Source organism: Leptospira fainei serovar Hurstbridge str. BUT 6 (assembly GCF_000306235.2).
GTDB lineage: Bacteria > Spirochaetota > Leptospiria > Leptospirales > Leptospiraceae > Leptospira_B > Leptospira_B fainei.
In genome coordinates this window covers 1,035,649-1,150,991 of record NZ_AKWZ02000010.1, presented here as the reverse complement: position 1 = coordinate 1,150,991, position 115,343 = coordinate 1,035,649, and the positions used below count along the sequence as shown (strand labels likewise).

At 42.0% G+C, this 115,343-nt stretch carries 102 protein-coding genes and 1 tRNA gene (1 of these 103 running past the window's edge); 51 read left to right on the top strand and 52 right to left on the bottom strand.

Annotated elements, in window-relative coordinates:
* The 3 genes in view from LEP1GSC058_RS14545 to LEP1GSC058_RS14535 are tightly spaced (at most 1 nt apart) and all read left to right on the top strand, a layout consistent with a single transcriptional unit that may run on beyond the window.
* Positions 1-769 carry the 3' portion of an ABC transporter ATP-binding protein gene (locus tag LEP1GSC058_RS14545; protein ID WP_016550390.1) on the top strand. 227 nt of this gene lie to the left of the window's left edge, so the window shows 769 of its 996 coding nt (coding positions 228-996); its start codon lies beyond the left edge, outside the window; it ends in the stop codon at positions 767-769.
* Positions 766-1,731 carry an ABC transporter ATP-binding protein gene (locus LEP1GSC058_RS14540; RefSeq protein ID WP_016549623.1) on the top strand — a complete coding sequence of 322 codons (966 nt, stop codon included), beginning with the start codon at positions 766-768 and terminating at the stop codon, positions 1,729-1,731. The genes LEP1GSC058_RS14545 and LEP1GSC058_RS14540 overlap by 4 nt, the downstream gene beginning before the upstream one ends.
* Position 1,732: 1 nt before the next feature.
* Entirely contained in the window at positions 1,733-3,787 is a 2,055-nt protein-coding gene (locus LEP1GSC058_RS14535) for an AsmA family protein (protein ID WP_016550462.1), read from the top strand.
* Between the two features lie 7 nt (positions 3,788-3,794).
* On the opposite strand, the gene LEP1GSC058_RS14530 is transcribed toward LEP1GSC058_RS14535, so the two are convergent.
* From LEP1GSC058_RS14530 to LEP1GSC058_RS14520, 3 genes are all read right to left on the bottom strand, one after another.
* Entirely contained in the window at positions 3,795-5,765 is a 1,971-nt protein-coding gene (locus tag LEP1GSC058_RS14530; protein ID WP_016549678.1) for an LTA synthase family protein, read from the bottom strand.
* Positions 5,766-5,902: 137 nt separating this feature from the next.
* Complete coding sequence (locus tag LEP1GSC058_RS14525) at positions 5,903-7,825, bottom strand: MutS-related protein (protein WP_016550227.1); 1,923 nt, start codon at positions 7,823-7,825, stop codon at positions 5,903-5,905.
* Positions 7,822-8,055 (bottom strand): hypothetical protein, encoded by a 234-nt coding sequence (locus tag LEP1GSC058_RS14520; RefSeq protein ID WP_016549513.1) that lies wholly within the window; start codon positions 8,053-8,055, stop codon positions 7,822-7,824. The genes LEP1GSC058_RS14525 and LEP1GSC058_RS14520 overlap by 4 nt, the downstream gene beginning before the upstream one ends.
* Positions 8,056-8,210: 155 nt before the next feature.
* Here LEP1GSC058_RS14520 and LEP1GSC058_RS14515 point away from each other — a divergent pair, with 155 nt between their 5' ends.
* Complete coding sequence (locus LEP1GSC058_RS14515; protein ID WP_039948412.1) at positions 8,211-8,417, top strand: hypothetical protein; 207 nt, start codon at positions 8,211-8,213, stop codon at positions 8,415-8,417.
* 73 nt (positions 8,418-8,490) lie between these two features.
* Here the strand turns inward: LEP1GSC058_RS14515 and LEP1GSC058_RS14510 are convergent, their stop codons facing one another.
* Complete coding sequence (locus LEP1GSC058_RS14510) at positions 8,491-10,113, bottom strand: caspase family protein (RefSeq protein WP_016549700.1); 1,623 nt, start codon at positions 10,111-10,113, stop codon at positions 8,491-8,493.
* 219 nt (positions 10,114-10,332) lie between these two features.
* Here LEP1GSC058_RS14510 and LEP1GSC058_RS14505 point away from each other — a divergent pair, with 219 nt between their 5' ends.
* Positions 10,333-10,704, top strand: a complete 372-nt coding sequence (locus tag LEP1GSC058_RS14505; RefSeq protein ID WP_016550592.1) for a DoxX family protein — start codon at positions 10,333-10,335, stop codon at positions 10,702-10,704.
* Between the two features lie 53 nt (positions 10,705-10,757).
* On the opposite strand, the gene ilvC is transcribed toward LEP1GSC058_RS14505, so the two are convergent.
* From ilvC to LEP1GSC058_RS14490, 3 genes are all read right to left on the bottom strand, one after another.
* A complete protein-coding gene (ilvC, locus tag LEP1GSC058_RS14500) occupies positions 10,758-11,759 on the bottom strand; it encodes a ketol-acid reductoisomerase (RefSeq protein WP_016549767.1) in 1,002 nt (333 codons plus the stop codon).
* 209 nt (positions 11,760-11,968) lie between these two features.
* Positions 11,969-14,746: a SpoIIE family protein phosphatase gene (locus LEP1GSC058_RS14495; protein WP_016549567.1), complete on the bottom strand. Its 2,778-nt coding sequence runs from the start codon at positions 14,744-14,746 to the stop codon at positions 11,969-11,971.
* Positions 14,747-14,908: 162 nt separating this feature from the next.
* On the bottom strand, positions 14,909-16,474 hold the full coding sequence (locus LEP1GSC058_RS14490; RefSeq protein ID WP_016550716.1) for a methyl-accepting chemotaxis protein: 1,566 nt from the start codon (positions 16,472-16,474) through the stop codon (positions 14,909-14,911).
* Between the two features lie 175 nt (positions 16,475-16,649).
* Here LEP1GSC058_RS14490 and LEP1GSC058_RS14485 point away from each other — a divergent pair, with 175 nt between their 5' ends.
* Positions 16,650-17,105, top strand: coding sequence for an OsmC family protein (locus LEP1GSC058_RS14485; protein ID WP_016550452.1), 456 nt, complete (start codon positions 16,650-16,652; stop codon positions 17,103-17,105).
* 2 nt (positions 17,106-17,107) lie between these two features.
* On the opposite strand, the gene LEP1GSC058_RS14480 is transcribed toward LEP1GSC058_RS14485, so the two are convergent.
* Together LEP1GSC058_RS14480 and LEP1GSC058_RS14475 are read right to left on the bottom strand one after the other, a co-directional pair.
* Positions 17,108-20,296, bottom strand: a complete 3,189-nt coding sequence (locus tag LEP1GSC058_RS14480; RefSeq protein WP_016549727.1) for a SpoIIE family protein phosphatase — start codon at positions 20,294-20,296, stop codon at positions 17,108-17,110.
* A gap of 219 nt (positions 20,297-20,515) precedes the next feature.
* Positions 20,516-21,973 (bottom strand): NAD-dependent succinate-semialdehyde dehydrogenase, encoded by a 1,458-nt coding sequence (locus LEP1GSC058_RS14475; RefSeq protein ID WP_016550754.1) that lies wholly within the window; start codon positions 21,971-21,973, stop codon positions 20,516-20,518.
* Positions 21,974-22,142: 169 nt separating this feature from the next.
* On the opposite strand from LEP1GSC058_RS14475, the gene LEP1GSC058_RS14470 reads away from it, so the two are divergent.
* From LEP1GSC058_RS14470 to LEP1GSC058_RS14460, 3 genes are all read left to right on the top strand, one after another.
* On the top strand, positions 22,143-23,447 hold the full coding sequence (locus LEP1GSC058_RS14470) for a hypothetical protein (protein WP_016550677.1): 1,305 nt from the start codon (positions 22,143-22,145) through the stop codon (positions 23,445-23,447).
* Between the two features lie 640 nt (positions 23,448-24,087).
* Positions 24,088-25,536 carry a flavin-containing monooxygenase gene (locus LEP1GSC058_RS14465; RefSeq protein WP_016550993.1) on the top strand — a complete coding sequence of 483 codons (1,449 nt, stop codon included), beginning with the start codon at positions 24,088-24,090 and terminating at the stop codon, positions 25,534-25,536.
* On the top strand, positions 25,517-26,554 hold the full coding sequence (locus LEP1GSC058_RS14460) for an alpha/beta hydrolase (protein ID WP_016549826.1): 1,038 nt from the start codon (positions 25,517-25,519) through the stop codon (positions 26,552-26,554). The genes LEP1GSC058_RS14465 and LEP1GSC058_RS14460 overlap by 20 nt, the downstream gene beginning before the upstream one ends.
* Positions 26,555-26,638: 84 nt before the next feature.
* On the opposite strand, the gene LEP1GSC058_RS14455 is transcribed toward LEP1GSC058_RS14460, so the two are convergent.
* A complete protein-coding gene (locus LEP1GSC058_RS14455; protein ID WP_016550742.1) occupies positions 26,639-27,016 on the bottom strand; it encodes a hypothetical protein in 378 nt (125 codons plus the stop codon).
* A gap of 162 nt (positions 27,017-27,178) precedes the next feature.
* Between LEP1GSC058_RS14455 and LEP1GSC058_RS14450 the strand changes: the two genes are divergently transcribed.
* From LEP1GSC058_RS14450 to LEP1GSC058_RS14435, 4 genes are all read left to right on the top strand, one after another.
* Positions 27,179-27,676: a hypothetical protein gene (locus tag LEP1GSC058_RS14450; protein WP_016549680.1), complete on the top strand. Its 498-nt coding sequence runs from the start codon at positions 27,179-27,181 to the stop codon at positions 27,674-27,676.
* 117 nt (positions 27,677-27,793) lie between these two features.
* Positions 27,794-28,363 (top strand): DNA-3-methyladenine glycosylase I, encoded by a 570-nt coding sequence (locus tag LEP1GSC058_RS14445; RefSeq protein WP_016550412.1) that lies wholly within the window; start codon positions 27,794-27,796, stop codon positions 28,361-28,363.
* Positions 28,339-29,010 carry an SAP domain-containing protein gene (locus LEP1GSC058_RS14440; protein ID WP_232224700.1) on the top strand — a complete coding sequence of 224 codons (672 nt, stop codon included), beginning with the start codon at positions 28,339-28,341 and terminating at the stop codon, positions 29,008-29,010. Before LEP1GSC058_RS14445 ends, LEP1GSC058_RS14440 begins: the two co-directional genes overlap by 25 nt.
* Before the next feature lie 79 nt (positions 29,011-29,089).
* The gene (locus LEP1GSC058_RS14435) at positions 29,090-29,683 is read left to right on the top strand and encodes a hypothetical protein (protein WP_016550232.1); all 594 of its coding nucleotides are present in this window, start codon (positions 29,090-29,092) and stop codon (positions 29,681-29,683) included.
* 20 nt (positions 29,684-29,703) lie between these two features.
* Here the strand turns inward: LEP1GSC058_RS14435 and LEP1GSC058_RS14430 are convergent, their stop codons facing one another.
* Both LEP1GSC058_RS14430 and LEP1GSC058_RS14425 read right to left on the bottom strand, forming a co-directional pair.
* On the bottom strand, positions 29,704-29,937 hold the full coding sequence (locus LEP1GSC058_RS14430; RefSeq protein ID WP_016550450.1) for a hypothetical protein: 234 nt from the start codon (positions 29,935-29,937) through the stop codon (positions 29,704-29,706).
* Positions 29,934-30,467 (bottom strand): RNA polymerase sigma factor, encoded by a 534-nt coding sequence (locus tag LEP1GSC058_RS14425; protein WP_016549728.1) that lies wholly within the window; start codon positions 30,465-30,467, stop codon positions 29,934-29,936. The genes LEP1GSC058_RS14430 and LEP1GSC058_RS14425 overlap by 4 nt, the downstream gene beginning before the upstream one ends.
* 278 nt (positions 30,468-30,745) lie before the next feature.
* On the opposite strand from LEP1GSC058_RS14425, the gene LEP1GSC058_RS14420 reads away from it, so the two are divergent.
* Complete coding sequence (locus LEP1GSC058_RS14420) at positions 30,746-31,036, top strand: DUF433 domain-containing protein (RefSeq protein ID WP_016550224.1); 291 nt, start codon at positions 30,746-30,748, stop codon at positions 31,034-31,036.
* Positions 31,037-31,040: 4 nt separating this feature from the next.
* Here LEP1GSC058_RS14420 and LEP1GSC058_RS14415 read toward each other — a convergent pair whose 3' ends face one another.
* The 6 genes from LEP1GSC058_RS14415 to LEP1GSC058_RS14390 all read right to left on the bottom strand — a co-directional run bounded on the left by LEP1GSC058_RS14415 (position 31,041) and on the right by LEP1GSC058_RS14390 (position 38,278).
* On the bottom strand, positions 31,041-31,568 hold the full coding sequence (locus LEP1GSC058_RS14415; RefSeq protein WP_016550138.1) for a NuoI/complex I 23 kDa subunit family protein: 528 nt from the start codon (positions 31,566-31,568) through the stop codon (positions 31,041-31,043).
* Complete coding sequence (locus LEP1GSC058_RS14410) at positions 31,555-33,009, bottom strand: 2Fe-2S iron-sulfur cluster-binding protein (protein ID WP_016550915.1); 1,455 nt, start codon at positions 33,007-33,009, stop codon at positions 31,555-31,557. The genes LEP1GSC058_RS14415 and LEP1GSC058_RS14410 overlap by 14 nt, the downstream gene beginning before the upstream one ends.
* A gap of 103 nt (positions 33,010-33,112) precedes the next feature.
* A complete protein-coding gene (aroC, locus tag LEP1GSC058_RS14405; protein ID WP_016549775.1) occupies positions 33,113-34,258 on the bottom strand; it encodes a chorismate synthase in 1,146 nt (381 codons plus the stop codon).
* 76 nt (positions 34,259-34,334) lie between these two features.
* Positions 34,335-35,828: an HD-GYP domain-containing protein gene (locus tag LEP1GSC058_RS14400; RefSeq protein WP_016550740.1), complete on the bottom strand. Its 1,494-nt coding sequence runs from the start codon at positions 35,826-35,828 to the stop codon at positions 34,335-34,337.
* Between the two features lie 146 nt (positions 35,829-35,974).
* Complete coding sequence (locus LEP1GSC058_RS14395) at positions 35,975-37,474, bottom strand: HD-GYP domain-containing protein (RefSeq protein ID WP_016550376.1); 1,500 nt, start codon at positions 37,472-37,474, stop codon at positions 35,975-35,977.
* A 192-nt stretch (positions 37,475-37,666) separates the two neighbouring features.
* The gene (locus LEP1GSC058_RS14390) at positions 37,667-38,278 is read right to left on the bottom strand and encodes an ACT domain-containing protein (RefSeq protein WP_016549418.1); all 612 of its coding nucleotides are present in this window, start codon (positions 38,276-38,278) and stop codon (positions 37,667-37,669) included.
* 280 nt (positions 38,279-38,558) lie between these two features.
* On the opposite strand from LEP1GSC058_RS14390, the gene LEP1GSC058_RS14385 reads away from it, so the two are divergent.
* Positions 38,559-40,433: an ABC transporter ATP-binding protein gene (locus LEP1GSC058_RS14385; protein WP_016550858.1), complete on the top strand. Its 1,875-nt coding sequence runs from the start codon at positions 38,559-38,561 to the stop codon at positions 40,431-40,433.
* A gap of 67 nt (positions 40,434-40,500) precedes the next feature.
* A complete protein-coding gene (locus LEP1GSC058_RS14380) occupies positions 40,501-40,899 on the top strand; it encodes an SET domain-containing protein (protein ID WP_016550776.1) in 399 nt (132 codons plus the stop codon).
* Here LEP1GSC058_RS14380 and LEP1GSC058_RS14375 read toward each other — a convergent pair.
* The gene (locus tag LEP1GSC058_RS14375; RefSeq protein ID WP_016549455.1) at positions 40,896-42,938 is read right to left on the bottom strand and encodes a sigma-54-dependent Fis family transcriptional regulator; all 2,043 of its coding nucleotides are present in this window, start codon (positions 42,936-42,938) and stop codon (positions 40,896-40,898) included. The two genes, LEP1GSC058_RS14380 and LEP1GSC058_RS14375, sit on opposite strands and share 4 nt — an antisense overlap.
* Positions 42,939-43,194: 256 nt before the next feature.
* Here LEP1GSC058_RS14375 and LEP1GSC058_RS14370 point away from each other — a divergent pair, with 256 nt between their 5' ends.
* The 3 genes from LEP1GSC058_RS14370 to yihA are packed head-to-tail and all read left to right on the top strand — an operon-like array spanning position 43,195 to position 47,092.
* Positions 43,195-45,120: a SpoIIE family protein phosphatase gene (locus LEP1GSC058_RS14370; RefSeq protein ID WP_039948410.1), complete on the top strand. Its 1,926-nt coding sequence runs from the start codon at positions 43,195-43,197 to the stop codon at positions 45,118-45,120.
* A 5-nt stretch (positions 45,121-45,125) separates the two neighbouring features.
* Positions 45,126-46,403 carry a tRNA lysidine(34) synthetase TilS gene (gene tilS, locus LEP1GSC058_RS20050; RefSeq protein ID WP_016550646.1) on the top strand — a complete coding sequence of 426 codons (1,278 nt, stop codon included), beginning with the start codon at positions 45,126-45,128 and terminating at the stop codon, positions 46,401-46,403.
* Positions 46,404-46,417: 14 nt separating this feature from the next.
* Positions 46,418-47,092 carry a ribosome biogenesis GTP-binding protein YihA/YsxC gene (gene yihA, locus LEP1GSC058_RS14360; RefSeq protein ID WP_016549895.1) on the top strand — a complete coding sequence of 225 codons (675 nt, stop codon included), beginning with the start codon at positions 46,418-46,420 and terminating at the stop codon, positions 47,090-47,092.
* 12 nt (positions 47,093-47,104) lie between these two features.
* On the opposite strand, the gene LEP1GSC058_RS14355 is transcribed toward yihA, so the two are convergent.
* The 3 genes from LEP1GSC058_RS14355 to LEP1GSC058_RS14345 all read right to left on the bottom strand — a co-directional run bounded on the left by LEP1GSC058_RS14355 (position 47,105) and on the right by LEP1GSC058_RS14345 (position 49,306).
* On the bottom strand, positions 47,105-47,806 hold the full coding sequence (locus LEP1GSC058_RS14355) for a hypothetical protein (RefSeq protein WP_016549866.1): 702 nt from the start codon (positions 47,804-47,806) through the stop codon (positions 47,105-47,107).
* 73 nt (positions 47,807-47,879) lie between these two features.
* Complete coding sequence (locus LEP1GSC058_RS14350; protein ID WP_016550067.1) at positions 47,880-48,242, bottom strand: PilZ domain-containing protein; 363 nt, start codon at positions 48,240-48,242, stop codon at positions 47,880-47,882.
* Positions 48,243-48,367: 125 nt separating this feature from the next.
* Entirely contained in the window at positions 48,368-49,306 is a 939-nt protein-coding gene (locus LEP1GSC058_RS14345; protein ID WP_039948408.1) for an MBL fold metallo-hydrolase, read from the bottom strand.
* A 49-nt stretch (positions 49,307-49,355) separates the two neighbouring features.
* Here LEP1GSC058_RS14345 and trmB point away from each other — a divergent pair, with 49 nt between their 5' ends.
* The gene (gene trmB, locus LEP1GSC058_RS14340; RefSeq protein WP_016550298.1) at positions 49,356-50,003 is read left to right on the top strand and encodes a tRNA (guanine(46)-N(7))-methyltransferase TrmB; all 648 of its coding nucleotides are present in this window, start codon (positions 49,356-49,358) and stop codon (positions 50,001-50,003) included.
* A gap of 2 nt (positions 50,004-50,005) precedes the next feature.
* On the opposite strand, the gene LEP1GSC058_RS14335 is transcribed toward trmB, so the two are convergent.
* From LEP1GSC058_RS14335 to rsgA, 5 genes are all read right to left on the bottom strand, one after another.
* Positions 50,006-53,593, bottom strand: coding sequence for a tetratricopeptide repeat protein (locus LEP1GSC058_RS14335; protein WP_016550548.1), 3,588 nt, complete (start codon positions 53,591-53,593; stop codon positions 50,006-50,008).
* Entirely contained in the window at positions 53,590-55,215 is a 1,626-nt protein-coding gene (locus LEP1GSC058_RS14330) for an LIC10124 family lipoprotein (protein ID WP_016549713.1), read from the bottom strand. Before LEP1GSC058_RS14330 ends, LEP1GSC058_RS14335 begins: the two co-directional genes overlap by 4 nt.
* A gap of 226 nt (positions 55,216-55,441) precedes the next feature.
* Positions 55,442-56,371 (bottom strand): FecR family protein, encoded by a 930-nt coding sequence (locus LEP1GSC058_RS14325; RefSeq protein ID WP_016550734.1) that lies wholly within the window; start codon positions 56,369-56,371, stop codon positions 55,442-55,444.
* Positions 56,372-56,576: 205 nt separating this feature from the next.
* Complete coding sequence (locus LEP1GSC058_RS14320) at positions 56,577-57,887, bottom strand: hypothetical protein (protein ID WP_016549671.1); 1,311 nt, start codon at positions 57,885-57,887, stop codon at positions 56,577-56,579.
* On the bottom strand, positions 57,871-58,839 hold the full coding sequence (rsgA, locus tag LEP1GSC058_RS14315) for a ribosome small subunit-dependent GTPase A (protein WP_016550422.1): 969 nt from the start codon (positions 58,837-58,839) through the stop codon (positions 57,871-57,873). Before rsgA ends, LEP1GSC058_RS14320 begins: the two co-directional genes overlap by 17 nt.
* A gap of 27 nt (positions 58,840-58,866) precedes the next feature.
* On the opposite strand from rsgA, the gene LEP1GSC058_RS14310 reads away from it, so the two are divergent.
* Genes LEP1GSC058_RS14310 through thiD form a run of 3 tightly spaced genes read left to right on the top strand, consistent with a single transcriptional unit; the run spans position 58,867 to position 61,872 of the window.
* Positions 58,867-60,687, top strand: coding sequence for a GAF domain-containing sensor histidine kinase (locus tag LEP1GSC058_RS14310; protein WP_016550357.1), 1,821 nt, complete (start codon positions 58,867-58,869; stop codon positions 60,685-60,687).
* A gap of 2 nt (positions 60,688-60,689) precedes the next feature.
* On the top strand, positions 60,690-61,043 hold the full coding sequence (locus LEP1GSC058_RS14305; RefSeq protein ID WP_016549635.1) for an MGMT family protein: 354 nt from the start codon (positions 60,690-60,692) through the stop codon (positions 61,041-61,043).
* 16 nt (positions 61,044-61,059) lie between these two features.
* Complete coding sequence (gene thiD / locus LEP1GSC058_RS14300) at positions 61,060-61,872, top strand: bifunctional hydroxymethylpyrimidine kinase/phosphomethylpyrimidine kinase (protein ID WP_016550299.1); 813 nt, start codon at positions 61,060-61,062, stop codon at positions 61,870-61,872.
* 6 nt (positions 61,873-61,878) lie between these two features.
* On the opposite strand, the gene LEP1GSC058_RS14295 is transcribed toward thiD, so the two are convergent.
* The 6 genes from LEP1GSC058_RS14295 to hisB all read right to left on the bottom strand — a co-directional run bounded on the left by LEP1GSC058_RS14295 (position 61,879) and on the right by hisB (position 67,530).
* Positions 61,879-63,690: a DUF885 domain-containing protein gene (locus LEP1GSC058_RS14295; protein WP_016549992.1), complete on the bottom strand. Its 1,812-nt coding sequence runs from the start codon at positions 63,688-63,690 to the stop codon at positions 61,879-61,881.
* 35 nt (positions 63,691-63,725) lie between these two features.
* Entirely contained in the window at positions 63,726-64,268 is a 543-nt protein-coding gene (locus LEP1GSC058_RS14290) for a hypothetical protein (protein ID WP_016549990.1), read from the bottom strand.
* A gap of 9 nt (positions 64,269-64,277) precedes the next feature.
* Positions 64,278-65,489 carry a vitamin K epoxide reductase/DsbA family protein gene (locus LEP1GSC058_RS14285; RefSeq protein ID WP_016550902.1) on the bottom strand — a complete coding sequence of 404 codons (1,212 nt, stop codon included), beginning with the start codon at positions 65,487-65,489 and terminating at the stop codon, positions 64,278-64,280.
* Positions 65,490-65,591: 102 nt separating this feature from the next.
* Positions 65,592-66,323 (bottom strand): 1-(5-phosphoribosyl)-5-[(5-phosphoribosylamino)methylideneamino]imidazole-4-carboxamide isomerase, encoded by a 732-nt coding sequence (gene hisA / locus LEP1GSC058_RS14280; protein ID WP_016549913.1) that lies wholly within the window; start codon positions 66,321-66,323, stop codon positions 65,592-65,594.
* Entirely contained in the window at positions 66,320-66,952 is a 633-nt protein-coding gene (gene hisH / locus LEP1GSC058_RS14275) for an imidazole glycerol phosphate synthase subunit HisH (RefSeq protein WP_016550296.1), read from the bottom strand. The genes hisA and hisH overlap by 4 nt, the downstream gene beginning before the upstream one ends.
* Positions 66,949-67,530: an imidazoleglycerol-phosphate dehydratase HisB gene (hisB, locus tag LEP1GSC058_RS14270; RefSeq protein WP_016550797.1), complete on the bottom strand. Its 582-nt coding sequence runs from the start codon at positions 67,528-67,530 to the stop codon at positions 66,949-66,951. Before hisB ends, hisH begins: the two co-directional genes overlap by 4 nt.
* Before the next feature lie 119 nt (positions 67,531-67,649).
* Between hisB and LEP1GSC058_RS14265 the strand changes: the two genes are divergently transcribed.
* The 4 genes from LEP1GSC058_RS14265 (at position 67,650) to LEP1GSC058_RS14250 (ending at position 71,426) form a co-directional block, all read left to right on the top strand.
* Positions 67,650-67,731, top strand: a tRNA-Leu gene (locus LEP1GSC058_RS14265).
* A gap of 402 nt (positions 67,732-68,133) precedes the next feature.
* The gene (locus LEP1GSC058_RS14260; protein ID WP_016550137.1) at positions 68,134-68,508 is read left to right on the top strand and encodes a cupin domain-containing protein; all 375 of its coding nucleotides are present in this window, start codon (positions 68,134-68,136) and stop codon (positions 68,506-68,508) included.
* A gap of 90 nt (positions 68,509-68,598) precedes the next feature.
* Positions 68,599-70,212, top strand: a complete 1,614-nt coding sequence (locus tag LEP1GSC058_RS14255; protein ID WP_039948407.1) for a long-chain fatty acid--CoA ligase — start codon at positions 68,599-68,601, stop codon at positions 70,210-70,212.
* Positions 70,213-70,244: 32 nt separating this feature from the next.
* The gene (locus LEP1GSC058_RS14250; protein ID WP_084680412.1) at positions 70,245-71,426 is read left to right on the top strand and encodes a multidrug effflux MFS transporter; all 1,182 of its coding nucleotides are present in this window, start codon (positions 70,245-70,247) and stop codon (positions 71,424-71,426) included.
* 25 nt (positions 71,427-71,451) lie between these two features.
* On the opposite strand, the gene LEP1GSC058_RS14245 is transcribed toward LEP1GSC058_RS14250, so the two are convergent.
* Positions 71,452-71,631, bottom strand: coding sequence for a hypothetical protein (locus LEP1GSC058_RS14245; RefSeq protein WP_016549807.1), 180 nt, complete (start codon positions 71,629-71,631; stop codon positions 71,452-71,454).
* Positions 71,632-71,774: 143 nt separating this feature from the next.
* Complete coding sequence (gene lpxD, locus LEP1GSC058_RS14240; RefSeq protein WP_016550585.1) at positions 71,775-72,827, bottom strand: UDP-3-O-(3-hydroxymyristoyl)glucosamine N-acyltransferase; 1,053 nt, start codon at positions 72,825-72,827, stop codon at positions 71,775-71,777.
* Between the two features lie 263 nt (positions 72,828-73,090).
* Here lpxD and LEP1GSC058_RS14235 point away from each other — a divergent pair, with 263 nt between their 5' ends.
* Together LEP1GSC058_RS14235 and LEP1GSC058_RS14230 are read left to right on the top strand one after the other, a co-directional pair.
* Entirely contained in the window at positions 73,091-74,023 is a 933-nt protein-coding gene (locus tag LEP1GSC058_RS14235; RefSeq protein ID WP_016550066.1) for a ferredoxin reductase domain-containing protein, read from the top strand.
* A gap of 122 nt (positions 74,024-74,145) precedes the next feature.
* Complete coding sequence (locus LEP1GSC058_RS14230; protein ID WP_016550352.1) at positions 74,146-74,358, top strand: transcriptional coactivator p15/PC4 family protein; 213 nt, start codon at positions 74,146-74,148, stop codon at positions 74,356-74,358.
* On the opposite strand, the gene LEP1GSC058_RS14225 is transcribed toward LEP1GSC058_RS14230, so the two are convergent.
* Positions 74,355-75,815, bottom strand: coding sequence for an anti-sigma factor antagonist (locus tag LEP1GSC058_RS14225; protein ID WP_232224699.1), 1,461 nt, complete (start codon positions 75,813-75,815; stop codon positions 74,355-74,357). The two genes, LEP1GSC058_RS14230 and LEP1GSC058_RS14225, sit on opposite strands and share 4 nt — an antisense overlap.
* Here LEP1GSC058_RS14225 and LEP1GSC058_RS20530 point away from each other — a divergent pair.
* The 5 genes from LEP1GSC058_RS20530 (at position 75,814) to recR (ending at position 78,974) form a co-directional block, all read left to right on the top strand.
* On the top strand, positions 75,814-75,969 hold the full coding sequence (locus LEP1GSC058_RS20530; RefSeq protein ID WP_232224698.1) for a hypothetical protein: 156 nt from the start codon (positions 75,814-75,816) through the stop codon (positions 75,967-75,969). The two genes, LEP1GSC058_RS14225 and LEP1GSC058_RS20530, sit on opposite strands and share 2 nt — an antisense overlap.
* A 65-nt stretch (positions 75,970-76,034) precedes the next feature.
* A complete protein-coding gene (locus LEP1GSC058_RS14220; RefSeq protein ID WP_016550812.1) occupies positions 76,035-76,493 on the top strand; it encodes a nucleoside deaminase in 459 nt (152 codons plus the stop codon).
* Between the two features lie 61 nt (positions 76,494-76,554).
* Positions 76,555-78,027: a DNA polymerase III subunit gamma/tau gene (dnaX, locus tag LEP1GSC058_RS14215; RefSeq protein WP_016550496.1), complete on the top strand. Its 1,473-nt coding sequence runs from the start codon at positions 76,555-76,557 to the stop codon at positions 78,025-78,027.
* A gap of 13 nt (positions 78,028-78,040) precedes the next feature.
* Positions 78,041-78,388, top strand: a complete 348-nt coding sequence (locus tag LEP1GSC058_RS14210) for a YbaB/EbfC family nucleoid-associated protein (protein ID WP_016549737.1) — start codon at positions 78,041-78,043, stop codon at positions 78,386-78,388.
* Positions 78,381-78,974, top strand: coding sequence for a recombination mediator RecR (recR, locus tag LEP1GSC058_RS14205; protein WP_039948406.1), 594 nt, complete (start codon positions 78,381-78,383; stop codon positions 78,972-78,974). The genes LEP1GSC058_RS14210 and recR overlap by 8 nt, the downstream gene beginning before the upstream one ends.
* An 8-nt stretch (positions 78,975-78,982) precedes the next feature.
* Here the strand turns inward: recR and LEP1GSC058_RS14200 are convergent, their stop codons facing one another.
* The 7 genes from LEP1GSC058_RS14200 to LEP1GSC058_RS14170 form a co-directional block, all read right to left on the bottom strand.
* On the bottom strand, positions 78,983-80,545 hold the full coding sequence (locus LEP1GSC058_RS14200; protein ID WP_039948669.1) for a hypothetical protein: 1,563 nt from the start codon (positions 80,543-80,545) through the stop codon (positions 78,983-78,985).
* A 12-nt stretch (positions 80,546-80,557) separates the two neighbouring features.
* Positions 80,558-81,412, bottom strand: coding sequence for a substrate-binding periplasmic protein (locus LEP1GSC058_RS14195; protein ID WP_051133801.1), 855 nt, complete (start codon positions 81,410-81,412; stop codon positions 80,558-80,560).
* 74 nt (positions 81,413-81,486) lie between these two features.
* The gene (locus LEP1GSC058_RS14190; protein ID WP_016550292.1) at positions 81,487-82,767 is read right to left on the bottom strand and encodes an OmpA family protein; all 1,281 of its coding nucleotides are present in this window, start codon (positions 82,765-82,767) and stop codon (positions 81,487-81,489) included.
* A gap of 53 nt (positions 82,768-82,820) precedes the next feature.
* The gene (locus LEP1GSC058_RS14185; RefSeq protein ID WP_016550606.1) at positions 82,821-83,711 is read right to left on the bottom strand and encodes a DNA adenine methylase; all 891 of its coding nucleotides are present in this window, start codon (positions 83,709-83,711) and stop codon (positions 82,821-82,823) included.
* On the bottom strand, positions 83,704-84,393 hold the full coding sequence (locus LEP1GSC058_RS14180; RefSeq protein ID WP_016550157.1) for a type II restriction endonuclease: 690 nt from the start codon (positions 84,391-84,393) through the stop codon (positions 83,704-83,706). The genes LEP1GSC058_RS14185 and LEP1GSC058_RS14180 overlap by 8 nt, the downstream gene beginning before the upstream one ends.
* Positions 84,394-84,501: 108 nt before the next feature.
* Positions 84,502-85,755 carry a serine--tRNA ligase gene (gene serS, locus LEP1GSC058_RS14175; RefSeq protein ID WP_016549577.1) on the bottom strand — a complete coding sequence of 418 codons (1,254 nt, stop codon included), beginning with the start codon at positions 85,753-85,755 and terminating at the stop codon, positions 84,502-84,504.
* Positions 85,748-86,554, bottom strand: a complete 807-nt coding sequence (locus LEP1GSC058_RS14170) for a TatD family hydrolase (protein ID WP_016549650.1) — start codon at positions 86,552-86,554, stop codon at positions 85,748-85,750. The genes serS and LEP1GSC058_RS14170 overlap by 8 nt, the downstream gene beginning before the upstream one ends.
* Before the next feature lie 119 nt (positions 86,555-86,673).
* Here LEP1GSC058_RS14170 and LEP1GSC058_RS14165 point away from each other — a divergent pair, with 119 nt between their 5' ends.
* The 3 genes from LEP1GSC058_RS14165 to LEP1GSC058_RS14155 are packed head-to-tail and all read left to right on the top strand — an operon-like array spanning position 86,674 to position 88,513.
* Positions 86,674-87,669: a M23 family metallopeptidase gene (locus tag LEP1GSC058_RS14165; protein ID WP_016550881.1), complete on the top strand. Its 996-nt coding sequence runs from the start codon at positions 86,674-86,676 to the stop codon at positions 87,667-87,669.
* Positions 87,669-88,016, top strand: a complete 348-nt coding sequence (locus tag LEP1GSC058_RS14160) for a bactofilin family protein (protein WP_010571539.1) — start codon at positions 87,669-87,671, stop codon at positions 88,014-88,016. Before LEP1GSC058_RS14165 ends, LEP1GSC058_RS14160 begins: the two co-directional genes overlap by 1 nt.
* The gene (locus LEP1GSC058_RS14155) at positions 88,013-88,513 is read left to right on the top strand and encodes a YaaR family protein (RefSeq protein ID WP_016550674.1); all 501 of its coding nucleotides are present in this window, start codon (positions 88,013-88,015) and stop codon (positions 88,511-88,513) included. The genes LEP1GSC058_RS14160 and LEP1GSC058_RS14155 overlap by 4 nt, the downstream gene beginning before the upstream one ends.
* A gap of 7 nt (positions 88,514-88,520) precedes the next feature.
* Here the strand turns inward: LEP1GSC058_RS14155 and LEP1GSC058_RS14150 are convergent, their stop codons facing one another.
* The 5 genes from LEP1GSC058_RS14150 to LEP1GSC058_RS14130 are packed head-to-tail and all read right to left on the bottom strand — an operon-like array spanning position 88,521 to position 92,806.
* Complete coding sequence (locus LEP1GSC058_RS14150; RefSeq protein ID WP_016549923.1) at positions 88,521-88,934, bottom strand: acyl-CoA thioesterase; 414 nt, start codon at positions 88,932-88,934, stop codon at positions 88,521-88,523.
* 2 nt (positions 88,935-88,936) lie between these two features.
* Positions 88,937-89,812 carry a ParB/RepB/Spo0J family partition protein gene (locus LEP1GSC058_RS14145; RefSeq protein ID WP_016550394.1) on the bottom strand — a complete coding sequence of 292 codons (876 nt, stop codon included), beginning with the start codon at positions 89,810-89,812 and terminating at the stop codon, positions 88,937-88,939.
* A 3-nt stretch (positions 89,813-89,815) separates the two neighbouring features.
* Complete coding sequence (locus tag LEP1GSC058_RS14140) at positions 89,816-90,577, bottom strand: ParA family protein (RefSeq protein WP_016549717.1); 762 nt, start codon at positions 90,575-90,577, stop codon at positions 89,816-89,818.
* Entirely contained in the window at positions 90,552-91,343 is a 792-nt protein-coding gene (locus LEP1GSC058_RS14135; protein WP_016550267.1) for an RsmG family class I SAM-dependent methyltransferase, read from the bottom strand. The genes LEP1GSC058_RS14140 and LEP1GSC058_RS14135 overlap by 26 nt, the downstream gene beginning before the upstream one ends.
* Positions 91,340-92,806 (bottom strand): M20/M25/M40 family metallo-hydrolase, encoded by a 1,467-nt coding sequence (locus tag LEP1GSC058_RS14130; protein WP_016549443.1) that lies wholly within the window; start codon positions 92,804-92,806, stop codon positions 91,340-91,342. Before LEP1GSC058_RS14130 ends, LEP1GSC058_RS14135 begins: the two co-directional genes overlap by 4 nt.
* Before the next feature lie 231 nt (positions 92,807-93,037).
* Between LEP1GSC058_RS14130 and LEP1GSC058_RS14125 the strand changes: the two genes are divergently transcribed.
* On the top strand, positions 93,038-93,778 hold the full coding sequence (locus LEP1GSC058_RS14125; protein ID WP_016550160.1) for a hypothetical protein: 741 nt from the start codon (positions 93,038-93,040) through the stop codon (positions 93,776-93,778).
* Between the two features lie 1,180 nt (positions 93,779-94,958).
* Here LEP1GSC058_RS14125 and mnmG read toward each other — a convergent pair.
* Positions 94,959-96,869, bottom strand: coding sequence for a tRNA uridine-5-carboxymethylaminomethyl(34) synthesis enzyme MnmG (mnmG, locus tag LEP1GSC058_RS14120; RefSeq protein ID WP_016550564.1), 1,911 nt, complete (start codon positions 96,867-96,869; stop codon positions 94,959-94,961).
* Between the two features lie 90 nt (positions 96,870-96,959).
* On the opposite strand from mnmG, the gene LEP1GSC058_RS14115 reads away from it, so the two are divergent.
* The 10 genes from LEP1GSC058_RS14115 to lenA all read left to right on the top strand — a co-directional run bounded on the left by LEP1GSC058_RS14115 (position 96,960) and on the right by lenA (position 109,931).
* Positions 96,960-97,883, top strand: a complete 924-nt coding sequence (locus tag LEP1GSC058_RS14115) for a branched-chain amino acid transaminase (RefSeq protein ID WP_016550759.1) — start codon at positions 96,960-96,962, stop codon at positions 97,881-97,883.
* Between the two features lie 18 nt (positions 97,884-97,901).
* Entirely contained in the window at positions 97,902-98,849 is a 948-nt protein-coding gene (locus tag LEP1GSC058_RS14110; RefSeq protein ID WP_016549899.1) for a hypothetical protein, read from the top strand.
* Between the two features lie 328 nt (positions 98,850-99,177).
* Entirely contained in the window at positions 99,178-100,485 is a 1,308-nt protein-coding gene (gene dnaA, locus LEP1GSC058_RS14105) for a chromosomal replication initiator protein DnaA (RefSeq protein ID WP_016550027.1), read from the top strand.
* Positions 100,486-100,813: 328 nt separating this feature from the next.
* Positions 100,814-101,935 (top strand): DNA polymerase III subunit beta, encoded by a 1,122-nt coding sequence (gene dnaN, locus LEP1GSC058_RS14100; protein ID WP_016550284.1) that lies wholly within the window; start codon positions 100,814-100,816, stop codon positions 101,933-101,935.
* 12 nt (positions 101,936-101,947) lie between these two features.
* The gene (recF, locus tag LEP1GSC058_RS14095) at positions 101,948-103,048 is read left to right on the top strand and encodes a DNA replication/repair protein RecF (RefSeq protein ID WP_016549672.1); all 1,101 of its coding nucleotides are present in this window, start codon (positions 101,948-101,950) and stop codon (positions 103,046-103,048) included.
* The gene (locus LEP1GSC058_RS14090) at positions 103,041-103,502 is read left to right on the top strand and encodes a DUF721 domain-containing protein (protein WP_016550476.1); all 462 of its coding nucleotides are present in this window, start codon (positions 103,041-103,043) and stop codon (positions 103,500-103,502) included. Before recF ends, LEP1GSC058_RS14090 begins: the two co-directional genes overlap by 8 nt.
* Positions 103,503-103,591: 89 nt before the next feature.
* On the top strand, positions 103,592-105,505 hold the full coding sequence (gyrB, locus tag LEP1GSC058_RS14085) for a DNA topoisomerase (ATP-hydrolyzing) subunit B (protein WP_039948403.1): 1,914 nt from the start codon (positions 103,592-103,594) through the stop codon (positions 105,503-105,505).
* A 30-nt stretch (positions 105,506-105,535) separates the two neighbouring features.
* On the top strand, positions 105,536-108,049 hold the full coding sequence (gene gyrA, locus LEP1GSC058_RS14080) for a DNA gyrase subunit A (RefSeq protein WP_016550274.1): 2,514 nt from the start codon (positions 105,536-105,538) through the stop codon (positions 108,047-108,049).
* Positions 108,046-109,005, top strand: coding sequence for a tRNA dihydrouridine synthase (locus LEP1GSC058_RS14075; protein WP_016550081.1), 960 nt, complete (start codon positions 108,046-108,048; stop codon positions 109,003-109,005). Before gyrA ends, LEP1GSC058_RS14075 begins: the two co-directional genes overlap by 4 nt.
* Positions 109,006-109,175: 170 nt before the next feature.
* Complete coding sequence (gene lenA / locus LEP1GSC058_RS14070; protein WP_016550903.1) at positions 109,176-109,931, top strand: lipoprotein LenA; 756 nt, start codon at positions 109,176-109,178, stop codon at positions 109,929-109,931.
* A 100-nt stretch (positions 109,932-110,031) separates the two neighbouring features.
* Here the strand turns inward: lenA and LEP1GSC058_RS14065 are convergent, their stop codons facing one another.
* Positions 110,032-110,586: a lipoprotein LipL21 gene (locus tag LEP1GSC058_RS14065; protein WP_010416525.1), complete on the bottom strand. Its 555-nt coding sequence runs from the start codon at positions 110,584-110,586 to the stop codon at positions 110,032-110,034.
* A 132-nt stretch (positions 110,587-110,718) separates the two neighbouring features.
* Here LEP1GSC058_RS14065 and LEP1GSC058_RS14060 point away from each other — a divergent pair, with 132 nt between their 5' ends.
* Positions 110,719-112,296 (top strand): LIC10012 family protein, encoded by a 1,578-nt coding sequence (locus LEP1GSC058_RS14060; protein WP_039948668.1) that lies wholly within the window; start codon positions 110,719-110,721, stop codon positions 112,294-112,296.
* An 8-nt stretch (positions 112,297-112,304) separates the two neighbouring features.
* On the top strand, positions 112,305-113,201 hold the full coding sequence (locus LEP1GSC058_RS14055) for an AAA-type ATPase lid domain-containing protein (RefSeq protein WP_039948402.1): 897 nt from the start codon (positions 112,305-112,307) through the stop codon (positions 113,199-113,201).
* On the opposite strand, the gene holA is transcribed toward LEP1GSC058_RS14055, so the two are convergent.
* Positions 113,146-114,255: a DNA polymerase III subunit delta gene (holA, locus tag LEP1GSC058_RS14050; RefSeq protein ID WP_016550145.1), complete on the bottom strand. Its 1,110-nt coding sequence runs from the start codon at positions 114,253-114,255 to the stop codon at positions 113,146-113,148. The two genes, LEP1GSC058_RS14055 and holA, sit on opposite strands and share 56 nt — an antisense overlap.
* A gap of 124 nt (positions 114,256-114,379) precedes the next feature.
* Between holA and LEP1GSC058_RS14045 the strand changes: the two genes are divergently transcribed.
* Positions 114,380-114,601, top strand: coding sequence for a hypothetical protein (locus tag LEP1GSC058_RS14045; protein WP_016549383.1), 222 nt, complete (start codon positions 114,380-114,382; stop codon positions 114,599-114,601).
* A 22-nt stretch (positions 114,602-114,623) separates the two neighbouring features.
* Here the strand turns inward: LEP1GSC058_RS14045 and LEP1GSC058_RS14040 are convergent, their stop codons facing one another.
* A complete protein-coding gene (locus tag LEP1GSC058_RS14040) occupies positions 114,624-115,190 on the bottom strand; it encodes a nucleoside triphosphate pyrophosphatase (RefSeq protein ID WP_016550984.1) in 567 nt (188 codons plus the stop codon).
* Positions 115,191-115,343 lie beyond the last annotated feature (153 nt).

Sequence of the window (115,343 nt, the reverse complement as noted above, 5' to 3'; positions counted from 1 at the left end):
AGGCCGGGATCTATTGACACTTCCGTCTAAGAAACTCGAGAAAATTCGGGGTAAGGACATAGCGTACGTGTTTCAAGAACCCTTCTCTTCTTTGGATCCCTTGCAGAAGATAAAAGATCAAATGACCGAGGGTTATATAATTCATTCGATAGGTTCCAAAAAAGAAGCGGAGCAAAAAGCCGAATATTTACTTTCTTCTGTCGGAATCACGGACATCAAAATGAGAATGGAATCGTATCCACATCAGCTTAGCGGTGGAATCTTACAAAGAGTAAGTATAGCGATGGCTTTGATGTGCGATCCTAAACTACTTATCGCAGACGAACCTACATCCGCACTCGATGTCACGGTTCAGGCACAGCTTGTTGAATTATTGCTGAAATTGAAGGGAGAGTTCGGCCTTTCCGTGCTATTCATATCTCACGACTTTGGATTGGTAAGTCATATCGCGGACAAGATTTGCGTATTGTATGCAGGTAACGTATCCGAAATCGGCGAAACCGATTCGGTCATTGAATTTCCTGCGCATCCGTATACTCAGGATTTATTAAATTCGTTACCATCTCGATTTGTAACTACAGGCGCTTTTAAAACGATCGAAGGACGAGTTCCTTCGCCAGGTTCCTATCCTCCAGGCTGTCTTTACCAAAACCGCTGCCGCTCGGCCTTTCAACGATGCCGCGAATCAAAACCTGAACTTTATTCAACGAACCGTCCCGAACATCTATCTTCTTGTTTTCTCGTTTCCGATAAAGGAGCAAAGATATGAATCCTTTATTAGAAATACACGATTTAACGGTAGGTTTCGGGAAAGAGACTTTTTTCGGAAGAAAGAAGGCTAAATTACTAGCGGTCGAAAATGTTAGCCTCTTTCTCTTGGACGGAGAAACTCTCGGATTAGTGGGGGAGTCGGGCTGCGGAAAATCAACTCTCGGTCGAGCGATACTCAGGTTATTAAAACCGGATGAGGGGACAATTTCCTATAGAGACAAAGACATTCTTACTTTGTCGGAAAAGGAATTCTTGCCCTTTCGAAAAAAGATTCAAATCGTATTCCAAGATCCCTATTCCTCTCTCAACCCGAGAATGAACATTAAGGAAATATTAACTGAAGGATTGCTTCTGCATGAAAAAAGAAGCGACCAATCAGTCGAAGAAGCGGCTCGAACGATTCTAGAGAATGTTGGGCTGCCCACGGATATTTTGTACAGATATCCGCATGAATTTTCGGGCGGGCAGAGACAGAGAATTGCCATCGCACGGGCGCTCGTTTTAAGGCCTGAATTTATCGTTCTAGACGAAGCGGTTTCTGCGCTGGATGTTTCGACGCAAGCACAGGTGCTGTTGCTTCTTCAGGAGCTAAAAAAGGATTTTGGATTATCCTACTTATTTATCTCGCACGATCTTGGAATCGTTCGGGCAATATCGGATCGAATTGCGGTAATGTATTTGGGCCGCATTGTCGAAACCGGGCCGACGAACAAGGTTTTCGACGTCCCCTCGCATCCATATACGAGAGCGTTGTTCGGATCAATCTTCGATATCGAAAATAGGAAAGCGAAGAAAATTCCTCTAAAAGGCGAAGTCCCAAGTATCCTTAATAAACCGAAAGGTTGCCATTTTCATACTCGGTGCCCTATTGCTCAACCGGTTTGCGGCGAACAAACTCCGGAATGGAAAACGATTGCACAGGATCATAAAGCCCTATGTCATTTTCCGTTGGAGAAATGAGATGCGCTCCTGGGATGTCGTTTCCGATTATCTTGAAAAGAAACGAATAAGGATTCTTTTCGGCTTCTCGCTTGTAGTAATTTTATTTTTAGTTCTAGTTTACTTTCCCTTTTTACAGAGAAAAGAGTTTTATAAGGAATTTTTATTAAATCAAATCAGTCAGGCCACCGGATTAGATATCCAAGTCGCAGGTTCAGATTTAATAGTTTTTCCGTTTCCAGGTATAGAGCTAAATCAAGTTTCCATAAAAAAGAACAATGTACTTTTAGCCGTCAGTAATCGAATCGATTTGGATATTTCCTGGTTCGGTTTACTCCGTGGTGTGATAGAATTAAGGGATATTTCGGTCGAAGGCGGTTCCCTTTTTTTAGAAAGACGAAAAGACGGTTCTTTCGACTTACTAGAATATTTGAAAGAGGGGGATCAAAATCAGGATCAACGATCTAGCGTAAAACTTATCCCCGAAAATCTGACGACAAACTTAGGCCTATCCGCAAAGAATTTTGTCGGAATCGGGTTAAAGAACGTAGAAATAAATAATTTTACCCTGGAATACAAAGAAGATTCGCATAATCGAGAATACAAAGTTTACTTTTATAAATCGAGAAGCTCCGTTTCCTTTTACGGAAACGAGTTACAGTTTCTATTCAAAGGAAAGATCGATGAACAACCTATCGATTTACAAATAACGGCCGCACTCCAGAAATCGGCGACCGACTGGGATAAACTTCAATTCCAGGTCGTATTAAATTTAGAAGAACTTTCCCTGTCTCTACTCAGAGATTTGTTCTTTATTTTTCCTTCGGCGGATTTTTCAAAAACAACGATCACAGGAAGAATCGAAGCTTCTAAAGACGAGAACTCTTCCATCCGTTTTAAAGTTCGATCATTAGTGAAGGATCTGGCGTACAAAGGAGGCGCCCCTTTCGGAAAAATTAAGGCCGATGTAGATTTCGATCTAGATCCATTCGGACGCAAAATTTCCTTATCTTTCGTGGATGGATTATGGGAAGGAGTGGCAAAAGTTACCGGAACAGGTAGCGTAAATTGGAAAAATCGAACGGTCGGCCAATTCGATTTACATAGCGATTACGCGGATTATCATAATCTTATAAAGCTTTGCAAATTATTTCAAGTTCGCGACGATTTATTCGATCCAAAATCCCCGCCCGGAATTTTTTATTTTAACGCAGATTTGAATAATCTCTTTGCATTCAAACATAGGTTTTTATCCGTTAAGGGAGAAGCCAAATACGTTTATCCTATGATAGCCATACCTAGCTTTCACGCATTTATATATAACGGTGAAATTGTCGGTAAGGCCAAAATATTTCCGTTTATCCCTAAGATCGAAGTTGAAGGCGAAGCGTTTCGACTCCAATCAGACAGAATCTTATTACCCTATCTTTCCGAAAAAATTATCAGCGGAGAACTTTATAGTAGATTTTTTCTCGAAACCTCCATTCGCGATCGATCTAAAGACACTCTTACCGAACTTTTCGCAAATATGACCGGCTCGGGAAATTTGGAAATTAGAAACGGAGAGTTAATCGGATACGCGAATTTCATGATTCCTGTGCTTAATACGCTCGGAAAAATCATCAGTTTTAAAGGAGTCGATGGAAGAAAATTCCAGTTTTCCGATTTGAAGTCCGATTTAAGAGTCAGGAATAACAAACTTTTCTTTCCTAACCTATCTATCGAAGGAAGCGGAATGGAAGTCGATGGAAACGGAAATTTGGGATTTGATAAACGAATCGATATGATCCTGTACCTTCGCTTAGGCGGTAAGGTAGTCGGACAGGCCGCGAAAATACCCATTCTCTATAAAGGAATTTTTGGAAAAGGAATTCCTTATATCGATCCAATTTGGTTGGGTTCGGTCTATGCAGGTTCCATCTTATTAGGACCTTATCTTCTACCGTTAGGCGGTCCTTATGGCGGAGGCGTCGCCGGTTCCGTAATCGGAGAATACGTTCGCGACTTGTGGGACGGGGTTAACGGTCTATTCGGCGGATCCGACGAGGATTCTTCGAAAAAGCCCAAAGGTAAATAGCCCTTTTTTAAAACGTCCGCTTCTTGAGTTGCTCCTCGGATGGGAAAATCAAATTTTGATTTAACAGTTCGTGTCCCAAATTTAAGAATGCTCTTCCTTTCAAAAAATGAGAGTCGCAGATTTCAGGTTTGGTTTCGCAAATCGAGGAAAAAACGCGAGGTGAATTCACCGTATATTTTAGATTTCTATTTCCATCCACAAAATGCGTATAAAAAAGATCACTCTCTATCCAACCGAACAGATTACCGTAAGCGAAGTATGCGGAGGCGGAATGCTTGGTAGAAAGCAAATCTCTTCCCATAGCGGAAAAATACGCTTCTTTTCCGACTAAACCCAATATAGTCGGTATAACATCCAATTGCGAAGCATATTTATCATCGATACCAGGTCGAATTCTGTCGGGAGCGTATATTAAAAAAGGAATATTACGATCTTCGTAATAATCCAAATATCTATGATGCGTATGATCCGCTACGAAAATGAAAATCGTGTTCTTAAAGTATCCGGATTTTCTCGCACGGGAAATAAAATCCTGAATTGCCCAATCGGCATAATGATAAACGTTTAGATATTCGAAATCTTGAACTGAAGAATCGAAAATTCGAAATCTTCCGGCGGGAGGTCGATACGGATAGTGGGTTGAAAGAGTGAGAGAAACCCCTAGAAAAGGTTTTTTCGATGCGGAAATTTTTTCATGCAGAACTTGCAGTACATCGGCGTCATCATATCCCCACGCCCCCAATTGAAAACGATTCATTCGGGATATTTCTTTCTCACCGATGACAGTATCGAATCCCCAATGAGGTATTAACGTTGCTTTATTATCAAAGCTTAAATCACCTCCGGTAACAAAGAACGTATCGTAGCCGAGTTTCTTAAAGATATTTCCGATTCCGGAAAAATTACCCAAAACTTGGTGAGTTCTTACTACCGTAAGTCCCGGCCTGTCGGATATGCCGGTTAATACCGACAGCATTCCGTTTGTAGTTCTACCACCCGAAGCAAAGAAACGAGTGTAAAATCTCCCTTCTCTTAAAAGTCGATTGAAATTAGGGGTAAGTTCCTTTCCGGCGATTTTGCCGTCGGAGATAGGATTGATGAATTTTCCGGTCCAATTCTCTAAAAGAATCAATACGATATTGGGCGGCGCCCCGAAATTCGTCTGGTTTTGCTTTCTTAAAAGTGGAAATTTTTTACTGACAAATTGCGTCCCCGGATAACTAATCTCGGCCTGAACGACAGCAACTGCCTGGTCCATATCTAAGGCTAGATAATTCGGGATTGATTGGCTTTTTAAGTCCATGATGGAAGTAAAAATACCGTTTAACGCGATATTATTAACGAAAGCGTGACTGGAAATAATAGCGTTACTAGCTCTCAGAGGAGTTTCTTGAATACCTCCTCGAATTGCTACTATCGAAATAACTAATAAAATTCCGAATTGGATCGATTCTTTCTTCCAATTCCCCGCTTCATATCTGTAAGGATTATATTTCAAAAAGTAATAAGTCGATAGCGGTAGGAAAATTGAAAATAAAACCAAGGCAGAGGCGATAAAAGTCGGGTTATCTTCGAAGGCGGATTTAAGAATCACTCCCAGATCTTTTCCGATAAAAACGAATCCTTCGTAACCGATATGTTTATTGGCATTTTCAAAATAAATGATGTCCGCGATTAAATGCGAAATCATCCAGACGCTGATGAGAATCGGAGTGTATCCCCAAAAAAAGACGTAGTACTTGTAACGATTCAAATAGGGAATTGCGGACAATACCGCAAATGCTCCTAGGAGAATTCCGATTACCGAAAGATCGAATCGCAGGCCGACAAATAACGCAATGAGAACATCCTTGAATTCCACACCGTGTAAACGATAAGAATAAACCCACAAAAATGCGGCTTTGTAACAGATCAGAATTATGGCGAAAAAAAGAGCGTAACCACCTATTAATTTAAGATTCGAAGGCAAACGTTTCATCGACTATTTAGTATGAGATCAAGCCTAATTGGCTGGAGCAACCCAAAAACGATTTCAGAGAAATTCGACGGTCAATCGTGACTATCGTGATAATGGTATTTTTAGGCTGCAGTCGGTAGACTAAATTCCAAAAAGCATTAATTGAAATCTAAATCTAATCCTTCTAATTTTAAGACTTCCAAAGCATTGCTAGATTGAACGATTCCAGGACGAATTCGATAATCGAAACTCATTTTACCGTCTTTAATTTCCTCGCGGAAATGACGCAATACAAGTCCGTTCAAGCTGGCTAACTCTAGGTCATGCGTCGTCACGATACCGAATACTCCGGAGCTTTTTAGACGCTTGAGAATCCCTTTACAGGCTAGAGTTCTTTCTCGAGAATTGGTTCCTTTTAAGATTTCATCCAATAGAACCAAATGTTCCGATTTTGAATCCGAAACTTCGGTTAAAATTTTTGCCAATCTTCTCACTTCCGCATAAAAGAAAGAAATCCCTTCATCTACCGAGTCCTCATTGCGGATACTGGAGTGAACTTTTAAAATCGGAGTGGCAAAGAAGGATGCAGGAACAGGCGCACCAGCCATGGATAAAATTCCGCATATGCCAACGGAACGTAAATAGGTCGTTTTTCCCGACATATTGGAGCCGGTTAAAAGCAATAAATCTCCCGGTGCAACAGCTTCCAAATTATTCGGAATTCTCTTTTCAGCGTGAATCAACGGATGCACTAAATCCTGCGCTTCTATTTTTCTTCCATCTGATTCTCTTAATATGACGGGATAAGTAAAGGTAGGCTCGATCCATTGCAAGTTAGCGAGAGGCAGTAAGGAATCCAATTCACAAAGTTCTTCGAATGCGGGGAGAATTTTTTTTCCCCAATCTTCCCACCATTTATCGTAGCGTTTCCAAAACCATAGATCGAATAGAAAAAGAAAATTTAGGACGCTATGCGGTAAAGGCGCTTGCGAGTATGAAGCTCTGTCTGCGATTTTTTGAAGTTCTTTCCAGCATCGAACAAATTCCGTATCGGTCCAATCCGTTAGAAATCTTTGTCCGGAAGCCCCCATTACTTTTGATCGTAAAACGTATCTTAATAACTTCCCTAATTCGGGTAATGTTTCCGCTTGTTGAGCCAAAGGAGAGATCAGCTCTAAGGAGGAATTTCTATAAATTCCGAAGAGACCCAAGTTTAATAGGAAAAAACCGAAGCCCCAGGTTTTCCCGAAAAAAAGCCCGATAAGAACGGCAAACCATACGAATGCGATCCAAAAGGAGAAGATAGTACGAACCAAGCCTCCTTGAGATTCAAATCCCTTTTTCCAAAATACTTTCGGTTCGTCTTTGAATATACCTGACGGAGGTAAAACTCCCTCCGGAACTTGTCTTTTTTTATCGTAGCGTAGTATCGAAGGAATGTAGGATGGAAGAACTTCTTCTTTAACTTCTGCGGCCGTCGGGATAGAGGCTTCGTACAATCCGAATTGGCGCAAAATCTTCTGCAATACTTCGGGCCGTTCGGAAAGAGCGGAAACGCTAGCCTGTCTCTCACGAACGGTCGACGTTAGATCCGGATTTAAAAAGTATCCCAGAAATTTGGAGTAACCGGCCATGGTGGAAGTCGTATCGACCCGGGCAAAAATACCTTTCTCACCGAGAAAGTCCAAATCTTTGGTCCAGGAAGGTAGATCCCGTTCCATTGAAATTTCCCGGTATATCTCCCGTTTCAATTTCGGATAACCATCCGCGTTCAGAGACAATCTCGCTTTCTGATCGTCTAGAAACCCTCGCCAAACTTCCAGACGCTTTGACTTGTCCCTTCGCGCCTGATACGCGGCTAAAAGGCGATAAAAGGCCCAAAGAAAAAACAGGGATGGAACATAGTAAATTTCCGAAGAAACCCGAATCATATAAGCGGCGAAAATCCAGGTAAGAAAAGCGCCGAACGCGAGGAGTCTTAACGAAGATAGAAGGCGTAATTTTTTTTCTTCACGCAGGAGAAGGAGAGAGATGCGGGAAATTCTCCGTTCGACGGAAAACCTCCGAGAGGAAATGTTCATATTGCTGCGGAAACGTTCTCGTAGTTTTCCGATTCTCGACGATATAATTCGTGGTCCAGTAGCCTAACCAATGAGCCGAGATCGTTCATGACCCATCTAGAGACGATTCGGCCCCTGTCTTTACCGCGGAATTTATCCACGTAGACATAGCCGAATAGATCCGTGCCGTACTCGTAAACGACGTACCTACCCGACCTCCGGCCCGTTCGATTTTCCAGACGAATCAGCATTTTAACCGTTTTTACCTAGTACTTTCTTATCGTACAAGAAAAAAAAACCTCAAGTATTTTGCGAATGCCCCGAAGTATAGTTTGGGAGAAGGCTTCCTTTCCAAGGATGGAAAAACGGACCTTCTTTCTTCATCCTCGTCGCACGGAGGCGATTTATGATGTATTCGGAAATGGATCCGGATCTCCGGAGTTCCTTTACCAAAATAGGTAAGACTTTCGCCAATCTAACCAACGATACGGCCTTGCCAGCGTACGGCTTAAAAGCCGGTAGCTTATTGGATACAAAGCAGCTAAAAAAGCTAGTCGAAATTCGAAAGCGAAGAATAAATTCCAAGCAGTGGCAGCGATTCCAGAAAGATTAAACGCCTGCCCAATAATTGAAAAGCCTTCCTTTCGGAAGCCGTTTCAATATTTATAGAGTGAAAGTCTCCGAAATCAATATTTGGTTTTAGTCGAAGGCAGCTTGACGTTTAGAATAACATCGACTGCAGTTACCTCGCCTTCTTTAACGACTAAATTCGAATTGTTTAAATTCAGATCCTCCGCAAAGGAAGCCTTAATTTCATATTCGCCCGGCTTGAGATTCGTGAACCAAAAGTTTCCGTTTTGGTCGGTATTGAGTTTCTGAATTCCCGAAACGCTCGAAATCGTCGGCATATAAATCGGTTGGTTCAAAACCGGATTATCCAAGGTCTGGTAGAATACCTTACCTCGAATCGCCCCAAACCCCGTCATCGAAGCGATTACTTCCAATTCGTTCTTCTTATTTGGAATCACAGCCTGAGTCTTCTGCACTTCAGGGTAATCATCCGCTTGAATAGTCACTTTGTGAACTCCCGCAGGAAGATCTTTCAAAGTGAGAGTGTAAATCGATCCGGAAACCAATTTACCCATCTTCTTAACGGCACCCCAATACGCGGATGACTCAGTACTGATTTTGGTTTCGTATTCCTTATCATCGATCAAAACTTTAACGGCGCGGTTCCCCTGTCTTTTTTTACCGGTCGATAATCGCACGTCCGGCGGAAGATCGGAAAGTCCATAGGCTCTGTCTTGTATGATCGTAGTTTTAATTACGAGATCTCCTTTTAAATTCGTCGGAACAACCGGAGGCTCTTGCGGAGTGACGACCGGCACTACCGGATCGACTTTAGGAGGATCAATGTCGGGAGTCGGAGTCGGTGTTACCGGCGGCTTCGTAGGCTCGACGGCCGGAGGCGGTTCCGGCTTCTTTTCACCTGCGAGGAAAATACCGGACGCATTCCCCGAGACTTGAGGAACCTGATCATGATCGAATTTCTTAGCCATCGCAACAGTATCGTCTCTCGAAACGAAAAAAGCCTCTAGTGCAGTGACTACATTATCTTGGTTTAGATCGGCAGTCGAAAGGGCTTTCCCGAAAGTGTAAGTGAAGATCCCGTGGTTGATGTTCCCGCCGACTTCGATAGCTGTTTGGTTATCGTCGGCGGACGAGATGATCGCTTTATCCTGGAAATAAAAATCCTGAGGATCCTGACGAACTGTTCCATCGCTTCCCTGCGGAATCGGAACTGGTGAAGCGCCTCGAGTAGCTCTCCCTTTTTTGGCGATTCCGCCGGAGAAGCAACAGTCAAAAACGAAAACCGTTTTCGGCGATTTAACATCGCTGAGATAATCATTCAGTTCGTCGTCGCTTAGATGAGGGCGATCGTAACATATGATATAGTTTCGCATTCCGTTCTTTGCGTTCGCATCCCTCTGAAACGCTCCATGGCCGGAGAAATACAGAAATACAGTATCGCTAGATTTTGCGCGGGAAGCTAGCGCTTTGATTTCTTTTTGAATATTATCCTTAGTTACGTCTTTTCCTAGGACAATTCTAATATCATCGAACTTTCCTACGCGCTTGATTTCGTCATGTAGGTATTTTGCGTCGGCTTCACAAAGGTTTAATTCGGGTATGCCCGCCTTATTTCCTTTATAATTAGAGCCGAAAATGAGACCGAACCTTCTCTGTGCAAATACATCCGTAGAAAACAGAAAAAGAGAGATTCCAATTACTGAAATTAAGGATTTCAATCCGAGCCTCCTGGCTTGAGTGGGTCTCAAAGTAGCAAAAACTAATGGTTTGTCATTATTTTTTTGCCTTAGATAGCCCCCTTTTATACTATCAAAATTACGGATAAAAGAGATTATTTTGAGGTATTTTTTCGCTTCCTTGGGTCAAATTCAATCCGTTCCCTTGAAATTCAATATAACCTCTAAATAATACGGCCGTCTAAATCCGAGAATTAAAATATGAAAACGACTCTTCTCTATATCATGGCATTCTTTTATATTATGGCCGGTTCGTTTCATTTTATAAACCCGGCCTTTTATCTAAAAATGATGCCTCCTTATATCCCGTTTCATTCGGAAGTAATCGTTATCAGCGGTATCGTCGAAATTCTTTTAGGATTACTCTTAATCCCTAAACTCACTCGCAAATCGGCTGCATGGGGAATCATCCTTTTACTGATAGCGGTATATCCCGCAAATATTCAGATGTTTTTGGACGCATGGAAGTCGGATAATCCTAAGTTAGGGGTCACGGTCGTTCGCCTACCGTTTCAATTTTTATTTATTTGGGGAGCTTGGATTTATACGAGAAAGGAAAAGGATCAGTCCTAAATAAAAAAGGCCGGGGAAAATCCGGCCTTTCATCTAAGTTCATTCGGGAAAAATTATTTTCCGAGCCACTTCATCATGCTGCGTAATTTCTTTCCAACAGCCTCGATAGGGTGACCTGCGTTCTTTTCTCGCATCTTATTGAATTCGGGATATCCAGCTTTAGTTTCGGCAATCCAGGCTTTTGCGAATTTAGCGCCTTTATCTTTTTGAATATCGTTCAATACGTCTTTCATGCGAGCTTTGACGCTTGCATCGATAATTCTCGGTCCGGAAACATAATCTCCGTATTCGGCGGTTCCCGAAATGGAGTAGCGCATACGGGCTAAACCGCCTTCGTAAATCAAGTCGGTTATCAACTTAACTTCATGCAAGCATTCGAAGTATGCAATTTCGGGATCGTATCCGGCTTCGGTTAGAGTTTCAAAACCGGCCATGATCAGATTGGACAAACCGCCGCAAAGAACCACCTGTTCACCGAACAAATCGGTTTCCGTTTCTTCTCTGAAGGAAGTTTCCAAAATTCCCGCACGCCCTCCGCCTACGCCTGCAGCGTGCGCTAATGCGCGTTTCTTCGCATCTCCGGTCGCATCTTGATTAACCGCAATTAGGCAAGGAACGCCGCCGCCTTCGACATAAACTCTGCGCACCAAATGTCCCGGGCCTTTTGGAGCAACCATGTAAACGTCTACATCTTTGGGAGGCTGTATAAATTCGTAATGAATATTAAATCCGTGAGAGAAGACGAGAGCATCTCCTTTCTTTAGATTAGGTTCGATGTCGGCTTTATAAATATCGGCTTGAATTTCATCGGGAGCCAGGATTTGAATGATGTCCGCTTTTTTTGCGGCTTCAGCAACTGAATAAACTTCAAAACCCGCTTCTTGCGCGTCTTTCTTAGACTTGGACCCTTCTTTTAGTCCGATGATCACTTTCAGGCCCGAATCTTTCATGTTCTGGGCTTGAGCGTGCCCTTGACTTCCGTAACCTATTACGGCGATTGTCTTTCCTTTAAGAACGGAAATATCAGTGTCCTGATCGTAGTATAAATTGGCCATTCTATGGTACCTCGAATCTACCTTAAGATCCTCTAGAAAAAGCCCGTTTTGTATCGAATGAGACGAAATTCTCCGAACTTCTTCGCGCGATCGCGCCATGCCGGAGCATAATGGGCTTCCGCCCTGAGGACAACGAGTCGAACCTGCGTCCCTAGAGGGTCCTTTTGACAGCACATTGCAAAAAGGCCCATTCCACAACCTAAAATTCCTCAGTAGCCTCTGGATTTAAGCAACTCATTCAATTTCTGCACGCCTGGACTTTCCTTATCTATTAGAAGCGCCGTTTCCAATATGGTCCGTGCTTCCTCCCACTTACCCAGCAACCGGTAGCTATCACTCAAGTTAACCAAATTAGCCAATCGATGCGGTTGGGATAACCGAACTTTTTCTGCCGCTCCGGCTGCGAGAAGATATTCCTTGAGATGCTTATAGCAAATAGAAAGCAAAAACCAAATATTCGGTGAGTCCGATTCGGACTCGAGATAAATTTTAAACCATTTAGCAGCCGCTTCATATTCCTTTTTATCATAATAAATTTGGCCGAGTAATCGAACTGCCTCTTTAAAAGAAGGCATTAATTTAATCGCCTCCTCTAAGAGAATTATCGCGGTCGAAATCTCATGTTGTAAAACCAAAGCTTTTGCTTCCGAAAATTTCCGAATCGCTAATTCCGGGTATAATTGCCTCGATTCAGATTCGACTGAAGCCGTCGACTCTTGGTAACCGATCCGAATCAAAGATAAATCGTCGGATAAGGCTCCTAATTTATGAATCTGATTCACTACGGCATCCAGGTCGCCCTTTGCCGTCTCGACCAATCGCAAAAATACGGTTTCGTCCTCGTTCATCGTCCATGAGTTGCCGTCGTGAGAAACATTGATGTCATCTCGCCCATCCGATCCGACGTATAATACGTCTCCGGCAGAGAGAGTACATTCTAAAATTCTAAAGCTCATCTCGGAAGGAGAACCCAATTTTCGAAGGGTCAACTCCTTTTCTAAGAAAGAAGCTTTACCGTCCCGATATAAGACGGTCCACGGATGCTCCGCATTGAAATAGAGCATCTTACCCGTCCTTTCATTAATTACGCCGAGAATCACCGATGCCATCATCACACCGTCGAAAGTACGAAATATATCGTCAAGTTCGCGATATGTGTCCGTAATCCATTCCTCGGGACTAGTATTCAAAATTCTTCCTTTGCTTGCGGACCGAGCCATGATATTATTCATCGCGGTACCGAGAACGATGGCTCCACCGGCTCCTTGCATGGATTTGCCCATTGCATCGCCGTTAATAAAAACGATCCAACGATCCTTATCGTTTCCGAATAATAAATTGCCGCTAATGCAAATATCTCCACCCAACTCGGATTCCTTATTTCTAAAGGTGAATTTCTTTTTTTGTTCAATGTAAAAATTCGTACTTACGATCTGCGACTTATTCCAATTCGTCATTAAGGGCCGACTCAAGAGTGAAGTAAGATAGTAATCTCCATCCTGCTGGACCTTTAAAGATTGAATCTCCTCCATCTTTTCGGTGACTTCTTTCGTTCGCAATTCTACCTTTTCCTCCAATGTATCGGCGTATTCCTCCAGCTTCGTTCTTCCTTCCAGAATGCTTTGAACCATATTATTAAAGGCATCGCTTAAATAACCGATTTCGTCCTGGACGAGCACCGGAATTTTCACGTAAAGATTACCTAAATTTACTTCGCCTACTCCTTTTATGAGAGTGTTCAAGGGTCTTACCAAACTTCGATTAAAGAAAATCGGAAACAGCGTAAGAATTACGATTACCAAAACTAATGTTAGAATCGCAGTCCACCGATTTGTCTCGTCTAGAAAGCTTCTATAATGCATGTACGGAAACACGACTTGGAAAATTCTTCCTTGTTGCGAGTCTTGAATATAATAGGAATAGAATAGATCATCCGGTTTCGAAACATATCGTTCCTGTCCTTCCGACGTTTTAGGAACATTTACGGTCGGAATTCTCTTTAGAAAACCGTCCGTTGCCTTGATTTTCGCAATTTCCGTTGCTGCCGCGTTAGGGTTCGGCTCATAGCCGTCCTTTGCTAATAGAACCTTGGGTTTCTTAGAGCCTTCCGAAATCGAAATCACATATGCGATCGCGGTTCCTTCTGCTCTTCCGGTGGAAACGAAGGAGAGCGCTTCCTTTAGGCTGATCTGATCGAATAACGATTCATTCCGTAAATTCAGGACCGTTGAAAATCCTTGTGCGAATACCAGGCTTGTTACCACCGTTATCCCGACAATCTTGGTCATAAAAGAGGTTTTATCTACGGTATTGTTTATAAAGACGATCGTCAGAGAAAAATATCCTAGTATCATGAATCCGACATACAATTGCTGGAATATGTGAAATTTAATATATCCTCCTCTTAATAGAAAGTTCGAGATGATCGGAACTAAATACGTTAACACCATGGCGACTGACATCTGAGTTAATGCTTTCTTTTCCTCCGCTTTACTTGTTATGATCTTTCGAACTTGAATGACGATCATGATCAATAAAAAGGCGATCATTATGAGAGCGAGCAAACTGCCTACGCTAGCCGGATAGGTATAGATCTGTCCTTGGAAATCGAAGATCGGCCTACTCGTTAAAATTTGATAATACGAGTAAGCGACGACGGACAACGCCAGAATAATCATTACGCTCAGGACAATCTTAGCCTCTTTTGGCCTATCATTTCGAGGATAAAGATATGAGAAGACACACAAGAATAAGGTTCCGAATGCTGCGCCGGGTCCGGTTAAGAGTCGATGGTAGGCCGCTTCAGGATAAGGAAAAAGAGCCGAAATCAAAAATCCAAAATTGATCAAAAAGACCCATAGAAATAATACCGAAAATGCGGCAGTATATTTGGCCTTATTCTTGAGAGTAGCGAGAAATGCAAAGATGGTGAAGGTGAATATGCAGCAAATGAGAGTGGAAATTGCCCAGGAATCAAAGTATAACATGGAGCAACGTTTCTAACTCGCTAAACGTAAAAATCAAGAGTTTTCCGGAAAGAAGCCTAAGTTCATCGCCGATTAAAATCAAGGAGCGCCCATTCGTAGTATCGATCTGTCTCAGAACAAACTATTCATTCGGAAAAAGAGAAAAAATTCCTCAAACGTAAATTAATTTTGAGAGGCTAACGTTTCCGCTTCTTTTTCCAAAGTTCGTATCGTTTCAGCAAGAAGTTCGCTCTTGGTCAGCAATGAATCCATCGAAGACTGAAGCGTTGAAACCGACTTCATAATCGCACCGGAGCCTGAGGCTTGCTCCTTCGAAGCAGTCTCAATTTCCGACGAAAGGTTTCTAAGCGCGCTTAAACTATCAAGGAAGCGGCTATTCACCGTTTTTTGCTCGCTCAGCAAATCGTTCAATTGCGCAAATCGTTCCAAAAAATTTCGAAATAGAGACTCTTGCTCTTCGACTTTGCTCGTTGCAGTGATAACCGATCTTTGCCCCTCTTGGACATGGCTTGTGCTTTCACTAATAATTTTCGAAATTCTATCGGCATTTTCGGAACTACTTTCGGCAAGCTTGGATACTTCCGTTGCAACTACGGCAAATCCTCTGCCGGCAACACCGGCTCTTGCAGCTTCAATGGATGCGTTCAAAGAAAGTAGATTTGTTCTATCGGCCACATCGGACATGATCTGATTCACTTCCCCCACCGATCGGAATGAACTTCCCAACGAATCTAGGGAAATACGCAAAGCTTCCACGAACTTACTTACGGTCTTTCCGGCCTCCAATACGATTTCCATATTCTTGTTTAAATCTATAGAATGACCCGAAATTCTATCGATCAAAGTATGAAGATTTCTACTTTCACCCAATAGCCCCTCTATCCGGTAAAATTGATCTTTAACCGTTCCTGCAGAATGTTCCGTCTGGGCCAGGAACTCCTCCATCGTAGAGCTAATTTCCTCAAACGAAGCGGCATGATTCGTAACGACTTCCGAAAGTTCCTCCGAGAAATCCCTAAGTTTTTTCGAATTCTCCCTTAAGGAAAGAGCAGATTGGGTCATTTTAAGTTTTCCTTCTTCTAGATCGACCTTGGATTCTTCGATAGCCGCCGCCTTTTCCTCTTCGGCGGTCTTTAATTTCGTAAAGATTGAAATTAAAGTTCTAACGATAAATACGACTACCAATAGGAAGGCGATTTTCGTGAATTGTTCGGAAACCGGAGCATAACCCGGTAAGTTTACGATTTTCGGATCTTCCGTAAAAACCACCCCGGTAAGTTTCGCATTAAAAATAACTATAACTTGGGATATCGCGGCCAATAAACCCGTCCAGATGACAAAGGAAGTGGAAAGTAATAACCCCGAGTATATTATGTAAATTACATATATTGTGAAGAGCACGATTTGTCTGATGACGACCGAAGCTTTTAACGGATCCTCCCAGGTTGCGCCTATCATGACTAATGTCAGTACTATCACGTCAAAAAGGATGAATAGTCTTCCTAGAAAAGGGGAAACTCCACCGAATCGGTTTTTATAAAAAGAATAGGCCGTATACAATATCATGACGGAAGTTCCGCCGATATACATCGAATTTTGAAAAACCGTGCTCAGCTTATATCCGATTGCGATCGAAGCAAAATAAAGAAAAATTAATCCAAAACGGATTCGGTTAATCGTGATCGGGCCAGTCGCGGCAATCTTATCAGCCCCAGTTTGAGTCGACATAACGTTATCTTCTTTTCTCTTCATAATTCTTTTACGATCTGATAATATGAATTTAGAATTGCATTTTTAGAAGAAATCGACACTTTTTATTCATCCATTAATGGAAAATCTGCCGCAATTTAAAGAAAGACAGTACTATTTCGGCGTCTTTTAGAAAAAACATTTGGAGTTAAGAATGTCAGAGCACCGCATCCGACTAACCTGGAAAAAAGGACAGGAGGAATTTAAATACGAAGTTTACGACCGTACTCATTCCATTCGCTTTGACGGAGGTCAAGAAATTCAGGGGTCTTCGACCCCGTCTACATATGGAAAAGCCGAGTTTACGAATCCTGAAGAAATGATAGCCGCAGCCCTTTCTAGCTGCCATATGCTTACGTTTCTTGCCGTTGCTGCAAAGCGCAAATACGTAGTTTTAGAATACGAGGATCTGGCAGTTTCTACATTGGATAAAAATTCGGAGGGAAAGCAGTCAGTCACAAAAATCGATATTCATCCGAAAACCAAATTTTCGCAAGAGAACCTTCCGACTGACGAGGAATTAAGACTACTTCATCAACTATCTCATAAAAGTTGTTTTATCGGAAATTCGATCAAAGCCGAGGTTCTAATTCATCCGATTCTTTTGTAGAATTAAGATTCTCTACTATCGAGGCTCTCGCCGGTCTTCGGTTTACGATCTATGTATTTTCTAAGTACGTCTCTAGTTTTTAAAATTGCTTCGTTATCGGGGTCCAACCGCAACGCGGAATGAGTCATAACCATTGCACGATCATAATTTTTCAAGGCGATATAAACTTGGGCCAAATTCATTAAGTTTTTAAGATGATCAGGTTCCCGTAACAGTAGTCGTTCTCCGAAATCCAATGCTTTCCTGAGCTGTCCGGCTTTTCTCGCAGCAAAGGATGCAACGTATAAGATTTCCTTATCTACCGGTTTTATATTAAGATAATCTTCCGCATAACGAGCCGCTTTCGAATAATTTTTCATTTTTAAAAACAAACGAATAAAATTCTTTTTTACTTCGGGTATCCTGCTATTTAAGGACTCGGCCTGCTCTAAAAACGCTATGGCTTCGTCGATTTCCTTATTTTGGGAAGTGTCTTTAGCTTTCTTTAGAAGCTCCCTAACTTTCTCTTTCTGTTCCTCTTCTATACGTCGCTGTTCCGGGTCAGCTTCCTTAAAAGATAATCGAATCAAGGATAAATCGTCCGTGAGATGCCCTTTTCGTAAAATTCCGTTATAAATTTCCTTTAGATCACCCTTCGCTTCTTCAACGAGTCTAAGGAAAAGGCGCTCATCGTCATTGATAATTCTTCCGCCCTCTGCATCGGTCCCGATCAAAATATCGTCTCGCCCGTCCGACCCGGCGATTATGACGTCCCCAGGTTCCAGTTGGAAGGTTTTTATAAAGATTCGTCCTTCCATTCCGGTCGTACCTAATTTACGAAACATTAATTCGTCTTCGATAAAACTAGCGATTCCGTCTCGATAAAGTACGGTCCAGGGATGTTCGGCATTAATGAAATAAAGGACTCCGTTTTCGTCGTCGATCAAACCGATCACCGATGAGACCAGCATCGATCCGTCGAAACTTTCAAAGACTTTATGCAATTCCGTGAAAGCGTTCTTTAACCATCTCTCCGGAGACTGCGCTCGCATAGATTCCACAATCCTAGTTCTCTCTATGATCGACTCGAAGACTGCGCCTAAAACCAGGGCGCCGCCTGCTCCTTGCATGGATTTTCCCATCGCGTCCGCATTCAGAAAAACCGTATACGACCGATCATGAAGTTCGATATGATTGGAGATATTTAAATCGCCTCCGATTTCATCCTTATAACGGCGGAAAGTGAATTTCTTTTTTTGTTCCATTAGAAAGTCGACTTTCACGTTTTCCTGAATCGCTTTATTCGAACCTAACGGTTTAATCAAAAGGGAAGTTAAGAAATAGTCGCCGTCTTGCTGTTGCTTTAACTCACGCACTTCACCTAAAGTCTGCTCGAGCTCTTTCGTTCGTTCCTTTACTTTTTCCTCTAGTTCATTCGCATACTGTTCAAGTCGCTTTCTGGCCGCCTGAATAGATCTAGCCATTCTATTAAAAGAACGGGCAATGAAGCCGATTTCATCCTCAACTCTCGGGGTAAGACGATAATCGAGATTTCCCGAATTCACCTCGGTCAAACCGACGACAACCTCGTCCATCGGAACGATTAGGGCGTATTGGAAAAAGAATCTGAACCCGATCGACACAATCAGGATTACTGCGATTAAAGACGCTACAAGAATCAGAGACGGCTCGTGCAAGAATGCTCTAAGCGTCTTATATTCGAATCCTACCTCGTAAATTTTTCCGTTTTTCGGATGAACGAAATAATATGCCACGTAGAATACGGGTTTTTGTTCGCCGACATTATGGAATTTTGTTCCGCGATAGATACGCTCTCCGGCGTCGCGAATTACCGCCAACGAAGATAGAGTTAGAGCGGAAATATCTGCTTCAGATTTTCCTTTTTCAATATCGTCATTCACTCTTGACTTTACTTTTCCAAGCATGTCCGTAAGGCCGATCTCTTCCGCTTGAAAAAGCTTACTAATTGCCGCTTGGTCATTTTTCTTCGGGAGATGGGAGAATTTACTTCGTATTACGGCAAGTTTCTTTCGTAATAAATGAAAGAAGGAAGTCATTTCCGCGTCCGAAACTTTCTCATCTTTTTTACTCGATAAGAATTGCCGAATCGCTTCCTGGTATCCATAGAATTCCTTCGGCGCATCTTTCAAAATTGATTTCGATTTTTCCCAACGTTGTCCGGCAGGAAGAGTTCCTAAATTCGTCAGGAGGTTGCCAAAATAAAAGAATCGTACTTCGAGTTTATCTTCCGCTACAAATCTAGAATCCTTTGCTCCCTGCTCCGTTTCGAACGAGTCATCGGAAGGGTCGTATGAAATTTCGTACGCGAAACCTTTAGGCTTCTCGTTATCCATTACGACAAGTTTAGTCTCTCTTGTTTTTATTTGATCGAAAGAGGATTCATAGCCGTTTAATATAGCGTATCCTACCAACTGAAAGACCAGTAGGAAAGTCGCCATCGTTATACCTACGATACGACTCAAAATCGTCGTTCTTTCCTTAGTCGTATTTACGTAAACGACCAGTATCAAAAACAGTCCCGTCACCAATCCTAAATCGGCGACTTGCTGATAAACGGCTCTAGAAATCGAACCGTCCCGACTAAGCGCGTTTGCAATACCCGGGAGTATAGTAATAACGCAGTAAGAAAGCATAATATAAATGACGGAGCGACGTTCCTTCCCCTTCTCGCCGATAGCTCTCCAAATTCCGGCAACTAAGAACGCTATATTATAAATTAAAACGAGAAGCGAAAAAAGCTTATAGAAGAGATGGGTTTCAAAGTCCCAGTAATGACTTCCCATTACGAAAGTTCGAACCGACTGAAGAGAAGCTATTATATAGAACCCCGTCGTCAGAATTACTCCCAAATAAAGCAGGGCATATACTGAAAGCCCGAGTTTCACCCTTTTTGGCTGCGGGAAATAGAAGAAGAAAATTAGGAGCTGCGTATAGCCGATCATCGGCGTCGGAATGACGATCCATCGATGAAAGATAGACCATTCTTCATAAGATACGAAGCCTATAACATATCCGAGATGAAAGACAAACGTAGCTAAGGAGGAAATACCTAAGTGAAACGCAGCCTTGCTTCGATCTTTAATTGTGAGAAAAAAGAGAGAGACATATAATGCAAATAAGGAAGCAAGCAAAGAACCGAAAAAATAAAAATTTAGATAAATCTGGTCCATAAAGAAGGCTAGCCTAGGAAGAATTTGATTAAAACAACGATCGTCAAGGAAAATAGTTTTTTATTCGGTGCCTTCGTCGGAGTCCTCCAAAAGAAGCCGTTAATTTTCGTAGCGAATGCTACGAAATAGAAACTGTGGCGAAAGATTACCAAATAATGGACGGATATTTGAGGGAAAAATTAACAAAATCGCTCTGACTCGGAAGTGGACCGAGACATCTTAGCTTTGCCCGCCCCAACAGATATATTTTATCTCCTGGTATTCTTCGATTCCGTATTTAGAACCTTCTCTTCCCAGGCCGGACTCTTTTATGCCGCCGAACGGCACTTGCTCAGTCGAAAGTAAACCCTCGTTTATCGAAACCATTCCAGCCTCTATCGACTCGCTGAGTCGCCAAATTCTGGCGGGATCCGTTGTGTACAAGTAGGACGCTAATCCGACTTTACTAGAATTAACGATTCTTAACACCTCTTCTTCCGTTTTAAAATGCAATATGGGTGCGAGAGGTCCGAAAGTTTCCTCCTGAAAACAAAGGGATGATTCGGAAACATTTGATATCACCGTAGGTTCATGAAAATTACCGCCCAGCTTGTGAGGGTTTCCGCCTAATAACAATTTGCCTCCGCGCGCCAAAGCGTCCTCAACATGCTTGCGCATTTTCATGAGCGCCGCCGAGTTAATAAGAGGGCCTTGTTTTACATCCTCCTCGAATCCGTTCCCTACCTTTAATTTGGTCGCTTCTTCCGCGAGAAGTTTCGAAAATTCCGAAGCGATGGACGCTTCTACTAAAATTCGATTTGTACAAACGCAGGTCTGACCCGTGTTCCGAAATTTCGAGAGAATAGCTCCTTTGACGGCCTCCTTCAAATTAGCATCAGCAAAAACGATGAAAGGAGCATTTCCGCCGAGCTCTAGCGAAACTCTCTTTATACTTCGTGCAGCCTTTTCTAACAGAATTTTTCCGACTCTTGTAGAGCCCGTAAAACTAATCTTGCGGACGATCGGGTTTTCCAAAAATTCGTCAGCAATAGGCTCGGGCTGACCCGTTACGACTTGAATTGCACCCGGAGGAAAACCTGCCTCTTGAGCAAGAGCAGCAAGCGCTAGTGTAGAAAAAGGAGTAAGCTCCGACGGCTTTGCGATGACGACACACCCCGCCGCAAGGGCCGGGCCCGCTTTTCTGGTAATCATTGCGCTTGGAAAATTCCAAGGCGTCAAAATCCCCGAGACACCGATCGGCTCTTTCCAAGCGAGAAGACGAAGTTCCTGACGATGCGTAGGGATTATATCTCCATAAGTTCTCTTGGCTTCTTCGCCAAACCATTCCAAGAATGAAGCCGCATAATCAATTTCTCCTCTCGATTCGGACAACGGCTTCCCTTGTTCCCAGGTCATGATTTTGGCCAGGTCTTCTTTATGAAGAATCATTAAATCGGCCCAGGCACGGAGGAGTTTTGCCCGCTCTTTGCCGGTGGTCTTTGACCATTTCTTTTGTTCAAGTTCCGCAAATTCTATAGCTCTCTTAACTTCCTCCCGCGGAAGATCCGGAACAGTCCCTATTTCGGTTTCCGTTGCGGGATCGAATACCGGAATCGTTTTTGGCCAAGAGTTCCAATGACCTGCATAAAAACAGGAAGTTCTAAATAACGAGGATGAGGCGAGATTTGGATGGTTCATAATAATGCGGAATAATTTTCTTAGTAACGGGCTTTGACTACAGTTTTAATAAAAAGTTATTTTTTTTATTAAATTATACGCAAAAAAAGGAGATACATTTTAATCATTAATAGTTAACTAACTTAATTATCTGAATTGAATTTACGAGCTATTCTCAAAGCCTTGTCATATGAGCACAAAACATCGGTACTTAACAACGGCTCTATTCCTATTTATTCCGTTATTAATCGACTTGGAGGCCGTAACGGTCCTGACAACTAGCGGTCGTACTTTCGAAAGAGTTACGATCGAAAAAGAGACTGAAACGGAAATCGAAATCATCGATAAAGACGGTGTAATTTATCGAATTCGAAAAGATAGAATCAAACAGATTTCTCCCGATTCGAAAGAAGGCCCTGCCGAGTTTACGACGGATGAAAGTGTTCCGACTGGAGCGGTAAAGAAGCCATCGCCTGCCGAAGCTCTCCCGGAACACTCCTTTCTATTTTCACAATCAGTTTCTAACGACGGAGCGTTTCAAGGGTCGGATCTATTCGGCGAAAGGCAAGCAAGAAGAAACGGCACCAAATATAAGGAATTCTATCAGGCTTACTTTCTAACAACTAGCATCGATTTATTAGGCCTACCTAAACAGTTCAAACTAGGTATGACCATGATGAATCCGTTAGTCGATCGATCCAATACCGACGCTGATAACTTTGTACAATCTACGCCAGGCGGGCCGGATCAAAGCTATTTGATAAATCAATCGCTCGCCACAGGAACTTTGCAATACGATCCGAATCAGGTGAAAACGCGAAAAGAAAAGAACGGCCTATTCGACTACCTTTTCACTAGAGCAATGTACGAACATGAAACGAAATTGGGCGCGTTTTCGGCCGGATTTTTATTCATAAACGCTAATGATCCGATCTATGTGATGAGAGGATATTGGGTTATAGGATGGCGCCCTCCGTTTCTGGAATGGCTCAATCCTCAATTTTCTGCCAATAATAAGATGTTAAACGATTATGGCGGAATTTTTCAGGGAACACATAACTATCGTCTCTCTCTCAGCCATGAATTCTTCAAAGGAGAAACTTTCCGAGTAACTCCAAGCTTAGTCGTAGGGTACGCGGATGTGAACGATAATATAGATCGTAAGAAAGGAATCAGCGATATTAGCCCTAGATTACAGTTCGATTATGGAAAGTTCTTCTTTGCAGCAAACGCTATGTATAGAGCCACACCTGCCTTGGTCGACAATTCGAGTTATACTCCTAGCAATGGAGTTTATCCCGATACGAATCAGAATGACGGCAAAACGATAGACCCATCCAAGGTTTACGGGTATAAAAACGAATTTGTCGTTAATTACCTCTCCTCAATCTCTCCTAACGAATTCGTAAGAAGAGGTTTGATCGAACATTATCAGCAACAACACATAGTGCATTTTATATTCTTTTATAATATAGGTTACACTATTAGGATCTGAAATTACAAGGACCGAACCTTTACTTCGGTCCTTGGAGCAGGAGCAGTCGAAAGGTTTCTTCTCTGCCTGTCTCTTTCGCGTTCTCGTTCGGAATATAATCGATTCGCGCTATTTAGGATTTTGAACTGCTTTCAACATTTTAGAAATGAATTCGCAGAAAGGAAACATTCCTACTTTATCGCCAATATTTTCCAGGTTTGATAATTTAACACTCTACCATAGGAAGCAATACACCCTAGTTTAAACAGGCGCGCGTGCACCTGCGCGTCTGACTAAAATAAATCATTCAAAAATTTTTAACTTTCGACTCCGTTGATACCTAACCCGTAAATCCATAAATATTTCATAATAAACCAATTCGTTTTCGGTAAATCTTAACTTGTTCATCGCCTTTTATATTATACTACCGATTACAGTAGTCTTTTGACTTAAGTGCAATGTGGCATTTGTACAGAAACGGCGAGCTGTAACGAAATAATCAAATTTAAAATGAACATTTGTTCTCTCTGTTCCTCTCATCCCATATAGACTAAACAAATTGAATTATTAACTCGGTTCATTTTCCTACTTGACTGAGGATGAAATGGAGCTTCACTTAAATCGCATTTAACAACGATCATTCTGTAAAAAGGAGAGCATCATGGCTGATTTACCTAAGGTTTGTGTAATTGGCGCCGGTTCTAGCGGAATTACCGTATGTAAATCTTTACAAGATAAAGGAATTCCTTATCACTGCTACGAGAAAGGAAGCGATATTGGCGGTAATTGGCGTTTCAATAACGATAATGGGATTAGCAACATATATAAATCGTTACATATTAATACGCATCGCGATCGCATGGAATATCGCGACTATCCGATGCCGCCGTGGTATCCGGACTATCCGAACCATGAGCCGATACAAAAATATTTCTTGGACTATGTAAATCATTTCGGTCTCAGAAAAAACATGTCGTTCAAAAACGGCGTTATAAAAGTCGAACCGCAAGAAGACGGAACCTACTTAGTCACGACCGAAAAAGGGCCAAAAAATTATTATGACGCGATAATCGTAGCGAACGGACATCATTGGTCGCCGCGCTGGCCTGAACCTAACTTTCCCGGAAAGTTTAACGGGAAGATCATACATTCCCATGATTATGTAGATCCTGAGCATCCGATTCAATTAGTCGGCAAGAGAGTCGTCATTCTAGGGATGGGAAATAGCGCTATGGATATTTCCGTCGAATTGAGTCGTCCAGGAGTGAGTGAGAAAGTTTTTCTATGTTCTAGAAGAGGAGCTTGGGTCATTCCGAATTATCTATTTGGAAAGCCTCTGGATAAATCTACGCAGCTAATACCTCCCGGAACTCCCTTCTGGCTTAAAAGGGCTGTGTTGGGCTTTATCCTAAAGCTAGGCGTAGGTAAAATGGAAGATTTTGGACTCCCTAAACCCGATCACAAACCGGGAGAAGCGCATCCGACTATTTCGCAAGATATTCTGGTTAGACTAGGCAGAGGGGATATCACGTATAAACCCTTAATCCAGGAGTTTAAGGGAAATAGAATCAGATTTGCGGATAACTCGGAAGAAGAGGTAGATGCAGTCATTTATTGCACCGGTTACAACGTAAAATTTCCTTTCTTCGAGCGGAATTTCATAGATGTTCAAGATAATCATTTACCTCTTTTTCATCGAACTTTCAAACCGTCGTTGAATAATCTATTCTTTATCGGCTTGTACCAACCTCTCGGTGCAATTATGCCGTTAGCTGAATTCCAAGGAAAATGGATCGCAGAATACCTGACAGGAAACTATCAACTTCCGACGGTTCCGGAAATGCAAAATCAAATTAAAAAATACGAAGATGGAATGAGAAAACGGTATGTAGCTTCCGCGAGACATACGATGCAGGTTGATTTTGAAGATTTTCTATATTATATGCAAAAAGAATTGAAATCTGGTAAAGTCCGTGCGTCAAAAGCTGGAAATCGACTTCCGATAGAAGCAAAAGCCCAATATAAGAGTTTGTCAAAATTGGACAGCCGTAACGGAATTAGTCGAAAAGTCTCGGGAAGAAGTAAAAAAGGTGCTTTTGCAAAAGTTTGAAATGATCGCGGCGAAGACCTTGATGGCGTTGCCGACGGAAATGCTTCGAGCATTCGGAGATGACATTAAGAGAGAGCGGGTATTAGATCCGAAAATCAGAGCTGCGTTATTACTAGCCAAAATCAAACCAAAGATAGAAACTCTCTCACCCGTTCATGCAAGAAGGGTATTTGAATATATTATAAACCTCTTCGATCTTCCTAAGGCCGATATCGCTCGCGTCGAAGATTTTACGATCGCAGGCATTTTCGGGAGGATACCGGTCCGTTTATATTCTCCTAGTGGTCGTGCCGAACTTCTACCCTGCGTTATTTATTATCATGGCGGCGGTTTTGTTATAGGAAGTTTAGAGTCCCATGATCGCGTATTACGATATCTCAGTCGATTGACCGGCTGTGCTATTCTTGCCGTCGATTACAGACTCGCACCGGAACACGTATTTCCAGCCTCATGGGAAGACGCATATTCAGCATATAAATGGGTTCGCAGCGGCGGAAAAGCCGTCGGCTTGGACCCGAAGAAAGTTGCAGTCGGTGGAGATTCTGCCGGTGGAAATTTAGCTATCTCGATCTCAACAAGGGCAAAGAAAGATAGGATAGCCGCTCCCACCTTTCAAATTTTATTTTATCCCTGGATAGATCTCGCGCAGGAGAGAAAAAGCGTGGAAGAATTCGGAAGCGGTTACGTCTTAACTCGGGATCTTCTTAGATATTTCAAAAAACATGCCTTTGCAAATACAAGCGATTGTTTAAACTCTCTAGCAACTCCTCTCAAACTATCCTCCTTCTCAGGAACTCCTCCCACATACATTCAAGTTGCCGGGTTTGATCCGCTCCAAGATGAGAATCTAGCATATGTCGACGTACTAAGAAAAGCGAATGTTTCGGTCGAGGCAAAAGTTTACGGCGAACTCATTCATGGCTTCATTAACCTGGCAGGGAAAATTCCCGCAGCAAGAGAACCTTTAATGGATGCCGCTGTTTGGATTCGAAAAGGTTTTAAATTGAAGAGAGAATGATTCTCCTAAAAAAGCGCTCGGTTCCTTTAAGATATCATTCTCGACTTTCAAGTTCGATAAAAATTATACGTTTAATATTTCGATCTAAAATGTTTTATAAATTTGATTGGGTTCGACGGATTCGACGAACCCCGATTTTTTTCCGGCAGATTGCAATAACTCTATTCCGGGATCCGATTCGTATACGATATGAAACGTATCCTCACTGATTTTTTCGATACTTATAATTTTAAAACCGGGTAAAAGTCCTTTTATTCTTTCCGAAGCCGTCCCTTTCCTCAGCCTCAGAATGTATTCATTACGAACGGAGCTTTTAGTTTTTTTGGATAGGACTCCTTCTCTATCTCGAACCCTTTTCGTATTCTTGTCCAATTCGCTGGCATCCGGACATCCGAGTAAAAGTATTAATAGGAGAACGATCGGAACAGTTTGCCAACGCAAATATCTGGAAATTCTCATCATACGATTATTCAATTCAAAATGAACTTGCCCGTCTATTTCAAATTAAGATTTTAAATTTAGCAACATATCTCTTCCTTATCGATTCTAATTTCCGATATTGAAGTAGTATTTTGTGCGGAAAATTGGTTTGAAATTTTCGAAGTTCGTTTGAGAAATTTCAACATGCGTTCTCGATTCATTATCCATTTCGTATTTCTAGCGTTTCTTCCCGTCCATTTTGCAACGGCATTGATTCCGACAAAGCCGCAAAAGGAGGAAAAAGAAAGAACGGAAAGAAATCGAACGACCAAATCCCATGACAAGGTCTCTTGCTGCGAATTAGACGATAGTTCCCAAGGAGATCTCCGATTAGTCCGGATCTGCCTTACCCGAAACCGAACGCGCTTTATCTTTAAATTTAATTCCCCATCCAGCGGTTCCTGCGCAATATTAAGTAACGTAACCTTTCGAGATGCGTCAGGCAAGGTTTACGAATCTATTTCTACCGACGGAATCCCGGATTGTAATTCGCAAAAACGATGGATCGTCGAAGAATTTATTTGGAACTTCGAAAGAATGAATCCAAAGTCTAAATCGTTCGATTTATTCGAGAAGGAAGTTGCCGGTCTTTCCGCATGGAATTGGAAAGAAATTAGTCTTGAGAAATGTAATCTCGAATAGAAGATAATTTTCTTAACCGCGGGATTAAACGAAAAGAAACGAATGCAAAGAAAATATCGAAAGTATTCCTTCTCCGACCGAACATTATGCAATTAATCTGCGGAGTTAAATTTTAAAATGGATAAACCAAAAAGCTACTGCTCTTACATCCGTTCATTAGGCCCAAACGAGGCAAACGAACACAAAGCCTATCATAACACTGAATACGGTTTTCCGTTGAAAAGCGACGACGAACTTTTTGGTCGACTAATCCTCGAAATAAATCAAGCCGGTTTATCATGGACTACGATTTTAAAAAAGAAGGAAAATTTCTACGAAGCATATCATAAATTTTCAGTCGAGAAGGTATCGAGATACAAGCAAAAAGACATCGATCGATTGCTTTCGAATTCGGGAATTATTCGCAATAAACTTAAAATAGAGGCCGCAATACATAATGCAAACGTAATTCGATCCATTCAAAAAGAATTCGGTAGTTTCTCCTCGTGGTTAGACTCCCACCATCTAAAATCGCGAGATGAATGGACTAAACTATTTAAGAAAACATTCAAATTCACTGGAGGAGAGATTGTAAATGAATTCCTTATGAGCACCGGTTATCTTCCGGGCGCCCATGACAAAGATTGTCCGACTGCGAAAAAAATTCATAAGCTTAAGCCCGCATGGGCAAGAATCAAATTATCATGAATCGACCGCCTTTCGCGAAGATAAAATCAGTAAAAGAATTCGAAGCACATTACTGGTATCGGGAAGAGCTTCGTCGTACATGCGCCGACTTAGACATTCCGCTCTACGGAACTAAAGTAGATCTGGAAGAGAGACTTAAAACGTATATTAGATCCGGCGATGTCGAGCAAATTCGAAAGCAACTGAAACCCAAAATTTCGGCTTCAAAACGAAGACAGAAAAGCCCGCCTAAAAAAATTACCCTCAATTCTAAAATACTTTCGGATGGAATAAGATTCGATGCCGTCTTTCGTGAATTCTGTCGAGCGTATTACGGCGGTAAAAAATTCTCCTTCACGAAAACGATGGCCGAAGCCGTACGTGATGCGGAAAAAAGCGGGAATCTAAATTTGACTGTTGCCGACTTACTGAGAATTTATGAAAATCCGCCTTCAGCCCCTCGTCCGGAGGACACAGTTCTAAGATGGAATCGATTCGTGAAAGACTTCCATGCAGATCGCAAAACCCATGTATTTAAGAAAAAACTGAACATTGCCGCTTTTCTTTGGGGAAAAGTAAGAGATCGCTCGGGAAGCAAACGATACAATTCGGATCTTTTATCGGAATTTTCTACGGAAATTGCACGGATAGAAGGATCTAAAAAGTAATAGGGCGTTGGCTCCTTTTTCGCTCGCCGAACCGAGCGATTCGCTATATAATTAAAAGCTAGAATCGAATCACGGATTTATGCGCGCTATAATTGGGATTTTGATATTATTACTATTTCTTTCGGGACTTCCTTTACACCTCAAAGGTGACGGAGAGAAAGAAGCCTGTTTAAATTGGGAAAAAACATTTCCTAATGTTAATTCAAAGCTTTCCCTGGAGGTAAGCAGTTTCCATCTGCTCCTCTCACCTCCCTCAACTGCCGCGATGCAGAGCCGAAGACTAGGAGAGGTTGTCGCTAAAACTTTAGGTTCATATAAGATTGTGAATCGGGAAATTCTAATCGATTTTGACTTTCAGGCCGAAGATCCGGATGAATGTTCTACGAATTGTAAAGATCAAAGCTATCGAGCAAACTTCGACTCAAGTGACGAAGACCCTTATAATTCCTGCCTCATCTCGTGCCGAAAGAACACCGAGTTCCGTTACGGAAAAGATAAGTTCAGAGTACCGCTTACGTTTCGAATTTTTAAGGATGAATCTTCTACCATTCGAATTGACGGTCTAAGCTATCGCGATCCTAATCCGATTGCGGGAAAAATGGCATATATATTTCCGCACTATTTTGCCGGAGATCCTGTAGGATGCGCCCCTAACGGAATTTCTTGGGACTGAACCGTTATATAATGAAAAGGTTAAGAACGTTTTTCAGGAGGAGAAATTTTCGAAAATTCCGCACTTAAATCAATATCATGTAAACCTAATTGAGATTTTAATTGTGCGATTTTTCTATACTCTTCTCCTTTCTCCGGCTGAGTAAGGATTATTTGTAATAGTTCTTTTTTACCTTTTGCATCCAAATTACCGGTAAGATAGGAGGCGAGTAAATCCTCGAAGCTATCTTTTTTTCCGGTAATTTTTCGTGTCATATTGGTTCGATCCCATTTTCCTCGAGAAAGGTCCTCAAAATTCTGAATGCACTTAACAATCTTCGACTGACAGTTCTTTCAGAAATTTTTAATGCTTCCGCGGTCTCTCGTAGTGTCTTTTTTTCTAATTCTTTTAATAATATTATACTCTTTTCCGGTTCGGGAAGACGGGAAATTCCTTCTTTCAAAAAGGAATTCAAATTTTTTTTCTCAATTTCCGATGGATCTTTATCATTTCCGGCAGAAAGCTCCGGAAAATTATCAATATTGATAGAGATATTATTCGACTCTTTCTTTGAACGATTGAAGAGTTTAAAATAGAGATTTTTGCCGATGGTGCATGACCAAGAGGAAAAACTACCTCTTGAAGGATCGAACCTATCCATGACCTCGTAAGCTTTGAGAAAAGTTTCTTGGGTTAGGTCTTCCGCAATTTCCGGATTACCGGAAAGCTTCAGAAGAAAATGATAAACGGTATTCCTAGAAGATTCATAATATTTCGAAAATTCCTGTTGAGAAAGTCCTTCCATTTTTCTCTAATAAATACGGCAAAATCCAAGATTTTGGCTAACTTTTACAAGAATCATAGTGGGCGGAAGCATAAATTGACTCGATCTTTCTCTACTCTTAAATGCATGAGAAGAAAATTTGGACTCAGAGAATCCGGACTCTATCATATCTATTTTTTATATCCCTTTTGGGCTAAGTCGAATGATTTCGGCATGAATAAACGCCACTTTTAATCAATAAAGAGAGGAATTTTAAATGTTACGCAAATTACCTGAGAGAAATCTGTTATTAACTCTGAATGGATAAAACTCTTTTTTACCAAGAAAGAATCGTCTCGCATCCTTCCGTTTGTGGCGGGAAACCGGTAATAAAAGGAACTTCGATACGCGTTTTAGAAATATTGGATATGGTGTTTCTTGGATTCGGCCTGCAAGAAATCTTAGGTGAATATCCTCAACTCCTCGAAGAGGATGTAAGAGCCTGTCTGCACTACGCTTCGAAAAGATTACATTCGCCTCTTTTAGAGAAAGCTCTCAGTCAAGGCTGGGTTGATAATCGGGATCAGCCTGTTCAAATATGCGGTGAATAATTTCTTATTTTCTCTCACCGAGAATCGGACCGCCAATCTTTTCCATCATTCGTTCCTTCGTAAGAATTAAATCTTCCCGATTGTCCGCCGCCATTTCAGCCGGTCCATCCAAATAGATGGCGCCTTTAGGACAGGCCTCTTCGCATAAGCCGCAAAAAATACAACGAAGAAGATCAATTTCAAATTTCTTCGCAAATTTATCTTCAGGATGAAGGTGTTGAATCTCGGGCGTTACCAACCCGGCTTCGATATGAATCGCATCCGCAGGACAAATCCACATGCAACAGAAACAACTCGTGCATCTCTCTCTGCCCTGCTCGTCGCGTTTCATGCTATGCATTCCGCGAAAGCGCGTGGAATATTTTCTCCTTTTTTCCGGAAATTCGAGAGTTACCGCACCTTTAAGAAAAGCGGCTTTGATAAAATGTTTTAAAGTGATCCATAAACCTTTTCCGATCGAATATGAGTAAAGTTTTTGGTACCAAGCGAGTTTATGCTTCGCTGCTACGTTTACGACGTTAACGGTTCCCAATTGCAGCCTCCTTTTTCCCTGTACGCAATTCGACGACGCGATCGACTAGTTCGGAAAAGAATTCTCCCGAAGAAAGTAATCCTTTAGGGGGTTCCATCGACTTATTAAACGTCTGATTCCAACCCTTCTTATTCGTAAAACTACCGGTCTGCTCGGCAAAAGTCTTGATCGGAATTCCGAAGTTCGCATGCGAAATTCCTTCAGTCAGATTCGTTTCTAAAACTACCAACGTCTTTGGTTTTATTCGGCCCAATATCTCCGAAACATTTTCCTTAATCACAAAGACGACATCGTATTCTTCTTTTGAAATCGAAGAAATCAACGATTCCAAGTCGGATCCCGAGATAAAATTCGCATCAACAGCTCCTTTCGTATTAGGATGAGCATCCGTCGTATATTGAAAATCAATTTGCTCCGGATCCTTATATTGCGAAGTCGAGACGCGAGCTTCCGCCGAGAACGGTATCCCGGTTTTTTCCAATGATTTTTTGATCGATCGAAGGTTTTGATCGGATTCGTGACTGCCGCCAAGGATTGCGACTTTGCGCGCTTCGGAGATTTTCAATGCGATCGCATCCAGTACTTCGATACTAGTGCTCGGATTTCCGTCTTTATAATAAGCGAAGAGGCGATTATTATTCAGCCAATCGACGTCGAACCGTCCTTTATCACAAAGGAAGTATTGATCTTTTTCCTCATCGATTCGCGGCATATAACGGTACATTTTATTATCGCGTACGTTCGTATAAGTCTTGCAACCGGTGCTGCATCCGGGGCAGATCGACTCTTCCGATTTATACCACCATACTCTCGATTTAAAAAGCGTCTTATTGTTTAATAAAGCTCCGACAGGGCAGATATCGGCGAGGGCTCCCTGGTAATTATGAGAAATCGGTTCTTCCTTAGCTAAACCGATAATCGAGTGGTAGCCTCGTTCGAACAATCCGAGATTCGATTCGCCCACCAATTCCTCTTCAAATCGAACACATCGATAGCATACTATGCAACGATTATGATTGATGATTAAGTTCGTTCCTATTTCTTCCTGTGGAATATTACGTTTTTCAAGAGTGAATCTTGAATTTCCCTTTCCTTCATTGAAAGAATTATCCTGTAGCTGACATTCTCCCGCTTTATCGCAAACGGGGCAATCAAGAGGGTGGTTTGCGAGCAGGAACTCCATCGTCCCTTCTCTCGCTTCCTTCACTCTCGCGCTGTTGGTCACGATGGAAAGACCTTCCACGACTTTCGTGTTGCACGCGACTTGAAGCCGAGGAATACCCTCAATCTCGATGAGACACATCCGGCACATACCGACTACGGATAATTTCGGATGAAAGCAGAAAAAAGGAATATCAACTCCGGCATCTTTCGCTGCCGAGATCAAATTCTTCTTTTCGTCGACCTCGTACTCGATCCCGTCTATCTTTATCTTGACCACTCGGACCTCCGTTTCTCCGGCCCTGCCAGGCACAATGTCTCAATGGAATCGTACTATTCTCGATTGGCAACCCGTTTCTTTCCGGATGATTACTTCACTTGAGTTAGAATTTCAATTCGTTATAGTAGGAAGGAATTTTTGCCCATTTTTTGAACCATTGCGGATTCATTGCCCTTTGGTACAGATAGGCATCTACTAGAACCAAATTTACTGCCGCTTCGACGATGGGAACGGCCCTAGGCAGAACGCAGGGATCATGTCTCCCTTTTGCCTCTAAGACCGTCTCCTTTCCGGCAAGGTTCACGGTATTTTGCTTTTTAAAGATCGTAGAAGTCGGCTTAAACGCTGCGCGAATCACCAAAGTTTCCCCATTGGAAATACCGCCCTGCAATCCGCCCGAGTTATTTGTACGAGTGCGAACTCGTCCAGTACTTTCCTCGACGTAAAATTCGTCGTTATGCTTGCTCCCAGTTAGTTGAGTTCCGGAAAAACCGGAACCGACTTCAAAACCTTTACAAGCCGGAATGGACAAAATAGCCTTAGCAATATCCCCATCCAATTTATCGTAAACAGGATCGCCTAACCCTGGAGGTAAATTATAGGATGCGCAGCGGATAATTCCGCCCACGCTATCTCCTTCTTCTTTCATTTTCAGAATCAGAGATCTCATTTTTTCGGCTGCAGCAATATCAGGGCATCGAACCTCGTTACCGTCGACGATCTCTCTCGTTTTAGGATATTGGTCTTCCGCAAGCTGAGACTCGATGATTCCGATTGTGTCCACCCAAGCGACTGTCTTGATGCCGAGATCGTCTTCCAGTATCAATCTAGCTATTGCCCCGGCCGCAACTCGAGCGATAGTTTCCCGAACGGAAGAACGGCCTCCGCCTACGTGTGCACGAAAACCGTATTTAGCCTGATACGTATAATCCGCATGGGAAGGTCGAAACGTATCCCGTAGATTTTCGTAATCCTTGGAAATTGTATTTTGGTTATTAACGATTAATGCGATCGGACTTCCGATCGTCTTTCCTTCGAAAACTCCGGACACTACGCGAACGGTATCCGATTCATCTCTAGGCGTTGTTAAATTGCTTTGACCCGGTCGCCGACGATTCAGGTCTTTTTGGATTTCCTCCAATCGAATTGGAATCCCGGCAGGAACTCCTTCAATGACGACTCCGACAGACTCACCGTGCGATTCCCCGAATGTGCTAATGCGAAATACTTTACCCCAGCTTGAAGGCATACAAGTACCAGAAAACAAGAACCCCGCAGTGGAAGAAAGTCCGTTTCCTACGTTACGGGGATAAAAGAGGTTGGCCTTAAGCGACAGATTTCGGAGCGGTTTGCCTGTAGTTCCTATCGATAAGATCAAATAATGGAGGATCTAATTCCGGAGCTATCATATAAACCACGCGCCTTGGATCCACTGCGTTTCCTAGATTAAAAATCGCTTTCCGTCGATCAGGACTAAACGATTTCCGATCATATCCCGCTATGCGAATTTTTCCTTTGTTGGTTAGGATCGGTCGAATCGATCCGATTCGTTCCAAAAGAGGACGAGTTTGATTTCGATTAATTTCTTTGATAACGCAGGTCTCGAAATGGATTTTGCGCTGGGAATCCGAAGAAACTACGATAACGTAATCGCCTGGATTTAGAACGCTTCGATTTTCGCACAAACTTAATGCCATAAAATCGAAAAAATCCTTCACTACTTTCTCATTATAAGAAAAGAAACTATTATTCAGAATGATCTTCATCGATGTGATCGAGTCGTACGCTTCTCTCCAATCCTGCTTCGAACTTAAAGAAGCGAATTCGCCGGAGATAGATATTATTGACGGATCATCGTCGCTATAGGTATTCGATTGCAAATGCTGAATCTGTCTTTGTAGGTCGTCCACCAATATCGTTCTAGTCGGATCATCCTTGTATTTTTCATAGTACCCCAGAAGTTTTTGAAGCAAAAAGGCAGTCTGAGGATAATTATTATTCAAACCCTCCCCTTTATACGGCCTATGGCTATTTAGCACGGCCGACTTAACCTGCGGCTGAATCGTACTTAAATTCGCGATCATCAGGTAGCTAATGATCGGATGGTTCTTCACGTATTCGAATTCTTCCTGACTTAGATCTTTATGGATCGGTAACTTCATCCTAGATTTACCGATATCAACCATGTATGATGCCATCATCAGGTTGATTTGTTGATTCTTTGAAATTTCCGAATCTTTGTTTGAAAGGGCCTTTAATCCTCTCAGCTTCATCGCCATGGAAATGACCGTACGCTTTGTGAGAATTTCCGAATCAGTCTCAACTCCCGCGCCTTTCATAACTTCGATTACGTTTAATAATCCCATTTCCATATCGGAGCTTGACGCAAAATCTTCGAGAATTTCGTTGATCGCTTTTGTAACTTTTTTTACGTGATTACCGTTCAACGGATAGTCTCGAAGCTCTTTCAGTAAAGACGACGCGTCCATAGCCATTTTTACCGTAAGTTCAGGATTAACTAATTTTATGAATGATACTTTTCGACCATGAACGGAATCGGGAAGGTCGAATTTTATGGTTACTTTATCTCTCTCAGATATGAGAAAATAAATCCCTTGGGCCTCGAATTTCTGAAGGCGATTGATATCCGCCTCGGAAGCATTATTCTTTCTGTGAATAAGAATTTGTCCGTTCTTATTGTAAAAATCGACCGGAATCGTTTTTTCTTCTTTAAAGCGACGAATAACGTCTTCATTAAATTCGAAGCGCTCTAATCTTGTGGGATCACCTGAGTTTGAAAAATTGGAGGACTGGTTCATTTTTCTTCCGCTTATTACCTTAGGACTATACTGATGACGGCAACCGAAAAAGCGACCCGAGTATATCAAGACTCGCTAATATCACTAGGAAATAAGAATGCTATCGCTTAGAGCAAGAATAAATTTCCGGTTAAGCGAAATGAACTTTAAGAAACCGGAGCTTTGACGGTTTCGTCGCTATCGGTTGCAGTTGACTTAGGGGATAGAAAATCACGCGCTTTCTTATCCAAGAAATCGAAAAATTCTTCGTCGATTTCCGGATCTACCAGATAAATGATCCGCCTCGGATCTGCGTTTCGTTCTAGATTAAAAATTGCCCTGCGTTTGTCTAAATTCAAACTCGTTTTCTCGAAGCCTGAAATCCTGATCTTTCCGTTATTTGCAAAGGTCGGTTTTATCGTCCCTATTCGCTCTAGCATAGGACGGATAGAATTCTTATAAGACTCCCTAATCACGCAAATTTCGAAGAAAACTTTGCGATTTGAATCCTGGGATGCGACTATCACGTAGTCACCGATTTTCAGAAACGGTTGATTTTCGCAGAGAGAAAGCCCGACATGATCGTAAAAATCTTTTAGAGTTTTTTCATTGTACGCAAAGAAACTATTGTTTAAGATCAACTTCAAAGCCTTAACCGCGTCCATCGGATTTCTCCAAGGCTGAGCAGTCGTTAAGGAGGCAAATTCCCCGGCAATCGAAAGCATTCCTATATCGTCATAGCTAAGTGCGTTCGTCAGGATAATCTTAACTTGTTTTTGAATATCGCTTACGAGCAGCGTCTTTCTATAGTCATCTTTATATTTTTCACGATAGCCTTGAAGTTTTTGTACGAGTAGTTTTGCCTGCGGATAATTATTGTTTAGTCCTTCGCCTTTGTGAGGGCGGTGATGGTTCAAAACGATCGTTTTTACCGTGTCCTCCAATTCCGGAATATTCGCTATCATCAAGTAACTAATAATAGGATGATTCTTAATATATTCCAGTTCCTCCGCTTTTAAATTTGCATGGGTCGGAATTTTCATCTGCGTATAACCGATATCCGCCAGATAAGACGCCATCATTAAATTCATTTGTTCGGATTTCTTAATATCCATGTCGGCCTTCGTAAAAGCTTTTGCCGTCCTAACTTTCATCGCCATCGCCAACACGGTTCTTTTAGTAAGGACCTCCGAGTCGACAGGCGCGCCCACGTTGGACATGACCTCGAGAATATTAATAAGACCGGTTTCCATATTGGGCGAAGATTTAAAATCTTCTAATATAGAATCGATGGATTTTCCGACGTCTTTAATGTTCGCGCCGGATATCGGATACTTTTTAATCTCTTGTAGGAGATCCGACGCACCCTTTGTTAAATTGATCGTGAGTTCGGGATCTATCAGCTTTTCGAAAGTAGGGTCCAAGGATGAATTTCTTCTTCCTGAGCCGGGACGTATCTTACCGATTTCCGCCGTTAAAAAATAGATGCCTTGTTTTTCGAATTTTTGAAGGCGATTGATATCGTCTCCCGAAGCCATATCTTTTTTATGGATCAGGATTTGTCCGTTCTTGTTATAAAAGTCTACCGGGATAATCCTATTTTCGCGGAAATGCTGGATTACCTCTTCGGTAAAATCGAATTTCTGTAAATCCTTGGACGCGTCCATCTTCCGGGCGGAAAACTCCTATTTAATAGTATCGGTTTTCGTTCGTCTAAATACGCATAAGGATCTTCCAAAAGGCGCGTATCGTTCAGAAATTAAAATAAAACGAAATTCACAATATGGAGGACGGTTACAAATCCCCGCTCGAAAATCCCGCTTAAGTTATAGTATCTGAGACGAACGATCTTTCGTCTATCAAACTTGGTTTAAACTACTTTGAAGGATATATCTTCGAACGCGCTCTTCCACGGAGGATCCTGCAAAGCCAGTCTCTGTACGCGAGTCGGTTAACAGGAAAGTATCCAGAGCTTTATTAGTCGCCCCGTCGGTCCGAACCTCGCCGGAAAGAATATTGATTCCTAAATCCTTCAAAACACCGGTCACAAAATAGAGAAGACCCTTTCTATCCGGCGCTTCCAAATAAAATTTCGTTGCGGAACCATCCGGAAGATCTTCGAATTCCAGTTGAGAGTCCTTACTCAGATAGAATGTGTTTCGAATATCAATTTCGCTAGATGTTTGGATCATTTCTTCCAAAACTTTCTCGTCGGAAAAAACCGAAGACATAAGAATACCCAGCTTCGAAGCCTTAATTCGCGAATCCGTCTCATCGGAGCGCAAAAGAAATTCATCGTAGCTAATAAGGGATTCGCCTTCCTTTACGGTCCGAATATCGCCGGAAAGGATCTCAAATCCCATAAAAAACATGGCCTTAACCATTTTATGAAGAGTACCGGGGGCGGTTTCTGACGTCTTTAGCGTAACCCGATAAACCCCATATTCTTCTTTATAGTTGAATTCGATCATAATTCCGCGTTCAGCACAAAATACTATTTCGGGAACAAAAAGACACCCAAAAACTAATGTACCATTCTATACTTCAATCAAGTCTAAAAATATATACGACCGTTTTTCCGGATTCTGTCTCCTAAATTTTTTTCCATAATGAGACAGAAGAGTGGGGAAAATCTTTCACCTTCCGCTTTCCGTCCCGGCTACTATCAGAATAATAGGAAATTCCAGGACTACGTTAGGAAATCAAGTTCCTACCACCCTTAATCCGAACAGGGCAATAGGGGACAAATTTATGACAAATAAACAGAAATTCAAAGACGGCTTCCGTTTGGGTAAAAATCCCGCTACGTTCCCGAACAACCCAACGAATGCACCAAAAGCTCCGCCTGGAAGTCAGGCGGCTAGAGGATCATATTCCTCTTCTCTCGGACCCAATTTAGTCTCGGGAGATCCGTTGCAGGATTCTCCTTTGCTAATCTTACGAGGATTAGCTCGATTCTTCAGAAAATACAAACTTAGATTAGGAGTAGTACTCGGATTTTTATTGGTGGAAATTTTAGTTTATTCCACGATTCCTTTCTCCTTTAAGTTTCTAATCGACGAAGCCATTATTGGAAAGAACCAAACAGTACTTTATATTACCGGAATTTTATTAGTGGGCGGAACGATTTTAATCACCGCCGTCGGCACTGTTCGAGATTATCTATACAACTGGGTTTCCGCGAGAGCGATTCGCGATATGCGGGAAGAATTATTTCTGCATTTACAAAGAGTCAGTTTGGACTTCTACGGAAATGCAAGGATGGGAGACATCCTCTCCAGATTCTCTTCGGATCTATCCGCACTCGAGAACGCGGTTTTAGCCGCCATTCCCTGGGGAATTTCTCCGATCCTTGAGGCAATTTTTGGAACAGCTTTATTATTCGCTCTAGATTGGCGACTCGGCGCGATAGCGACGCTAACGTGGCCTGTAACATTTCTTGGTCCGATCTTTTTCTCGAAACGATCCACTCAAGCAAGTTACGATCGTAAAGGAGAAGAAGCCAAAGTTTTAAATGCGGTGGAAGAATCGGTATCCGCTCAAAATTTAATCCGAGTTTATGATTTGGATAAACTCTTCTGGGAAAGATTCCGCGGCAATTGCGATCGGCTATTTAACGTTTCCTTAAGATTGGGACTTACTAATTCATACTTAGAACGTTCCGCTTCCGGTGGAATTTTAATGTTGCAGGCAGTTTTACTGATTTCAGGCGCATGGTTTGCATTTCACGGCTTAGTAAGCGTTGGATCGCTAGCGGCTTTCTTACCTCCGTTCTTAAATTTGAGCTATTCCCTCCTATACGTTTCACAGTATTTTCCGACATTGAATCAAGCGAGCGGGTCTGCGAAGCGAATACTGGAAATTCTGCGGACGCCCGCCTTTGAACAAGACTTGAATCGTTCCGTTTCTCCATCGGAATTTAGAAACATGATTCGGTTGGAAGATGTTCACTTCCGATACAAAGGCAGGAATAAGAATTTAAACGGGATCGATCTTGAAATACCCAAAGGAAGTTATACAATCATTCTGGGGCCGAGCGGTTCCGGAAAAAGTACCATCTTTAAAGTTCTTTTGGGGATTATCGAACCGAACCAAGGTAAAGTCACTTTGGACGGATTGGATTTGGATAAAATCCATAGACCTGCCTTACATTCTTTAATAGGAATCGTCTTCCAAGACACTTTCCTCTTTCACACGAGCATTTTAGAGAATATCCGATTGGGTTGTCCGGATGCTAGCGCGGAAGACGCAGTAGAAGCGGCCAAACTTGCGGAAATCCATGAATTTATTTCCTCATTACCGGACGGGTACGAGACCATCGTAGGCGATAAAGGGACCAGACTTTCCGGCGGTGAAAAACAGAGGATCGCTTTAGCTCGCGCAATGGTTCGAAATCCGCAAATCCTATTGCTAGACGAAGCCACGTCGGCATTGGACCCCGTTACGGAGGCTAGAATTCTTAAAACCCTGCAGAAATTACGGGAGGGAAGAACTATCGTTTCTGTAACTCACAGATTGACCGGCTTACATTCCGCCGATCAGGTGCTTGTTATGAAAAACGGAATTTTAGAACCGTACCACTCCTCGGATGGGGAAAACGCTCCTGTTCCGGCTATCGGACTTTAATAGATTTTATTCCGGTAAACAACAACGAGATTGATTTTAAAGGAACCGAATTTTTCTTATTCTTACTATGCTGAAAGTACCTACGTATGTAGCCGACTCTCCCATTGGCGGGCTGGGTCTCTTTGCTGGCCGGGACATCGAACCGGGCGAATTAATTTGGGAATACCATCCAAAAACCGTCTGGATTTTAACTCAGGAGGAAGTAGATTCGCTTCCGGAACGCTTGCGCGAGTTAATCTATACTTATTCCTATCTTTACGAAGGAAAATGGTTTTTCTGCGTTGATAACTCCCGTTTTATGAATCATAGCGACGACTCCAATACCCTGGAGGACAAAACCGGGGTGGAAGGAACTAGTAATCCGATGGGAAAAGACCGGGCCGTTCGTAAAATAAAGGCCGGCGAAGAGCTAACTTGTAATTACAAACAGTTCGATCAAAATTGGAACGAAAAACTTTCGTCTTAATAGTCTATCTTTAAGTCTTTAATTTTCTTATCTAAAGTATTCCGGTTGATACCTAGAAATTTAGCGACTCTAGTCTTCGTATATTTGAATTTTTTCATCGCGTACTTAATCAACCGCGCTTCGACTTCTCCAACGACAACTTCCATTGCCCTTCCGTCCAGAGCATCAAGATGTGCGGGAGAAAACCGGGAACTTGCGACTTCCATAGAAGTATCAGGATCTCCCACATCAATGGACTCCCCTTCGTCTCCGTATAGAATTCTTCCGTTGATTTCGGAGAAATCCTGAATATCCAGCATTTCGGATTGAGAAAGAACGACCGCTCTTTCAATAACGTTTTCCAATTCTCTAACGTTACCGGGCCAGCTATAGCTCATTAACAGTTTATGAGCCTCTCTCGTGATCCCTTTTATTTTCTTCGTATTCTCGATAGTGTATTTCGAAATGAAGTGATTGATTAGTAACGGAATATCTTCCGGACGATCTCGTAGGGGAGGCGTCACCATATTCACCACATTCAGACGATAGAATAAATCCGCGCGAAATAGTTTTTGACTGATCAATTCCTCTAAATTCGCATTCGTTGCCGCGATTATACGAACATCTATCTTTTTAGGTTTCACGGAACCGACGGCTTCGATTTCCTTTTCTTGCAAAACGCGAAGTAGTTTGGATTGAAGATTCAAATCCATTTCTCCGATTTCATCCAAGAATATCGTGCCCGTATCCGCCATTTCAAATTTTCCTTTCTTATCGGCTACTGCGCCGGTAAAGGATCCTTTCTTATGGCCGAATAATTCGGATTCCAATAGGTTTTCGGGAATTGCCGCGCAATTTATTTTAATGAACGGCTTATCGGCACGAGAGGAATTGTAATGAATCGCGGAAGCTATCATCTCTTTTCCTGTACCGGATTCTCCCGTAATTAAAACGGAGGCGCGAGAATCGGAAACCAATTGAATCATTTCGAACAATTTTTCCATCGGTTTGGATTTTCCGATCAGCGAACCGAATTTATACTTATTCTTCAGCTCGCGTTTTAGTAAAACGTTCTCTCTGGAAATCTCTCTCTTTTCTTCATCGATCAGTTTTTGAATTCGAATCGCTTGGTATATGATGGATGCTACGACTTGAAGAAAATCCAGGTAGGTCTTTAAATCCACATATTTCTTATGAACAAAAAAAACACTGACTACTCCGAGCACGTCGGTATCGGATTTTATCGGAGCCGCCAAAAAACTGACGTTTTCAGGATTGTTTTTGAAATGGGTGACATTCCCCATTCGGTTTAAAAAATTATCGTCGTTAACTATCGATTCGATGATAAGCGCTTCACCCGATTCATAAACTTTTCCGGTAACTCCTTCACCGGGGAGATAGACCCCTTTTTCCATTTCATCCGCAGTAAGTCCGTAAGCCCCGGTAAGTTTTAAAATGTTCTTTTCGGCATCGAATAGAACGATCGAACCTCTCTCCAGATTTAAGGATTTATCCAGACGTTCCATAATGTCGTCGAATATTTCCTGTAGAATGAGCGTAGATGTAACCGTTCTCGAAATGTCGATCAGAACCTGCTGAATTTTATTTTTCTGTTCAAGCTGTCGAAATGTTTGTAAGTTTTTAAATATCTGCGCGGCCATGTTGGCCAAAGTAGATACGAGTTCTAGATGCTCTTCCGAGAAGGCTTGCTTGCGACTTGAATCCAAAGAGATAACACCGATGACCTCGTCTTCGACGATCATCGGTACTGCCAGCTCGGAAAGAATATCGTCCTTAATAGAAATGTAATGCGGGTTTTGCGTTACGTCGTTGACGATCATTCCTTCCCCGGAAGCCGCAACGATACCGGTAATCCCTTCACCGACTCTAAGCTTTACCTTTGTGCGGACCGAAGGATTCATTCCGCGAAACGTAACGATGTCTAGAACTTCATCTTGCCGATTTATAAGCATTAATGAGCCGGAACCGACCTCGCAAATCTGAATGCACCGTTCCAAGATTAGATCGAGAAGACGATCGGGATCCAAAGTCGAATTCATGGCTGTCGCCACTTCTTGAATATGGCGTAGAGGACTTGGTTTTATGTAGCCTGACATCTGCTTAAAAAAGGTGCGAATTGATGATTTTCGCGTCAAGGAAAAAATCTTAAAAATCGAGCAACCGGCTACAAAATAGTTCAACTCGCCGTTTTTTTTCCGTTTTCTGTCCCAGTTACTTGAAGTTTAAGCGTTTATTTTTTGGAAATCGTTTACGAAAACGATTTCCTTATGAAAGAAATTTCGTATCGTACCGCAAATGTCCTGTGTGTTTTGCGGCGAAGAACGGATTCCCGATGGGATTTTTCAAACCGGTAAGTTCTTTTGCAGATCCTGCACACGGGAATGGATCCTCGAAAAACGAAAGAACACTCGTGCACGCCCTCCTGATGGACCTAGTCTTACGAACGAGGTGCTTTTAGAATTTTTATCCTTATTTAATACAAGTCCCAGCCTTGACGACCTTCTTCAAAACTTTACGAACCTTGCATTTAGAAAGCTGGGTTTACCCGGAATTTCCGTAATGGTCTACGAACCGCGATTGGATAGGATTCTCGTAAAGTCTTGCAAGAACAGACAAGGTCCCTCTTTAGAACGGCTAGCCTTTCGAATGGAAATTAAAAAAGGAGAGGATAGCGGTCCCCTGAGTCAATGCGTGGAAACATGCCAATCCGTATATTATAAATTCGTAGAACAAAAGCATAAACAGATCAAGCAGTACGGCCGCTTAAATCGAGTAGTGTCCGCACTTTGCATTCCGATTCATTTAAAGAAAGAAGTGTTAGGCCTTATTAATGTGGATTATGAGAAAGATGATCCGTATCAAGTGGAGAAGGACAAATATTTTTTAGAACTGATCGCAAGCCAATTCGCCACTACTTTAAAAAATAGAATTCTTTTCGAAGTTTCCCAAACGCAATCTAGAAACTTCCGCAATTTGCATTCCGCAGCGTTAAAATTGAGCAGCTTAGGATTCAAATACAGAACCGAAATATTTAGAGTTATCCTTTTATCTTTAACCGAGTTCTCCGAAAGCGAGATATATGGAATTCTTGAAAAACATTCCTTCGATGAAAGAAAGAATTCGATCAAAGGCCATTTTTTAACGGGAAGTCCGACAGCGCCTGAATTAAAGTTAAATAGAGAGTTAAAAGGGGACTGGGAAATTCTTTCCGCAAATAGAGACGACGACGGCGTTTTACTTTTAGATACCTCGGAGCTGCCAGATTGGAAACGTCTCGGTTTCGGAAAGAAAAATTTAGCCCTTTTACCCGTTCTGAATTCCGAGAATTCGAATATATGGATTTTATTGGCAAAAGATCCTGCCCTTCATTGGAGTCCTGAAGAAGTCGAAGTACTAAATGCTTTTGCTATTCAATCGGGAATTTCGATCCAAAATTTCAATTTGTTCCATCAGCGCGCCGAGAAAGAAAGAATGGATAGGGAAATCGAGATCGCGAGAGAATTGCAAAGGTCCCTTCTTCCAAGAAAAATTCCCGATCAAAAAGGATATGAATTCGGAGGTCTGATGATTCCCGCGGTTGGCGTCGGCGGGGATTATTATGATTTTATAACGGATCCCGCCGATAACGAGACGTATATTTGTATCGGGGATGTTAGCGGTAAGGGAGTTCCTGCGGGGATAGTAATGGCTACGGTGCGAACAGTCATACATTCGCTAGTTCGAAGAAACCCAAGTACTTGGGAAATTATCGGAACCGTTAACACTTACTTGTATCAAAATTACTTTAAAGATTCTTTATTTCCCAGATTCATGTCTCTAACGATGATTCATTGGAACCGGAATGAGAATCGATTCCTATTCAGCGGTGGCGGTCAAGGAAATATCTTTGTATATAGGGCATCATCGGGAGTTCTGGAAGAGATCGTAACGGGCGGTATCGTTCTCGGAATTGATCCGAATATCACGGAGTTCGAAAATCAAGGCGAGTTCTCCCTTGACCGGGGAGACTTTTTCTTAATGGGAACGGATGGAATTTGGGAAGCCTTGAATCCCCTCGGTGAACGATACGAAATGGAACGGCTGAAAGCCTGCATTCTTAAAAACCGCAACGAGTCGTTACCGCTTTTATTGGACAAAATTCTAATCGATATAAAATACTTTACCGGAGAGCGGGAACAAGCCGACGACATTACTTTGGTTGGCCTGAGACGGCTAAAGTAGAGAAGATGCCTGAGGAAGACAAAGTATTCGAGAATTCATTTTCCATTTTATGGGAAAATTTGAAGCAATACCAAGACCTACTTCGATCGAAAACCGCAATCATTGCATATTCGGGGGGAAAAGACTCTTCCCTATTACTGCAATTTTACGTATGGCTTAAGAAGAAAAATCGGCTATCGAAAGATCCTATCCTTTTTCATCTCGATCACTCTATCCGAGACAATTCAATGCAAGAAGCGTCCATTGTGAATTACCTCGAACAACTCGGGTTTCAATTCGTGGTCAAAAAAAAAAATGTTCCTAAGTTCTCTTTAAAAACGGGCTTCAGCCTCGAAGAATCCGGAAGAACTATTCGTTATAAAAACCTTCATCGTATAGCGAGCGAATTGCAAGGCTATATCGCTACCGGTCATCATTCCGAGGATTACCTTGAGACGGTGCTCATCCAGCTGATTCGAGGCGGGGGATGGAATTCACTCAGAACTTTGAACGTTTTTGAGAATAACCGGTTTAGGCCTCTTATGCTTCTTCCTGAAGAGGACAGAAAATACCTTATCGAAAATCCGGGCTGGCCCGTTTTTGAGGATGAATCCAATAGCTCGCATTTGTACCTTAGAAATAGAATTAGATTGAATATGATTCCGCTTCTATTGAAAGAAGGCGCAAATTCGGAAAAAATTTATCGCAATTTCCACGATTTGGAACCGCCTCGACTCAAATTAAAAGGAAAAGGCGCAGAGTCCTCTTCGGGCGAGGAAAGGGTTCGGAAGATCGCTAGGCAAATTTTAGAATCGGAACCTCCGACGATTTGCAAATATATCCTAGACTTGCACCTTAAAAGCTTAAATTTACATCCGGTTTCGAGTAACTTTTTAAAGGACCTATTATCCAAAATAGATTCTCATTCTTCGTTTTCTTTGGAAAATAAAGATGCTTGGTTTTGGAAAAGCGTTTCGTCTGATCTCTATATACTATCGAAAAGTGCGCCTTTTTTTCGGGAATTTTCATTCGATCCCGAAACCGGATTTTTACGATGGAACGGAAAAACGAAAAAAATCCCGCGAGATTGTTCTCCGATCCCTAACCAGGAGGGGGATAAAATTCGGCTGGGGGGAATCCATAGGGATCTGTCCGAGTTGCTTCGCGAAAGAGAGATTCCGGTTCCGGTCAGAAAAATGCTACCCATTCTGAAACGGGACGGGAAAACTGTAATGGTCTGTCTCCGTATGTGGGATGCTAGGATCGAGGATATCGTATCCGATGATTTCCGAGGAGCGTTTTAAGTTAAGGGGAGAGTATGTCGGAAGAGGTTCAAGAGACGAAACCCGATCCATTCTTCCGGGAGGTAAGATTTTATTCCTCCTATGCCGATGCATTCAAAGTCCCTGCACGGGGTATTCCGCATATCGCGTTTGCAGGTCGGTCGAATTCCGGGAAATCGAGATTATTAAACGCCATCGTTGAACGAAAATCTTTAGCGAAAGTTTCCGCGTCTCCCGGTAAAACCAAACTTCTTAATTTCTTTCTCGTATCAAAATCCTTGTATTTAGTCGATACCCCCGGATTCGGTTATTCGGCTAATTCGCATAAAGATCATGAACAAATGATGAATTTGCTCATGAACTACTTGAATACCGCGAGAGACCTTAAATGTCTTTTTTTACTTTCGGACGCCCAAAGAGAATTGCCCGAAGAAGAGTTAGAGCTTATCGGAACCTGTTTTGAGCGGGGAATGAAACCCGTCTTAATTCGAACGAAAGTGGATAAGCTCAACCAATCCGATCTTTCCAAATTGAGAAAGAAAATGAAAGCGATCCAAGGTCTTTACCCGATGCTTGAAGTCGTACTTGTATCCCCAAAATTCGGAAAAGGTCTTCCGGAACTTAGAAAGATCATAGAAACAATGATGAAGACTATAATTTTACCGAACGAGGAAGAGCCTATTCCGGACGAAGCCCAGGGACAAGGATAAGGAAATTTCGCGTTAAGCGTGACCTTCAATAAAGTTTCCGGAAACGTCGAATCCGCCGGCGCCGTAAACTTTCCCGGCAAACTGAATCTGTTTTTCGTTCAATTCCTGAATCGTATCGAGTGTTTCCTTTAAAAGAGTTTTCAACTTCTCTTGACTTAGAGCCATCTCCAATTTGCGTTTCTTTTCCACCAATTCTATATGTCGGCGCGCTTCATCTTCTTTACCATTTTGCGCTTCATTGGAGGAATTGAGATTCTTATCGATGCCGTCTAACTCCAGTTCTATTTCGCGCAATTCGGATAGTATTTCCCATTCTTTATCGGTAATTAAGTTGGATCTTTCGTTTCCGCTTTTTAGGCGATGGTTTTTTTCATTCTTTTCGATTTGATCGTCATCGATTTTCCCGACGCTCTCGGAGAGAGTTTGTTTCCGATCATCCGATTTTTTTACCGTCGTAGCACGAGTTTCGCCCGCAACGGCGACCAACTTGCCGTCTCTCATTTCGTATTCGATCGAAACATCTAAAGAACGGATTTCGGCCCTATCTCGAATTGCTTCGTTTCGAAATTCCGCTACATGTCCCAGTTCATGAGAAATAACGTGAAGTATAGAACTAGCCTGGGGCGCGCTTTCTAGTTGCCCATGTCCGATATACTTAACCGACGTATCTCTCGGTCGTTCCGGGATAGCCGAATGTATAACTCCAAGGTTCATTCTATATTAAATGTCGGCGATAAACCTTGCCAGTTTAGAGTTTTGTAAAATTTTTACGTACAATCCAAAAAAATCATTCTCGGAACATCGCTATCTTATTTAAAATTTCAATTATCGCCGAATCCGTTAAATCATGGAAAACTAAAGCGTAACGATTGCCGGTCTGCAATTCATCCTTTCGGATAATTTCCGCGTCGAGTTGGCAGGAGAATAGCTGAGACATAATTTTCAGCCTCGAACCTATCGGCCAATCTCTCCCCGAAAACAAAGAAACTCCCATCATCGAAATGTCGATGAGAACTCCATCCAACCATTCTTCCCCTTGCGAAATTCGAACTTTGTTTTCCTTACGGAATCTTATATAAAATCTTTTATCCTCTAAGGCATCGGGTTCGCCATGGGAAGACGTCTTTTCCCCGATCTCTAGTCTTTGCATAGCCGACAAAGTCTACACCCTATCTATGAAATAAGGAAGGAGATTTCGAAATTTTGAATAAAAACGGGAATCTTAGTTCGAGTTAAAACAAAACACCTTAACAAACATGGTTATGTATTTAGTTTTTATAGAACGAACGTATCAAATTCATAAGCTAGAATAATGTTTTGCAGAGAGCTGCCGTCTTTTTCAGACATAAATATTCTTATAATATCTTCGTCGCTATGATCCGGTTCATGATGAGTCAAAACCAAACGATCGACCCCTAATATTTCACCGCATTTTACCGCTATTTTTCCGGAAGTATGACCCCAGCCAATTTTGCTAATTGCCTCTTCGCTGCTATATTGAGCATCGATCACAAGCAGGTTAATTTTACCGAAGGTTTTTCTAAGTTCTTGAATTTCATCCAGATCCTCTTCCCTGACTTCGAGATCGGTGCAGAATAGGAAGCTTTTACCGTTTTCTTCGATATGATAACCTGTGCAATTGCCTGGGTGCCTAAGTAAAAAAGGAGTTATTGTAAAGCTGCCGACTTTGACCGGCTTATTTTTTTCCAAAAGAGTAAACTTCTTTTGGGAAGGCATGGAATCTAAAGTCACCGGAAAATTCTCGGGGTGCTGTTGACGCTCAAGCCGTTCCTTTAAATTCGGTATCGTTGACAGAAACTCGATATTTACCGATGGGATGTATGCGGGCTTAAAGAATGGCCAACCCTGAATATGATCCCAATGCGTATGCGTAAGGCAGATGGAAATGTTACCGCCTTTTGCGATTCCCTCTTTCAGAAGGTCATTTCCTAATTGTCTCATTCCCGAACCACAATCGATAATAAGCCGTTCCCTTGTAGAAGACTCGACGTAAATGCACGTCGTATTTCCGCCGATCGGACTAGCGAGAAGTCGATCCAGTCGGCCAATAAACTCAGAGACTGAAAATTTCTGTTCTTTTTTAGAAAATTCCCGGGAGGCGCTTTCTAAAATTTTTTCCAATTTATTTGTATAATCGGATGTAGAGAGAGGAGTGGGAAGGGAACCCCGGACGCCATAAAGTTTTATTTTCACTGTATTATTTTAGACAATCGAAAGATTTGGTATTCTTGGGATGAATGCAATGACAATGGATTTTCGCAAAAAACTTTGGAACATTGCCGGTGGAATCCCGTTCGAATCCGATTATTTCCTACGAATCGATGCTGAAAGTAAATTAAAAAAATCCGATCTATTTCCAAATACCTTCGGGACATATTACCTAGAGCTGGGCTCCGGTTGGGGGGAAGTTGCGATAGAATTGGCGAAAGCCAATCCAAATACAGGATTCGTTTTAATGGAAAAAAAATTGGATCGCATACGTAAAACGATTCGGAGCGCGTCCAAGTTCGAACTCGATAATGTTCGGATTCTCTCGGTCAATTTTAATTGGTTTCTGGAAGATATCTTTGAAGAAGGTTGCTTTGATGAAATTTTGCTGAATTTTCCGGATCCTTGGCCTAAAAAACGCCATCATAAACATCGAACTTTGAGTCCTCGATTTCTCGATTCCCTGAATGCGCTACTTCCTTCACACGGAAAATTTCATTTCGCAACGGATTATGGTCCGTACGCCAGGAAGGCTATCTCCTTTTTTCGAAATGATTCAAGATTTAAAACAATCGGGCCGGAATATTCCTTATCCCGGTCCGAGTTTCCCATTTCATACTTCGAAAAGACAAAAAGAGAGGAAGGATCGCGCATCTATTATCTAGATCGCGAGCGCATTTAATCTTATCTGTACAAAAGGGAATAAACGCTATCCTTGTCCTGCGTGATTGAATACGTCCAAATACTTTCGCCTTTATTGTTATAGCGTACTGCCGTATTATCGGTATAGAGCAAGATGCAATCGCCGGCTTTGCCCGGCAGTAAACCTTCTAAAGGTTTCCCCTGTATTTTTATATTCTGTGGCACAGAAGAACCGGCTTCCAATCGAAATAAACTCTCTTTTCCGGCATACCAGAGTGCGTTACCGCGAACACTGAAGAGAGAAAGAGCCGGGTCTTTTGCATCGGATTTTGATACTTTTCCATTTCCTGAAATATAAAGGATCTGATCACCAATCCGATAGAAAGCGCCATCGTCGGACGAACCCAGCAATTTAGGTTCGATCGAAATTTTTCCACTCCATGCTACTTGAGGCGAACCGGAAAGGTTAGCATCTAAAAGAGCTATCCTATTCTCCTTACCGGATACAGTCTGCACCAGTATCTTGCCGTTTCTGGAGACAGTCCAAGCCTTTGCCTCTAAAGACAATGTTTGACGATTCTCGAAAGTATCGTTGTAGCTCGTTAGAGTTTTTTTACCGGATGATTCGGTTTCTATGATAATTCGATCTCCCGAAATTTGCGCTTTTCGAAAATTTCCGGCTAAGGAGAGAGAATTAAAGAGTGACCCGGAATTCTGATCACGAATCTCCAATGTTTTGTCGGTGAACACATAGACTCTTTTGTCGGCAATAACGGATTTATAGGGTTTCGTTGTGGCGATTCTCCAAATTCGAATCGCTCTATTTTTATCCAGAGCCTCAAGAGATGTTCCGTAATTCATAATCAAGACATCGTTTATCACTACTGGAACTCCAACTAAAGCTCCACGATTCGGAAACGGTTGAATGATTACCGGAGAATCGTCGTCGGATAAAACGAGTCGTTCCGCGTGGGAAGAATAGGGCGAATTCGGATATTTTTCAGCCAACTCCCGCCCCAATTCGAGAGCGATTTTCTTGTATTCCGCCTTTCCCGGATTCTTTTGCTTCAGCTCGGACAATATTCGGATTCTGGCATGGATAAATTTTTCGTCTCTCTCCAAGTCCAAAGCTTTCACTATTTCCGCATCGGCACTCTCCAAATCTCCACGTTTGAAATAGATGTAGGAAAGCTGATAATATGCATCCGGAAAATCAGGATTCTTCTTTATAATATCTTTGAAAATATTGGCTGCTTGATCCAGAAGGTTATCGTTAAAAAGTACGATCCCGATATTATAGGGTGCAAGTTCGTTATCGGAGTCCGATTTCATTGCGCTTTCAAACTCTTCTCTTGCTTCCTTAGTTTTTCCTCCATTATAATACGCGATTCCCTTACCGATCTTGGCCGCGGAGAATTCAGGATTTAGTAACCAAGCCCTGTTAAACGATTCGATAGCAGAATCGTACTTTTGGCGCTGAAGATATACGATTCCTAACTGATATTGACTATAATAAGAATCCGGCTTTTTCTCTAAAATTTTTCGGAAACCTTTCTCGGCCTTATCAACTTCGCCTTTTCGTAAAAGAAACGCATTGATCGCCTCTTGCGAAGCAAGGTTTTTCGAACCTTCCGGAGAATTTTCCAGGAGATAAATTCCTTTTTCCTCGTTGCCCATGGCCAAATGACATTCGGCAATTTTTATATAGAGAGTAAGTTTCTTAGTCTTATCATAAGCCGTTTGATAAAGAGGCAAGGCCTTATCATAGGATTTAAGATCGAAAAAGCGATTTGCTTTTCTAATACTCGGTATGACTTCCGCAAATCTTCTATTTTGTTCGATCGTCTGCCGAGCCTCGGCGAGTTCCGGTAAGTCTTTAACAAGTTTCTCGGCTTTGGTCAACCAAGTGGATGCCGAATCATAGTTTGCTTTTTCATTCTCTTCGAGAGAAAGCTTATAATAAAGATGGGCAAGTCTAAACTGAACCGCATCGTTAGAAGGGAATTTTTTCAGAAGATTCTTATATGCACCTTCCGCTTTTTCATATTCCTTCTTATCCTCGTATGTACGCGCTAGAACAATGCCGGATGTGGGATCGTTTCCGGTAAGAGCTTCTAGCTCTTTCGTATATTGCGCGACCTTAGATTGATTTTTCTGGGAGGAATAAAGACGAATCAAGCCCTGCAGAGCGGGTAAATTTCCTTTCTGCAAAGCTAAGGCCTTTTGAAAATTCTGTTCCGAAAGTTTTTGATCCCCTGAAATTTGGTACGATCGACCGAAGGCAGTATAAACGCTTGGATCGTTAACGTCTTTTACTTTGGCTTGCTCATAATAGCTTCTGGCGGATTTCGTATCACCCTTTCTCAGACGTTGATCGCCTTCATAGATAAGTTCCGCTACATCTAAGAATGATCTTACTTTTTTGACCTCTTCGTCCTGCTTCAGAGTATCTAGTTCGTTTCTTGCAGTCTTAAATCGGTTTTCCGAAGTCAGTAAATATACTAAATTTAAAACCGGCTCTTTATATGCAGGATCCAATTCCCTCGCCCGAGTAAACGAAACCATAGCACGCGCTTTTTCACCCAAAGCCTTTTGATTCAATCCGATTTGGTTATAGACCGCCGCGTTCTTCGGAAAGAACGGAATCGCCTTCTCCAGCGTTGAGATTGCCTTTGGATAATTTCCCGATTTATTATAGGCTGCCGCAAGGCCGGAATAGGCCTCCCAATAATCCGCCTTAAGTCTTAAGGAAGATTCGAAGGCCTTTACTGCCCCATCCAAATCACCCGCGAGTATCTTTGCATTGCCTAAGAAAACTAAAGGAGAGGGATTTTTAGAATCCGTCTGAGTTGCGGCAGTAAAATGAACGATTGCTTCCTTGTAATTTTTGCTCTTCAATGCCGAATTGCCTTTTTCAAGCATCGATGCGACACGAGTAGCCGAAGCGGATTGTTTAGCCGAAGCGAGCTCGGGATCAGTTGCCCGCGCTTTTTCAAAATATTTTTCCGCTTCGTCGTATTCCTTTAGTTGAACGGCGGTATCTCCGAGTTGCATATAAAGCTGGGCTCTAAATTTAAACTTGTCTTCCGGGATCGTTTTCAGTGCAGCATAGGCATCTTCGTATCGACCGATTGTCTTCAATAGAACGGCTTTTTTAAACGTGTACGATGCCGCATCTATTTTCGGAAGTTTTTCAAGCTTTGCGTAGACTTCCACAGCTTCATTATTGGAACCTTGGGCTGTATAAAGAATTCCTAAAGTTAAGAGTATTTGCTCATTCTCAGGATCGAGTTCGGTTCCTTTTTTTAAAGCTTTTAAAGCCTCTTCGGATTTCCCCAATTTATACTCGGAAGATCCGACGAGATAATATCCCTCCGCCATAGGATAAACCGCGATCGATTGATTCCCTTTTTCCAACGAGACGTCAAATTTTCCTTTTTGAAAGGCGGAATTCCCTTCATTGATTAGCTTAGACGCTCTCTTTATACTTTGACGCGTGAATAGGTCTTTTTCAAGAACTGCATCTTGCGACGTCGATTTTCTAAAATCCCGGGAGGCGCAGGCGGCGGTAAGAAACAGAGCTAAAAATATAAATAGAAAGTTTTTGTTAAGAACTGGAGGGAGTTTCATTTGTAGCCCCTATATTGAATTTTCAAATCTTTTAACGGTGCTCTTTCTCGGAAATCTTCGCCCCGGGTCAAAACGGAAATCGTCCAAAATCCTTGGAAAGAGACTTGGCTTTCCCAAACGAGATCGTTTCCGAGATATAGGAAAATCTTCTTTTCTTTCGCATTGGTCCGAAAGGAGAACTTTCTGCCGATATCGTTCTCAAGTTTCAAATACCGGTACGTACCGATTGTCTTTCCATCCGAGGGAAAATTAAAAACGGATACTTTATCCGGACCGGCATCCAGTCCAAGATTTAAACCAGGAGTGTGAATAGTTACGGCTACAGAGCCGGTTTTATGATCGACGGGAAGTAGGAAGTAACCCGTTATTTCCAATTCATCCGAAGGAATCGGCAGAGAATAGATCCCATTCCAACCGGGGGAAAGATTTTTACTTTTATTAAACTCCACGCCGAGAGGTCCGAAAGGGTTGAATCCTGCCTCGCCTGACGCTTTCCAAAATTCCGGTTCGCTTAACAAGCTGCTTGAAGAATAAGGAAAAGCGAGTTCGGAAACTTTATCGGATTTTACTTCAAGCGTGCCTTCGTAATATACCAGAGATCCTTCCGGATTCTCTTTGATAAGTTCTATTTGATATCCACCGGGATTCAAGCCGCTATGGAAAAAAGGTGTTTCACCTTGCTTGAATCCATCCACCGAAACCGAGAGACCCGCGGGGACGCTCACGATTTTTGCCGATCCGAGAGTTTTGTCTTCTTCCCATTCCTGAAATAAAAACGATTTCTTTCCGGCTCGAACGACTACGGTTTTAGAGATCGGTTTTTTACCCTTGAGGCTAAGCTGAATTTCTTGAACTCCTTCGGGTAGGGAAATATCGAGCAAGGGCGTTTTTCCAAGTAAAATTCCCTTATTGTGGACTTCGGTATCTCCGGAGGAAGCTTGAATACTGATTTTCCCTTTTATTGAAGAATATGCTAATTCCCTTATAATCGAGGAATCAGGTTTTTTATCCCAAACAGGGACAGTTGCTTTACGCGGATCTAGAGAGATGATTCGATCTCCTGTCTTCCAGAAAAAGACCTGGCTCCAAGTTCCAACTTCATCACTAGTACTTCCGGGCCGTTTGAAGGACGCTTCAAACTCGCCGAATTTATAACCGCTAACAGGGTCAACAATCGTGAATTTAAACGACCATCCGGACTCGGTTTCCGAAACGATTCCTCGAACCAACGCGTCCACTTCGGAATTCTTTGCGGCAGCAAGTAAGGTCTGAGAATTCTCCCAAGCTTCGGAAGGAATTTTGGCGTTTGTAAATTCTATATTCTTCCAAACAAGCCCAAGCTCCTGTTCGAAATAGGAGCCCAATTTCTTATCTATGGATTTAGGGTAAGCAATCGGGGAAAATGCTAGAGTCGGTTTTTCATGTCCGATTTTCCGAATTTTATAATCGGTATCGGAATCTCTAAATTGAAAGCCAAGTTGAGCTTCTCCGACGTTTTTGTAATACGGTTCCTGGATTACGCGAGGAGCTTCGTCCAATTTTTGGACAGTCGAACAGGCTCCAATCAATAGGATTTGTAGCAGGGAGATAAGCGTATATTTGCAAGAATTAAAGGTTCCCATGCAGTAAAAAAATTTCCTTCGCTCTGTTTTAGCAAACCTTTTCTAATATTAAGCCGATTAAGAAATGATACTAGTTTGTAACCAAAGACTATGGTCGGGATTCGATCCTGGAAAATAACGCTAGGTTATCTATAAATAAGGGGACCCCGTCTTGAAAAGAAAGACGGGGTGGCGGGAAATGAGCCTAAGATCGGCTCCTTAAATTCATTCTCGTCTAAGGATTCCTTTAGAAAGTCTCTTTAGGATTTAATTTAAGTCTTTCTTTCTGCATGTCCTGCTGAACATATTTATTTTCATTAACAGCTCTAGCAGTTTGAGTCACCTCATCCGCGTTATTCCTAGTAACCTCACGCTTCTGCAATTGGACTTTCGCCTCTTCCACGGTGGAAGCCTGGCTCAAAATTCTCAATTCTTCGCTGGATGCTTTTAGTTCTTCCGCAAGACGATTGTATTCTAGCACGTCGTTCTTCTTCAGAACGATCAGACCTTTCATTTCTTTGAGAGATTCCGAGCGAAGCGACAGGATTAGTTTGTCGGTCAGCTTTTGGTTCTTTTTCAAAGTAAGCTCACGATTGCGATCAAGAATTACTTCGGACTCTTCACCGACTTTCGTAACTGCGACAGATCCTTCCAAAACCGCGAACCTGACGTCGCAACCGGACTGAGCACAGCTCGCTTTATTTCCGGACGGATTCTCAACCGAAGTTAAGAATGTAGTTCCGCGAACGCCTGCCAATGCAGTGGGAGTAACGACTTTGAAATCGGAATTTTTCTGTTCTTTACGAACCATCGTTACGATTTTGCCGTAGTTTACGTTTACCTTAACTTCCGATCCGCTATCCGATACGATTGTAGCCACAGAAAGTTCGCTATTTTTGGAAACCTTAATGATCCCGCTATCAGCTACGATGATTTCTACGCTACCATTGGCACCGGTGAAAATAGTATCAGCACCGGAAACGGTCTGACCGAGTTCCGCTTTCTTTTCCCCGGCGGCAGATTGAATCTTCACATCGCCGACTATCCATACGATTTTTGCAGGTGCAATCGGAGCTTCAGACTTTACTTGGTCTAATCCGGTTTTAGGCCCGCAAGCGATTAAGGATGCAACCGCTAGGATTGAAACGGTAATGAATTTAATTTTGGTTTGAAACATATAATGTCCCCCGCCTTTGCATAAAGAATGCTCTATAGAAAACAATCCAACAAGGATTTTTTTCCAGATTCGAAAGAATATATAGTTTCCTCAAGGGTTTACGTATATTTTAGGCAAAAAATTTCCAAAAAAAGAAAAAACAAGTTCTAAGAACAAACATTGTACGTTATGAAACCCTAATTACTCTGACAAAACGTCCCGGAAACTAAGGTTTAGGAGGTTTCTTCGGTTCGATTTCCGGAATTTCCTCTAATTCCTCTTCCAAACGACATTTTGGATAGTGGTCGGCTGCCAAACTAGAACCAACCCATCCGAACGCGTCCTGCGAGGAAATTACATGAATATCCCAACCTTGAACGATATTCGGGCAATCCCAGACCTTATTTTTGCAAAGAACCTGGCTTGCTTTCGGTTTTGGATAGGCCCAAGCGGCAGGCGGATGAAGACATTGCATCTCGATTTCTGCAAGTTTACGCATTCTTTTTACGTTGTCTTCAAACTGTTTAAACAGATTCACCAAAGGATTCGCGAGAATTTCGTTAAAATAACCTCTAGTCGTATTATAAGCTAAATAATAGACCAGCTCCTCCATTACGTAATCCTTATCCAGCGTAAACGAACTAACAGTATGAATATATCTCGCGATCTTTAACGAGTCCGTCAGAAGCTCACGCATAAAATCTTCGGATTTGTCCGGAAGACCTTCATCTTCTTCGTCGTGAATCGAGTCGCTTTCGCCGTCGTCCAATAACAGATCCGCAAAAAAAGTCTCATCAGGCTGTTCCTTGTCTAATTTCTTTCCAGGATACGTGTTTGGATCACTATTATCCTGTAAGCCCATAGGAACGTGATTCGAAGCTGCAGAACAAAGAAATTCAGGCAAGTCCAGCTTTTGCATGAAGTTCGCGCAAAGTTTCGCAATTCTTGTCTTTTCGGAATCGTCGGGGAATGGACGAGTCCAATGCTCGCTTCTCACCCGTGCGATGTCCATGAAAATCCCACCAAGAAAAGAATAGCGTCTAAGCATTTTATATTTTAAGGCATCCGGAATCAGTACGATACCTAAGGATAGTAAACCTAATTCACAAATATGTTTAAAGAAGGCGGGGCTTTCTTGATATACTTTCACTAGCGAAAGTAAATGCTTTCTATTAGTAAGGGAATTGCGGATAATTCCCTTATAATTGAAGGTATTCTCCTCATACATAAACTTAAGAAATTTTTTATCCGTCTGCTTGAGTTGAAATACGATCTTTTCGCTGATCTTATCTTGCATCTGACCGGTCAGCTCTTTCGTTAATTTCACTCTAAATTCCGGCGTATATTGTCCTTTGATTTCCTTTAATCGAATTAAAGCGGATTCCTTTACTTGAACTTCTTCTTTTACCAAAACGTTTCCGCTATTGTCCGAAATCGGATTTAGGAACCGTAGCATATTTCCGGCATTATAATCTCGCACGAATGCTAGTAAGTCTTCAATCGAGTTAAATTCTATCGATTTAGGAGAGACTTTCATTTTTAAGGTGATCCCTTCGTGTGATTCTAAACGGGTTTTCCAGGCTTGCAAGCATAGATTCGAGACTCTTCTTCCTCTCTTCTCTGATCTCCAAACCTGACTCTAAAATTTCCAGCAATTTACAACCTGGAGCCGCTTGACAGCAATTCGAGACCTTACAGTCGTCCTTAAACTTCGCAATCTCAGGAAAACTTTCTAGAATCTCTCCCTTAGTCAGGTGGAGTATTCCCCATTCCTTAATTCCAGGAGAGTCTATCAAGATAATATCATCATCTAAAATTAGAAAATTGGAATTCGTGGTCGTATGCTTTCCCTTATGGGTGGAAATACTTACTGCCGAGGTTTTTTGGAGTTCCTTTTCAGATAAGACGTTTACTAAACTTGATTTTCCCACTCCTGAATTACCGGCTAAAAATGTGGTTTTGCGAGAAAACTTGGAAATTAGTTCCGAAATTCCTTCACCGGTTTTACAAGATACCGCCAAAACTTCATAGCCCAAATTAGCGTAAGATGTCAACCGATCGGTTAACATCTTTTGATCCACGAGGTCTTTTTTTGTAAAGAGAATGATGGGACGAATTCCGGCGGAGGTAACCGCAGCTAGACACCGGTCCAAAAACCCATCCTTCGTTTCCGGGTCTCGCAAAGAGGCGAGGATTGCAACTTGATCCACATTCGCACAAAGTACTTGTGCATCTCCTTCTTTACTTTTTCGTAAAAGTTCATTTCTACGAGGTCTTTTTTCGAATATGGCCCACTCACCTCCCGACTCCTCGGCTAAAACGAGATCGCCGACGACGAACGGATGGCGCTCCTTCGAAATAATTGTTCGTAGTTTTCCTCGAAGAACGGCTCGAAGACGACCTCTCTTGGGAGAGTATAGATCGTAGAAGGCCCCAAAGACGGTTGCAATAGTAAAAAACTCCTTTACTCGTTCATTGGGCGTGGTCATTGTAAAGCCAAGTTTTTCAGGTCATTGATGAAAATCATACGTAAATTCGGACCTATTCTTGGCCTGGTCCTGGCCATTACTCTATTACAAACCGCGGTAATCTTAGCTTTCAGTTTTACTTCCCTAGACCCACGGCAGGTGGAGATTCTTCTAATCAGTCTTCCTGCATCTACAATTATCGCAATACTTGCATATATGGGTCTATCTCGTTTAACGGGAGACCGTGACTTTTCTCGCGCCATCGATCGATTCACCGTAAGAGACCGTCAGTATCTTAAATATTTATCGTCGTTAGATAGATTTAAAAGCGACCTGATCGCTACTAATATTACCGACTCGGTTTGTGAAAAGATACTAAAGTTCATTCCGAATATTGTGCCCCCCACTACGGCAAAAATTTATCTTTGGAGGGAGGATTTAGGCACTTTTTCGCCGTTCCCACGGGAAGGTACGTCCGAACATTTTTATATTTTTGATCCTTTCTTACTCTGGGTAACGGAACACGATCGAATCTTTCATGTTTCGGAATTTCAAACAAACCCGATTTACTCACAAATTAAAGAGCATGCGCTATTGTTTGCGGAAAGAACGAAATCGGAACTTTTAGTCCCCCTTATTTTAAACAGAAGTTTGTTAGGCATGTTAGTACTCGGGGCGCGAAAGGAAGGCGGTGATTACACCCAAGAAGAACTGGAAAAGCTTAACGAAGTACGCTCGGTTTCAGTTATGTCGCTATCCAATTCCATTTTTTACGAACGACTCATCGAATTAACCGAGACTCTCGAAGAAAAGGTTCGTAATCGAACCAGAGAACTGGAAAACGCGCAATCTCAGTTAGTCATGTCCGAAAAAATGGCTTCTTTAGGAACGATGGTCGCCGGAATCGCGCACGAAATAAATACACCGGCGGGAGTCATTAACGGTTCGGCCGACAATCTAGAATCGAATATGAACTATATCGTAAAAAACGTGTTCGATGTGGTTCGATTTGCTCGTAATAGAAAGCTTCGAAAGTCATTTGAAATCGCCTTACTCTATATTTTACGCGATCGAAAGAAATCCGAGCCTATGGAATCGAAAGATAAATTCCGAATCAAAAAGGAAATCCGTGACGAAATGATCACGCTCGGAATAGAGCCCGGACTAGCGAGCGACGTCTCTTCCTTTATTATCGAAAACGATGCATTGGAAATTCGCAAGTATATATCCGAAGTCATCGTTCACGGAGAAAGCAAGGGTTATTATATGCTTAAACATGCTTCTAATACGAATAAAAATATTAAGAATATTCGATATTCTATTAGAAATATCGTTCGAATCGTAAAAGCTTTGAAATACTACTCTCATCTAGACCAAAGCAAGTCCTTTACTAACGCGGATATCATTGAAGGAATCGAAAATACTTTGGTTATCATGCACAATCAATTGAAGTACGGAGTCGAAGTTCGAAAGAATTTTTCTCCTATCCCCAAGGTAGTCTGTAATCCGGACGAGCTTAATCAGGTATGGACGAATTTGATTCAAAACGCTAATCAGGCTATACGGGGACAAGGAGTTATAGAGGTATCCGTCTATTCCGGAGAAGAAAAAGTCATTGTGGAGATTCAAGACGATGGTCCCGGAATTCTACCGTCTATAAAAGATAGAATTTGGGATCCGTTCTTTACCACAAAAGACCAAGGCGAAGGATCCGGTTTAGGATTAGGTATAGTGAAAGGGATTATCGAAAAACATAAAGGAAGTATAAGTTTCGATTCCAGACCGGGAAGGACGGTTTTTAAAGTGGAGCTTCCGTTGCGACCGCCGGAAACTTCGACAAACGAGCTAGTTTCTGCCGACAAACCTTAATTATGAAAAAACTCCCGCGATCTCAGAATAAAGCGATAATTAAAAAGCCTAGTTTTTATGAAGAAGTTTATAAAATTGCAAAGAAAATTCCCAAAGGGAAAATCACTAGCTATGGCAGGATCGCGGTCTTACTAGGAAAGCCGAGAGCAGCAAGAGCCGTAGGTTACGCTTTGAATGCCCTCTCTAAAGACCGGGAACAAAAAATTCCTTGGCAAAGAGTAATCAATAGCCAAGGGAAAATCTCTTTTCGAGGCGACTCTCATAGAGCCATTTTGCAAAGAAAAATTTTACAATCGGAGGGAATCGAGTTCGATCGGAATGATACGGCAGACTTTAGGAAATTCGGATGGCCTTAGTGAGCACGGAAAATCGATGACACCAGATAAACCTGTTATAGTCACCATTGCCGGCTCCGATTCCGGAGGAGGAGCCGGAATCCAAGCGGATTTAAAAACGATAAATGCTATCGGAAATTTTGGGGCTTCTGCATTAACTTGCCTAAGCGCACAAAATCCTGATGGAATATCGGGGATACTTGAGTTAGATCCTGATTTTCTAGAGAAGCAGGTTCGCGCTATATTTTCTTATTTTCCCGTTGCAGCCGTAAAAACCGGAATGCTCTTCTCAAAGCCTCTAATTTCAAGACTGTCCACATTGATTCACGAATTCAAAGCCTCCGGACATGCGTTCCGACTAGTTGTCGACCCCGTAATGGTTGCGACTAGCGGAGTCAAACTGCTTCAAGATAGCGCAATCGAATCGTTAATTCTAGAATTAATACCTATGGCAGATTTAATCACTCCGAATCTTGACGAGGCGCATCTGCTTGGAACTGATATTGTTTCCTCGATATCAGAGATGGATCCGGCCGCTAAATTTCTTTCTCAAAAATACGGAATAAGCGTACTTTTAAAGGGAGGACATCTCAAAAATGTAAGCGAGGCAATCGACGTCTTAGCTCTCCCGGATGGAAATACGACGGTCTATTCCAAACCGTTTGTTCCGAATTTTTACCCTCATGGAACCGGTTGCACTTATTCATCGGCGATCGCTTCTTATTGGGCAAAAGGTCATTCTCTACCCGAATCAATTTCTTTGGCTAAGGAATTTCTTCATGCAGCTATAGAACAGGCATATTCGATCGGAAAATCCAAAACCTTAAATCATAACCCTAAGATATTTTAAATAATTTTAATTCTTAGGAGCTATCAACTTTTCCTTTGACCGCTCTTCCAAAATTTCCATCGGCAAAGAACCGGCGCCCAACGCAAAACCGTGAAATTCCTTGATGTCAAAGTTAGCGCCTTTCGCAATTTTCCAATCCTCTCGTAGACGTAAGAAGGATAGCATTCCGATTTTATATGCACAGGCTTGACCGGGATAAACGATATATCGTTCTATTTCCGCGGTAACGTCTTTTGGCGGCATCCCGGTATTTTTACCCATGTATTCGATTGCTTGTTCTCGCGACCATCGCTTCCTATGAATTCCGGTGTCAACGACGAGTCGAACCGCCCTAAAAAGTTCGGCTTGCAAACGTCCCAGATTCGAATACGGATCGGAAAAGAATTCGTAATCGTTTGCCAATCGCTCCGCATATAATGCCCAGCCTTCCACAAATGCCGTATAATGAGTCATCCTTAAAATTCTGGGCGCGTTCGTCAATTCCTGAGCCCAAGCAATTTGTAAATGATGACCGGGAATCGCTTCATGATAAGTAAGTGTCCGCATTCCGAATTTCGGAACTTCCTTTAGATCCCGTAGATTTGCGTAAAAAACTCCGGGTCTCTTTCCGTCCCAACTCGGTTCTTCATAATAGGCGCCGGGTGCTCCGGCTTCCTTAAATGCAGGTATTCTTTGCACTTCAATGCTCGCTTTCGGCCAGATTGGAAAGAGAGGTTTAGATTTTACGATCGAATCCTCCAAAATCTCTCGATAGGCCGACAGAGCTTGTTCCCGTCCAAGGTCGGAAGAAGGAAATAAAAACTCGGAACGCAACCGTAACTCTTTCAATGCGGCCGGAATCTCACGGCTGTTAAGACCGAGAGATTTTAAAATTTCCTTCATTTCGGTTTGGATTCTGTTTACTTCCGAAATTCCGATCGAATGTATTTCTTCCGGAGATAGCGAAGTGGTGGTATGAAATTTTAAAACTTGAGCATAATAATCGTCGCCGTCCGGTAATTTCCAAACTCCGGCTTTATTATCCGCTGCCTTTTTTTGCTGGAAAAGAAATTCTTCGAGTTTTTCGTATGACGGATACACCGATCGCTCTATTTCTTTCTCCACACTCTCTAAATATTCTTTTTTTCTAATTTTCAGTTTTTCTATTTTTGCTAATTTCTTTTCGAGGCTAGTGTAAAGAATATTCGTCTGAGGTTTCGATCTTCGAAAGCCTTTAATTTCATCCAGCACCTTATCCAGTATAAAAACAGGAGGGGTAATTCCTTTCGATTGCCGCAATCTTAGCCCGCGCAGGCTCTGATCGATCTTATTCGGTATTTTCCGTAACCTCGCAATATATGCCTCGACATCATTTTCATTTTCAATGTCGTGCACTGTAGCTAAAAACGTAGGGATCTGGTTCTGTAACCCGAAGAGCTGGTTTACAGGATAATCGTAGTAAACGAACGCCTCTCCCTTTGCCGCCAGCTCCAAACCCCATTCCAAAGCGCGATAGTAAGACTTATCTTCTGCCTTCAGTCCGGTCGAATCATAGCTTCTTAAAATTTCAAGTTGCCTCTTTTTTCGATCCGCAATTTCAAGTTCGCGCTCAGGAGAAGAGTCCGTCCATTCGTAGTTATGAGAATGAATTCCCCAAGAGTCGAGTATTCTAAGCGAAGACAGCGTCTCGGGATCGTCCAATACGTTTTCCCAGAAAATTTTTTCATAAAACAAATATAATGTTAAAGGCCGGTAATTAGCCGTGTGCCAGATCAAACCGCCTACAAGAAAGGCGACCCCTGCAATCGGCAAGAGGACAAAGTATATTATCTTTTTCATTGAAAATCTCCGGATGAAAAATGGATGGCGGTATATTAAAATAAGGGAAAAAGAATCTTTATTAGGAAAATTAAAAGTAATGTCCAAATTGCGGAGGACGTAAGAGAAAAAGGAATGGGATTTAACCAATCGATAAGCGGCACGCAAACGAACAAAAACATTCCGGCATAGGATAGGGAAGGCGAGCGATCGAATAACTTTTTTTGCCATTCGAAAAATCCTTGTCGAAAATCTTTGGCTTCTCCTCGAGCTTTATGCATAAATATCCACTCCGATATGTATCCGAAAAGACAGAATAGGAATCCGAAGAAAGAAAGCACAAAGACCCAAGTCTTATCAGGAAAATTCATATTCGTAGAAAAGTAGAATATCGGAATTCCTATCGCAAAAAGAAGAGAAAATGGATATAAAATTACCCTTCGAAAAAACCGACTCTCCGAGAAGAATTTTACCACCGGAACTCTCCCAGCCACTTGGTACGATGCGCAGAATACGCATTGATCCGAATCGGCGGGAATTAATGAGCCGCAGTTTCGACAGGAAACCTGCTTTTTAACTTCTTCGGCTTCCTGCGACATTAAGATACCTTAAACCTTTTTGATAAGGCTATTGATAAGTTCTCTTAAAAACTGCTCGTCAGGTGTCCCGCTGCGAATCGCCTTATTATTGATAAAGAGACTCGGCGTACTGCGAATATCCAATTTCTCGGCGTCGTCGACTTCCTTTGCGATTTGTTGTCGCACGGCAGGAGACGCTAGGCAGGCGCGAAATGAATTCATGTCTAGCCGGTTCGATTCCGCCAATTTTAAAACGGTGGCAGGAGTGTGCATTACACCAAGTTCATTATCCGCGTATAAACCGTCGTAAATGACCGGAAATTTATGCTGCTTATCGGCGCAGATCGCAGCGGAAGCCGCTACACAAGAACTTGCTTGAGGAGACGACCTTTGCACCAGACGATTGCAATTTCCGTCTAAAGGAAAGTTCTTATATACGACTTTTACGATACCTTCATAATCCCTCAAAATTCCCTTGAGAATATGAGACGTATGCATGCAGTGCCCGCAATTAAAGTCTGCAAACTTAACTATCGTAATCGGAGCATTTACGTCACCCTGAAACGAGGAACCTTTAATATCGATCGGAATAACCGGAGCCGATTCATACTCGGTTATCGACCGCGCAATCTGGGATGCTCCCGAATGTTCTCCTGCAGTTAAAGAAGGTCCGGAAATTTTTCCGAAGACTTGCCCGATTAATAGGAACGTCAAAAGAGCGATGGAAAAGTTCAAGATGTCCTTCGTTATTACCGGAAATACTTTGGTGATCGACTTCTCTTGAACCGCTTTAAATTTAACGTACGTGATGGCTAAAAGCGTTAGGGTAACGAGATAGGTAACGACGCAAAGTCCGCAGACCGCTTCTATGACCAAAGAGGATAGGAGAAATAAACCTACATCGACTATCAAGCCCAAGATTAAAAGATAAAACGCGAAGCGGATATAATCGGCTTCCTTTTCTTTATATCGTTCGGCCCAAATAAAAAGAAATCCGATAAATCCGTAGAAAGCGAAACCGAACAATGCAATCGGGACATCCCCGAAAAAAGGAATATTACGAATAGCTGAAAAACTACTTTCGGAAACCTTATCGCAAGAACCGCTTTCACTCAATGCATCGCATAAAGCCTTCGCCGCCCCGTCGCCTCCCCCAAAGTATTTTTGAATCAAGAGGAAAGAAATAATAAGTCCGATTGCTGCGATCCCAGTTAGAACATAATTCAATTGAATTTTTTTCATCCGGTGTCTCCCGTTTAGAATTTACCTTTGTACCGACGATAAATGAAGAAGGAAAGAAAAATATCGGCGAATCGAAGAACGCTGAAAAAGTTCGGGCATTCTTTATTCTTCTAAACTCGAGATCGCCTGTGCAAGGTCGATACGACCTTCATAGAGGGCTTTCCCAGTTATAACACCGAAGACCGGAACCGGCGTCCCCAATGAAGATAAAGCCATAATATCTTTTAAGGAAGAAATACCCCCCGAAGCAATTACTTGAAAGGGATATTGACTTAGAATCTCCTTATACGCATTCAAGTTTGGCCCAGCTAGCGTTCCATCTTGTGCGATATCGGTGAAAATAATGAATTCGACGCCTACTTTGTGCATTCTAGCCAGCAGATCCATATATTTTAGACCTGAGTCTTCTTCCCAGCCTGCAATTTTTACGATTCCATCTCTAGCATCCACTGCTACGACAACCCGATCTTTCCCGTATTTTTGTAAGGCGAAATCCAGTAATGCGGGATCTTTTACGGCAGCGGTTCCAAGAATGAAGCGATCTATCCCGATAGAATCATAATAAGCCAATTTTTCTTTATCACGGATTCCGCCACCGAGTTGAATTTTCAATTTTGTCGAATTTCTAATCTTTGAAATGGATTCCCCGTTGACCCCGATTTGATTTCTGGCGCCGTTCAGATCGACTAAATGGAGTAAACTTGCTCCATTTTTTTCGAATCCTTCTGCAAGTTTCCAAGGCTCGGTAGAGTAAACTGTTTTATCTTCATACTTTCCTTTAAAAAGGCGGACGGCACAGTTGTCCAGAAGGTCTATAGCAGGAATTAAGATCATAATGATTTTATAAAATTCTCCAGAATTTTTAATCCGGTAGAATGAGATTTCTCCGGATGAAATTGCGTTCCAAAAATATTGCCCTTTTCGATAACCGCCGGAAATTTCTCTCCGTAGTATTGGCAAAGCCCGGTTATCGCTTTGCCTTCGACATCGGTAGGTCGATAAGAATGGATAAAATAAACGAAAGATTCGTCCGGAATTTCCTTTAGGAGAAGCGTTTCCTTAGGTCTTCGTTTAATAAGTCGGTTCCAACCGATATGGGGAACCTTAAAATTTTTTCCACGAAACTTACGTACTTTTCCCTTGATATAGCCCAATCCTTCGACCGTTCCCTTAGAGTTGGTGGACGAAGTTTCATCCGAATCTTCGAAAAGAATCTGAAATCCTATGCAAATACCTAGTAAGGGTTTTCCGGATTGAACATGCTTATCTATGACATCCTTTAATCCGGATTGTCGTAGATTCGTCATCGCCTTATCGAAGTGCCCATCGCCGGGAAGAATTAATGCGGAAGAAGAAAGAATGGTTTCCGGATCTTTCGTATAACAAAATTCATTCGTATAAAGAGAAATCGCTTTAAGGCAGGAATGGATATTACCCATTCCATAATCTAAAACTGCGATCACTCCAAGACTCCCTTCGTTGACGGAATGGCTCCTCCAGCCGCTGGGTCTATTTCAATTGCCATTCTTAAAGCCTTACCAAGACCTTTGAAGATTGATTCGTGCAAATGATGTCTATTTTCGCCGTAATGGACGACTACATGCAAATTCATCTTAGCATTTAATGCGAACTTTTGTAGGAACTCTAGACTAAGTTCCGCGTCGTAAATACCGAATTTTCCGACCAACTCCGGTCCGGAGTATTTAAAGAAAAAACGCCCGCCTAAATCCACCGCGACCGTCGTGAGGACCTCATCCATAGGTAGGGTAAAATGTCCGTATCTACGAATTCCGGCCTTGTCGCCAAGTTGCTTATGAATCGTGGAACCTAATAGAATCGCAGTGTCCTCCACGCTATGGTGGCAATCGATTTCTATGTCTCCTCTTAACCAAAGATCCAAATCAATCAAACTATGCTTTGAAACATGAGAAAGCATATGATCGAAAAACGGAATTTCGGTATCAAAATTATACTTTCCAGTCCCTCTTACATTTAGGGCTAGCTTTATATCTGTCTCGGAGGTTTTCCTCTCTTCTTTCATCTTATCCTAACCCTACTTTCCTCTCAATTATCGTGTCAATGAATTCCAAAAATAAGCTGACGGAAAGCCAGGATCGCGAAAATTATCCTCATCAGGGAATTCCATCCCTGTTCTCAAAAGCCGAAGTGGCGGAATTGGTAGACGCACTGGTTTCAGGTACCAGCGGGTAACACCGTGGGGGTTCGAGTCCCTTCTTCGGCAATCTAAGAAAATAAAATCAGACTTTAGGACTCGAAGCGAGAGCTTGAGAGAATTCCTAGCGACCCATAGGGAGCGTCAAGGAATTCGACGAAGCACAGGATGTGCTGAGACAAGCTCGAGACGCCTCGGAGCTTAGTTAGCCACGATGGCTGACTGCGTAGAGGCGATTCCCTTCTTCGGCCAATCCAGGAATCAATTCGTAAGTCTCCAACGCTCGATTTGAAAACGACCGTTTCAAGAGCACGAAAAATCCTGCCTTTCCGGATATTGCAAAAATTTCATAAACTTGAATATAAATCAGTAGACCACACGGTCTACATTAAAAATATTCAAATATAGACCAGTTGGTCTATATTTGAAATTCCAAAATTAGCCTCGTAAGAAAACATAGGAGTAAAAGCGATGGAAAATAAAGTTTATTCCGGCAATTCGATTGTCTTTATGGAAGCAATGGATTTATCCGATTCGGTCCCATATCCGATCGCAGAGATAATCGAAGGAAATCCCGATGCAAAAATTAAAGTGCTACGTACAAAGGGTGCGAGAACGAATCTGCAGCACGTTTCGGTCATTTCGGCACAGCCATCTAAGTTTCATTATAAATTTCAGTACGATGAAGCCTTTCAGTTGATTCACGGGCATTTGACAATATTGCTGGACAGCGGTGAACAAATCGAAATGCGACCCGGAGATATCTTAACCGTTCCCGCAGGACACGACTCTATCTTTGAAATTTACGAACCTAGTTTAAAATTTGTCGTGGTTACCTGCAGCTAAGAGATTTTTAGAATTCTCCTTGACTCTCTCCTTTTTCGAGGGGAGAAATACCTCCGTTTTTCCTTAACCATAGCTAAAGCGGAGTTTTTTATGCGATCTACTATGATGGACTATCCATTAGTCCTACCCTCGATTCTACGTCGCGCCAAAGATGTTCATCCACATAAGGAAATCGTTACAAAGTGGCACGATAACTCCGTTGAACGCTACACATATGGGGAATTCTACAAACGTACGATTCGGTTAATGAATGCTTTACGAAACTCCGGAGTAAAGCCAAGCGAGGCAATCGCTACTTTTTGCCTGAATCATTCCTCGCATTTGGAATTATATTTCGCGATTCCATGCGTTCGAGCAATTCTTCATACTATCAACGTTCGATTATTTCCGGAACAATTGGTTTATATTATCAATGAGGCGAAGGATAAATTCATTTTTGTAGATAAATCTTTGACTCCTATTTTGGAAAAGCATCTTGGAGAAATCGGAAACGTAAAAAAATTCATCATCATTGACGACAAAGAAAATATGGAATCGGCAAAGCTGCCGAACTCTATTTCTTACGAAGGATTTTTAGCGAGCGGCGATGAACTGGAAAGATTCGAACCGATCGATGAGTTAGAAGCTGCCGGAATTTGTTATACGTCCGGTACTACCGGAAATCCGAAAGGCGTCGTCTATTCTCATCGGTCCACGTACCTTCACTCAATGGCAGTTTGCATGGGTGACGGACTCGGCCTTAAAGAAAGTGAAGCTGTTCTTCCCGTAGTTCCTATGTTTCATGTGAATTCATGGGGAATACCCTTCGCTTCGGTAATGACCGGATGCAAGCTCGTTTTCCCCGGCAAACATCTGCTTGGAGCTGCCCTAGCCGAGTTACTCGAATCCGAGGAAATAACAATCACTGCAGGAGTTCCTACAGTATGGAACGTTTTATATCAGCATTTAAAGAAAACAAAATATAATTTGAAAATACACACTATGGTAGTCGGGGGCTCTGCCGCTCCTCGCGGTTTGATCGAAGGATTTGAAAAAGATTTCGGGATAGCAATACTCCATGCATGGGGGATGACCGAAACTTCTCCGATCGGAACCGTATCTCATCTTCGCAGCTTTATGAAGGATTGGGACGATGAGAAGCGATATGCATATCGGGCAAAACAAGGTGTTCCCGTCACTGGCGTGGAAATACGTGCAGTGGACGACGATGGGAATGAAGTTCCAAAAGACGGAAAGACTCCGGGAGAATTACTCGTGCGCGGACCTTGGATTACCGGTTCCTATCGGGAAGGTGTTTCGAAAGAATCCTTTACGCCTGACGGATGGTTTAGAACCGGTGATGTGGTCGTACTCGATCAGTTAGGATACATGCAAATTACGGATCGTAAGAAAGATCTAATCAAGACACGGGGAGAATGGATTTCCAGCGTTGACATGGAAAATCTTGTTATGGCCGATCCGGACGTTTTAGAAGCGGCAGTCATCGGAAGGAAGGATCCTGTCAGGGAAGAAGCTCCCGTTATTTTCGTTGTTGCCTTGGAAGGAAAACAAGTCGATGCTAAACGAATACATGATCGCTTAAAGGAAAGTTTCGCGCACTGGCAACTTCCTAAGTTGGAAGATATTCGAACCGTCTCAGCTATTCCGAAAACAAGTGTCGGAAAGTTCGACAAGAAAAACCTGAGAAAGTTGATAGAAGAATAGACTGAAAAGCATACGTATCGCATCATAGATACGTGCCTAAATCCGACCGCGTTCTCATACTTTTACTCGGCGCCTTAACTGCAATAGGTCCATTTTCAATTGATATGTACTTACCTGGACTTCAGTCCATTTCCAGGGACTTCGGTACCCCAATTTCGAATGTTCAACTTACCTTAACTAGTTTCTTTTTCGGAATTTCATTCGGACAATTGGTTTATGGTCCGCTCCTAGATAAGTTCGGAAGACGAACTCCTATGATGACCGGTTTGATTATTTATACCGTGAGTTCGATCGGATGCGCCCTTTCTGTTTCGGTCTGGAGTTTGGTTTTCTTCCGGTTCCTTCAATCTTTAGGAGCATGTGCCGGGATGGTAGTTCCAAGGGCGGTTGTCCGAGACGTATTTTCTCCCCACGAAGGAGCAAAAGTATTCTCTCAAATCATCTTAGTTATGGGTATTGCTCCGATTGTCGCCCCGACTGTGGGAGGGCTTCTCTTAACCTACACTAATTGGCGCGCCATTTTCGTCGTCTTAACGGTCATCAGTATCATTCTCTCCATCGGAGCCTGGCTTTATTTACCGGAAACCGGTAAAAAGGATTCGTCCGTCTCTTTAACACTAGGTGGAATATTAAAAGAATATTATGAAGTATTAAGTGTTCCCCGCTTCAACGCATATGTGACCGCATCCGGTCTGTCTGCGGCAGTGATGTTCGCGTACATCGCAGGTTCTCCGTTCGTATTCATGGGAATATTCGGATTAAGCGAATCCGAATACGGTTGGTTTTTCGGTTCGAACGCCGCAGGATTAATCCTATCAAGCCAACTTAACCGTTTACTTTTGCGGAAATTCGAAGCGGAATCTATCGTAAATGCGATTTCCATCTTCTATGTTCCTATCGGAATTCTATTAGTTCTTTCTGCGACCTATCATTGGGGAATGATTTCTATGATCGGCCTTATCTTCCTGTTAGTTAGCGGATTCGGTTTCATAGTACCAAATGCATCCGCCTTAGCAATGGCCCCGTTCAGTAGAAATGCAGGTTCTGCCTCAGCGCTAATGGGAGCTATGCAAATGGTTTCGGCTGTCGTTGCAACTGCTAGCGTGAGTCTTCTTCATGACGGAACCGCATTACCTATGACTCTGGTCATGTCAGGCGCCGGAATTCTTTCTTTACTATCTCTCGTCATTCTCCGACCAAAAACCCGCGTTTAGCATCGGAGAATGCGAGGATTAAAATTCAATCTATATAGGTTCGTCTTTCCATCAGAGATACGACCTTTTCAGATCTCTGCTCTAACAATCGACTAGCACATCGATCCAACAACTTCCCTATTTTTTGCTTATCAGGAAAGTCCGGCCTGGACGCAATAGATTCCGGCGTTAAAGCCTGGATCTCGTCGATCGGTCGGATGTTCACGGGGGCCTCCGTGTGAAAAAGGGATAAGGGGAAGATTTGTTCCTATCTTATGAATTGTCAAGCATTCGAAAAGATTTAGGGGCAAACGGCGCATAGTTTCATCTATAACGAATCTATGGCCGTTTTTATGAAGTAAAGATCGATTATTCGGTAATCTCTATACCTAATTTTTGTTCGATCGCTTTAATTCTGCGAGCCCATTTTTGGAAATTTACTACGTTCCGAATATTGACGCGGAGTTTTTGAAATTCAGGAAAAGTTAAGCCGTAATCCCAACCAACATAAATATCCGCTTTGGGCGGAGTATTTCTCACAGAAGTGCCGCCGCCGATTATAGTTCCGCTTGGAATCCGAATATGATCAGCTAATCCACATCCGCCGCCGATCGTGACGTTATCCTCTACAACGGTAGAACCTGCAACGCCAGTCCAGCCGGCGATTACTACGTTCTTACCGAATACGCAATTATGGCCGATATGAACCAGATTATCAAACTTACATCCGTCTCCGATAATCGTATCTTCCAATCCGCCTCGATCAATTGCGGAGTTGGATCCCATTTCCACATCGTCTCCTACGCGAACGGTTCCTACTTGTGGAATCTTATTATGCTTACCGTCGGCGAAAACGAATCGAAAGCCGTCACCGCCGATCGTACTGTTTCCGTGAGAACGGAATCTTTTTCCAATGATGACACCATGATAAATAACGCAATTCGGGCCGACATGCGAACCCTCTCCGATTCTGACATTCCGTCCAATTCTTGCACCGTCTTCAAGAATCGTATTATCACCGATTTCACTCTGTTCTCCAACGGAGACTTGATGACCGATATAGCAATTCTTTCCGATCTTAGCGGACGGGTGAACGAATGCCGTCGATTCGATTTTAGATCCGTATGAATGAGGAGGATAAACCAAATCCAAGACTTGCGCTAAAATCAAATCCGGTTTAGAAACGACTAAACAAGGTACTTCTAATTCTTTGGAAAATTCTTCGGTAGTAAGTACGGCGCTGGATAAAGTCTTTTTCGCGTCCGAAAGTATTTTCTTATTTGCTAAAAAACTAATACTTGATGGGGCTCCCGGGGAAATCGGAGAAACCGAATCCACTATGATTTTGGCTGGTTCTTTACAATTCGCAATTTTTGATCCGGATATCTTTACGGAAAGTTCTTCCAAAGTATATCGAGCCATGAAATTCCTCTTTTACCTATATAATCTGAAACACCAACGTATATTATTTGGGAATTGCTTACTATCCGAAAATTATACGTAAAAAAACTCGGGTAATAGCGAATGTTGTTCAGATTACTCATCGGCTTCTTCAATGTAAATCGGACATAATTTGCCGAGTTGCTTTGGAGTAAGGCAGGAAGTTAAATATCCCGTTTGACGAATTGGCGTTCGAAAAAAATCTGTATTCAGCCTTAAATTGAAATCAGGAACCTGCGCCGCGTATGAAGCCCGTTAGAGAACCGCAAATCAACATTTTTAAAAAATCCAATCCTTATAAAGCCCGAGTCATAAGCAACGTACGTATGACGCCGGAACCTGGAAAAGGAAAGCGTCCGAAAAAAGAAGGTGAATCGCAGATTCATCGCATCACTATTGCCATTGATCATAACCTGTATCCGTATGTTATCGGACAATCCGCGGGAATTATTCCCCCCGGAGAAGATCCGGAAAAAAAAGCGAAAGGCCTTGCCGACGCCGCTTATACGGTACGTTTATATTCGATCGCTTCGCCTAGCTATTCCTTCGGGTTGAAAGAAGACAACATAGAATTCATCATCAAGCGGGATAATGTCTATGATGCGGAAGGAAATTTGCAATTCAAGGGTGTTTGCTCCAATTATGTCTGCGACTTGAAAGAAGGCGATGAGGTCATCATGACCGGGCCATCAGGTAAGAAATTTTTACTTCCTACTGTCGATTTTTCGGGCGATATAATGTTCCTAGCAACCGGCACCGGATTGGCGCCGTTCATCGGGATGTCCGAGGAATTGTTAGAGCATAAATTGATACAGTTTACGGGAAATATTACTCTCGTTTACGGAGCTCCTTACTCCGACGAACTCGTGATGCTCGATTACCTGAAAGCTCTCGAAGCGAAATACAAACACTTCAAATTAGTCACTGCGATTTCTCGTGAAGAGAATAATCCGTTCGACGGTGGAAGAATGTATATCTCGCACAGAGTTCGTCAACTCGAAGCCGAAGTGAAAAAGATTTTATCCGGTGGCGGTAGATTTTATATTTGTGGCGGCCCGAAAGGTATGGAAAAAGGCGTCATCGAAGAAATTCAAAAAATCGCCGGCGACGGATCCGCTTATGAAGATTATAAGCATCATCTAGAGCATTCCCACCAACTGTTTGTGGAAACTTATTGATTCGGAATCATAAGTCTTTTCAACGGGAAAGGGCTCATTATTTTGAGCCCTTTTTTTATGGAAAACTACTGGAAATCCAAAATAGGATCCGATATTTTCGGAGCGACCTGGGAGATTTTTAGATGAGCGTAATTAGAGATATAGACAAAGGCAAAGGAGAAATCATACGTGTGGAAATCTCCGAGTTCAAGGGTAATAAATATTTGAATTTGCGTGTTTGGTACACTGACAGCGAAGGCGAATACAAACCGACTCAGAAAGGCATTGCAATTCCGGTCGGTCTGTACGGCGAAGTGAAGGATGCAATCCTCGCTGCCGAAACCTTTTTAAACTAGATCCGTTTTTCTTGGATCCAAGTTTGGAGCAGATAAAATGCGTCCTCTTCGGTTTCTACGGAGCGGATATGCGATTCCAATCTTGTAATAGAAAAGACTTTTTTGACGGAGTCTCTTAAATTACAAACGATAAGTTCGCCCCCTCTCTTACGAAGCCAACCCGCTACTTGGATCAACATACCGATAGCCGAAGAATCGATGTACGAAGATCGGGCCAAATTGAAGACCACATACCGAAAGCCTTCTTTCATTTTTTCCTGAATTGCATTCTTAATATCCGGGCATTTATAAAGATCGATATCCTCGGTAGTTCTATAAGAAAAGATTTCGTCGTGGTATTCCACACCGTCGTCGATCGGAAAATCGAGGGCTCCGCCATATTTCAATTCGGAAGCTGACGCCACAAGATGCTTAGAGGCAGTCGGAGAATTTTCCAAAATTCTAACTTTCAGCGCGGTAATTCTAAACCCTAAGCTTTGTAAAACATCGGGCGCCAATTCCTCCTTTTCATTAATATCTTTTAATAAATCGTTAAGTAGACTAACCGCTTCTTCCGAATAGCCTTCCTTCAATAAAACTCCGGCTTTCTTCAGGCCCTTCCCCGAGCGCGCGATTAAGGTTTCTACAATTACGTCGGCGTCTTCCTTCACGTCGTTGGGAAGCCAATTTAATTCTAGTTCGTTCTGCTTTTGTTCCAGTTTCATTCCGTCCGATAAATCGTAGAAACTTGCTTCGACATTGATCGATTCCGGTTGACCTTTTCCGCTAGGTCTAAAATGGATTACGATGCTTTTTACGTCATCGGCTCGCATATCCCCGACTTCCAACACGAGAGTTTTAGCTCTGCCTGATTCCTCCGGATCCGGTTCCGTATAATAAGCGACCTCGGACACTACGTCTAGAAAATCTACGCCTTTCGGGAAGTGAACCTTTGCTTCGATCGATTGCGCATATAAGGAGCCGATATCTCCGAACTCGCGAAAGAAAATATCTCCGGTTTCTTCCGGTGTTTCGATGAAATAAAAATTTCCGCCTCCGGCTTCTGCGATTTCCTTTAAAAGGATTTCATTGAAATCGTTTCCGAAACCGATAACCGTCGTCGTAATTCCTTTTTTATACGCATTAGCGGCGATATCGATTAGTTGAAGCGGGTCCTTTATTCCAAGCGTAGGATTTCCGTCCGTCAGGAGGATGGCTCTTTTGTACACATCGGTTTCGGGAAATAATTCGAGGGATCGTAAAACATGAAGCCACCCGCCGCTTAAATTCGTCGAAGTGCCTACTTGAATAGTGCCAAGTCTATGGATCACGGAATTTTTTTCCGCAAGAGGAACGATCGGTTGAATGACTTGAATATCTTCCGCATAGGCGACGGCGGTTAGATAATCTCTCCTCGTCAGCCAATTTACGAGAGAGGAGGAGGCCTGGATAACGGCTTCTAACTTATCCCCTTTCATGGACCAACTCCTGTCCAACGCTAAACCTAAAACTAAAGGACGTCTCTGTAGGTTCGTTCCTCCGGGAGGCGAATTTAATCTTATGAGTAAGGAATTCGGCTTAGAAGAAGAACCGGCCGGTCGAAGAAGTTTGGCCGAAAGAATCATGCGCTAAAAAAAACCATTTACCTCTGAGCTTAGCAAGTAGAATTTCATTGGTACGGGAAACAAAGATAGTAAATGGATCAGAACGAAATTTTGCCATATCTACCGGAATTTCTAGAACGATTTCACGCCTTGCGTCCTGAAAATAGAGAAGAAATTCCTAGTTTCACAAGAATTTATAAAAGCGGTGAATTTGTTTGCGAAGCGTCAAATTTGGTAGAAGTCTCTCAAGATTCTTCCCGGCATAGCGAAATTATCGCAATCGGTAAGGCAAAGGAAGTATTAAAAGATCGGTATTTAACCGATTGTCTACTGATTACTACTCTCGAACCCTGTCTAATGTGCGCGGGAACGATCCTTTTGTCCCGGATACCGAAGGTTGCATATCTCTTACCGGCCAGACAGGGAGAAGGTATTTCCTCTTTGAGTCTTGAAACAATCTATAGTCGAAATTTTTTTCCGGATCTTTTACTGATTCGAACGGCGGAAACAAGATTGTCCTTTCAAGAATTCTTCCGCGATAAACGAAATTAGTTCCGCCTTTTCCGCTTTTCCTCCTTTATCTGTCCAAAGTATTTGGTAAAATGGTTCACCTATGGCCGGAAATCACGAAGTCCTTTCAAGAAAGTATCGACCCCAACGATTTCAGGATGTAATTCATCAAAATCTGGCGATCGGTGCCTTACAAAATGCGGTAAAATCAGGCAAGATCGGACATGCATATATTTTTTTCGGACCGCGCGGAGTCGGTAAGACAACTATCGCAAGAATCTTTGCAAAACGGCTCAATTGCAAAAATCCCGTCGATAACGAACCTTGCAACCAATGCAGTTCCTGTATCGAAATCACTAAGGGAATTTCCGGCGATGTCTTAGAAATAGACGCGGCCAGTAATCGAGGAATAGAAAATATCCGCGAATTACGGGACAACGTGAAATTCACCCCGATGGGCGGTAAATACAAAGTTTATATCATAGATGAGGTCCATATGCTCACGGACCAATCTTTCAATGCCCTTCTCAAAACTTTAGAAGAACCTCCGTCGCATGTTGTCTTTGTGCTAGCAACCACGGAATATCAAAAAATTCCCGAAACGATATTATCAAGATGCCAGGATTTCGTTTTTAAAAAAGTTCCTCTTTCGGTTTTGCAGGATTATGCCGAGAACCTATGCCGTGAGGAAAAAACTCAGTATGATACCGAAGGTTTATTTTGGGTCGCAAAAAAAGGAGACGGATCCGTGAGGGATATGCTTTCCTTTATGGAGCAGGCAATAGTATTTACGGATAACAAAATTATAGGTACCGAAATTCGAAAGATGATCGGCTATCATGGAATCGACTTTCTCTCTAATTTTGTAAAAAGTTTAGTGGCCCCGGAAAGTCATTCAAAAGCTTTAGAAATTATTGAAACTCTATACCAGGAAGGACAGGACATCTACAAATTCCTGTGGGACACAATAGAATTCAGTCATACTCTCTGCCTTTTAAAGGAATCAGTCGCAGATTCCGAATCCGTAAATTATCCTCGTGAGGATCTCCTACGGATGCGTAAGGAATTTGAAACGACCGACCCTATCTTATTAAATCATCTATCTTTTCGTCTCTTCGATCTATTCGAGAGAATCAAAACTATCAAGCTTAGAAATTCGTTCGAGATCAAGATCTTCACTGAAATTCAAATAAAGAAACTTGTCGAAGACTTAAATAGGCCCTCGCTATCGGGTCTTGTAGATAGGATTAACCATTTAATCCTAATGATCCAGGAGCAGGATGCGGCGAAATCTTCCTTTTCCGGACTATCCAAAACAAACGCAAAAGAAGAATTCTCCCGTGATTCCCAAAGCGCAATCCTTAAATCCGATATGAAAACCGCTGAATCAATTCAGTCTAAGAATAAAGAAGATACTTTGCCGGTAAAATCCGGAACCTCAAACTCCGCTCTTTCCTCCTTGGAAGAAATGGCCAAAGATGTCGTTTCGGAAGATGCGGAATGGGAAACATCATTTAAGAACGAATTCTTAGGCACTGATGTGGATCCTGCAAAAGTTCCTAAATTGGATAAATAAGGAGATTAGCCGGATGTTTGATAATTTAAAGAATGCCTCCGAGATGTTTTCCCGCATGGGGGAGATGAAAGAACGAGTCGAAGAAATTAAGAAAAGAATTTCCAATATTCGAGTCATCGGAGACGCCGGGGCCGGGATGGTGCAGGTTACAAGCACTGGAGAAGGGACAATCATAGACGTAAAGATTAACAGGACTTTATTCGATTCTGATGATAATAAAATGTTAGAAGACCTGATTTTGTCTGCAACAAATGAAGCTCTTAAAAAAGCAAAGGAAGCGACCGAGCACGAATTTAAGTCGGTTACCGGGGGATTCGATTTTTCCCAAATTTCAAAGTTATTCGGCGGTAACATTGGCTGAACATCTGATCGAAGGTATGGTAAGCGCGCTTTCTTCCCTGCCGGGTATCGGAAAGAAGAGCGCCTATCGAATCAGTTTCCATCTACTCCGACAAGATCCGACGGTATTTCACGGATTCATTCAAAGTCTCGTGGATACAAAAGATCGAATTCGATTTTGTTTACGGTGCGGCGCCTACTCGGAAGCAGAAACCTGTGAACTTTGTCTTTCTTCTAAAAGGGATGGACATACAATTTGCGTAGTCGAGCAACCGGAAGACGTTTTCTTTATCGAAAATACCGGCGAGTTTCGGGGAAGATACCACGTATTGAACGGTGTAATTTCTCCTTTGGAAGGAATCGGTCCTCAAGACCTAAGAATTAAAGAATTAGTAGCGAGGATCGAACCTGAAGAAATCAAGGAAGTTCTGGTCGCCACGAATCCTACGTTAGAAGGCGATGCAACAGCAGACTATTTACTTCGACAATTACAAAGTTTGAATGTTGTAGTGACTCGTATCGCTTACGGCATAACCGTAGGCGGTTCGATCGAGTTAGCCGATCAATACACCTTAGGTCGCGCAATTCGTTCAAGATTAAAATTATAGTGACCGTCTTAAAATCTATGTTCGGCTGTCACAAATAGTTCCCGTAAAAACGTACCGCCCGTCGTATCCATATAAGCCTTAAAGCCGTTACCTGAAATAAAATAACCCGAACGTAAAAGAATCTGCATATCTCTAAATGCGTTCCATCTCAAATTGAGATTGTATTCTTGGCCAAAATACGCGGATGTCTGATAAAAATTATCTGAATTATAGAATCGATTATTATCCATTAACGGAGACTTTGTTCCGTATAGTCTGTAATAGCCGAGAGTAAGAACAATCGGACCTGCAACCACGATATCGGAAAACAATCCATATTCATATAAACCGCTAACGTTTCCTCCGGGGAAAAGCGCGTATCCCCCGGTGAAGTCGATTGCGATATTCGAAACCGAATATCCCGGGAACAAAGTTTGATAACCTGAACCGTGTAAATTAGAGCGAGTGCCGTCCTTTTCGTAACCTGGTCGTCCCGTCGAGCCTAATGCTATAAAATTCAGGGTCAGCGACTCATTATATCGATAGGAAACCTGCGTGTCGAAGAAGGCGCCCTTTATAGCGTAACGATCATATTTTCTATATACTTCGTTTCCGCTAGTATCCCGATACGGATTTAAGGAGTGGAGAGTCCCGTGGTTATAAATTCCGTGGACGACAAGGGTAAAGTCCGAAAAATTAAACTCATTGAATAGACCGTGCCAGAACAATTGCCCGGATTGACTCTGACGTGAGACTAGCCCATATACCCCGTTAGTATCCTGGATATCCCGCAACGTATCATCCATATAATAACTGTATAACTCATGCCTGGCGTTGTTAAAAAAACTGGTCTTTACTTTATAAAAATAAATATTATTTCCCTGATAATTTTTATCCGCGAAACTATTCTTATCTAAATCGGTCAGATTATTCTGCTTAGCGATTAACCAACCACCTTCCAAAGTCATATTCCAATTACGAATATCTTTCGTCATTGTAACACCGGTACCGGGAATGTAGATTACTCGGCCCTGCGCGGACGTAAAGAGCTGCAAACCGACTCTCGTCGTAAAACTTTTTTCTGGTAGTTTGAAATTTAAATACAGAAAGTTCGTCTGAATGTTTACGGCGGTACTGTACGTTGCTTCTCCACCCTGGCCTGGGCCGATGTTCGAACTCTGCCCAACGCCTTTTCCCCCGAATATCATATCACCAATCTGAACGCCCGCTAGTGCTTCGAAATACTTCGAAGTTGCAAAGTTCATATTCAAAGTCATACGAGTGTCGTAGTACGTCATATCTTCTCTCGAAGGGGAGAGAGTAGTCGGTAATCCGCGACTCCGCGCGTTAATCTCGTTCTGAATCTGATTATTCACATTCTGTTGATATTGATTTTGAAATGCCTGTTTATCGAACGGGGTAACCGGAGTCTGACGGGAAGAATAAATATCTCTACCCAAATTGAATCCGCGAACCCTATAGTTACCTTGCAGATCTATTTTAGTTTTTTCTTCAATTTCCTGTGCGGAAAGAGGATTTATCAGAAAAACGACCCCAAAAGATAAGAAGCCGATTCTTAGTAATTGGCTGATATCTTTCACCGATTATTTTACCCAATCTTTAGAGAGGAAATATTTCGATCGAATTCCTTCAATTACGCCCGTTCTCTTTAATTCCTTAATGAAGAAATTAAAGTTATCTACGAAAACAAGATCGTTTAACGGCATTGCCGCGCTAATATAATCGTCCATCACAGGATTGATCAAAGGCAAATAACTCGCGCGCAAGCTAGGTTGTTTTTGAAGTAAAGCGAGAATATATAAACTATCGGCCACGTAACAAGTAACGTCGTTCTTAATAAGCGCATCGATCGCCACCGAATCCGAAAGATAACTGTAAATTTTATTTTTACCGAATTTTCTCAAAAGGTAATTATGATTTGTAGTATTTGAACGAACTGAAAAAGAAACTCCATTCAAAACGGATAGATCATCAAGTGACTTGAACGACCTAGTTGTTACGATACTTCCTTCCGGTTCCGGAGGAAGTGATTTCTTAAAAATAAGACCGGCAGGTGTGGCAAGTAAATAAGGATCCGAAAAACTAACCGTCTTTCCGCGACTTAAGTCTGTGGACATTCCCGCCAATGCAATATCGATCGAGCCTACGGCTATCTCGTCCGAAAACTGTCTAAAGGTTTTAAGCGGCTTTAGTTTTAGCGTGACACCTAAATACTCGGCGTACAGTTTCGCTAGTTCAACGTCGAAGCCGGGAAATCCTTCGAGTGAATCTTGAATGTAAAACGGTTCATAAACTCGGTTTACACCTACGATAATTTCCTTCTTCGCCAAGATTTGGTCCAATCTACTAGCGGGTATTTTTTGCGCAAAAATACCTTCTGAAATAAATAAAATGAGAGCTGGGAGGAGAGCTCGCAAGGTATTGCTCGGTCTCGTCATGATACCTATGTTATCGGCAACTCCGGGACTTGAAAGAAATTTTTGCTTAACCGTTTCGCAAGATATAATTCGATTTATTCAAGAAGCTGAAATTCAGTGCGGCGATTCTTCCGATCCGTTTCGGGGTTTTTATCCTGAAAAATAGGCTCGGTGCTTCCTTTGCCCTCCGTCTCAATCCTAGCCGGCGATATTCCCTTATGAATTAAGTATTTTCTAACTGCCTCCGCTCTCTGGCGACTTAATACCATATTGTCCTGAGTTTCGCCATGCAAATCGGTATGGCCTGTAATCTTTAATCTGGATTTGTCGTTTGCCGAAAGAAAATCAGCCAAACGATCCAATGAAGGTTTAGAATCGTTTTCCAATTCGAAGGATCCGCTTTGAAAATGAATGGCTTCTAACGAAATTTTTTTGCCGGTTTTCAAATCATCCCAATTTTCCGATGAAGCGATTTCGTAAATATCGTAATTGGATGATTCGTCCCTTCGACAAAAGTAAGCATTCTTACCGTCGGGAGCTTCGACATAAAACGCCTCGTCACCTTTCGAATTTATCTCCGGTCCTAAATTAATCGGTTTCGAATAACTTCCGTCGGGATTCCTGGTCGATTTATATATGTCCATACCTCCGAAGCCGCCTGGCCGATTCGAAGAAAAATAAAGAGTCTTTCCGTCCCTTCCGATCGTAGCCGCAATTTCGGCATAATCGGTGTTAACGGGGGAGGGTAATCGATATGCTTTATTCCAAGTTTTATTATCGTATTCGGAAACGAAAATGTCCGATTCACCAACGACACCGAATGGATAGCGAGTAAAGTATAAACGATTCTCGTACAAATAAGGATTCTCTTCGATCGCGGATGTGTTAACCGTTGTTGGAAGCGAAGTAGGACGAAGCCACCTGCCTTCCCCTTTCTTAGAAAAATATATATCTCTTGATACTCCGATCTTTCCGTTCGGTAAGATAAATTCGATGCTACCGTCGCGATTAGAAGAAAATAAAATACCTTCTTCTTTATTCAAAACGAAAGGGCTTTGATCGTCGAACTGAGAATTGAGTTCCGATAGCTCCGATCCTGTCGACCATAGATCCCCGTTGCGAACGGATTTATATATATCGGTATAATTCGAATTATTGCGCTTAGCATAATAGTACAACGTATTCCCGTCGTCCGAGAGGCTTATTCCGAATCCGTTTAAAGAAGTATTAACCTCTCCTTTTACAGGAGCAACCTTACCTTTTAAAGAAGTATCCTCTGCACCGGATACGGAAAATCCTGCGAACACAAAATAACAAAATAAGACAGAGATGATCTTGAAAGAACGAGAAGACTGAGTATGGATTTCGGAAACCATACTCTAACTATCTGTCTTTTAGGGAAAAACCTGATACTTTTTCGGAGAAAAAATCAGAGATATGCCAAGGAAAGTTCTTTAACTGTTTCTCTTTTAGGATATGAAACAAGATCAAAATTTGTGATTAACGCTTCAACTACAGGGTTTCTATTCTCAATCTTACCCCCTACATGATAATAATGAGATTTAGTAATTATATTATGTTCGCCCCAAAGAAGAGAAATTGCCTCATTTACCCGAAAGTCATTTTTTAGCCACGTAGATAATATAAAACGTGCTTTCGTTTTTTTCAACAAACCTGCCAACTCTTGTTCTTCTTCAATACCCCAACTATTATAATAGTCAACATGACGTCCTAAATATGGAGGATCACAATATATTAAGTCATTTTCTTTTGCCTTTATTATTAAATCATGAAAAGAAAGAGATATAAATTCCCAATTAGTTGTTTGTAACTTAGAATAAACATATTCAATCTGATTTACAATTTTAGTAATATAAGCTTTGGAAAATCTTTCTGGTTTACGACAAAAAGGAACATTAAATTCCCCTGCCTTATTAAAACGCATTAATCCGTTAAAACAAGATCGAGAAAGAAATAAAAAATCTAATGGATTGTGATCTCTATTGAATCTATCACGTATATAGTAATAGTATTTCTCTCCCTTTTTGAAAAGATTTTCTCCTTCTTTTGACAAAAAGTCTTTAGCTTTATTTGGAGTAATTTTTTTAAATTTCAGAGCATTGTAAAACTCAATCGAATACGGATTAACATCAGCAAATATAGCGTCTTTGTTAGCTGTATTAAATCCAACAACTCCAGATCCCATAAAAGGTTCTATCCAGCGTGCTTTGAAATGAAATGGTATAGACTCTTTGATCCAAGGGACCAGTTTAGTTTTAATACCTTGGCATTTAATAGGTGGAACAAAAATTTTATCCATATTCTTTCCAAAATTTGTTAAATTCATCATGTGATCTGAAAGGACCATTGCCATTAATAAAATCAGAAATATTATTACTTTTAATTGAGCCAATATTAGTAGTATTACCGCTCCCTTGCGTCTTACTAGCAATTTTATACTTTTCTTGTACGAAATACTCGATATTAATAAATGGCGACTTTAGAGAAGAAGCTTCTATCACTTGTCGTATTTCTGTCTCTTTGCACTCTGGATTTCTTTCATATAAAAAACCCACGATCCAATGCTCTTTATATTCTTCGTAAGGATATAAAATACTCTTTTTCCCATCTCTAATGTATGAGCGATACGATCCTAAGGTATAAGAAAAAGGTTTAATGCTACCATCTATATTAAAAGATCTATAGGTTGATTTCACTTCTACGGCAATTTTTTTTCCTGGTTGCCTTGGATCATGCAAAGTAAAATCAGGATAAGCGTTCTGTTTCGTCTTTTCTAAAATAAGCTGAAAATCTTGAGCAATCTCCCTAACAATGGGTTCGCAAAATATTTCAAAAATCCCTGATAGTATTTTCGAATCGTAAGACAAAGTGTAAACTTGAGATTGTTTTGTTAAAATTCCAACTAACCCCCAATCAAAAGTATTAGGGTATTTTCTTTTCATTCGAATAGAAAATTCATCTCTAAAATCCATTAAAGACATATTAGAAAGCTATTTTAAGATCGTACAATAATTTTCAGTGTTTTTAATAAATTAGTACAGAAAACATATGAATTTTCAAATAAAAGTACATAACGAATAAATAGTAAATCAGAGATATTTTTTCAAAACCTCGGGGAACTCTATTGTCCCGTCTTCTTTTTGATAAGTTTCTATGACAGCGGCCAAGGTCCTTCCGATCGCCAAACCTGAACCGTTCAAAGTATGGACCAACTGGTTTTTACCTTCTTTGGATTTGTAACGGATCTTACCACGTCTTGCCTGAAAATCTTTGAAGTTAGAAACGGAAGAAATTTCCATCCAACGATTCAAACCAGGCATCCACACTTCCAGATCATACGTTTTGGAAGAAGCAGCAGAAATATCCCCGCTGCATAATAACATCACTCTGTATCGGATCCCCAATTTTTTTAGGATATTCTCCGCATGAGAGAGCATCTTTTTATGTTCTTCTTCGGAATCTTCGGGACGTGCAAACTTCACAAGTTCCACTTTTTGGAATTGGTGAACTCGAACTAGTCCACGAGTATCTTTTCCGTAAGAACCTGCTTCTCTTCTGAAACAAGAAGTATGAGCAGTGATGGAAATAGGCAAAGAATTTTCCGGAATGATCTCGTCCCTGTACAAATTTGTTAAAGGGACTTCTGCGGTTGGAATTAGGTTGAGTTCATCTCTTTCTAATCTGTAGTATTCGTCCTTAAACTTAGGATACTGTCCCGTAGTTGTCATACATTCGTCGTTTACCATGACGGGCACCCAAACTTCCGTATATCCATGTTCGACAGTATGAGTCTCTAACATGAAGTTCGCAAGCGCTCTTTCTAATTTGGCCCCGAAACCGAAATAAGTGTACGCTCTTCCGCCCCCTAGTTTGACTCCCTTCTCAAAATCGATCCATTTAAGATTTTCCCCAAGCTCATAATGCGGCTTAGGCTGAAATGGGAAATTTCTGACTTCTCCAACTTCATACAGAAGCTTATTATCGTTCTCGTTTTTACCGGGAGGAACTTGCGGATCCAATATATTAGGAAGACCTAAATTAATTTCACTCAAGAGATTCTCTTGGATTTCCAGATCCGCCTCTATTTCCTTAATTTTATCCCCTATTTCTTTTACGGCGGCGGAAGCGGCAGCTATGTCTCCACCGGACTGCTTAACTTTTCCGATCTCTTTGCTTGCCTTATTCCTCTCTTCGCGAAGAGATTCCGCTTCCTTTTGAAGTTCTTTTTTTCTATGAATGATTCTAGCTAACTCATCGAGCAGACCGATATCCTTAAATCCGCGTAACTCAAGATTAGCTTTCAAAGCTTCGGTGTTCTCGGTGATAAATTTAAGATCAAGCATGATAGAAGGGTTTCCTTTGGATAAATTTTTCGGAATTGCTGTACAGAGTTTTTTCTACTTCGGCATTTGATTCTTTTCTCAATGAGAACATTTTCTCCAGAACGAATTTCGTAAATGCGGGTTCGTTTCGTTTTCCACGATATGGAGGAGGAGCCAAAAACGGCGCATCCGTTTCGATGAGTAAAGCTTCCAGCGGAAGGTTTTCGGCCGCTTCCTGAATGTCTCTCGCATTCTTAAAAGCTAGAATTCCTGAAAATGAGATATAATATCCCAGATCGACTAATCTCTTAGCAATAGAATAATCGTAAGTAAAACAATGGATAACGCCGAAAGCCTTATCTCGATGTTCCTTTAAAATCGCTATCGTGTCCTCTCCTGCATCTCTTGAATGAATCACGACCGGGAGTCGATGTCGATTAGAAGCATCTAAGAATGAATGCAACACTTCGATCTGTTCATTTTTCGAAGATGCATCATGATAGTAATCCAAACCGATCTCGCCTATCGCGGAAAGGCGAGGGTCATCCAGATTCTCGCTAATGAAAGAGAGAATTTCCTCTTTTTTTGGAAATTCGTGGGTCTCCGTCGGATGGCATCCGATTGAATAGAAAATATCGATGTCCGAATCGGAATACTCTTCGGATAGACCTTTTGCTCTAATAGAACTATCAAGGTCGATGCCGATTTGGACGATTTTCTTAATGCCTGATTCTTTCGCATTACGAAGGCTTTGGTCGATTGTCTGGCCTTGTTCGAGAACAATGTCTAGATGACAGTGGGTGTCTATAATGGAATACATGCTTTGGACGGCTTTTAAGGAACAGTTTTCGCGATTTGGATTGACTGAAAAGAGAATTTTTAAGATTCCTTACTCCATACGCCAATCGGTGCAAAACCGTTAGATTTGGGACATAAATAGTGAATCTAAAATCATACTTCGCTCTCATATACTATCGGCTACGTTATAAATACCAGGACTTAAAGCTTAAGCTAGATCTAAAAGTAGCGAACTGGAATAAGAAAGGTAGAGAACGTTTGACCGTGATGGTCATTCCGCATTCCGAACAAAAAACGATTAATTTCCATATTTCCTATCGTGCTATTACCATCTTCGTGGGAACGATTCTTGTTCTTCTATTAATCAGTTCCGTTAATGTGCTGAGTCATTCCGGATCGATTCACCAACTTACCGAACTTAATCTTTCAAACCAAGACTTCATTCGTCAGTCCGCAAAAATGAAGGAAGAGATAAACAGCTTACACGAGCATGTCGACTATTATCATACGCATGTCGGTGCACTTTACGGACGCCTTACGGGAGATTCCTCAAAAGTTGCAAAAGGAATCGGCGGCGCTGAAAAGTTGACTTCCAACGGTTCTTTAAAGGATGGAAGTCCGCTACCTCCCGGAGCGGAAGTATTTCGATTAAAAGAAGACGTTCATAACCTAAAAGTCGCAAACGAACTTACTCAAGAAATCATTAGTATCTTAAAAAAAAGAAAGAGCGTCATCCGACAAACACCGTCTATTTGGCCGGTCCGCGGATATGTACTCTATCCTTACGGAGAATATCTAAATCCGGTTACTGCTCGTAGAGAAATGAATAGTGGAATTGATATTGGAGCATTCCCTGCTTCCGAAGTCGTTGCTACCGCTCCCGGAACTATATATGAAATCGGTTATACTCGACATACCGGATACTTCGTCAAGGTGGCCCATAAATTCGGATGGAAAACGATCTATTCAAATTTAGATAGAATAAAAGTTAAACAAAACCAACAAGTATCGAAAGCGGAAGTTATAGGATTCGTGGGTAAATCCGAAAACAGCCCGCAATACAGCCTTCATTATGAAATTCACGTCGGGACAAGAGCAATCAACCCCTTCGCATTCCTAAACCAAATCCAAGACTGATGGCCCAAACCGAAGAGCATTTAGCGGTAAATAGTATTATTGGAGAAGGAGCCGAGTTCAACGGCGATTTCAAACTTTCGGGTTTATTGCGTATAGATGGGATTTTCCGCGGGACCATCAAAACTGACGGAAAAGTCCTCATTGGAAAGAGTGGAATCGTCGATACGGATATCAGAGCTCGGATTGTAGTTGCCGGCGGCGAGATCCATGGGAATATCTTTGCCACTGAGCGAGTCACTCTTCTCGCAAGTTGCCGAATGAAAGGCGATATCATTACACCCAAAGTCGTAATGGAAGAAGGAGTGCAATTCGAGGGTAACTGTAAAATAAACCCGATTGCACGTTGAAAGTAAACTCTCAAGATCCACACAGAAATCAAAGACGCAAAGGCGACTACGGTCTCTCCTTTTCTTCCAGTCTCTATAGTCCGGTCCCATCGGCAGTGCCGGAAGCCGAGATCCCCGATTCAAAGTCGCAATTTTTCGAACTTGTCGAACACCTATTACCTTATAGTCAAGAGAAGACACGGGACTTAAACTCGCTGCTACGCGATTTACCCGATGCGGAAAGAAATTTTCTAAAATCACCCACTTATGAAAATTTAAACGTCTACAAACGGATCGTCCAGGCTATTCTTAGAGAAGTTATGGATCGCAACACTTCGATAGAGACGCTGCGAAGCAGAGCCAAAGGCGGTTCGGAAAAGATTTATCAATTAATAAATACCGTAGACGATAAAGTTCAAACGTTAGCGGATTTTATAATTCACCCGGATAATTCAACGTTCGATTTGATGAAGCGCATGGAAGATATCCGAGGACTTCTCGTAGATTTAATGAATTGAAACCGGATTACTTTTCAAGATTTTTAAAAACCGCCGGAAGTTTGGCCGGAGTACGGGATTCCAATTGAAGGAACGCCCAAGTGAGTTCTCCAGTGCAAATTAAAGCTCCGCTTTCTTTGCCTCGCACTTCCAAATTCCATTGAATACTAGCCGGCTTAATCACTCCGGCTTTAATAAAGATATTCAATTCCTCGTCGAATCTTGCCGGGGATTTATACTCGATCAACGAACGAGTTACTACGAAGTCTAAACCGTTTTTGGCCAGTTCTTCCTTATAGTCGTACTCCAAATACCTCATGTATTCGTTCAGGGCAGTATCGAAGTACGTTAAATAATGAGCATTGAATACGACTGCTTGGGCATCTATTTCGGAGTATCTTACCCGAAGAGTATGGAAAAAATCTCCGGAACTCGAGGACATTATTAAAGACCTAATGCATCTAAAATCTTTTGCAAAGCATCTAAGCTAGGATACGCAATGCTTAGCTTTCCTTTTCCGGAAGAGGAACTATGGGAAATATCCACTTTCATCGAATATTTCTTTCGAAACTTATTCTCCAATTCGACGATATCTACTTCCTTCTTCTTCGCTTTCTTCTTTTCTTTTACGGGAGTTTCTTCTGTAAGGTTTGAAACGATTTCTTCGACCTGTCTAACCGTTAGGCCTTTTTCCGCAATTTGATAGGCCAGTTGCTCTGTCTTCTTTCTATCCGCGATAGCTAATAGCGGACGCGCATGACCTTCGGATATTCTTCCATTCTTAACCAAGTCCATTACCGAATCGGGAAGTTGAAGAAGCCGAATTAAGTTTGAAACAGTGGCTCTATTCTTGCCGACTCTCGTTGCGACGTCGCTGATTTTCAAACCTAGTTTATCACATAGAGTTTTGTAAGCTAAAGCCTCTTCGATCGGATTAAGATTTTCCCGTTGAATATTTTCGATTAAAGCCATTTCCAGCGCTTGATTTTCACTGGCCTTCTTTACGATTGCAGGAATTTTCATGAAGCCGGCTAATTTGCATGCACGGTATCTTCTTTCTCCTGAAATGATTTCGTATCCACCGCCCGTTTCCTTTACTACGATAGGCTGAATGACTCCATGGGCTTTGATCGTTTCGGAAAGTTCACGAAGTGAATCCTCCGAAAAAGTCCTTCTAGGCTGATCCGGATTAGGTCTAATTTCAGAAAGTTTAATTTCTCGAAGCGCGCCTTCTCCGCCGGCTTCTTTCAGAGCTTTATCTTCCGAGACGGGGATAAGGTTACCTAACCCCCGCCCTAGGGCTTTGGGCTTCGCGCTCATTCTTTAGTTTTTCCCGGCCACTTCTAAAGCTAAATTACGATAACTTTGAGCTCCAACGCCTTCAGGATCGTACGAAAGAATCGATTTTCCAAACGAAGGAGCTTCTGATAATTTAATGTTCCTAGGAATAACGGTCGTATAAACTTTATCTTTGAAATATGCTTTTACGTCCTCGGCGACTTGTTGGGCAAGATTGGTTCGTTTATCATACATGGTCAAAAGAACTCCTTCCAATTCCAACGAAGGATTCAATTTTCCCTGAACAAGCGAAATGATCTTCATTAACTGGGTCAGTCCCTCTAACGCGAAGTATTCAGTTTGCAAAGTGATCATCACGCTATCTGCCGCACATAACGCATTGATCGTCAATACCCCCAGAGAAGGAGGGCAATCGATTAATATATAATCGTATTCGGTTCTAAGAAGACTGATCGCCTCTTTCAGTCGAAATTCACGATTTTCTTCGGCAAGAAGATCCGCCTCCGCGCCCGAAAGGTTAATATTAGCCGGAATAATATGCAAATTTTCCAGGTCGGTCCTTCGAATGCATTCGTTCGCGGAACATTCTCCGATGAGAAGTTCATAGGAAGTTTTAGGCAGCGTATTAATTTCCAAACCTAAACCGGAACCGGAGTTTCCTTGAGGATCGAAATCTACGATGAGAACTTTTTTTCCGATCGCGGCCAGATTGGCAGCAAGGTTGATGGAGGTCGTAGTTTTTCCGACGCCACCTTTTTGGTTACTGATCGATACGATCTTTCCCATGTTCTAATTTACTCTCCTTGGCCAGAACCTTCCAAGCCCTAGGGATACCTTGTCTTGGTGAAAGAACCTTTTTCAAGAACTTAATATGTCGCATCCCTAAAAATTCAAGCGCGGGTAAATGAATCGTTTTTAATAGCCGAAATCCAGTCGGTTCCAGAATCTCTTTCACAAGATCCGAATCGAATTCATCTTTCCCGATAAATGGGACATAAATACCTCCTTGCTTTACCCACCGACAGAGCACTTCGGCGCTCCAAGGAAATGGAATAAATCCTCTCGATACAGCGAGATCCCAATCGCCCCTTCCTTCTTCCGCTCGTTCAAAGATACATTTCACACCGGTAATTTGGTTCGTTCGAATAAAATCATCGGTTAAGGAAAGCTTTCGTTTTTGGGAATCTAATAATATTACTTTGGGTCGCTCCGAAGATACTAAGCAGCGGAAAAAAAAACCGGGAATTCCCGGTCCTGTTCCGGCATCCCCCACCTTCCAATTGTTAAGCGACCCAAGTTCTTTTCGAATCGAATAAATATGGTAAACGGATTCTAAAACGTGACGATCCAAAATCTCGTCGGTATCTCTCTTTGAAAAAAAACCTCCTTCCTCATTTTTGTATTCCAGAAATGAAAGAAAGGCGGCGATTAAATCCCAATCAAAAAGCTTCAGAATCGAATCGCTTTCCTGAGGAAACCGAAAGCGAACGGAATCCTGTATCCCTAATGAATCGTGGCTAAATTTCGCCGCCTGCTTCTCCGGTTCTGTCATTCTTTACCTTGAAGAATTTGGTTGTATTCGATTATCGTTTTGAATAAAATTTCGATTCCCATTTTTAATTCACCGACGGTCATACTCTCATTCTTTCCATGAATACCGTCTATTTCTTCGGAGCTTAATAAAGCCGGTATGAGTCCATAGCATTTTAATCCAATGGTTCTCAAATAAGAACTATCTGTCGTGCCGGGCGAAAGAAACGGCGCTGCAATAGATCCAGGTTCAACAGATGTACTAACTCCGGCCAGAACACGGAAAAGGAGACCATCCACGGGGGAACTCGTTCCCGGTTCTAAATGCCGAGCGGTTACTTCAACTCCGTATTTTTCACCGAGAGTCTTAATCTCTTCGAAGAGTTTTCTTTCATCCTGACCCGGAAGAATTCTGATATCGATAGATCCGGTTGTTTCGGAAGTGATAATATTGATTCCGATCGGGTGACTATCGATTCCTGTAATGCTGACCGTATTTCTTGTCATCGCTCGCAGGTGTCGATTGGAGTTAATCACTCCTTTCATTATCAAAAAAAGTAAAGGGTTCCGAGAGCGCCGCAATACGAACGAATTGGGAAATGGGCTGATATCTCCTAGGGAGAAAAAGAACGCGGCGGTCTCATCGCCAAGAATTGTCTTGTCCCCGATCTTCTGAACTTCCTGTAAAAAATCCACCATCGACTTAGCTGCATATTTCAGCGGGGGAGTACTTCCGTGACCCGCATCCGCTTTTGTTTTCAAGTCTAACCAAACCGCTCCTTTCTCCGCGTTTTGAATATTAAAAACCTTGGAACCTTTGACGGCAATATCTCTCGAACCTGTTCCGCCTTCGTTCAATACGTATTCATATCCGTTAAATAATTCCCTATGGTCCTTTATTAAGAAACGAGCGCCATGGAGTGAACGGCTTTCCTCATCAGCAAATGCTAAAAACATTAAGTTACTTGCTAATGGAATCTTATATTCATGCGCTAATAAAAACGCGTACAATTCCATTATGCCTAAACCTTTAACGTCGACCGCGCCTCTACCATATATGCGATCACCTTTCCTGAGTCCGGAAAAAGGAGGCTCAGCCCATTCTTTTGCTTCAGCTTCTACAACGTCTATATGACTGGTTAAGATCAGCCCTCCTTTTGATTGATCCTTACCTTTCAGTTCGGCGACGAGAGAGGCGCGCTCCGGTTTACCCGGAAATTCTATAATGCGAGAATGGATTCCACGCTTATCCAAAATAGCTTTTAAAAAGAGGGCTCCCTCTTTTTCTCTTCCTCGAACAGTTGCGATTCTTATATAAGTTTGAAGATCTTTTGCGGCATCTTCGCTGATTTTACTATAATCTAATTTTGGAAATTCTGCTTTTGGAGTTATCGGATTGATTCCGCGTTCGGTGAAAATAAACGTATAAAGCAGGAAAATTCCCAGTAACCCGAGAAATCCCAATCCTATTTTTTTTAGGGACATAGTGCCTTTCCTTGAAAGATAATAAGGATCGGTTTTCGCTTTTTGGGCTTCTCATATTACGGCGCCCGATATTTAAACGTCCGTTCTTGTTCGCATCGAAAGTTAGCGTCGCTTGATCCCGCTGCAAGGAGAATTCTTGCCCATATTTTGAAACCCCATTTAAGAATAATGGAAAACCTTATTAATGTTTTTATATAAACGCCGATGTGTCTAACTAGAGGGTATTCATACATGTTCCGTATCGGATTCTTTACTTTAATCGTTTTTTTTGCGTCGTCGCTCTATTCGTTCACTCCCGGAAAATGGTCTCACACCGATCGCTACGTTATCGGTTCGGAAAAAGGAGGCCCCTCCCAAGAGGTAGTTAAGAATTCGAACGGAAAAGTTATCTATACCGCGAAATATTCGTACGACGAATCCGGAAAACTAGTTAGAGAAGATTATATTTCGCAGGACGGCAAGTCTGACGGATACACTAAGTTTTCTTACAAGGATAAGAAAGTTCAGAAAGAAGAACTCTTCGATAAAGATGGGAAGAATTTAGAAACGAAAACATTCATGTATGATAAGAATGGTATTCTTTCTTCCTTAGATCTCTTTGATCAGAGCGGGAAGCTAGTCTTAAAATGTACGATCCTCTCCTGGGGTGAAAATGGTTTAATCAAAGATGCGCAAACTGATTGGAGTGATTCCAAGGAAATCGAACGTTTTTCCATCGTAAAAGATTCCAATAAACCGGGACTCTACCAACAAAATATCTATAACGAAGATAAACAGCAGGTAGCATCCACAGTTCTAACATTCGATAAGGATGGAAAACTTATTAGCCGCATGAATGTTCAGGGAAATCTAGAACGGTTAAATCGGATGATCTGGGACAATAATAACCGGTTACAACAATTTACTTTTCTAATAAAACAAGGAGATAAATGGGCCCTCGAAAAGACCCATGAGTTAGTTTACGGAAAGTAATCGAAATCAATTGATTCATTAAAAACACTCCTATAAATTTGCCCGCTCTACCGGCGGGCTTTTTTTATATCTGCCGTTTCACGTGAAACAGTGAGGTTTGCAATTCTACGAATGATCGTCCGAAGTCAATTAAACCTCGATCTAACTTTTTTAGGAGTGAGATGGATAGCGTGCTTCAATTTTTGAAACTAGGAATGGAATATCCTTCCTAAACTTTTCCAAAATCAGGTTCCATGAAACTGGAGATATCCATACCGATAACTTTTTATACAGTCATCTTTACGATACCGAATAGACTGAATCTATGCGCAGAAATGAATCGAGCGAGATGCTTCTTTCTCAGACTCGGCAACGAAGAACTCTGATTTAAGAATGAAGTACACAATATTTTCGAAGGATATTTTGGGATGCTTCAACCCGACAGCTACTGCGAAGCCATCGTATTGGAATCTCCTAATTGATTTCCTGCTCCCATAACGATTCAAATTCCGATATAGGTTTCAATCGGAGAGTTTCTTATAAACAACTAACCCCTATGGCGAATTCATTTCCATCTTTCGATAAAACCTTCGTAGTTTTTATAATAGGAATCGATTTTAGACACGCCAGCCCCGCATAAAAGTACAAATAAAAGAGCGGGCCCACCTTCCAATTTTCACGAACGAAGTGAAGACTCATAAAAGAAAGATAGCTTAGTATATTCGCGGAAGGTTACGCTTAGAATGGCGTGATTCGTTTTCGTTTCTCTTCGCATCATCCTCGCGTAAGATTTCCGCAACAATGATTTTCAGATAGCTCAGGAAGAGCTTTCTTCTTAGTAAGCAAAATGAGAGTAAGATTAATTTATTAAACGTGAGCGAAGTGAAAGCGTTTCACATGAAACATCCGCATTATCAGGCTCGGAAGACACCTCTCATAAACGAGTGCGACAGGGATAGGGTTCTCGAACAAAAATAACTGAAATCTATTCACTTAATTCGGAACACCGATGAACTCATTTTTAAATCTCTCGCTGGGAAGTCATATCAGGATCGCTTTATCGATGGATTAAAAATTAAACCTGATAGCAGAGACCAAACCAACAAGGACCAAAAAGCCCGCGGAATTGCGGGCTCTCTGTTCGAAAATATCAGACAACGTATTTGAAGTTTTAATTCTTCATCTGATGCAATCCTTAAATTTATACGGCACTCAATCTTTTTCCCTTAATATAAAACAGAAGCATATCGACATCGCTGGGATCAACGCCGGAAATTTGCGCTGCCTTCTCCAAGTTTAGAGGGCGATGCTTGCTCAATTTTTGAATCGCTTCTTTCTTAATTCCGGGCACTATAGCATAATCGATATCCTCAGGGATAGCAGTTAATAAGAATCTCTTCTTCCAATCGATAGTGTCTTGTTCCCTCTTGATATAACCTTCGTATTTAACTTCCATCTCGATCACTTTCTTATCTTCGGCGGATAAGGAATCCGATTCTGGAACGAAAAATGCGACGTCATCGAATGATATTTCAGGGCGCTTCAAAAAAGAATCTAGCTTGGATCCATATTTGAATCCGGTAATTGATTTCCGTTCCAATAGCGATTCAAATTCAGGTGTAGGCTTTAACGGAAGAGATTGAATTCTCTCTTTTACTTCATGAACTCTCCGATACTTCTCTATCATTCTTCGATAGGAGTCTTCTTTTACCAGACCCATCCTGAAACCGTATTCCATGAGTCGTTGATCGGCATTATCTTGTCTAAGTAGCAGTCGGTGCTCGGCTCTCGATGTAAACATTCTATAGGGGTCTTCGACGCCCTTATGAACTAGATCGTCAACAAGCACACCGATATAAGATTCGCTTCTCGAGAACAACATAGGCTCTTCGCCGCGTAAAGAAGAGAGGACGCTATATGCAGCAACCAACCCTTGCGCGGCCGCCTCTTCATAACCCGTTGTCCCGTTAATCTGACCCGCATGGTATAGCCCTTTGATCTTTTTCGTTTCCAAAGTAGGTTTTAGTTCGGTCGGATCGACGTAATCATATTCAATAGCATAACCTGGACGTAAGATTTCCGCATTCTCAAGGCCGGCAATTGAGCGAACTAATTTCCATTGTATCTCTTCAGGAAGGCTCGTCGAAACTCCGTTTAAATAAATCTCTTTAGTATCATATCCTTCGGGTTCCAAGAAAACTTGGTGCCTATCTCTATCTGCAAACCTAACTACTTTATCTTCGATCGATGGGCAGTAACGAGGTCCCGTTGACTGAATTTGACCGGAATACATCGGAGAAAGATGAATGTTTTCATGAATGAGGCGATGCGTATTCTCATTTGTGTAAGTGATATAACAGGGAATTTGTCTTCGAGTAATCTTCTCGGTAGCGAAAGAGAAGGGGGACGGATTAAGATCTCCGTCCTGCACTATCATCTCGGATAGATCCACGGAATTTCCATGTATGCGCGGGGGAGTTCCGGTCTTTAAACGTCCCAATTTTAAATTATATTTAGCAAGAGATTTAGAAAGTCCTTTAACTGTCGGTTCTCCAAAGCGGCCGTTTTCTTTCTGGTATGTTCCAATATGAACGATGGAAGATAAAAATGTTCCGGTAGTTAGAATAACATGTCCGGCAAGAATCTCAAAACCTCTCCCGGTTCTGACACCGACAATAGCATCGTTCTCAATCAGCAGTTCTTCCACAGTGTCTTGACGGATTGAAAGATTTTGGATTTCTTCCAGTGTGTGTTTCACCTTTAACTGATATTCTTTCTTCTCGGCTTGCGCTCGAGGCGCCCAAACACTTGGACCTTTGGAAGTGTTTAGCATTTTAAACTGGATACCCGTTGCATCGATCACTCTTCCCATCAAGCCACCGAGCGCATCCACCTCTCTAACCATATGTCCTTTTGCGATTCCACCGATCGCCGGGTTACAAGACATCTGACCGATCGTATCTAGATTCATCGTAATCAAGAGAGTTCTAGCGCCTCCCATCGATGCGACATAGGCAGCTTCGGCTCCGGCATGCCCTGCTCCTACAACAACACAATCGAATTTATTCGGAAAAAAAGAAGATTCCATATGTCCTTTAGACTCTATCTGCATAACTCGCTAGTTCCGTTTAGATGATTAGTCGACAGCGAAACCCATGCAAAGAATCATGTAATCATTAGTATCCTTTCAGGTTCCCTGTACATGCCCGAATCTATCAAGAAACTCTCCTACTTTGAGGGAAAAATAGTCCCCGAAACAGAAGCTAACATCAATATCAAGACTCATGCCTTGCAATACGGTACCACTGTCTTCGGTGGCATCCGCGGTTACTATGATCAAGCATCCGATAATCTTTATGTTTTTAGAATTCTAGATCATTACAAAAGGCTCGTAAACTCCACGAAAATCATGCAGCTAAAGTGTGAAAAGACGCCGGAAGAACTTCGAGACATAACATTGGATTTGCTAAAACAATCCGGATACAAACGAAATGTTTATCTTCGTCCCTTCGTTTACACATCCGCTCTTCAATTATCTCCGAGGTTTCATGATGTTCCAACGGAAATAGCGATCTACATATTGGAACTCGACGATTATCTGGATACGAAACGCGGATTAACCACCATGGTATCGAGCTGGAGAAGATTCGACGATACGGTGATTCCGACTCTCTCTAAAGTTTCCGGCGGGTACGTCAACTCAGCTCTTGCAAAATCCGAAGCGGTCCAAAACGGATATGACGAAGCCATCTTCCTAGATGGGCGCGGTTTTGTTAGCGAAGGATCTGCCGAAAATATTTTCTTAGTAAGGGACGGTAAAATACTAACGCCTTCTATCTCTTCGTCGTTACTCGAAGGAATAACTCGAAGGTCGGTATTACAAATCGCAAAAGATCTCGGTTACGAAATTATCGAACGTGAAATCACGAGAAGCGAGCTTTATATATCGGATGAGATTTTCTTTTCCGGCACCGGAGTCCAGATAGCTTGGGTTAGTCAGGTCGATCGAAGAACAATTGGCACCGGAGAAATGGGTCCGATCACGCAGAAACTTCAATCAACATTCTTTGAATTAGTAAAAGGAAGAATCCCGGAATACAAACACTGGTTGACTCCCGTATATTGAAAAAGTTCTAATTCAGACATGGGTGTCAGCTTCGGTATCGAAGAAATTCAAGGTCAAGAGAAGGCGCTCGTCTTTCTAAAAAAATACGCTCTACATCCCGATTTAATTCCTCCGCTCCTAGTTTTTCACGGTCCTGAAGGTACCGGCAAAGAAGCCGCAGTTGAAAGATTCATTCGACATGTACTCTGTTTGGAGGGAACATCTTGCGGTGTTTGCCCTTCCTGCAGAGCGTTCATGCATCATACACATCCCGACATAGTATGGTTTCCCGCAGACAGAAATAAGCAAATTTCGATCGGCAATGAAGAAAACCCCGAGGAATTTACGATCCGATGGCTTATCAGAACAAGACTGTATTATAAACCGCATGTTTCTAAATTACGTTTTATAATTATTCCAGATGCATCCATGATCGGTAACGAAGCGGAGACGGCTCTTTTGAAATCGTTGGAAGAGTCTCCCGCATTTACTAGGTTTATCTTTCTTGTAAATTCGTTAGATTCCTTGAAAGAAACTATCGTCAGCCGCGCCGTCTGCATCCCGTTCGGATACCTTCCCCAGGAGATCGTTCGTAAACTTCATCAAAAAGAAGGAAAGGAATATTTTTCCTTCCAAGGTGGAAGTATGGAAACGTTCGATTGTCCAAAGGAAGCATTGGATTTAGTCATTTCTAAAATTTCGGATCGAGTTCAAACCCCCTTGCATCTTTTACATTTAGAAGAATGGATCTTAAATTATAAAGACGATCATCCCGAATGGAGAGAGGGTTTTTCTTTTAAGGACCTTTTAGATTTAGTAAGTCTCGTGCTACTTCAAGAATTCTCTAAATCATCTTTCGAAGAAAATTTTCCGAAGTTAGAAGCGATTTTTAGATTCAAAGAGAACCTGCATCAGAAAATTCACGGACAAGAGAATATAATTCTCTCTCAACTCATTCACGAACTCAGTCTTCTTTCTAATCGTTAAACGACGTCCAATAAAATTACGCGCCTCTAAAAGATAGTATTCACCTAACCATTATTAGGTTTTACTACTCGTATCATTGCTAATTATAAAAGCGACATAATATTTTATCTATCTCTAATCTCCTTTGTTTTTCCTAAGGAATCTAAAAGGATTCTCGAATTTTCATTTGTAGGTCACCCTCCTCGGAAAAATAGTGTATTCTCGTCGGGAGATATATACTTTCTCCGACTTCCCCAGAATTTTATTTTTTTCCGGTGTTATTCCAAATTTAAATGGAAGCAAAGCAGCCGGCGGATCCGGAACTTAGAACTTTATAGGAGTGTTTTGCTTGAACTCAAGCTGGAAGCGTATACTAGACGAAGTATCTAAGGAAATTCCGCCGACTTACTTCGACAAATTCATTCACACGCTTCAGTTAGATAGCTTGACTGAAGCTAAATGCATTCTTGTCGCACCTTCTTCCAATATCAAAACCCACGTGGAGAAGAAGTACCAAGCCTATATCGAGGAAGCCATCTTCAAAACCACTGGAACAAGAATTCCCGTCGAGTTGGTTCTCGAATCCTCGACAGGTTTACAACTCGTACTGAAAGAAACTTTTAAGGACAAATCTTATTCTTTCAACCATGATTATACCTTTGATACGTTTGTAGTCGGAAACTCCAATCGACTCGCATATAGTGCGGCTATCGAATGCGTCCGCAATCCCGCAGAGATTAATCCTTTCTACCTTTTCGGTAAAGTAGGCGTTGGAAAAACACATCTACTACACGCTATCGGTTCGGAAATTATCAAGAAAGATCCGTGGAAGACCGTTCATTACGTCGATATTAAAACTTTCATGAGTGAGTTCCTGTTTGCTTTGCAGTCAAGGGACGCGATCGAGTCCTTTAAAATCAAGTATCAATCGTATAATTGTTTGCTAATCGACGATATACAACTTCTAAACACGGGTGCGGAGAAGACTCAAGAAGAGTTCTTCACTATATTCAATTTCCTTTTCGAGCGCAAAAGGCAGATAGTAATCGCGTCCGATAGACCCAGTTCGGAACTCCCTATTCAAGATAGATTGAAATCTCGGTTCGTTACGGGCGTTCAAGCCGACATACAACCTCCAGACAGAGAAATCCGTATCGGCATACTCGAAAAACAAAGTAGAATTCTCAATCTAGGCCTTTCAAAAGAAGCCGTCGAACTAATCGCAGATCTTATTCAAGACGACACCAGAACATTACTGGGAGCTTTGAATGATCTCGCATTGCATAAAAAAACTTTCTCTCATCTATTCTTTACTTCTTCGATGATTGAAGAAATTCTTAAAAATCGGATATTCCGAAAAAAGAACCTTCAATTAAGTCACGATAAGGTAATCGAATTCGTTTCAAATTCTTACAATCTAGATCCGAAAGAAATAATGGGAAAGAGCCGGAAGAAGGAACTCATTGTGCCTCGGCATCTATGCATGTATATTCTTTATAAGAGCTATAGATTGAATAAGAGCCAGATTGGCCGAATCTTCGGCGGAGAACATACGACTGTAATACACGCTGTTCGTAAAATTGAATCGCTTATAAAAGAAGATAAAAATTTCTCCGATAAAGTGAACGAAATTCTTTCGCGATTCCAATTTCAGTAAAAAGAGTAGGCTCAGCCAATCAAAAAAGAGACATAATATAGAAGTTAAACTGTAGATAACATCTAAATTATGTGCGCTTAATATGTCTATAAGACATAAACCCAAATTACTGTCTCATCATATCAAACTTATTCACCGTTGCTATCGCAGATAAGGGTTGGTTTTTTCCTTTCCCTGGAAATTGTACTTTTCAATATATATGCGACATATTTCCCTATTCTCTAAAGCTACATAGTTTTTTACATACTTACAGGTACAAGTACAACAACAGTACTTATATAATAACCTTATATATAGCTTACTATATTTTGAAAAAGGAGTCAGGAAATTGAAGATAAAAGTAAACACATCAGAATTCCTAAAATCAATTCATGCCGTAGAGGGCGTAATATCCGCCCGCGAAATCAGATCTATATTATCAAATCTTAAATTAGAAGCGGAAGGATCGACGGTTTCCATTTCTGCAACCGATCTGGAAATATCTATTAAGACTTCCTTAAGTGCAGAAGTTCAGGAGTCAGGAAGCATATCCTTACCGGCAAAACAATTGTCTAGTATTTTTAAAACGATTCATTTTGAGGAAGCATTGCTGTCCAAGAATGATACCGAAACCGATTCGAGTATAACTTATATAACTGATGCGACAAAAAAGAACGATTATAAAACCAAACTAAATGGAATGGATGCCGAAGAAATAAAAACCATTTCAAAAGTGGATCCTTCTATTATCTCCGAGTTTCCGACAGCGCTTGTCGGAGAGATGATTCGAAAGACCGGATATGCGATTGCCCACGAAGATCAACGATATATCTTTAATGGACTTTATATGGTTCCAAAAGAAGATAAATTAGTTTTTGCGGTGACTGACGGCAGGAGGCTCTGCAAGATTGAGAGAAATTTGCCGTCGCCCTTGAAATTTAAGGAAGCCGTAATTATTCCTGCAAAAGCGATTCGAGAAATATCGAAAATGATTACAACCGCGGAATCAGGGAAAATAGGGATCGTTGATAATCAAATTTATGTGAACGCGAATAATATTGAATTATTGTGTAAATTGATCGAAGGAAATTTTCCTAATTATGAACAAGTTATTCCTAAAAGCTCCAAATTCTTCGCATTAATTCCGAAGGAAAATTTTCAAATTTATTTACGCCAGGCATTGATCGCAGCGGAAGAACCGACTAGGCAAGTAAGATTAACTTTTTCGAAGGACAATTTAAACTTCTACGCACAAACCCAAGGCGTCAACGAAGTCAGTATCAACATGCCGATCGATTACTCCGGTGACGAAATTACCGTCGCTTTTAAAGGAGAATATCTTTCGGACGTATTCAAGTCGATCGATGATAACGAATTTAGAATTGAATTCAGCGACTCAAGCTCTCCGGTAGTTTTCAAGGATCCTTCGGATCCGGACTTTATTTCGGTGATCATGCCGATGAAGATATAAGCCGTAAGTAGAATGTTTTTACGAAGCCTGAGGCTTCTCAATTTTAGAAATCACGAAAGTATCAGCTTGGATTTCGATTCCAGGCTGATTTTTTTTGTGGGGGAAAATGGGGAAGGAAAGACGAATCTTTTAGAAGCCATTTCTATCGTCTCTTGGCTAAAAAGCTTTCGAGAATCCGAAGACGGAAATTTAGTTCGCTGGAACGAGGATAGCTTTTATATAAAAGCCGAGATCGAATCGGATCGTAAAAAAGATATTATAGAAATCGGATATTCTAAAAAGCCCGCTATTCGCAGAAAATTAAAATTCAATCAGGAAGAGATTAAAAAAAGGTCGGATTTGGTCGGAAAGTTCATAACGGTCCTAATGACCCCGCTTGATTTGCAAATTGTGGAAGGAGGTCCGGTTGAACGTCGACGATTTTTGGATAGTTTCTTATCTTCCTTTGATCGTTCATACTTGGATGATCTTATCGAGTATAATAAAATTCTTAAGCATCGTAACGCTCTTTTAAAATCCGGCTCTCGAGATGCGGGTCTTTATTCGGTTTGGGATTCGAAATTAGTCGCGAAAGGAGGGATTTTACATCGCAAGAGAAAGAATCTAATTCAAGAGTTGGATATTCTCTATCAGACTAATTTAACCCAGTTGAGCGGCGGAAAAGACGATTTTCAACTACGATATAAACCTAGTTTTCACGACGAACAAGAATTTGAAAGCCTCCTCATTCGAAATCTATCTAGAGATCAAAGACTAGGTTATACTTCTGTCGGTATTCATAGAGACGATCTGTTCATCGGAGCGAAGGATATGGATATTACGGACTTTGCGTCCCAAGGACAAAAAAGAAGTACTGTTATTTCTTTAAAAGCCGCGTCTTTCGAATATTATAGAAAGTTTTTAAAAATTACGCCTGTCCTTTTGATAGATGACGTCATTCGCGAATTGGATGTTAAACGAAGAGAATATTTTGTCGAACTTGTTTTGAACGCCGGACAAGCGTTTTTTACAACGACTGATTTGGAAGGGATTTCGGATTATGTGGGGCGTTTGCAGGATCGAAAGCAAGTTTTTCTAGTAAGGAACGGCGAGGTTCAAGCGATCGATGGATAAACCGGGTAAACCAGATAAAGTAGAAATTGACGAGTTCAAAAGCCTTCTCGAAAACCTCGGTTGGACTGAAGCTAATCTATTCACACAAATTTCATTGCGAACTCTTGCCCAAAGATGGTCAGATATAGTAGGCCCAATCTTTGCCAATCAATCTGAGCCGTCCGCTATTTCGGGAGAAACGTTAATCGTAATAGTTTCACATGCGGCTTATAAACAAGAGCTCCTCTTTTTAAAGCACCGAATTCTTTCCCAGTCAAAGCGTTACTTAGGTCGGGAAATCTTACGCAAATTGGAAGTTCGCGTCGGCAACTTATCAAAAAACGTGAAAAAATCGACGGTTATAGAACGAGTTAGTAACGGAATGATCGGCAAAGAAGACTTACTCGCAATCGCCGAAAAGGAAGCGGATCCCGATGCGAGAAAACGCCTTTTAGAGCTGATTGAATACCTTTGATAAGGTTTAATCTTTCCTAGCATTAAAGCGAATTTCCTTGCGTCCTTAGCGTTTTCGGGAAAACTATTCCTAGATCCTGGAGGACCAAGGTGACTCAAACAGACAATAGTTACAGCGCTGGCCAAATTAAAATTTTAGAAGGCTTGGAAGCTGTCCGCAAACGTCCTGGGATGTATATAGGAACGCAGGATGAAAGTGGCCTTCATAAAATGGTTTATGAGGTTGTAGACAATTCTGTGGACGAAGCAATGGCCGGTCATTGCACGGAGATAACCATCTCCATTTTACCCGATAATATAATTGAAGTTAGAGATGACGGTCGAGGAATTCCGACTGCCATTCATCCCGATAAAAACATATCCACCATCGAAGTCGTAATGACAATTCTTCACGCTGGTGGGAAATTTGAAAATGATGCTTATAAAGTGTCCGGCGGTTTGCACGGGGTCGGGGTCAGCGTCGTCAATGCTCTTTCGGAATGGTTGGAAGTAGAAGTATACCAACGCGGGAAAATACATTATCAAAAATATGCGAAAGGTATTCCACAGGGCCCTGTAACAGTCATCGGCGATTCTGAAGCAAGAGGAACCGTTGTCCGTTTTAAGCCGGACGCAACGATTTTTACCACGACCGAATTTCAGTATGACGTACTAACAGCTCGCTTTCGGGAGCTTGCCTTTCTGAACAAGGGCTTGAAACTTATCGTTAAGGATACAAGGAAGGCGGAAGTAGAAGAGCACGACTTTCTATTCGATGGTGGAATCGTATCTTTCGTAGAGTACCTGAATGAAAACAAACATCCGCTGCATAAAACGATTCACTTCGAAAGGAATAAGGACGACGTAGTCGCCGAAATTGCAATTCAATATTCCGACACGTATTCGGAAAATATATTCTGTTTTACGAATAATATAAACAATAGCCTCGGTGGAACGCATTTGGAAGGATTTAGAGCCGCCTTAACGCGAACTCTAAACGATTTCCTAAAAAAAGATCAACAGCTTGTAAAAAAGCAACCGACCGGGTTATCCGGTGACGATCTAAAGGAAGGATTAACCGCTGTAATTTCCGTAAAAATTCCTCAGCCTCAATTTAATTCACAAACGAAAGAAAAATTGGTTAATGCGGAGATAAAAGGGATCATGCAGACTTTGACCGGCGAAGGGCTGTCTCTTTTCTTCGAGGAAAATCCCTCAGTCACTAAGAAAATATTAGAAAAATGTATTCTTGCAGCTAAAGCGAGGGAGGCTGCGCGAAAGGCAAGGGACTTAACGCGCAGAAAGACCGTTCTTGAAGGCGGGGGACTTCCGGGAAAATTAGCGGATTGTTCCGAAAAAGATCCAGCTGGCTCCGAGTTGTATATTGTAGAGGGAGATTCGGCAGGCGGATCCGCTAAACAAGGCAGAGATAGAAACTACCAGGCAATTCTTCCGCTAAAAGGAAAGATTCTTAACGTTGAAAAATCGCGGCTCGATAAAATTTTAGGAAACGAAGAAATCAGAACATTAGTCTCGGCTCTCGGAACAGGGATTGGAGAAGATGAATTTAACGTAGATAAGATCCGCTACCATAAAATTTTCATTATGACGGATGCGGACATAGACGGATCGCATATTCGGACTCTCCTACTTACATTCTTTTTTCGTTATATGAAAGCGGTTATCGAGAAAGGATTTTTATACGTAGCGCAACCTCCTTTGTATTTAATAAAACACGGAAAGACGGCTACGTACCTATATTCCGATAAAGAAAAGGAAGAATATCTAAAAACGATAGGAACCGATAAAGCAGTGATTCAACGCTATAAGGGACTCGGCGAGATGAATCCCGAACAACTTTGGGAAACGACTATGGATCCCGAAAGACGCGTGGTACTCAAAGTAAAACTAGATGATTATGTCGAAGCGGAAGATACTTTTAATATTCTTATGGGAGACGAAGTAGTCCCAAGACGTAGGTTCATAGAGGTAAACGCGGCGAAAGTCGCGAACTTAGACCTCTGATATATAGAAAGATAGGAGCTCTAAAAGCGAATGAGCCAAGAGATGGAAAATGAAGTAAAAACCCTAGGGTTTAGTCCCTCGTCACGGCCTGATATAGGCGAAGCGCTAAAGAACGGCGTGAGGGTGATTCCGGTCGAAATAGAAGATCAAATGAAGGAGGCCTATCTAGGTTACGCGATGAGCGTAATTGTGGGCAGGGCTCTTCCCGATGTGCGCGATGGACTCAAACCTGTCCACAGACGAATTCTTCACGCTATGAATGAGAGAGCTTGGAGAAGCGATCGACCTTATGTAAAATGCGCAAAAATTGTCGGGGAGGTTATCGGTAATTACCATCCTCACGGCGATAGTGCCGTCTACGATGCTCTTGTGAGAATGGTTCAGGAGTTTTCACTGAGAGTTCCGTTAATCGACGGCCAAGGAAATTTCGGATCGATCGATGGAGACAATCCTGCCGCGTATCGATACACCGAAGCGCGACTCGAAAAAATAGCCGAAGAACTTTTGCGTGATATCGAAAAAGAAACGGTCAACTTTTCACCGAACTTTGATGATACAAAAGAACAACCGGATGTTCTTCCGGCTAATTTTCCGAATTTATTGGTCAATGGATCTTCCGGAATTGCGGTCGGGATGGCGACTAACATTCCTCCGCACAATTTAAAGGAATCGATCGAAGCGGTAATTTCCGTGATTCGAAACCCTGATATTACGATTCCGGAATTGCTTAAGATTATGCCCGGTCCCGATTTTCCAACAGGTGGAATCATCATCGGCGGAGAAGGATTGCTTTCGGCATATCATACGGGTCGCGGTTCGATCCGTATTCGTTCCAAGGTAGAGATAGAGGAGAATAAAAAAGGTAGAGAGGTTATAGTCGTTACCGAGATTCCTTATCAAGTTAATAAGCGAACTCTTCTTGAAAGAATCGGCGAGTTAGTCAACGAAAAGCAAATCGAGGGAATATCGGAAATCTTGGACCTATCGGATCGAAAAGGAATCCGAGTCGAGATTCATTGTAAAAAAGATTCAAACGCGCAAGTCATATTGAACCAGCTCCTTAAATTAACCCAGCTTCAGATAAGCTACGGGATTACTATGCTTGCGATTTTGGACAATAAGCCCAAGATTTTTAACTTAAAAGAAATCTTAGTCGCTTATTCGATCCACAGAAAAGAAGTCATAGTAAGAAGAACGCAGTTCGATCTTGATAAGGCGGAGAAGCGCGCACATATTTTGGAAGGTTTGAAAATAGCCCTCGAAAATATAGAAGAAGTCATAAAAGTCATTAGGGCTTCCAAGAACGCCGCCGAAGCGAAAGAACAATTGATGTTACGCTTCGTATTATCGGACGTTCAGACGGATGCTATTTTGGAGATGAGACTTCAAAGATTAACGTCTTTAGAAGTTCAAAAAGTTATCGATGAACTGGAAGAAGTTCGGTTACTAATATTGGATTTGAAAGATATTTTATCCAATCCGGCAAGAGTTTCCGATATCGTATGCACGGAATTGCAGGAAGTTTCCGATAAATTCGGAAACAAAAGAAAGACTGAAATTAGTTTGGAAAGCGTCGAGTCGTCGACCTTCAATGCGGAGGACTTGATAGCGGATGAAGAAATCGTCATCCAGATAACTTACGATCAATTCGTTAAGCGTTTACCGATAGACACGTTTAAGCGTCAACGTAGGGGCGGAAAAGGAATCCAGGGCCTTTCTCAGAAAAGAGACGATGTCGTAAAAATCATGCGGTCGGCAATGACTCACGATAGCGTTATGTTCTTTTCCAACATCGGAAAAGTCTATATGATGAAGGCCTACGAGCTACCGCAAGCCTCGAAAGAAGCGCGTGGTAAATCCTTAAAGGCAATCATCGGTCTTGGCGAAAGCGAATATATATCTTCCGTATTCACTTTCCGGGATGAAGATAAAGGAAAGGATCTGTTGCTAGTAACACGCAGAGGCTTTATTAAACGCGTCGAGCTGTCGGAATTCGGAAACGTAAAAAAATCCGGAATTATTGCAATCGGCCTTCGAGATGGAGACGAGTTGATTACGGTTGAGTCCGTCATAAAAGGCGACGATGTGATGATTTTTTCCAGGAAAGGTTTGGCCCTGAGGATAGAAATGGATACTATTCGTGCTCAGGGTCGAGCTGCACAGGGCGTAACAGGTATGCGATTGGGTGGAGACGATGCGATTGTAGGTCTTTCTAAAGTAGTCGAAGGCGATGATATTTTCGTCATCTCAGAGAACGGTTACGGAAAGCGTCTAGGCTTCGAAGAGTTCTCCACCAAAGGACGCGGTGGCAAGGGAATGGCCTTCCTAAAGGTTGGAGAAAAGAACGGTTCGGCCGTCGGGGTCAGTTCCGTCGGGGCGGATGACGAGATTATCCTGGTCACTCAGCAAGGGATGGTTATCCGGACGGAAGCAAATCAGATTTCCAAAATGGGGCGTACGGCCGTCGGAGTTCGGGTGGTCGACATTAAAGACAACGATCGAGTTCAAGATTGTACCGTAATCGGTGAAAGCAAGGAAAAATGATCCGTATCGGGTCCGTCGAAATTCCGGGATGGCTCGCTATGTCGCCGATGGCCGGTATTAGCGATAGTCCGACTCGGACGATGGCGCGACGTTTCGGATCCGCTTTTTCTTATACTGAATTTGTATCGACCGATAATTTGGCGGTAGGCTCCAAGAAAGCGATTTCTTTATTACGGTTTCGTGAAGAAGAAAGGCCGGTAAGTTTTCAGATTTTCGGGAACACGTTGGAAATTATAGTCGAAGCAGCCAAGAGAATTCGGGAACTGAATCCGGATATTATAGATTTGAATATGGGTTGCCCGACTAAGAACGTGTCGATGCGAGGATCCGGGGTTGGTCTGCTGAGAAAACCCGTCTACGCGGGAAAAATCATCGAAGCATTGCGTAAATCATTGGATGTCCCGGTCACGGCTAAGATTAGATTAGGATGGGATGATACTTCCCGAAATTATATGGAAGTATCTCGTATTCTGGAAGAATCCGGTGTGCAAGCTATTTCAGTTCATGGTCGTACGAAAGAAATGGGTTATTCCGGAAAAGCCGACTGGGATGCGATTGCCGATATAAAAGCGGCTAGAAGCGTTCCGATTTTCGGTAACGGAGATGTAGTTTCCTATTCGGATGCGTTGCATAAAAAAAACGCCTATGGAGTCGACGGAGTTTTAATCGGTCGAAACTCGATAGGAAATCCTTGGATATTTTCCGGTATAGATCGGCAGAATACGGATATTGCAGAATCGGTGCGTGTTTCGTTGATCCATTTGAGACTGATGATAGAAACGTTCGGAGAAAAGTTCGGCGTAATTTTGTTTAGAAAACATCTCGTTCGATATTTTCAAGGAAAGGAACATTTTCATCCCGTCCGAGTTGAATTGTTGAAGGAAGAAAATTTTGAGAGAATACAAAGTTTACTTTTAACATTGGAATCTTCTTTCATAAAGACTTCCGTCGCTTAATTTTCTTCCGAACACTTCGAATCTATTACTAGTTCGCACCTTATATTCTAATTACGTAAAAATCGATCGATACGATTTCATTTTATCGAACATAGCCGCCCCAGGAATGAGGTTGACAGGGATTTTTGCTCAGACTTCATTATGACTTCGATAAAGGAGTATGAGACCAAATGAAAATAACGAGTAATATTCTGGGTGCTCTTGCCGTTTTTAGCATTCTTACTCTCGCCGCTTGTAAAAAAGAAATACCTTCTCAACAAAACCAAATTGTTGGTACTAAATATTCCGGCTGGGATCAATGGATTTATAAGAATCCGGGCAGTACAAGCAAGGCGGATCAGACATCGCTCGTTTACGGAATGGAAGAAGTTTCGGGAATTGAAATCGTAACCCATGAGGAAACGGATAAGAAAGGCAATAAGATCGTCACAGAATATTTAAAATTAAAGACGGTTGATAATAAGGAAGGATTTGCTCCTGCGAAAAATTTCTTCGATGCAATTCTTTTCGTAGTTTCGGAAGGAGATCAGACATTTGCGAAAAATTCTCTGACTTCTCCTTCAAAGGGCAAATTACAGCGCGGTATGTATTGTTTGGAAGTTGAAGCCAGCGGAGATTTCGCTAAGGTGCGCTGCTACGGATCCATCGTAAAAGGCGGGAAGCTGACGGATATTCACGACGTCTGGATTCAACCTGCTTCACCTAATATTTCCAAAGACCCTTTATTAGGAGACAGTTTACGTAATTTGAGAAGCGCTAGTGCAAAGTTAATCGAGTCGGCAAAAACCTCGGAAACTGCAAAGCAGGAAGAGTTGAAATCGTCTGCAATGAAGTTGCTTAAGTCGGTGGCGGAAAAAGGAGATCAATTCCTGGAAGATGCGAATGCGATAGCTACCGAATACGGATTAACATTGAATGAACAATAATCAAGCGCCTTAGTTTCTATCTCTTAGTATAAAAAAAGCCTCACTTTTTACGGTGAGGCTTTCCTTTATAGGTAAGTTAAAAACCTAAAGAAGATAGTGTTTATTTACCAACTTCTTGAGCTTTCGCAACGAGAGCGTCGCGGCCGCCTGGGAACTTAGCGTAGATAACACACTGACATTCTTCCCAGTTGTCTTTAGAAACGTCTTTCGGATCGGAACCAGCGCCAGTAGCTTTACACTCGTAAACCCCTACACCTTTAACGATACCAGCTGATTGCGAAACGATTACGTTCGCAGTAGCTTCACCGTCAGATACTCCGGAAGCAGATTCAACGGTCTCACCAACCATTTTCTTAACTACATCGGAAGCGCCTTGAAGGCGAGAAGCTTCACGACAAGTGGATTGCATCATTGCCGGGCTCTTCTTAGCAACAGCCTTAGCGGATGCGCGAGAAGAAAACTTCATGTAGTAATAATCTTTTGGATTGGTGTCCTTTGGAGTTTTCCCGTCGTTTCTTTGCTCAGGGGGTCCGCCCCAACCTTCGAAAGACCATCCGCCGTCACCAACAGAGGTAGCATCCTTTTGCGCAGTGTTAGGCCCGCAATAGGAGAAGAGTACAGCCGCTAGTGAAATAGCGATTAGTTTCTTGATCATCATTTTCTCCTTGATCAGATGGTTTTGAGGAATATATCCATTAAACGGATTCCGCAACCATTTTTAATGAAATGTTTTAAAATTATTTTTTCTAGTGAACTAAGGAATAAAAAATTTCTTCGCAGCGCACAATTGTCAAAAAATTTCTGCATAATTTGCGCTACTCTGCTAATACTTCCGGTTAGCGACGCAATAGCGACGACGATTGCATTTCTTCCTGGGCATTGGGAAGGAATTGCGCCTCAATCAATAGAGGGAACGGGCGAAAAGCCATTCGAGTTGTCTAGATTAGGCCAATTCTATGCAAGTAAAGCCTATTTGGTAAAGATTAGAGATACATTTCGAGATCAAAAAGATCCGGATGCCGTAGAATATCTGCGAGCGCAGCTATCAAAAGATCAATTTCGCGAAGCGTGCTTGCGATTTAAGACAGACTATGTCGTGCGAGACAACGTCGAGATCCAAACCAAGATCAGAATCGATCGATTTGTCTTTGATTGTAACTTATCTCGATGGGAAGAATTTTCTTCGGTCGGTAAGCGAGATTTGTTTGAAATATACGAGAAGTTAACCCAGGAATCCTTCCCATTCGTTCCTAAAAAGCGGATTAAAGAGCTTATTAACAAGAAGATTAATACGCCTAAGATACAGATATTTCTAGTGGATGGTTCGTTTTCCTTTGCACCGGAACGAAAGGAATTTATGTCTCAGATCGATGCATTTTCTTGGCGACCCGAAACCCGATTTCGCTTAGCAGTTTTCGGAGAAGGAGGTTTCTCTAAGGTTTTTCCGGAATCTTCTCGAACGGAATTAAGAAACCAATGGAAGGATTGGAAGCCTACGGGCAAATCCATGACGACGGATCTGGGTAATTCCTTAGTTCGATTGCGCAGAATTCTGGTTTCTGAAGATAAAATGGGAACCAAACCGGATTTATCCGTAATCATACTGACCAATGCAAAAGAAGGAAAAAACGACAGTAGTTACCCCGCAGCGATCGAGGCTCTTAAACAAATCGGGTCTAAAGTGACTATTCTTTATTCCGCATATTCCGGACCGGAGTCAAGAAGGGTGCATAAGGACGCGACAAGTCGGGGTGCCGAGTTCAGAGAGGTTACGTATTTCCAACGAATCGTAACACCAAGAGACTCCAAAACTCTGGTCTTTCAAGGCGGAAGATTGTTCACAACACAGCAGGTTTTAGATCCGAGCGCTGAAATCGATGAATCTGTTTTGGAAAAAGTTGAGATGAGCGGTTCTTATTTGGCCGGTGAGTTTTTAAATCCCTGGGCTCTTTCCGAGATTTATGAAAAAATTCGAAATGAAAAAGTTATCTCATCAGAGCCGGTTCGCAGTAATTTTTCGCTGCTATTCGCTAAATCGGTCTCAAATTCCGCTAAGGATCAAGTTGCCAATTCGGGTAAAAAAGCGCTAATAAAAACGAAAGGTAAGGCTTTTTGGATGCAATTTCCCACTTTTTTCGAACTGTCTGAAGGTAAAAAAGGAGTATGGAAAGTTACCTTTCTTTCTTCCGCATTCTCATCGGAAGGGGTCGAAGTACTACCGGAATCGGTAGAGGCGTATCCCTATTCCCCACCAAAGACATTGGATTGTGATCCTTCGACTGTAAGAAATTATTTTCAGAATACGGAGAAATCAAAATTCGATTGTTTGGTGCGGGGGGAAATCTTGGAACTCTCCCGTCCCTGATACAGCCAATGGAAGATTTTGAATTCGTTGCCCTGTCGCCAGTAACAAAGAAACTTCTAGATAGAATCCGACAAACCTCGGCTTCCGAACTGCCTGTGCTCGTTTTGGGAGAAGCAGGTACGGGGAAAAGTTATATAGGAAGACTATTTCATTCTCTTTCAAAATCGCAATTTCCCGGTTTTCTGTCGGTTGATTTTGGATTAGTGGAATCGGAACAGGAGGCGACCGAAATTTTCTCCAATCTTGAAGGAAAGGATCGAAATCTTATTTTGATCGAAGGTTTTTCAAAATTAGGAAATAATAATCAAGTTCGACTTCTGCAAAAAATCCGGTCCGAAAAAGGAAGAAATAGGTACATTCTAGCAGAAACTCCCTCACTCAATGAAAAAGTTCGTCAAGGAATTTTGCAGGAATCTCTTTTGCTGGAAATCCAGACTTTACAAGTGCAACTACCTTGTTTGCGCGATCGTAAGGAGGATATTCCGCCGCTAGTTCGTTTCTTTTTAGAAGAAGTCGGTAGAAGATACAATCGTAAGAGTATTAAAATTTCTGAAAAGCTTGGAAACTTCCTCCTCGAATACGATTATCCGGGAAATTTGCATCAGCTTCGCAATCTCTTGGAAGGGATGGTTTCTATGCATAATACTAAAACTCTGGACCTCAAACATCTTCCTCCGGAGTTATTCGAGACACAGTATAGAAACGAAAACGGATTGGAAGTTCGCACCGGAATTCCGTTAAGGGATTACGAAAGAGAGATTATCAGAAAGAATTTACGACTCGTAAACGGAAATAGAGAGAAAGCAGCGAGAATACTGGGGATTTCGGAGCGAACAATCTACAGAAAGATTACCGAATTTGAACTGTACGATCCTGACGACGAAAAAAATTCTCCACCCTCCTAAGAAAATAATACACCGTGTCTTCCTTTTCGGCGCCGGTTTTTATCTTCCGATTGATCTCGGTGATAAATTCGTAGAGTTCGAGTATGTCTTTATCGGAGAAAGCGGAATTCTCTTTGCGCAGTCTTCGAAGCATATGGCTCTTTCTGCCTGGCGAATAATTTTGCATTTCTAGCAAATCAGATTGCTCCTTTTCGGAGAGAACGTTTTCATAATGGCGCGAAATCACTTTAAACTTTCGGAGTCTATCCGTGTGGTCTTTTAATAACGAAAGGAATAGTAAAAGCGAATCCTTCCCGATTTTAAATTTCGAAAACTCCTTTGCAAATCGCAAAGAGTCCCGTTCAAAAAAGAAATCGAGAATTTCAGGCGCACTAAACTCTGAGGATTGAAATAATACTTCCTTTAGATCTTCGAGTTTAAAGGATTTCTTTCCTAAATAAAGTCGCAGCTTTTCCAAGTTTTTTAAATAAGAGCCGGCGCTTGGATTTACTCTCAGGATAAATTCTTCTTCCGCTTGATCGTCGAGCCTTACGTCGGCTTCTTTACAAGCTCTAAGAACAGCATCTCTTCGTTTATCAGGATAGATTTTTCCGGATTTGAAATACTTCGCTTCCTGCCCGAATAACGAAATCAATTCTTTTGAGATGTCCCAATGATCATAATGAACTAGTACTTTTACCGATTCGGGTAAAGAAGAAAACTGAGTTTTGACTCCGAGCTTCGATTTACCTTTTCCTAATAGAGGTTTAAAAAAATCGGTTCCGGATTTAATCACGAACAATTTACGGGCCGCGAACATATCCAAATTCATAGCTTCGTTTTGAAACGCTTCCAGGTCTCCCGGCTCGGACACGAAAACCACTACTTCGAAGGCATCCCCTGATTTCCGAAATGCCTCCCTGTAAAGATCGCTAACTAATCCGAATTCGTACGAATCCTCGGAAACGACGAAGAGTACTTGAGGTAGCTTTTCGATTCCACCCTTTGCTTTGTGAAGGAAATCTAAGAGATTTTCGTAAGAGGGGCTAAAAGATTCGCGAGTGCTGGACGCCACAGAAGCATTTTGCAGGCAAATTCGGGCGAGTCAAGCGCATGATCACGGAAATCCGTCTAAAGCCCGGACACTTTAGCGCCGATATAGTATATGAAGAGGCTATTCTTTTCCTTTCAGAAGAAGTATGAAAATCAGCGACGGAATACAGAGGATTTCCTATCCGGAAGAAGTTCTTACATATGTGAAGCCGATTTTAAATCGGACGATTGTTCCACCCGTAGATCCTATTAAGCAGAAGGATTTTTCAAACTTAGGTCAGAATCTAAAATTTTATGGGCCCGAGGGAGCTAGCAAAACGGAAGAATCTAGTTCTGCGAAAGGCCGTTTAGTCGATTTCTACGTCTAACTCCAACTATTTTCTCTCACGACTATCCTTTCTTTCCTAAAAAATCAGCCCAAATCGAATGATATTGGAAAAACTTTCGAATTGGGAAACCTAAAATATTTGTATAAGATCCGGTAAAGGATCGAACCGGGCTGCCCGGATCTTGAATGCCGTACGCCCCCGCCTTATCGTAAGGTTTATTCCTTCGAACGTAGTCTAGAATCTCATCCTGATTCCAGGGCAAAAAGAAAACTTCGGAGACGTCATAATCAAAAATCTCCCGGTCTCGATTTCGGATCGCCATACCTGAAAAAACTTGATGTTTACGATCTACTAAACTGGACAGCATTGAAATTGCATCTGCTTCGTCAGAAGGTTTTTGAAGAATTGCGCCGTCGCGAACGACGATCGTATCGGCCGATACTTGGACATCCAAAGTATTTCGGAGACCTGGACCTAGTTTGGCGATCGTAATTCTCTTTAGGTATTCGAGAGAGTCTTCCCTTTCAAACGAGGATTCGTCGATGTCGTATGCATCGACGGAATATAAGAGTCCGAGAGCATCGAAAACTTCGCGCCTTCTGGGTGATCGGGAACGTAAGATCAGCATTCATCCATGTTTCAAGAAAAGCCTTGCCAGGCACTCCTTTTCCCGATATCACTGGACGAACGGATTGCAATGATGAAACGCTTCCTTCGAATATCTCTAAAATCATTTTCGATCGGATTTATTCTACTGTTAACCTTGGGATTCCCGTCGAAG

Excerpts from the sequence above, each read along its gene's own strand:
- LEP1GSC058_RS14540 (WP_016549623.1), top strand. The coding sequence starts at position 766 with ATGAATCCTTTATTAGAAATACACGATTTAACGGTAGGTTTCGGGAAA.
- LEP1GSC058_RS14535 (WP_016550462.1), top strand. The coding sequence starts at position 1,733 with ATGCGCTCCTGGGATGTCGTTTCCGATTATCTTGAAAAGAAACGAATA.
- LEP1GSC058_RS14530 (WP_016549678.1), bottom strand. The coding sequence starts at position 5,765 with ATGAAACGTTTGCCTTCGAATCTTAAATTAATAGGTGGTTACGCTCTT.
- LEP1GSC058_RS14525 (WP_016550227.1), bottom strand. The coding sequence starts at position 7,825 with ATGAACATTTCCTCTCGGAGGTTTTCCGTCGAACGGAGAATTTCCCGC.
- LEP1GSC058_RS14520 (WP_016549513.1), bottom strand. The coding sequence starts at position 8,055 with ATGCTGATTCGTCTGGAAAATCGAACGGGCCGGAGGTCGGGTAGGTAC.
- LEP1GSC058_RS14515 (WP_039948412.1), top strand. The coding sequence starts at position 8,211 with ATGATGTATTCGGAAATGGATCCGGATCTCCGGAGTTCCTTTACCAAA.
- LEP1GSC058_RS14505 (WP_016550592.1), top strand. The coding sequence starts at position 10,333 with ATGAAAACGACTCTTCTCTATATCATGGCATTCTTTTATATTATGGCC.
- ilvC (WP_016549767.1), bottom strand. The coding sequence starts at position 11,759 with ATGGCCAATTTATACTACGATCAGGACACTGATATTTCCGTTCTTAAA.
- LEP1GSC058_RS14495 (WP_016549567.1), bottom strand. The coding sequence starts at position 14,746 with ATGTTATACTTTGATTCCTGGGCAATTTCCACTCTCATTTGCTGCATA.
- LEP1GSC058_RS14490 (WP_016550716.1), bottom strand. The coding sequence starts at position 16,474 with ATGTCGACTCAAACTGGGGCTGATAAGATTGCCGCGACTGGCCCGATC.
- LEP1GSC058_RS14485 (WP_016550452.1), top strand. The coding sequence starts at position 16,650 with ATGTCAGAGCACCGCATCCGACTAACCTGGAAAAAAGGACAGGAGGAA.
- LEP1GSC058_RS14480 (WP_016549727.1), bottom strand. The coding sequence starts at position 20,296 with ATGGACCAGATTTATCTAAATTTTTATTTTTTCGGTTCTTTGCTTGCT.
- LEP1GSC058_RS14475 (WP_016550754.1), bottom strand. The coding sequence starts at position 21,973 with ATGAACCATCCAAATCTCGCCTCATCCTCGTTATTTAGAACTTCCTGT.
- LEP1GSC058_RS14470 (WP_016550677.1), top strand. The coding sequence starts at position 22,143 with ATGAGCACAAAACATCGGTACTTAACAACGGCTCTATTCCTATTTATT.
- LEP1GSC058_RS14465 (WP_016550993.1), top strand. The coding sequence starts at position 24,088 with ATGGCTGATTTACCTAAGGTTTGTGTAATTGGCGCCGGTTCTAGCGGA.
- LEP1GSC058_RS14455 (WP_016550742.1), bottom strand. The coding sequence starts at position 27,016 with ATGATGAGAATTTCCAGATATTTGCGTTGGCAAACTGTTCCGATCGTT.
- LEP1GSC058_RS14450 (WP_016549680.1), top strand. The coding sequence starts at position 27,179 with ATGCGTTCTCGATTCATTATCCATTTCGTATTTCTAGCGTTTCTTCCC.
- LEP1GSC058_RS14445 (WP_016550412.1), top strand. The coding sequence starts at position 27,794 with ATGGATAAACCAAAAAGCTACTGCTCTTACATCCGTTCATTAGGCCCA.
- LEP1GSC058_RS14440 (WP_232224700.1), top strand. The coding sequence starts at position 28,339 with ATGGGCAAGAATCAAATTATCATGAATCGACCGCCTTTCGCGAAGATA.
- LEP1GSC058_RS14435 (WP_016550232.1), top strand. The coding sequence starts at position 29,090 with ATGCGCGCTATAATTGGGATTTTGATATTATTACTATTTCTTTCGGGA.
- LEP1GSC058_RS14430 (WP_016550450.1), bottom strand. The coding sequence starts at position 29,937 with ATGACACGAAAAATTACCGGAAAAAAAGATAGCTTCGAGGATTTACTC.
- LEP1GSC058_RS14425 (WP_016549728.1), bottom strand. The coding sequence starts at position 30,467 with ATGGAAGGACTTTCTCAACAGGAATTTTCGAAATATTATGAATCTTCT.
- LEP1GSC058_RS14420 (WP_016550224.1), top strand. The coding sequence starts at position 30,746 with ATGGATAAAACTCTTTTTTACCAAGAAAGAATCGTCTCGCATCCTTCC.
- aroC (WP_016549775.1), bottom strand. The coding sequence starts at position 34,258 with ATGCCTTCAAGCTGGGGTAAAGTATTTCGCATTAGCACATTCGGGGAA.
- LEP1GSC058_RS14400 (WP_016550740.1), bottom strand. The coding sequence starts at position 35,828 with ATGAACCAGTCCTCCAATTTTTCAAACTCAGGTGATCCCACAAGATTA.
- LEP1GSC058_RS14395 (WP_016550376.1), bottom strand. The coding sequence starts at position 37,474 with ATGGACGCGTCCAAGGATTTACAGAAATTCGATTTTACCGAAGAGGTA.
- LEP1GSC058_RS14390 (WP_016549418.1), bottom strand. The coding sequence starts at position 38,278 with ATGATCGAATTCAACTATAAAGAAGAATATGGGGTTTATCGGGTTACG.
- LEP1GSC058_RS14385 (WP_016550858.1), top strand. The coding sequence starts at position 38,559 with ATGACAAATAAACAGAAATTCAAAGACGGCTTCCGTTTGGGTAAAAAT.
- LEP1GSC058_RS14380 (WP_016550776.1), top strand. The coding sequence starts at position 40,501 with ATGCTGAAAGTACCTACGTATGTAGCCGACTCTCCCATTGGCGGGCTG.
- LEP1GSC058_RS14375 (WP_016549455.1), bottom strand. The coding sequence starts at position 42,938 with ATGAATTCGACTTTGGATCCCGATCGTCTTCTCGATCTAATCTTGGAA.
- LEP1GSC058_RS14370 (WP_039948410.1), top strand. The coding sequence starts at position 43,195 with ATGTCCTGTGTGTTTTGCGGCGAAGAACGGATTCCCGATGGGATTTTT.
- tilS (WP_016550646.1), top strand. The coding sequence starts at position 45,126 with ATGCCTGAGGAAGACAAAGTATTCGAGAATTCATTTTCCATTTTATGG.
- yihA (WP_016549895.1), top strand. The coding sequence starts at position 46,418 with ATGTCGGAAGAGGTTCAAGAGACGAAACCCGATCCATTCTTCCGGGAG.
- LEP1GSC058_RS14355 (WP_016549866.1), bottom strand. The coding sequence starts at position 47,806 with ATGAACCTTGGAGTTATACATTCGGCTATCCCGGAACGACCGAGAGAT.
- LEP1GSC058_RS14350 (WP_016550067.1), bottom strand. The coding sequence starts at position 48,242 with ATGCAAAGACTAGAGATCGGGGAAAAGACGTCTTCCCATGGCGAACCC.
- trmB (WP_016550298.1), top strand. The coding sequence starts at position 49,356 with ATGACAATGGATTTTCGCAAAAAACTTTGGAACATTGCCGGTGGAATC.
- LEP1GSC058_RS14335 (WP_016550548.1), bottom strand. The coding sequence starts at position 53,593 with ATGAAACTCCCTCCAGTTCTTAACAAAAACTTTCTATTTATATTTTTA.
- LEP1GSC058_RS14330 (WP_016549713.1), bottom strand. The coding sequence starts at position 55,215 with ATGGGAACCTTTAATTCTTGCAAATATACGCTTATCTCCCTGCTACAA.
- LEP1GSC058_RS14325 (WP_016550734.1), bottom strand. The coding sequence starts at position 56,371 with ATGTTTCAAACCAAAATTAAATTCATTACCGTTTCAATCCTAGCGGTT.
- LEP1GSC058_RS14320 (WP_016549671.1), bottom strand. The coding sequence starts at position 57,887 with ATGAAAGTCTCTCCTAAATCGATAGAATTTAACTCGATTGAAGACTTA.
- rsgA (WP_016550422.1), bottom strand. The coding sequence starts at position 58,839 with ATGACCACGCCCAATGAACGAGTAAAGGAGTTTTTTACTATTGCAACC.
- LEP1GSC058_RS14310 (WP_016550357.1), top strand. The coding sequence starts at position 58,867 with ATGAAAATCATACGTAAATTCGGACCTATTCTTGGCCTGGTCCTGGCC.
- LEP1GSC058_RS14305 (WP_016549635.1), top strand. The coding sequence starts at position 60,690 with ATGAAAAAACTCCCGCGATCTCAGAATAAAGCGATAATTAAAAAGCCT.
- thiD (WP_016550299.1), top strand. The coding sequence starts at position 61,060 with ATGACACCAGATAAACCTGTTATAGTCACCATTGCCGGCTCCGATTCC.
- LEP1GSC058_RS14295 (WP_016549992.1), bottom strand. The coding sequence starts at position 63,690 with ATGAAAAAGATAATATACTTTGTCCTCTTGCCGATTGCAGGGGTCGCC.
- LEP1GSC058_RS14290 (WP_016549990.1), bottom strand. The coding sequence starts at position 64,268 with ATGTCGCAGGAAGCCGAAGAAGTTAAAAAGCAGGTTTCCTGTCGAAAC.
- LEP1GSC058_RS14285 (WP_016550902.1), bottom strand. The coding sequence starts at position 65,489 with ATGAAAAAAATTCAATTGAATTATGTTCTAACTGGGATCGCAGCAATC.
- hisA (WP_016549913.1), bottom strand. The coding sequence starts at position 66,323 with ATGATCTTAATTCCTGCTATAGACCTTCTGGACAACTGTGCCGTCCGC.
- hisB (WP_016550797.1), bottom strand. The coding sequence starts at position 67,530 with ATGAAAGAAGAGAGGAAAACCTCCGAGACAGATATAAAGCTAGCCCTA.
- LEP1GSC058_RS14260 (WP_016550137.1), top strand. The coding sequence starts at position 68,134 with ATGGAAAATAAAGTTTATTCCGGCAATTCGATTGTCTTTATGGAAGCA.
- LEP1GSC058_RS14255 (WP_039948407.1), top strand. The coding sequence starts at position 68,599 with ATGCGATCTACTATGATGGACTATCCATTAGTCCTACCCTCGATTCTA.
- lpxD (WP_016550585.1), bottom strand. The coding sequence starts at position 72,827 with ATGGCTCGATATACTTTGGAAGAACTTTCCGTAAAGATATCCGGATCA.
- LEP1GSC058_RS14235 (WP_016550066.1), top strand. The coding sequence starts at position 73,091 with ATGAAGCCCGTTAGAGAACCGCAAATCAACATTTTTAAAAAATCCAAT.
- LEP1GSC058_RS14230 (WP_016550352.1), top strand. The coding sequence starts at position 74,146 with ATGAGCGTAATTAGAGATATAGACAAAGGCAAAGGAGAAATCATACGT.
- LEP1GSC058_RS20530 (WP_232224698.1), top strand. The coding sequence starts at position 75,814 with ATGGACCAACTCCTGTCCAACGCTAAACCTAAAACTAAAGGACGTCTC.
- LEP1GSC058_RS14225 (WP_232224699.1), bottom strand. The coding sequence starts at position 75,815 with ATGAAAGGGGATAAGTTAGAAGCCGTTATCCAGGCCTCCTCCTCTCTC.
- LEP1GSC058_RS14220 (WP_016550812.1), top strand. The coding sequence starts at position 76,035 with ATGGATCAGAACGAAATTTTGCCATATCTACCGGAATTTCTAGAACGA.
- dnaX (WP_016550496.1), top strand. The coding sequence starts at position 76,555 with ATGGCCGGAAATCACGAAGTCCTTTCAAGAAAGTATCGACCCCAACGA.
- LEP1GSC058_RS14210 (WP_016549737.1), top strand. The coding sequence starts at position 78,041 with ATGTTTGATAATTTAAAGAATGCCTCCGAGATGTTTTCCCGCATGGGG.
- LEP1GSC058_RS14195 (WP_051133801.1), bottom strand. The coding sequence starts at position 81,412 with ATGACGAGACCGAGCAATACCTTGCGAGCTCTCCTCCCAGCTCTCATT.
- LEP1GSC058_RS14190 (WP_016550292.1), bottom strand. The coding sequence starts at position 82,767 with ATGGTTTCCGAAATCCATACTCAGTCTTCTCGTTCTTTCAAGATCATC.
- LEP1GSC058_RS14185 (WP_016550606.1), bottom strand. The coding sequence starts at position 83,711 with ATGGATAAAATTTTTGTTCCACCTATTAAATGCCAAGGTATTAAAACT.
- LEP1GSC058_RS14180 (WP_016550157.1), bottom strand. The coding sequence starts at position 84,393 with ATGTCTTTAATGGATTTTAGAGATGAATTTTCTATTCGAATGAAAAGA.
- serS (WP_016549577.1), bottom strand. The coding sequence starts at position 85,755 with ATGCTTGATCTTAAATTTATCACCGAGAACACCGAAGCTTTGAAAGCT.
- LEP1GSC058_RS14170 (WP_016549650.1), bottom strand. The coding sequence starts at position 86,554 with ATGTATTCCATTATAGACACCCACTGTCATCTAGACATTGTTCTCGAA.
- LEP1GSC058_RS14160 (WP_010571539.1), top strand. The coding sequence starts at position 87,669 with ATGGCCCAAACCGAAGAGCATTTAGCGGTAAATAGTATTATTGGAGAA.
- LEP1GSC058_RS14150 (WP_016549923.1), bottom strand. The coding sequence starts at position 88,934 with ATGTCCTCGAGTTCCGGAGATTTTTTCCATACTCTTCGGGTAAGATAC.
- LEP1GSC058_RS14145 (WP_016550394.1), bottom strand. The coding sequence starts at position 89,812 with ATGAGCGCGAAGCCCAAAGCCCTAGGGCGGGGGTTAGGTAACCTTATC.
- LEP1GSC058_RS14140 (WP_016549717.1), bottom strand. The coding sequence starts at position 90,577 with ATGGGAAAGATCGTATCGATCAGTAACCAAAAAGGTGGCGTCGGAAAA.
- LEP1GSC058_RS14135 (WP_016550267.1), bottom strand. The coding sequence starts at position 91,343 with ATGACAGAACCGGAGAAGCAGGCGGCGAAATTTAGCCACGATTCATTA.
- LEP1GSC058_RS14130 (WP_016549443.1), bottom strand. The coding sequence starts at position 92,806 with ATGTCCCTAAAAAAAATAGGATTGGGATTTCTCGGGTTACTGGGAATT.
- LEP1GSC058_RS14125 (WP_016550160.1), top strand. The coding sequence starts at position 93,038 with ATGTTCCGTATCGGATTCTTTACTTTAATCGTTTTTTTTGCGTCGTCG.
- mnmG (WP_016550564.1), bottom strand. The coding sequence starts at position 96,869 with ATGCAGATAGAGTCTAAAGGACATATGGAATCTTCTTTTTTTCCGAAT.
- LEP1GSC058_RS14115 (WP_016550759.1), top strand. The coding sequence starts at position 96,960 with ATGCCCGAATCTATCAAGAAACTCTCCTACTTTGAGGGAAAAATAGTC.
- LEP1GSC058_RS14110 (WP_016549899.1), top strand. The coding sequence starts at position 97,902 with ATGGGTGTCAGCTTCGGTATCGAAGAAATTCAAGGTCAAGAGAAGGCG.
- recF (WP_016549672.1), top strand. The coding sequence starts at position 101,948 with ATGTTTTTACGAAGCCTGAGGCTTCTCAATTTTAGAAATCACGAAAGT.
- LEP1GSC058_RS14090 (WP_016550476.1), top strand. The coding sequence starts at position 103,041 with ATGGATAAACCGGGTAAACCAGATAAAGTAGAAATTGACGAGTTCAAA.
- gyrA (WP_016550274.1), top strand. The coding sequence starts at position 105,536 with ATGAGCCAAGAGATGGAAAATGAAGTAAAAACCCTAGGGTTTAGTCCC.
- LEP1GSC058_RS14075 (WP_016550081.1), top strand. The coding sequence starts at position 108,046 with ATGATCCGTATCGGGTCCGTCGAAATTCCGGGATGGCTCGCTATGTCG.
- lenA (WP_016550903.1), top strand. The coding sequence starts at position 109,176 with ATGAAAATAACGAGTAATATTCTGGGTGCTCTTGCCGTTTTTAGCATT.
- LEP1GSC058_RS14065 (WP_010416525.1), bottom strand. The coding sequence starts at position 110,586 with ATGATCAAGAAACTAATCGCTATTTCACTAGCGGCTGTACTCTTCTCC.
- LEP1GSC058_RS14055 (WP_039948402.1), top strand. The coding sequence starts at position 112,305 with ATGGAAGATTTTGAATTCGTTGCCCTGTCGCCAGTAACAAAGAAACTT.
- LEP1GSC058_RS14045 (WP_016549383.1), top strand. The coding sequence starts at position 114,380 with ATGAAAATCAGCGACGGAATACAGAGGATTTCCTATCCGGAAGAAGTT.
- LEP1GSC058_RS14040 (WP_016550984.1), bottom strand. The coding sequence starts at position 115,190 with ATGCTGATCTTACGTTCCCGATCACCCAGAAGGCGCGAAGTTTTCGAT.